General features: G+C 37.2%; 108 protein-coding genes and 1 other RNA gene (2 of these 109 cut by a window edge). 60 read left to right on the top strand and 49 right to left on the bottom strand.

Features of this window, described 5'->3' with window-relative positions; all coding sequences use genetic code 11:
- The 4 genes from G530_RS0108065 to G530_RS0108050 form a co-directional block, all read right to left on the bottom strand.
- Positions 1 to 384, bottom strand: partial view of a CocE/NonD family hydrolase gene (locus tag G530_RS0108065; protein ID WP_026934046.1) — the beginning only. The gene continues 1,467 nt to the left of window position 1, outside the view; 384 of the gene's 1,851 nt are visible here — the first part of the coding sequence; its start codon is at positions 382 to 384; its stop codon lies beyond the left edge, outside the window.
- Positions 385 to 481: 97 nt separating this feature from the next.
- The gene (gene tilS / locus G530_RS0108060; RefSeq protein WP_026934045.1) at positions 482 to 1,795 is read right to left on the bottom strand and encodes a tRNA lysidine(34) synthetase TilS; all 1,314 of its coding nucleotides are present in this window, start codon (positions 1,793 to 1,795) and stop codon (positions 482 to 484) included.
- Positions 1,796 to 1,855: 60 nt separating this feature from the next.
- On the bottom strand, positions 1,856 to 3,148 hold the full coding sequence (pabB, locus tag G530_RS0108055) for an aminodeoxychorismate synthase component I (RefSeq protein ID WP_026934044.1): 1,293 nt from the start codon (positions 3,146 to 3,148) through the stop codon (positions 1,856 to 1,858).
- The gene (locus G530_RS0108050; protein WP_035716020.1) at positions 3,149 to 3,682 is read right to left on the bottom strand and encodes an NADPH-dependent FMN reductase; all 534 of its coding nucleotides are present in this window, start codon (positions 3,680 to 3,682) and stop codon (positions 3,149 to 3,151) included.
- Positions 3,683 to 3,786: 104 nt separating this feature from the next.
- Between G530_RS0108050 and G530_RS0108045 the strand changes: the two genes are divergently transcribed.
- Positions 3,787 to 4,665, top strand: a complete 879-nt coding sequence (locus tag G530_RS0108045; protein WP_026934042.1) for an aldose 1-epimerase family protein — start codon at positions 3,787 to 3,789, stop codon at positions 4,663 to 4,665.
- A gap of 72 nt (positions 4,666 to 4,737) precedes the next feature.
- Positions 4,738 to 6,081, top strand: coding sequence for a DEAD/DEAH box helicase (locus G530_RS0108040; protein ID WP_026934041.1), 1,344 nt, complete (start codon positions 4,738 to 4,740; stop codon positions 6,079 to 6,081).
- A gap of 333 nt (positions 6,082 to 6,414) precedes the next feature.
- Here the strand turns inward: G530_RS0108040 and G530_RS0108030 are convergent, their stop codons facing one another.
- Complete coding sequence (locus G530_RS0108030) at positions 6,415 to 6,852, bottom strand: MotA/TolQ/ExbB proton channel family protein (protein WP_026934040.1); 438 nt, start codon at positions 6,850 to 6,852, stop codon at positions 6,415 to 6,417.
- 212 nt (positions 6,853 to 7,064) lie between these two features.
- Between G530_RS0108030 and G530_RS0108025 the strand changes: the two genes are divergently transcribed.
- Together G530_RS0108025 and G530_RS0108020 are read left to right on the top strand one after the other, a co-directional pair.
- A complete protein-coding gene (locus G530_RS0108025) occupies positions 7,065 to 8,144 on the top strand; it encodes a sensor histidine kinase (RefSeq protein WP_026934039.1) in 1,080 nt (359 codons plus the stop codon).
- A complete protein-coding gene (locus G530_RS0108020) occupies positions 8,134 to 8,847 on the top strand; it encodes a LytR/AlgR family response regulator transcription factor (RefSeq protein WP_026934038.1) in 714 nt (237 codons plus the stop codon). The genes G530_RS0108025 and G530_RS0108020 overlap by 11 nt, the downstream gene beginning before the upstream one ends.
- 1 nt (position 8,848) lies before the next feature.
- Here G530_RS0108020 and G530_RS0108015 read toward each other — a convergent pair whose 3' ends face one another.
- The 4 genes from G530_RS0108015 to G530_RS0108000 form a co-directional block, all read right to left on the bottom strand.
- A complete protein-coding gene (locus tag G530_RS0108015) occupies positions 8,849 to 11,041 on the bottom strand; it encodes a S41 family peptidase (RefSeq protein ID WP_026934037.1) in 2,193 nt (730 codons plus the stop codon).
- 98 nt (positions 11,042 to 11,139) lie between these two features.
- The gene (gene lpdA / locus G530_RS0108010) at positions 11,140 to 12,543 is read right to left on the bottom strand and encodes a dihydrolipoyl dehydrogenase (protein ID WP_026934036.1); all 1,404 of its coding nucleotides are present in this window, start codon (positions 12,541 to 12,543) and stop codon (positions 11,140 to 11,142) included.
- 119 nt (positions 12,544 to 12,662) lie between these two features.
- Complete coding sequence (locus G530_RS0108005; protein ID WP_051199733.1) at positions 12,663 to 13,163, bottom strand: ankyrin repeat domain-containing protein; 501 nt, start codon at positions 13,161 to 13,163, stop codon at positions 12,663 to 12,665.
- Positions 13,164 to 13,209: 46 nt separating this feature from the next.
- A complete protein-coding gene (locus tag G530_RS0108000; RefSeq protein ID WP_026934034.1) occupies positions 13,210 to 13,668 on the bottom strand; it encodes an Lrp/AsnC family transcriptional regulator in 459 nt (152 codons plus the stop codon).
- Positions 13,669 to 13,823: 155 nt separating this feature from the next.
- Here G530_RS0108000 and G530_RS0107995 point away from each other — a divergent pair, with 155 nt between their 5' ends.
- The 12 genes from G530_RS0107995 to ribB all read left to right on the top strand — a co-directional run bounded on the left by G530_RS0107995 (position 13,824) and on the right by ribB (position 26,857).
- Entirely contained in the window at positions 13,824 to 15,038 is a 1,215-nt protein-coding gene (locus G530_RS0107995; protein WP_026934033.1) for an aminotransferase class I/II-fold pyridoxal phosphate-dependent enzyme, read from the top strand.
- A gap of 159 nt (positions 15,039 to 15,197) precedes the next feature.
- Positions 15,198 to 16,670, top strand: a complete 1,473-nt coding sequence (gene nhaC / locus G530_RS0107990; protein ID WP_026934032.1) for a Na+/H+ antiporter NhaC — start codon at positions 15,198 to 15,200, stop codon at positions 16,668 to 16,670.
- 202 nt (positions 16,671 to 16,872) lie between these two features.
- Complete coding sequence (locus tag G530_RS0107985) at positions 16,873 to 17,511, top strand: peroxiredoxin (RefSeq protein ID WP_026934031.1); 639 nt, start codon at positions 16,873 to 16,875, stop codon at positions 17,509 to 17,511.
- Between the two features lie 40 nt (positions 17,512 to 17,551).
- Positions 17,552 to 17,866, top strand: a complete 315-nt coding sequence (locus G530_RS0107980) for a thioredoxin family protein (RefSeq protein ID WP_026934030.1) — start codon at positions 17,552 to 17,554, stop codon at positions 17,864 to 17,866.
- On the top strand, positions 17,847 to 18,095 hold the full coding sequence (locus G530_RS0107975) for a DUF6952 family protein (RefSeq protein ID WP_026934029.1): 249 nt from the start codon (positions 17,847 to 17,849) through the stop codon (positions 18,093 to 18,095). Before G530_RS0107980 ends, G530_RS0107975 begins: the two co-directional genes overlap by 20 nt.
- Positions 18,096 to 18,220: 125 nt before the next feature.
- Positions 18,221 to 18,721 (top strand): thiol peroxidase, encoded by a 501-nt coding sequence (tpx, locus tag G530_RS0107970; protein WP_026934028.1) that lies wholly within the window; start codon positions 18,221 to 18,223, stop codon positions 18,719 to 18,721.
- Positions 18,721 to 19,083: a diacylglycerol kinase gene (locus G530_RS0107965; RefSeq protein ID WP_026934027.1), complete on the top strand. Its 363-nt coding sequence runs from the start codon at positions 18,721 to 18,723 to the stop codon at positions 19,081 to 19,083. Before tpx ends, G530_RS0107965 begins: the two co-directional genes overlap by 1 nt.
- Positions 19,084 to 19,186: 103 nt before the next feature.
- Positions 19,187 to 21,106: a T9SS type B sorting domain-containing protein gene (locus G530_RS0107960; protein ID WP_156888608.1), complete on the top strand. Its 1,920-nt coding sequence runs from the start codon at positions 19,187 to 19,189 to the stop codon at positions 21,104 to 21,106.
- 99 nt (positions 21,107 to 21,205) lie between these two features.
- On the top strand, positions 21,206 to 23,578 hold the full coding sequence (locus G530_RS0107955) for a DNA translocase FtsK (RefSeq protein ID WP_026934025.1): 2,373 nt from the start codon (positions 21,206 to 21,208) through the stop codon (positions 23,576 to 23,578).
- Positions 23,579 to 23,587: 9 nt separating this feature from the next.
- A complete protein-coding gene (lolA1, locus tag G530_RS0107950) occupies positions 23,588 to 24,229 on the top strand; it encodes an outer membrane lipoprotein periplasmic chaperone LolA1 (RefSeq protein WP_026934024.1) in 642 nt (213 codons plus the stop codon).
- 1 nt (position 24,230) lies between these two features.
- Complete coding sequence (locus tag G530_RS0107945) at positions 24,231 to 25,679, top strand: LptF/LptG family permease (protein ID WP_084519428.1); 1,449 nt, start codon at positions 24,231 to 24,233, stop codon at positions 25,677 to 25,679.
- 29 nt (positions 25,680 to 25,708) lie between these two features.
- Positions 25,709 to 26,857 (top strand): 3,4-dihydroxy-2-butanone-4-phosphate synthase, encoded by a 1,149-nt coding sequence (gene ribB, locus G530_RS0107940; protein WP_026934022.1) that lies wholly within the window; start codon positions 25,709 to 25,711, stop codon positions 26,855 to 26,857.
- Here the strand turns inward: ribB and G530_RS0107935 are convergent.
- The gene (locus G530_RS0107935) at positions 26,854 to 27,486 is read right to left on the bottom strand and encodes an NAD(P)H-dependent oxidoreductase (protein WP_026934021.1); all 633 of its coding nucleotides are present in this window, start codon (positions 27,484 to 27,486) and stop codon (positions 26,854 to 26,856) included. The two genes, ribB and G530_RS0107935, sit on opposite strands and share 4 nt — an antisense overlap.
- A gap of 126 nt (positions 27,487 to 27,612) precedes the next feature.
- On the opposite strand from G530_RS0107935, the gene G530_RS0107930 reads away from it, so the two are divergent.
- The gene (locus G530_RS0107930; protein ID WP_026934020.1) at positions 27,613 to 28,251 is read left to right on the top strand and encodes a SanA/YdcF family protein; all 639 of its coding nucleotides are present in this window, start codon (positions 27,613 to 27,615) and stop codon (positions 28,249 to 28,251) included.
- Positions 28,252 to 28,307: 56 nt separating this feature from the next.
- Positions 28,308 to 28,664 carry a phage holin family protein gene (locus G530_RS0107925; RefSeq protein WP_026934019.1) on the top strand — a complete coding sequence of 119 codons (357 nt, stop codon included), beginning with the start codon at positions 28,308 to 28,310 and terminating at the stop codon, positions 28,662 to 28,664.
- A gap of 9 nt (positions 28,665 to 28,673) precedes the next feature.
- Here G530_RS0107925 and G530_RS0107920 read toward each other — a convergent pair whose 3' ends face one another.
- Positions 28,674 to 29,795 carry a PepSY-associated TM helix domain-containing protein gene (locus tag G530_RS0107920; protein WP_026934018.1) on the bottom strand — a complete coding sequence of 374 codons (1,122 nt, stop codon included), beginning with the start codon at positions 29,793 to 29,795 and terminating at the stop codon, positions 28,674 to 28,676.
- 48 nt (positions 29,796 to 29,843) lie between these two features.
- The gene (locus G530_RS0107915; RefSeq protein ID WP_026934017.1) at positions 29,844 to 32,282 is read right to left on the bottom strand and encodes a TonB-dependent receptor; all 2,439 of its coding nucleotides are present in this window, start codon (positions 32,280 to 32,282) and stop codon (positions 29,844 to 29,846) included.
- Positions 32,283 to 32,513: 231 nt separating this feature from the next.
- On the opposite strand from G530_RS0107915, the gene G530_RS0107910 reads away from it, so the two are divergent.
- A complete protein-coding gene (locus tag G530_RS0107910) occupies positions 32,514 to 33,308 on the top strand; it encodes a Cof-type HAD-IIB family hydrolase (RefSeq protein WP_026934016.1) in 795 nt (264 codons plus the stop codon).
- Here G530_RS0107910 and G530_RS0107905 read toward each other — a convergent pair.
- Positions 33,305 to 34,069: a hypothetical protein gene (locus tag G530_RS0107905; protein WP_026934015.1), complete on the bottom strand. Its 765-nt coding sequence runs from the start codon at positions 34,067 to 34,069 to the stop codon at positions 33,305 to 33,307. The two genes, G530_RS0107910 and G530_RS0107905, sit on opposite strands and share 4 nt — an antisense overlap.
- Positions 34,070 to 34,112: 43 nt before the next feature.
- Entirely contained in the window at positions 34,113 to 35,051 is a 939-nt protein-coding gene (locus G530_RS0107900; RefSeq protein WP_026934014.1) for a L,D-transpeptidase, read from the bottom strand.
- A gap of 214 nt (positions 35,052 to 35,265) precedes the next feature.
- On the opposite strand from G530_RS0107900, the gene G530_RS0107895 reads away from it, so the two are divergent.
- The 5 genes from G530_RS0107895 (at position 35,266) to arsB (ending at position 38,932) form a co-directional block, all read left to right on the top strand.
- On the top strand, positions 35,266 to 36,345 hold the full coding sequence (locus G530_RS0107895; RefSeq protein ID WP_026934013.1) for a Gfo/Idh/MocA family protein: 1,080 nt from the start codon (positions 35,266 to 35,268) through the stop codon (positions 36,343 to 36,345).
- Positions 36,346 to 36,409: 64 nt separating this feature from the next.
- Positions 36,410 to 36,745 carry an ArsR/SmtB family transcription factor gene (locus G530_RS0107890; RefSeq protein WP_026934012.1) on the top strand — a complete coding sequence of 112 codons (336 nt, stop codon included), beginning with the start codon at positions 36,410 to 36,412 and terminating at the stop codon, positions 36,743 to 36,745.
- Positions 36,746 to 36,795: 50 nt separating this feature from the next.
- Complete coding sequence (locus tag G530_RS0107885; protein ID WP_026934011.1) at positions 36,796 to 37,260, top strand: DUF6428 family protein; 465 nt, start codon at positions 36,796 to 36,798, stop codon at positions 37,258 to 37,260.
- 9 nt (positions 37,261 to 37,269) lie between these two features.
- On the top strand, positions 37,270 to 37,887 hold the full coding sequence (locus G530_RS0107880; RefSeq protein WP_026934010.1) for an arsenate-mycothiol transferase ArsC: 618 nt from the start codon (positions 37,270 to 37,272) through the stop codon (positions 37,885 to 37,887).
- Between the two features lies 1 nt (position 37,888).
- Complete coding sequence (gene arsB / locus G530_RS0107875) at positions 37,889 to 38,932, top strand: ACR3 family arsenite efflux transporter (RefSeq protein WP_026934009.1); 1,044 nt, start codon at positions 37,889 to 37,891, stop codon at positions 38,930 to 38,932.
- A gap of 2 nt (positions 38,933 to 38,934) precedes the next feature.
- Here arsB and G530_RS0107870 read toward each other — a convergent pair whose 3' ends face one another.
- Entirely contained in the window at positions 38,935 to 39,423 is a 489-nt protein-coding gene (locus G530_RS0107870) for a VOC family protein (protein ID WP_026934008.1), read from the bottom strand.
- A 62-nt stretch (positions 39,424 to 39,485) separates the two neighbouring features.
- On the opposite strand from G530_RS0107870, the gene G530_RS0107865 reads away from it, so the two are divergent.
- Positions 39,486 to 39,986 (top strand): SRPBCC family protein, encoded by a 501-nt coding sequence (locus tag G530_RS0107865; RefSeq protein WP_026934007.1) that lies wholly within the window; start codon positions 39,486 to 39,488, stop codon positions 39,984 to 39,986.
- Between the two features lie 113 nt (positions 39,987 to 40,099).
- Entirely contained in the window at positions 40,100 to 41,374 is a 1,275-nt protein-coding gene (locus tag G530_RS0107860) for a hypothetical protein (protein WP_026934006.1), read from the top strand.
- On the opposite strand, the gene G530_RS0107855 is transcribed toward G530_RS0107860, so the two are convergent.
- The gene (locus tag G530_RS0107855) at positions 41,371 to 43,437 is read right to left on the bottom strand and encodes an alpha/beta hydrolase family protein (RefSeq protein WP_240472140.1); all 2,067 of its coding nucleotides are present in this window, start codon (positions 43,435 to 43,437) and stop codon (positions 41,371 to 41,373) included. The two genes, G530_RS0107860 and G530_RS0107855, sit on opposite strands and share 4 nt — an antisense overlap.
- Positions 43,438 to 43,531: 94 nt before the next feature.
- Here G530_RS0107855 and G530_RS0107850 point away from each other — a divergent pair, with 94 nt between their 5' ends.
- The 4 genes from G530_RS0107850 to G530_RS0107835 all read left to right on the top strand — a co-directional run bounded on the left by G530_RS0107850 (position 43,532) and on the right by G530_RS0107835 (position 48,134).
- A complete protein-coding gene (locus G530_RS0107850) occupies positions 43,532 to 44,347 on the top strand; it encodes an alpha/beta hydrolase (RefSeq protein ID WP_026934004.1) in 816 nt (271 codons plus the stop codon).
- A 166-nt stretch (positions 44,348 to 44,513) separates the two neighbouring features.
- Positions 44,514 to 44,873, top strand: coding sequence for a cupin domain-containing protein (locus G530_RS0107845; RefSeq protein WP_035716015.1), 360 nt, complete (start codon positions 44,514 to 44,516; stop codon positions 44,871 to 44,873).
- Between the two features lie 108 nt (positions 44,874 to 44,981).
- Positions 44,982 to 46,886: a S9 family peptidase gene (locus tag G530_RS0107840; RefSeq protein ID WP_026934002.1), complete on the top strand. Its 1,905-nt coding sequence runs from the start codon at positions 44,982 to 44,984 to the stop codon at positions 46,884 to 46,886.
- A gap of 63 nt (positions 46,887 to 46,949) precedes the next feature.
- Positions 46,950 to 48,134, top strand: coding sequence for an MFS transporter (locus G530_RS0107835; RefSeq protein ID WP_026934001.1), 1,185 nt, complete (start codon positions 46,950 to 46,952; stop codon positions 48,132 to 48,134).
- Here the strand turns inward: G530_RS0107835 and G530_RS0107830 are convergent.
- The gene (locus G530_RS0107830) at positions 48,123 to 48,857 is read right to left on the bottom strand and encodes an SOS response-associated peptidase family protein (protein ID WP_026934000.1); all 735 of its coding nucleotides are present in this window, start codon (positions 48,855 to 48,857) and stop codon (positions 48,123 to 48,125) included. The genes G530_RS0107835 and G530_RS0107830 overlap by 12 nt on opposite strands.
- 139 nt (positions 48,858 to 48,996) lie before the next feature.
- Here G530_RS0107830 and G530_RS0107825 point away from each other — a divergent pair, with 139 nt between their 5' ends.
- The 4 genes from G530_RS0107825 (at position 48,997) to G530_RS0107810 (ending at position 51,481) form a co-directional block, all read left to right on the top strand.
- Positions 48,997 to 49,455 carry a DUF1801 domain-containing protein gene (locus G530_RS0107825; protein WP_026933999.1) on the top strand — a complete coding sequence of 153 codons (459 nt, stop codon included), beginning with the start codon at positions 48,997 to 48,999 and terminating at the stop codon, positions 49,453 to 49,455.
- A gap of 1 nt (position 49,456) precedes the next feature.
- Positions 49,457 to 50,059, top strand: a complete 603-nt coding sequence (locus G530_RS0107820; RefSeq protein WP_026933998.1) for a short chain dehydrogenase — start codon at positions 49,457 to 49,459, stop codon at positions 50,057 to 50,059.
- A 142-nt stretch (positions 50,060 to 50,201) separates the two neighbouring features.
- On the top strand, positions 50,202 to 50,666 hold the full coding sequence (locus G530_RS0107815) for a DUF4168 domain-containing protein (RefSeq protein ID WP_026933997.1): 465 nt from the start codon (positions 50,202 to 50,204) through the stop codon (positions 50,664 to 50,666).
- Between the two features lie 152 nt (positions 50,667 to 50,818).
- Positions 50,819 to 51,481 carry a hypothetical protein gene (locus tag G530_RS0107810; protein ID WP_084519426.1) on the top strand — a complete coding sequence of 221 codons (663 nt, stop codon included), beginning with the start codon at positions 50,819 to 50,821 and terminating at the stop codon, positions 51,479 to 51,481.
- Here the strand turns inward: G530_RS0107810 and G530_RS0107805 are convergent.
- Positions 51,478 to 53,016 (bottom strand): GH3 family acyl-acid amido synthetase, encoded by a 1,539-nt coding sequence (locus G530_RS0107805; RefSeq protein ID WP_026933995.1) that lies wholly within the window; start codon positions 53,014 to 53,016, stop codon positions 51,478 to 51,480. The two genes, G530_RS0107810 and G530_RS0107805, sit on opposite strands and share 4 nt — an antisense overlap.
- A 236-nt stretch (positions 53,017 to 53,252) precedes the next feature.
- On the opposite strand from G530_RS0107805, the gene G530_RS0107800 reads away from it, so the two are divergent.
- From G530_RS0107800 to yidC, 6 genes are all read left to right on the top strand, one after another.
- Positions 53,253 to 53,840, top strand: coding sequence for a carboxymuconolactone decarboxylase family protein (locus tag G530_RS0107800; protein WP_026933994.1), 588 nt, complete (start codon positions 53,253 to 53,255; stop codon positions 53,838 to 53,840).
- Between the two features lie 18 nt (positions 53,841 to 53,858).
- Complete coding sequence (locus G530_RS0107795) at positions 53,859 to 54,728, top strand: hypothetical protein (RefSeq protein ID WP_026933993.1); 870 nt, start codon at positions 53,859 to 53,861, stop codon at positions 54,726 to 54,728.
- Positions 54,725 to 55,093 carry a response regulator gene (locus G530_RS0107790; RefSeq protein ID WP_026933992.1) on the top strand — a complete coding sequence of 123 codons (369 nt, stop codon included), beginning with the start codon at positions 54,725 to 54,727 and terminating at the stop codon, positions 55,091 to 55,093. The genes G530_RS0107795 and G530_RS0107790 overlap by 4 nt, the downstream gene beginning before the upstream one ends.
- Positions 55,094 to 55,095: 2 nt before the next feature.
- On the top strand, positions 55,096 to 55,329 hold the full coding sequence (locus tag G530_RS0107785; RefSeq protein ID WP_156888607.1) for a DUF3820 family protein: 234 nt from the start codon (positions 55,096 to 55,098) through the stop codon (positions 55,327 to 55,329).
- A gap of 119 nt (positions 55,330 to 55,448) precedes the next feature.
- Positions 55,449 to 57,089, top strand: a complete 1,641-nt coding sequence (locus G530_RS0107780; RefSeq protein ID WP_026933990.1) for a CTP synthase — start codon at positions 55,449 to 55,451, stop codon at positions 57,087 to 57,089.
- 46 nt (positions 57,090 to 57,135) lie between these two features.
- On the top strand, positions 57,136 to 58,992 hold the full coding sequence (gene yidC, locus G530_RS0107775; RefSeq protein ID WP_026933989.1) for a membrane protein insertase YidC: 1,857 nt from the start codon (positions 57,136 to 57,138) through the stop codon (positions 58,990 to 58,992).
- A 295-nt stretch (positions 58,993 to 59,287) separates the two neighbouring features.
- Here yidC and G530_RS0107770 read toward each other — a convergent pair whose 3' ends face one another.
- Positions 59,288 to 60,343 carry a fasciclin domain-containing protein gene (locus tag G530_RS0107770; protein WP_035716011.1) on the bottom strand — a complete coding sequence of 352 codons (1,056 nt, stop codon included), beginning with the start codon at positions 60,341 to 60,343 and terminating at the stop codon, positions 59,288 to 59,290.
- A gap of 88 nt (positions 60,344 to 60,431) precedes the next feature.
- Between G530_RS0107770 and G530_RS0107765 the strand changes: the two genes are divergently transcribed.
- The 5 genes from G530_RS0107765 (at position 60,432) to G530_RS0107745 (ending at position 65,424) form a co-directional block, all read left to right on the top strand.
- The gene (locus G530_RS0107765) at positions 60,432 to 61,097 is read left to right on the top strand and encodes a toxin-antitoxin system YwqK family antitoxin (RefSeq protein ID WP_026933987.1); all 666 of its coding nucleotides are present in this window, start codon (positions 60,432 to 60,434) and stop codon (positions 61,095 to 61,097) included.
- Positions 61,098 to 61,131: 34 nt separating this feature from the next.
- Entirely contained in the window at positions 61,132 to 61,536 is a 405-nt protein-coding gene (locus G530_RS0107760) for a lipocalin-like domain-containing protein (protein ID WP_026933986.1), read from the top strand.
- 116 nt (positions 61,537 to 61,652) lie between these two features.
- On the top strand, positions 61,653 to 62,840 hold the full coding sequence (gene mnmA, locus G530_RS0107755; protein ID WP_026933985.1) for a tRNA 2-thiouridine(34) synthase MnmA: 1,188 nt from the start codon (positions 61,653 to 61,655) through the stop codon (positions 62,838 to 62,840).
- Positions 62,841 to 62,863: 23 nt separating this feature from the next.
- Positions 62,864 to 64,477: a S8 family serine peptidase gene (locus G530_RS0107750; protein ID WP_026933984.1), complete on the top strand. Its 1,614-nt coding sequence runs from the start codon at positions 62,864 to 62,866 to the stop codon at positions 64,475 to 64,477.
- A complete protein-coding gene (locus G530_RS0107745; RefSeq protein ID WP_026933983.1) occupies positions 64,477 to 65,424 on the top strand; it encodes an NAD(P)H-dependent flavin oxidoreductase in 948 nt (315 codons plus the stop codon). Before G530_RS0107750 ends, G530_RS0107745 begins: the two co-directional genes overlap by 1 nt.
- On the opposite strand, the gene G530_RS0107740 is transcribed toward G530_RS0107745, so the two are convergent.
- The 4 genes from G530_RS0107740 to guaA are packed head-to-tail and all read right to left on the bottom strand — an operon-like array spanning position 65,421 to position 69,895.
- Positions 65,421 to 65,966, bottom strand: a complete 546-nt coding sequence (locus G530_RS0107740; RefSeq protein WP_026933982.1) for a DUF922 domain-containing protein — start codon at positions 65,964 to 65,966, stop codon at positions 65,421 to 65,423. The genes G530_RS0107745 and G530_RS0107740 overlap by 4 nt on opposite strands.
- Positions 65,963 to 66,364 (bottom strand): OsmC family protein, encoded by a 402-nt coding sequence (locus G530_RS0107735; RefSeq protein ID WP_026933981.1) that lies wholly within the window; start codon positions 66,362 to 66,364, stop codon positions 65,963 to 65,965. The genes G530_RS0107740 and G530_RS0107735 overlap by 4 nt, the downstream gene beginning before the upstream one ends.
- On the bottom strand, positions 66,354 to 68,333 hold the full coding sequence (locus G530_RS0107730) for a LysM peptidoglycan-binding domain-containing protein (RefSeq protein WP_026933980.1): 1,980 nt from the start codon (positions 68,331 to 68,333) through the stop codon (positions 66,354 to 66,356). Before G530_RS0107730 ends, G530_RS0107735 begins: the two co-directional genes overlap by 11 nt.
- 32 nt (positions 68,334 to 68,365) lie before the next feature.
- Positions 68,366 to 69,895, bottom strand: coding sequence for a glutamine-hydrolyzing GMP synthase (gene guaA, locus G530_RS0107725; RefSeq protein WP_026933979.1), 1,530 nt, complete (start codon positions 69,893 to 69,895; stop codon positions 68,366 to 68,368).
- A gap of 81 nt (positions 69,896 to 69,976) precedes the next feature.
- On the opposite strand from guaA, the gene G530_RS0107720 reads away from it, so the two are divergent.
- On the top strand, positions 69,977 to 70,702 hold the full coding sequence (locus G530_RS0107720; RefSeq protein WP_026933978.1) for an SIMPL domain-containing protein: 726 nt from the start codon (positions 69,977 to 69,979) through the stop codon (positions 70,700 to 70,702).
- Positions 70,703 to 70,743: 41 nt separating this feature from the next.
- On the opposite strand, the gene G530_RS0107715 is transcribed toward G530_RS0107720, so the two are convergent.
- The 3 genes from G530_RS0107715 to bshC all read right to left on the bottom strand — a co-directional run bounded on the left by G530_RS0107715 (position 70,744) and on the right by bshC (position 75,842).
- On the bottom strand, positions 70,744 to 72,588 hold the full coding sequence (locus G530_RS0107715; protein WP_026933977.1) for a restriction endonuclease: 1,845 nt from the start codon (positions 72,586 to 72,588) through the stop codon (positions 70,744 to 70,746).
- A 271-nt stretch (positions 72,589 to 72,859) separates the two neighbouring features.
- Positions 72,860 to 74,224 (bottom strand): pyridoxal phosphate-dependent decarboxylase family protein, encoded by a 1,365-nt coding sequence (locus G530_RS0107710; RefSeq protein ID WP_026933976.1) that lies wholly within the window; start codon positions 74,222 to 74,224, stop codon positions 72,860 to 72,862.
- A gap of 4 nt (positions 74,225 to 74,228) precedes the next feature.
- Positions 74,229 to 75,842 (bottom strand): bacillithiol biosynthesis cysteine-adding enzyme BshC, encoded by a 1,614-nt coding sequence (gene bshC, locus G530_RS0107705; RefSeq protein WP_026933975.1) that lies wholly within the window; start codon positions 75,840 to 75,842, stop codon positions 74,229 to 74,231.
- Positions 75,843 to 75,955: 113 nt separating this feature from the next.
- Between bshC and G530_RS0107700 the strand changes: the two genes are divergently transcribed.
- Both G530_RS0107700 and G530_RS0107695 read left to right on the top strand, forming a co-directional pair.
- The gene (locus G530_RS0107700) at positions 75,956 to 78,445 is read left to right on the top strand and encodes a M14 metallopeptidase family protein (protein WP_026933974.1); all 2,490 of its coding nucleotides are present in this window, start codon (positions 75,956 to 75,958) and stop codon (positions 78,443 to 78,445) included.
- 14 nt (positions 78,446 to 78,459) lie between these two features.
- Positions 78,460 to 81,291 carry a M16 family metallopeptidase gene (locus tag G530_RS0107695; RefSeq protein ID WP_026933973.1) on the top strand — a complete coding sequence of 944 codons (2,832 nt, stop codon included), beginning with the start codon at positions 78,460 to 78,462 and terminating at the stop codon, positions 81,289 to 81,291.
- Between the two features lie 74 nt (positions 81,292 to 81,365).
- Here the strand turns inward: G530_RS0107695 and rimO are convergent, their stop codons facing one another.
- The 13 genes from rimO to recR form a co-directional block, all read right to left on the bottom strand.
- Positions 81,366 to 82,718 (bottom strand): 30S ribosomal protein S12 methylthiotransferase RimO, encoded by a 1,353-nt coding sequence (gene rimO, locus G530_RS0107690; RefSeq protein ID WP_026933972.1) that lies wholly within the window; start codon positions 82,716 to 82,718, stop codon positions 81,366 to 81,368.
- 107 nt (positions 82,719 to 82,825) lie between these two features.
- On the bottom strand, positions 82,826 to 83,110 hold the full coding sequence (locus G530_RS0107685) for a hypothetical protein (protein ID WP_240472139.1): 285 nt from the start codon (positions 83,108 to 83,110) through the stop codon (positions 82,826 to 82,828).
- Positions 83,103 to 84,737 (bottom strand): amidase family protein, encoded by a 1,635-nt coding sequence (locus G530_RS0107680; RefSeq protein WP_026933970.1) that lies wholly within the window; start codon positions 84,735 to 84,737, stop codon positions 83,103 to 83,105. Before G530_RS0107680 ends, G530_RS0107685 begins: the two co-directional genes overlap by 8 nt.
- A gap of 4 nt (positions 84,738 to 84,741) precedes the next feature.
- A complete protein-coding gene (gene ftsY / locus G530_RS0107675) occupies positions 84,742 to 85,695 on the bottom strand; it encodes a signal recognition particle-docking protein FtsY (protein WP_026933969.1) in 954 nt (317 codons plus the stop codon).
- A 140-nt stretch (positions 85,696 to 85,835) separates the two neighbouring features.
- Entirely contained in the window at positions 85,836 to 85,985 is a 150-nt protein-coding gene (locus G530_RS17505; RefSeq protein ID WP_084509775.1) for a DUF4295 domain-containing protein, read from the bottom strand.
- 7 nt (positions 85,986 to 85,992) lie between these two features.
- Positions 85,993 to 86,175: a 50S ribosomal protein L33 gene (rpmG, locus tag G530_RS0107665; protein WP_011710111.1), complete on the bottom strand. Its 183-nt coding sequence runs from the start codon at positions 86,173 to 86,175 to the stop codon at positions 85,993 to 85,995.
- Between the two features lie 29 nt (positions 86,176 to 86,204).
- Positions 86,205 to 86,444, bottom strand: a complete 240-nt coding sequence (rpmB, locus tag G530_RS0107660; protein WP_011710112.1) for a 50S ribosomal protein L28 — start codon at positions 86,442 to 86,444, stop codon at positions 86,205 to 86,207.
- 228 nt (positions 86,445 to 86,672) lie between these two features.
- Entirely contained in the window at positions 86,673 to 87,932 is a 1,260-nt protein-coding gene (locus G530_RS0107655; RefSeq protein WP_026933968.1) for a competence/damage-inducible protein A, read from the bottom strand.
- A complete protein-coding gene (locus G530_RS0107650; RefSeq protein WP_026933967.1) occupies positions 87,929 to 88,270 on the bottom strand; it encodes an Hpt domain-containing protein in 342 nt (113 codons plus the stop codon). Before G530_RS0107650 ends, G530_RS0107655 begins: the two co-directional genes overlap by 4 nt.
- An 8-nt stretch (positions 88,271 to 88,278) precedes the next feature.
- Positions 88,279 to 88,893 (bottom strand): fumarylacetoacetate hydrolase family protein, encoded by a 615-nt coding sequence (locus tag G530_RS0107645; protein WP_026933966.1) that lies wholly within the window; start codon positions 88,891 to 88,893, stop codon positions 88,279 to 88,281.
- Positions 88,893 to 89,669: a 3'-5' exonuclease gene (locus G530_RS0107640; protein ID WP_026933965.1), complete on the bottom strand. Its 777-nt coding sequence runs from the start codon at positions 89,667 to 89,669 to the stop codon at positions 88,893 to 88,895. The genes G530_RS0107645 and G530_RS0107640 overlap by 1 nt, the downstream gene beginning before the upstream one ends.
- A gap of 139 nt (positions 89,670 to 89,808) precedes the next feature.
- Positions 89,809 to 91,128, bottom strand: coding sequence for a dihydrolipoamide acetyltransferase family protein (locus tag G530_RS0107635; RefSeq protein ID WP_026933964.1), 1,320 nt, complete (start codon positions 91,126 to 91,128; stop codon positions 89,809 to 89,811).
- A 215-nt stretch (positions 91,129 to 91,343) separates the two neighbouring features.
- Positions 91,344 to 91,961, bottom strand: a complete 618-nt coding sequence (gene recR / locus G530_RS0107630) for a recombination mediator RecR (RefSeq protein WP_026933963.1) — start codon at positions 91,959 to 91,961, stop codon at positions 91,344 to 91,346.
- 77 nt (positions 91,962 to 92,038) lie between these two features.
- Here recR and G530_RS0107625 point away from each other — a divergent pair, with 77 nt between their 5' ends.
- Positions 92,039 to 93,484 (top strand): sodium:solute symporter, encoded by a 1,446-nt coding sequence (locus G530_RS0107625; RefSeq protein WP_026933962.1) that lies wholly within the window; start codon positions 92,039 to 92,041, stop codon positions 93,482 to 93,484.
- Here the strand turns inward: G530_RS0107625 and G530_RS0107620 are convergent.
- Positions 93,455 to 93,817 carry a CoA-binding protein gene (locus tag G530_RS0107620; RefSeq protein ID WP_026933961.1) on the bottom strand — a complete coding sequence of 121 codons (363 nt, stop codon included), beginning with the start codon at positions 93,815 to 93,817 and terminating at the stop codon, positions 93,455 to 93,457. The two genes, G530_RS0107625 and G530_RS0107620, sit on opposite strands and share 30 nt — an antisense overlap.
- 295 nt (positions 93,818 to 94,112) lie before the next feature.
- Between G530_RS0107620 and G530_RS0107610 the strand changes: the two genes are divergently transcribed.
- Positions 94,113 to 96,473, top strand: a complete 2,361-nt coding sequence (locus G530_RS0107610; RefSeq protein WP_026933960.1) for a TonB-dependent receptor — start codon at positions 94,113 to 94,115, stop codon at positions 96,471 to 96,473.
- A gap of 74 nt (positions 96,474 to 96,547) precedes the next feature.
- Here G530_RS0107610 and G530_RS0107605 read toward each other — a convergent pair whose 3' ends face one another.
- Positions 96,548 to 98,173 (bottom strand): ABC-F family ATP-binding cassette domain-containing protein, encoded by a 1,626-nt coding sequence (locus G530_RS0107605; RefSeq protein ID WP_026933959.1) that lies wholly within the window; start codon positions 98,171 to 98,173, stop codon positions 96,548 to 96,550.
- Positions 98,174 to 98,409: 236 nt separating this feature from the next.
- On the opposite strand from G530_RS0107605, the gene G530_RS0107600 reads away from it, so the two are divergent.
- Positions 98,410 to 99,753, top strand: coding sequence for a hypothetical protein (locus G530_RS0107600; RefSeq protein WP_240472138.1), 1,344 nt, complete (start codon positions 98,410 to 98,412; stop codon positions 99,751 to 99,753).
- A 50-nt stretch (positions 99,754 to 99,803) separates the two neighbouring features.
- On the opposite strand, the gene fsa is transcribed toward G530_RS0107600, so the two are convergent.
- From fsa to ffs, 3 genes are all read right to left on the bottom strand, one after another.
- On the bottom strand, positions 99,804 to 100,460 hold the full coding sequence (gene fsa, locus G530_RS0107595) for a fructose-6-phosphate aldolase (RefSeq protein ID WP_026933957.1): 657 nt from the start codon (positions 100,458 to 100,460) through the stop codon (positions 99,804 to 99,806).
- Positions 100,461 to 100,513: 53 nt separating this feature from the next.
- Positions 100,514 to 101,332, bottom strand: a complete 819-nt coding sequence (locus tag G530_RS0107590) for an SDR family oxidoreductase (protein ID WP_026933956.1) — start codon at positions 101,330 to 101,332, stop codon at positions 100,514 to 100,516.
- A gap of 43 nt (positions 101,333 to 101,375) precedes the next feature.
- An RNA gene (gene ffs, locus G530_RS17500) (signal recognition particle sRNA small type) lies at positions 101,376 to 101,474 on the bottom strand.
- A gap of 87 nt (positions 101,475 to 101,561) precedes the next feature.
- Between ffs and G530_RS0107585 the strand changes: the two genes are divergently transcribed.
- Both G530_RS0107585 and G530_RS0107580 read left to right on the top strand, forming a co-directional pair.
- Positions 101,562 to 102,617, top strand: a complete 1,056-nt coding sequence (locus tag G530_RS0107585; protein WP_026933955.1) for a glutaminyl-peptide cyclotransferase — start codon at positions 101,562 to 101,564, stop codon at positions 102,615 to 102,617.
- A complete protein-coding gene (locus G530_RS0107580) occupies positions 102,617 to 103,021 on the top strand; it encodes an acyl-CoA thioesterase (RefSeq protein WP_026933954.1) in 405 nt (134 codons plus the stop codon). Before G530_RS0107585 ends, G530_RS0107580 begins: the two co-directional genes overlap by 1 nt.
- Before the next feature lie 73 nt (positions 103,022 to 103,094).
- Here the strand turns inward: G530_RS0107580 and glyA are convergent, their stop codons facing one another.
- Positions 103,095 to 104,369 carry a serine hydroxymethyltransferase gene (gene glyA / locus G530_RS0107575; protein WP_026933953.1) on the bottom strand — a complete coding sequence of 425 codons (1,275 nt, stop codon included), beginning with the start codon at positions 104,367 to 104,369 and terminating at the stop codon, positions 103,095 to 103,097.
- Between the two features lie 109 nt (positions 104,370 to 104,478).
- On the opposite strand from glyA, the gene fahA reads away from it, so the two are divergent.
- Complete coding sequence (gene fahA / locus G530_RS0107570) at positions 104,479 to 105,768, top strand: fumarylacetoacetase (protein ID WP_026933952.1); 1,290 nt, start codon at positions 104,479 to 104,481, stop codon at positions 105,766 to 105,768.
- 61 nt (positions 105,769 to 105,829) lie between these two features.
- On the opposite strand, the gene G530_RS0107565 is transcribed toward fahA, so the two are convergent.
- Positions 105,830 to 106,222, bottom strand: coding sequence for a RidA family protein (locus G530_RS0107565; protein ID WP_035716006.1), 393 nt, complete (start codon positions 106,220 to 106,222; stop codon positions 105,830 to 105,832).
- 136 nt (positions 106,223 to 106,358) lie between these two features.
- Positions 106,359 to 106,760, bottom strand: a complete 402-nt coding sequence (gene ytxJ, locus G530_RS0107560; RefSeq protein WP_026933950.1) for a bacillithiol system redox-active protein YtxJ — start codon at positions 106,758 to 106,760, stop codon at positions 106,359 to 106,361.
- Between the two features lie 179 nt (positions 106,761 to 106,939).
- Here ytxJ and clpB point away from each other — a divergent pair, with 179 nt between their 5' ends.
- Positions 106,940 to 109,546, top strand: a complete 2,607-nt coding sequence (clpB, locus tag G530_RS0107555; RefSeq protein ID WP_026933949.1) for an ATP-dependent chaperone ClpB — start codon at positions 106,940 to 106,942, stop codon at positions 109,544 to 109,546.
- A 66-nt stretch (positions 109,547 to 109,612) separates the two neighbouring features.
- Here the strand turns inward: clpB and G530_RS0107550 are convergent, their stop codons facing one another.
- Positions 109,613 to 109,798 (bottom strand): CsbD family protein, encoded by a 186-nt coding sequence (locus tag G530_RS0107550; protein ID WP_026933948.1) that lies wholly within the window; start codon positions 109,796 to 109,798, stop codon positions 109,613 to 109,615.
- A gap of 120 nt (positions 109,799 to 109,918) precedes the next feature.
- Here G530_RS0107550 and G530_RS0107545 point away from each other — a divergent pair, with 120 nt between their 5' ends.
- Positions 109,919 to 111,019 carry an esterase-like activity of phytase family protein gene (locus G530_RS0107545; RefSeq protein WP_035716003.1) on the top strand — a complete coding sequence of 367 codons (1,101 nt, stop codon included), beginning with the start codon at positions 109,919 to 109,921 and terminating at the stop codon, positions 111,017 to 111,019.
- Positions 111,020 to 111,073: 54 nt separating this feature from the next.
- Positions 111,074 to 111,598 (top strand): SixA phosphatase family protein, encoded by a 525-nt coding sequence (locus tag G530_RS0107540; RefSeq protein ID WP_026933946.1) that lies wholly within the window; start codon positions 111,074 to 111,076, stop codon positions 111,596 to 111,598.
- A 6-nt stretch (positions 111,599 to 111,604) separates the two neighbouring features.
- On the opposite strand, the gene G530_RS0107535 is transcribed toward G530_RS0107540, so the two are convergent.
- A complete protein-coding gene (locus tag G530_RS0107535; protein WP_026933945.1) occupies positions 111,605 to 112,357 on the bottom strand; it encodes a DUF6503 family protein in 753 nt (250 codons plus the stop codon).
- Positions 112,358 to 112,471: 114 nt separating this feature from the next.
- On the opposite strand from G530_RS0107535, the gene smpB reads away from it, so the two are divergent.
- The 3 genes in view from smpB to G530_RS17920 are tightly spaced (at most 43 nt apart) and all read left to right on the top strand, a layout consistent with a single transcriptional unit that may run on beyond the window.
- Complete coding sequence (gene smpB, locus G530_RS0107530; protein WP_026933944.1) at positions 112,472 to 112,927, top strand: SsrA-binding protein SmpB; 456 nt, start codon at positions 112,472 to 112,474, stop codon at positions 112,925 to 112,927.
- A gap of 43 nt (positions 112,928 to 112,970) precedes the next feature.
- On the top strand, positions 112,971 to 114,959 hold the full coding sequence (locus G530_RS16665; RefSeq protein WP_340139848.1) for a DUF5686 and carboxypeptidase regulatory-like domain-containing protein: 1,989 nt from the start codon (positions 112,971 to 112,973) through the stop codon (positions 114,957 to 114,959).
- Positions 114,931 to 115,343, top strand: partial view of a DUF5686 family protein gene (locus G530_RS17920; RefSeq protein WP_340139851.1) — the 5' portion only. Its footprint extends 103 nt past the window's final position; the window shows 413 of its 516 coding nt (coding positions 1-413); its start codon is at positions 114,931 to 114,933; its stop codon lies off the right edge, out of view. The genes G530_RS16665 and G530_RS17920 overlap by 29 nt, the downstream gene beginning before the upstream one ends.

Genomic DNA, 115,343 nt, shown 5'->3' with positions numbered 1-115,343 from the left:
GAATTCCTTTCCTTTTTTATTCGGAATATAAGCACGCATATTATCGTATTTCCCTTCACTCATCCATCTACCACGTACATCCTGATATACAATGATATTTCCTTCTTTCATCAGGATTTCATTAGGACCAATTTTGGAACGGAATTGATCTTCGCCATAAGGTCTGGAACTATATGGAGTTCTCTGCATAAGGATTGGGTATTCCTGTGAAGTATCCTTTGGAGAATAAATAGTAGTATGAAGTTTTGTACCATCCCGCATAGGAATGTCTACTTCAATTTTATTATAATGATCTTTTACATATTCAGTTTCAGATTGAGCTAAAACCGGATTAATTACAAATATGAAAAGTATTGTAAACAGGGGGTATTTGAAGATTTTCATTTAAAGGGATTATATTAAAAACCCTAAAGATAGAAATTAGGTAATTAAACCTAAAAGAAAATGAAGTTTAATAAGAATTAGCAAGCTTTTAGAGATATTAAGTAATACAGATCTTGAGAATCTTCGAATCAGATTTTTCAACGGCAAATCGATTATCGGCACGATGACCAATTATCCAAACGATATCCTTTTCTGAACACAGGATCCAGGTATGTTCTTTTTCTGGCAAAGAGAATTTTTCGTCTTTAAAGAAATCACTAAGTTTCTTCTTGCCATTCATCCCGAATGGATAAAAGAAATCTCCTTTTTTCCATTTTCTGATGGTTAAGGGAAACTTTAATTTATGCTCGGGCACATAGATACAACTTTGGGATGTCTGCCCCATTTTGTCAACTTCACTCATATGAAAAGTCCCCATGCCGGGAATCATCACCAGGTCCTCTTCCCTATCCAGATTATACTGCTTGTTACCGGTTTTCTCATTATGCTCTGTAAGCAGGAGTTTTTTTCGGTCTTTTATGAGTCGGTGAGAATCTGAAAGTACCATTTTTCCAGTTTGGGCATTCATAAGATCATAGACATCATTCCATTCCGTAAATCCAAATGTCTTTAATAACTGATATAAGATCTGTTTTTGGTTAGGAACTTTTTTTAAGAACTCAATATCGATAGAATATCCATATTTGTCTTTTTGTACCAGTTTTGGGTATAACAAACTGATATAATCTTCAACGAGATCCAGGCTCTCCTGCAAATGCTCCTGGGTTTTTGCGAAACTATCCAAAAGCTGCGGATTGATCTCTTCCATCACCGGAACGATCTGCTGCCTTATCTTATTACGCATATATTTATCTGAGGAATTACTGCTGTCTTCCCTCCATTTATAATTTCTTTTCCTGGCGAAATTTTCGATCTCAGATCTGGTAAATGGCAACAAAGGTCTAATCACCTCATTTCGCTCCTTTTTAATTCCGGTTAGGCCTTCAGGTCCAGTTCCACGAATAAGATTGATCAAAAAGGTTTCGAGGTTATCATTGGCATGATGCGCCGTGAGCGTGTAATCAAATTGAGTAGAACTACTTAATTCAGCAAACCATTCATAACGGAGATCGCGGGCGGCCATTTGCACAGATATCTTATGAGTTTCAGCAAAATTCAAAGTATCAAAACTTTCCGTATAAACTTCAACTTCCAGGTGATCTGCAAGGTCTACGACAAATTTCTCGTCTCCATCGCTTTCGTCTCCTCTTAAATTAAAATTACAATGGGCGATCGCGAAATCCAGTTTTGCATCATGACATAGATGTGCCAGAACAACGCTATCTACTCCTCCACTAACCGCAAGTAAAAGTTTTCCTCCGCATAAATAAGGATAGTCAGTTTTTACAAGATTTCTGAAGGTTTTTTCCATCGTTTCCCAAAGATACAAACCTAGAATTGAATTTCTTTTGGTGAGACTGAACTAAATTCCTTACAAGTTTGTAAGTACCTCACGCATAGCTTTTGCCTTTAAAAGACACTCTTCATATTCCTTCTCAGGATCAGATTTTGCAGTAATAGCGCCACCTACCGAAAATGACAAATATTTATTCTCTGCGTTATAAAGTATACTTCTTATCACTACATTAAAATCAAAATCCCCATCTGGAGTGAAATAACCTACTGCACCACTATAGAGTCCACGTTTAGATTCTTCCAGTTTCTCAATGATCTTCATCGCTGAAATTTTCGGGGCACCGGTCATACTTCCCATAGGGAAACTCGTTCTTAAAGCTTCCACTGGCGGAATATTTTCAGCAATTTCTGCGGTTACACTGGAGATCAACTGGTGCACCTGTTTAAAAGTATAGACCTTGCAAAGTTCATCTACTTTCACGCTTCCCTTCTTGGCAATTCTGGAAAGATCATTACGAACCAGATCTACGATCATCACATTTTCAGACTGTTCTTTGGGGTCGTTGGCCAAGTCTGCAGCAATTTTAAGATCTTCTTCTATATCTTCCGCTCTTCTGGCCGTTCCTTTAATTGGTTGAGATAATAATTTCTCCCCGCTTTTCTTTAAATATCGCTCTGGAGAAGCTGAAATAAGATTGAAATTTTCCAGTTTTAAATATGCTGCAAAAGGTGGAGTTGAGATCTCATTTAAAGACCTATAAATATTAAAAGGATCAATATTTACATTTTCAGAATAAAATTCCTGACAGAAGTTGGCTTCATAGATATCACCACGATGAATATGGTTTAACATCAAACCAATCTTTTCAAAATATTCTTCTTTAGAAATTCTTGCTTTTACTTCAACCAGATCATGCGCTTCCCGAAATTGAGATTCCATTTTATAAATTTCCTCAAAATCATATTCAATTTCATCATCTACCATTCTTAGATAGTGAAACTCGATCTGATCCTCTTTTATAAAAATGATCTTTTGAGGCTGAAAAAAATAGAGATCGGGAAAATGCAGTCCGTCAAAATTCTTTGAGCTGAGTCTCTCTACATCATTCTTTAGATCATAACTTATATATCCAAAGAGCCAGTCTGCAGTGGTCTCCTGGTATTCTTTTAGTTTATCAAATGCACTTACATGATCTGTTTTGATAGCCGTAAAAGCTTCTACAGCGAGGATAGCTTCATATTCCCCGGTTCTGGAATCGTCCTCATTACTGTCTAGCCAGGCAATTTCCTGGAACTTATCACTCCAGGATAGAAGTTGTTCTTTGAACTTTTTTGGATCTTCTACAGAAAAAACTTTCGATGTACGCACTTAATTCCCAATTTGATGCGCAAAGGTAGTAAGCACATCTTCAATTCCCATATCCAGTACTTCGTTTGTTACTTTTCCATCTTCAAAATTATCCTTGAAAGAAGGTAAACTAAAACTCTGTACTACTTCTCCTCCAAATCTACCGAAGATATTTTCAGTGTATTCAAGTGAAGATTTCGCTCCGCGTTTTCCGGGAGAGGTACTAATTAAAAGTATCTTCTTGTCTTCGAGAAAATTCCTGTGGGCACGGGACAGCCAGTCTATGATATTTTTAAAATAGGCCGAAGGAGCTCCATTATGTTCATTTACAGCAATCACAAGAGCATCGCTATCTGAGATTAGATTCTTGATAATCGTAGCATTTATGGGAATGCCCTCATTTTTTTCAATATCTATACTGAAAATTGGTAACGGATACTCGGTGAGTTTTACTTCTTTGATCTCATGACCCTGAATTCTCCCCACCACATGATCCAGCAATTGTTGATTTATAGAGGTGCTGCTATTGGAGCCGGCAAACGCAAGTATTTTCATAGAGATCAATTTTCGCTTAAAAATACCTAAAAATTTTCAGGCAGTACCATTAAGCTTTCCGGACTATTCTTCATTTTGTAACTTTATTCAAAAATTAAGGAGATTTGAAAAAGCATTCTATTGAAAATGAATTTTTGAAGATTTCTGTCCAAGAGACAGGAGCTGAACTTAGTAGTATTTACCATAAGAAAAATGGAAAAGAGTATGTATGGCAGGCAGATCCTGAGATCTGGAGCAGCCATGCGCCTAATTTATTCCCGATAATTGGAGTTATTAAGAATGGAAAGTATTTCTATGAAGGCAAGGAATATTCAGTTCCAAAACATGGATTTATAAGGCATAATGACAAAATAAGGCTTAAGGAAAGATCTGAACATCAACTGGTTTTCGAACTTTTATATTCCGAAGAAACATTGGAAATGTATCCTTTTAAATTCGATTTCAGGATCGCCTTTACCTTGAACGAAAAAAGCCTGGAGGTAAATCACCATATTATTAACCTTGACGAAAAACCAATTTATTTTTCCCTTGGCGGTCATCCGGCCTTCAATATTCTACATTTTGAAAATGAAAAAATTGAAGACTATTCCCTGGAATTTGATCGGGAAATGGATCTTAATACCTATTTATTGAACGAGGATGGTCTTGTAAGTTCTCAAACCAAAGCAGTTCTGAAAAACGAGAAAACTATCAAACTTAGCAGTAAAACTTTTAATCAGGATGCATTAATATTTAAGGATATAAGATCTAAAAAGGTTAATCTAATCAGCCAAGAGAATGGCAAAATACTCACTATGGAATATAAAGATTTTAATAATCTTGGAATATGGGCTAAACCCGGCGCTCCCTACGTTTGTATTGAGCCATGGTTAGGAATTGCAGATGTAGAAGGAACCAACCAAAACCTTAAAAATAAGGAAGGAATTATTGAGCTTGAGGCTAAAAATGAATTCAATGCAGACTATACAATTCATATTGCCTGATTTTTACTTTTTAAAATCGGGTAATACTTTGGCTATCATAACGTACCTTTGCGCAAAATTAAACTTCACGATTTGAGTTTTCAGGACCTTAATTTAAATACCCCGTTACGCAATGCCCTGGAAGATCTGAATTTTCAGACTCCCACTCCTATTCAGGAACAGGCATTTTCTTCTATAATGTCTGGAAGAGATGTGGTTGGTATCGCCCAAACGGGTACCGGAAAAACCTTTGCCTATTTATTGCCATTATTAAGAATGCTGAAATATTCTGAACAGAAGAATCCGCGTATTCTTATTATGGTTCCAACCAGGGAGTTGGTAGTACAGGTGGTGGAGGAAATTGAAAAACTCGCAAAATATATCAACCTTAGAGTTATTGGAATTTATGGTGGGGTAAATATCAATACCCAGCACCAGGACCTTATGCAGGGTCTTGATATTGTGGTTGCCACTCCAAGAAGACTTTATGACCTGGTTTTAAGGAGAGCCGTACAGTTAAAATCTATTCAGAAGTTTGTAATAGATGAAGTTGATGTTATGCTTGATCTGGGCTTTAAATTCCAGGTAAATAACATTATAGAATTGCTTCCAACCAACAGACAAAGTATCATGTTTTCAGCTACGATGACTGAAACGGTTGAAGAAATGATCAATGCCAATTTCAAGGCGCCAGAAAAGATCTCTGTAGCCGTAAGCGGTACTCCGCTCGAAAATATCGATCAGCGTGGATACAAGATCCCGAATTTCTATACCAAAGCAAACCTTTTAAAGCATCTACTTGCGGATGATGCAGCCTACCATAAGGTACTTATCTTTATTGGTGACAAACGAATTGCAGATAGGTTATATGAAAATCTGGGTGAAGAGTTTCCTGGCGAAACCAGCCTGGTTCATACCGGAAAAAGTCAGAATTACCGACTTAAAAGTGTGAGTGATTTTGACGAAGGTCTTTCTCGAATTCTAATCGCCACAGATGTTATGGCGCGAGGGCTTGATATTGAGAATGTTTCTCATGTTGTAAATTTTGATACTCCGCAATATCCTGAAAACTATATGCACAGGATTGGTAGAACCGGCCGTGCCGAGAAAAAAGGTCAGTCGTTATTATTTACTACTGAAGCAGAACAGGAATACCTTGATGCTATTGAAGAATTGATGAAAACGGCGGTTCCTAAATATGAACTTCCGAAAGAGATTGAAATTGCCACAGAATTAATTCCGGAAGAGAAACCAAGGGCAATCGAGATCAACAATCCGAATAAAGTGGTTGATGAAGCCGGACCTGCTTTTCACGAAAAGAAGGATAAGAATAAAAAAATAAATCTTGGTGGATCTTACAGAAGAGAGATCGCGCAAAAATATAAAAAACCAAAAACGAGAGGCGATAAAAATGTTAATCGTAGAAGGAAGAAATAAAAAAGGAGCGCAATGCGCTCCTTCTTGTTTTTTGATCTGACGAATTACCCAACGATCGTCATCCTGATTTTATTTAACTTACTTAAATCATTAAATCCAGGATCTCTTAAGAAACTGAATCTAGTTCAGCTTGACGAAAGGCCAATATTCTTAACTTCTATTCTTTTTCTTAGCTGCCTTTGCAGCCCTCTTTTCTTTTAAACTTAATACCGGTTCTTTCTTAGCCGAATTCTTTGAAGGCGATTTTTCCTTTGCCATGATTTCTATAATTAGAATTAACCTTTAAATGTAGTGAAAGTTTGAATTGGTTTGATTAAAATTTTAGTCTGTTCATTAATTGATTGATGAAACCTTATCTAAGTCCACGTTCCGGATCCAATTGAGGATAAAACTGGCCATCCTGCCAACCAGAAAGGTGAAACCTCCAAATAAAGGAGCAAGTAGAGTAACCTTCAAACCTCCGGCAAATAATGCAGGACTAATATCTCCAAGGGCCTCAAAGGCATCAAATATTTGAATTAATCCAATGAATTGTGCAAATAAACCTATAACCAAAGCCAGCAAAGCCAGCTGATTTATTAAAGTAAGAGCTTTGTGAAATACATGGGTTGGCGATTTAAGTTTCATCGCTGCTCTTACGATTAAAAACAGGATTAATAAAAAAGAAATAAGGATCAGGCTCATTGCAAGGGGTCCTCCTTCGTTTATCCTTGCAAATAACTGGTCAAAAAATCCTCTTTGCTGTAACATGAAAATACTTAAGGCGATCATTGTTTAGTTTTATTGATTAACAAGTTCAAAGCTATGATATAAGTTCTTTTGCTTCTTGATTTTGAGATGAACTACAGGTTTAATTTCCTTTTTAACCTAAAATAGAACATAAAGCATTTCAAATTCCATTCTAATGTTATCCACCATTTAAAAATGGTTATTTGTCGCAAAAATTTTCTCTTTCCATTATTTAGTCACATTTTTATCTATGAATGAATCTTTCAGGAGCTTTTTTAGAATTAGGAAAACGATTTTTACTACATAGTCTATTCTGGCTTGTGGTCCTTCTTTTCTTTACTTTTTTCTTCGGTTTTGAAGATGCAGATTTTAAAACTGTAGTTACATTTTCTGCTTTTTTCCTTCCTGTTACTATTGGAACAACTTATGTTTTTGTATACAGACTTATACCAAAATACTTAATTCCTAAGAGATATCTGACCTTCACGTTATATTCGCTGGCGGCATTTTTAATTTCAGCATCGTATATAACAATTTCGGCATTTTATGGAATAATGATCACAGTTGGCTATGGTTATGAGGAAAAATTTCCAATCACCAAGAGTCTAATTTATATACTAATAAGCGTATACCTGGTGGTTGCGATCGCTTCGGCATTTAGCTTGTTGAAAAATAATTATTCGGCAGCGGCCAAGAATGAAGAGCTAAAAAACCGGATTCTGGAAGCACAGCTTAAACTTAAAGAACAGGAGTTGCAATATTTGAAAATGCAGATACATCCGCATTTTCTCTTTAATACCCTGAATACTATCTATGGATTGAGTTTAACTAACAATCAGGCCACTCCAGAAATGATCTTACAATTATCAGATCTGCTAGACTATATACTTTATCAAACCAAGAAACCACTGGTGAAATTAGAAGATGAAGTAAACCATATTAAGAATTATATAGACCTAGAAAAAAAGCGCTTTAGAGAAGACCTGGATATCAATTTTCATTCTGACCCTATTCCTGAAAATGCTCAGATCGCCCCAATGCTGCTTCTTCCCTTTGTAGAAAATAGCTTTAAGCATGGAAAGGGTAACGATGGAAAATTGAAAATTATGATTGAATTAAGCCTGGATGATGAAATTATGGACTTTAAGATCATTAATTCCTTGGGTGAAAAAACGGAAAGATCTGATGGAGAAGGAATCGGACTGGAAAATATTCAAAGAAGATTACAAATTCTATACGAGAATGATCATAAATTAAAAGTTGAAGATGATAATGATAATTTTCGTGTATCACTTAATTTGAACCTCGCTAAAAATCCGACAAATGTTAGATAAGATTCGATGTATCATTGTTGATGACGAACCGGTGGCTTTAGACATCCTGGAAAATCACATTTCAAGGATCGATAAGATCGAAATTATTGGTCGCTGTAAAAATGCTACGGAAGCATTTAATATGATCAATGCGAATAAGACAGATCTTATCTTTCTGGACATTAACATGCCCGGTATTTCAGGAATATCATTTGCGAAATCTATCAATAAGAATATAAAAATCATATTTACTACCGCATATCGAGAATACGCCATTGAGGGTTTCGATCTGCACGCGGTAGATTATCTTTTAAAACCAATCTCCTTTAAACGCTTACTGGATGCAGTGAATAATTTTCAGGAAGTTCATTTCAGCAATAAAGTCTCTGAAGTACAAGACGAAGATAAATCTGATTTCATTTTCCTTAAGATCGACCGGAAAATGCATAAGATCGATTTTCCAAAGATACTCTGGATCGAAAGCCTGAGCGATTACCTGAAAATTGAAACTTCTGATGGCACTAAAGTAACCCGGGAAACCATCTCTTCTATTGAAATGAAGCTTCCAAAATCCAGATTTCTAAGAATCCATCGCTCATTTATTATCGCTATAGATAAGATACAATCATATTCGAACGAAGATGTGATCATCCAAAACAAATCGATTCCAATAAGCAGAACCTATAAAGATCAGGTTCTACAAGTGTTTGAAAAATTTAAATAACCTACTCGGTGTCATCAGATGTATTTCTAATAACCTCGATTGCTTTCTCCAATAATTCATCCTTTCCCTGTCTAAATCCTGCAATAGTTGGTTTTATTTCAATGTCTGGTACAATACCTATTCTTTGGGTTTCAGTTCCATCTGGATAATAAACACCTATACCTGAAATCATGGTTTTAATTCCTCCAGGTAAATTTATAGGAGACACATTTCCATCAGCTCCGGCAGTCTGACTTCCAATTACCACAGCTTCTGGCGCCGCCCTCAAAGCCATGGTAGTATATTCTGCATTACTTTGAGTATCTTCATTTATAAGAATAGTTAATTTCCCATCGTAAGCATTCTTTAAATAGGAACCTACTTTTGAACCATTACGAAAATCAAAATACCCTGGATCATTCAAAGAGGTATTAGTGAATTTTACAAAATCGGTAGGCTTAGGAACAACCTTATTCCCCATACTGAAAACTATAAAATCTGAAGGATAACAACGCATATCAACTACAATTCCTTTCGTGTCTTCAAATTTATTGAGAATATCCTTGATTTCTCCACTTTTTAGCGATTCGGGATAGATATAACCAATATCATTTTCAATATACTTATGGCTTGGTATTATCTTTTCCGAGTCATCCCATTTTTCTACCGAAACTACCGTTTCTTCATAGGAACCAACTTTATTTTGAAGTTTCAATTCCAGACTTTCTTTATTGGTCCATAAAAGCTTCCTTGCTATATCTCTCAACTTCGTAGGATAATTAGAAGCGGGGTAATATCTCAGGTTATTTTCGATGATCTCTTTAATTGGTTTGTTTTCAATATGTGTGATAATATCTCCAATTTGAATATTTGAACCTGCGGAATCACCTACTTTAACCACCACAGGCATATCCTCTACAAATCTTACTTTAAGAGGTAATCTTCTGTTCCCGAAAAACTCACTCAACACTTTACCATAACCCCACATTTTGGCATGGGTATCACCTACTTCTCCAATTAACTGAAGCATATTGAGGTTATAATCCAGCTCTGTATTATTTTCAACAAATCGTGGAATATATTCCCTTAGCACCCCCTCCCAATCTTTATCTGTCAGGTGATTATTCGGATTAAAATATTCCATCATATTCCAGTAGCGGTAAAGAGCCAGCAGCTTTATTCCCGTATCATCCCATTCCATTTCGGGATAACTCGTTTCATTGGTAAATGATGGATTTCTTACCCCCGGATTAATTGAAACATAAAAATGTTCATTTTCTCTCTTAGAGGTAAGTATCTTTTGCAGCTCATTAGAAAGGTCTTCACTCAGAAATTCTTTATCATAAATCCAGCTGTGATCTGGTTTAATCTCAACCTTGTCATTTTCTGGTAATTTATGCTCCTCAGAATCCACTTCCCCAAGTGAGATGATACAATTCGCTAACTCAAAGTCAAAATTTTCATTATTGAGTTTTGGCAGAATCCTGAAGAGTTCATTGTCCCAATTAACATTCCCTTTTGCAACTTCAGGATGGTGATATTTTACAAATCCCCATACCTTTCCTAATTTATATAATCGTTCTTCCTGTAAATCGCTAAGTTCTTTAATTTTAAAATTTGAATTACTGGCAAAACTTGAATCTATCTGCGCAGGTTTCAATTCAATATCTACTTCTTCCAAATCCTGAACATCCTTGTTACCATTTATTTCAAGCTTTAGATTGTCAAACCATGCTATTCCACTTCCCGTAAGTATACCTCCTACATATATTGTCTTTGCATTTTCAGGAAAACGGACAAATACTTTATACTTTTCCCAATCATTAGTTCCGGAAAGTTGTTGCCTTTTCATGTTATTAAAAGCAAGGGAGCCGGCCAGACCATCTACCCTTATCAATAAGCCAGCGAAACCATTAGTTACATTTTCAGTTTTTATATAACCTTCTAGCTTCAGTGTGTGACCTTTATATCTGGCAGGAATTCTGTAAGCAATACTTCCAAAGGAACTTCCATTCTCACCTGAAGATATTTTTGCGGCATATTCTCCTGAATAACTATTTAAGGAATCTTTTTCTATTTGATAATTTCCCCATTTGATCCAATCATCTGGAAGTTCTCCTCCCTGCGATGTTTGGTCGAAATTTAAATTGTACTTCTGGTTTTGGGAATAACTTAAGCTAGAGAATAACAAAAATAGCAGTAGAATATTTTTCATATAGTTCTTGGAAATGTATTAAAATTAAGGGCTGGCAATAAAACAAAAAACCCGGACAATATAACGTCCGGGTCTAAAAATTTATTGTTGAAAATCCTTTATATGTGGAGAGGCCTATTATCTGTTGCCGCTAGTGCAGCTTCTTTTACGGCTTCTGCATAGGTTGGATGCGCATGGCTCATTCTGGAAATATCTTCGGCAGATGCTCTGAATTCCATTGCAGTTACGGCTTCAGCAATAAGATCTGCCGTTCTCGCTCCAATCATATGTACTCCAAGAACCTCATCGGTCTTCTCATCGGCGAGAATCTTTACAAGTCCGTCGATGTCTCCGCTGGCTCTTGAACGTCCAAGGGCACGCATTGGGAATTTCCCTTCCTTATATTTTACTCCTTCTTCCTTCAATTGCTCTTCAGTCTTACCAACCGACGCCACCTCAGGCCAGGTATAAACTACACCAGGAATAAGGTTATAATCAATATGTGGTTTTTGTCCTGCCATTAATTCAGCAACCATAGTCCCTTCCTCTTCAGCTTTATGAGCAAGCATAGCTCCACGAACCACATCTCCAATTGCATAGATATTCTCTACATTTGTTTGCAGATGATCGTTCACTTTTACTCTTCCTTTATCATCCAGCTCTACTCCTGCAGCTTCAGCATTCAATCCGTCAGTATAAGGACGACGTCCTACTGAAACCAGGCAGTAATCTCCTTTAAGTTCGATCTCCTTATCTTTCTTATCATCAGCTTTGATAATGATTTCATCTCCATTTCTTTCAACCGACTTAACTTTTGTGCTGGTATGGAATTTAATTCCCTGCTTCTTCAATACTTTCTGAAGCTCCTTTGACAGAGCGCTATCCATCGTTGGGATGATCCGGTCAAGGAATTCAACTACAGTTACCTCAGCACCAAGACGACGATAAACCTGACCTAGCTCTAAACCAATAACTCCACCACCAATTACGATCATGTGTTTTGGAACTTCCTTAAGCGTTAAAGCCTCGGTAGAAGTGATCACTCTTTCCTTATCTAATTCAATAAAAGGAAGATTTGCTGGCTTAGATCCTGTGGCGATAATGGTCTTTTTCGCTTCGATTGTTTGGGTCTCCCCATCTTTTTCGATGTTAATATGAGTTTTATCTTTAAAAGAACCAACTCCTTCAATTACATCGATCTTGTTCTTATCCATCAGGAATTTCACTCCGTCACAAGTCTGGCTTACCACAGAAGATTTACGTTCCATCATTTTTTCAAGATTCAGCTTTACTTCGCCGGGAATTTCAATCCCGTGTTCTTCAAAATGCTTGATCGCATCATGAAAATGGTGAGAAGAATCTAAAAGTGCCTTACTCGGGATACATCCCACATTAAGACAGGTTCCACCAAGGGTGGAATATTTTTCTATGATTGCAGTTTTCATTCCCAGTTGGGCGCAACGAATGGCGGCTACATATCCACCGGGTCCTGATCCTATAACTGCAACATCATATGTACTCATAATTGTATTTTTTACTTATTTTTTTAACAAATTGACCGTAAAAGTACGACTATTCTCTACAATGACCAATGCAGAGCTATAGACATAGTAAAATTTTAAGATTTTGAGAACAGAGCTTATTAATACAATGGAATTTTGGTCTCTTTAGCTCCTAAGGATATCAAATATTCTTTTACTGCCCTGGCTTCTTCCCCTCCTCTTTCTGCATGATGCAATAATGTAAATCCATGCGGGCCTTTGGCGTGTAAGATTTCCGGAGAAAATTGAAGCATGGCTTTGATGATATCCATCTCTCCGAATAGCGCTGCGGTAAAGACATTCGCCTGGGCTCCTTTTTCAATAAAATAGTTTACCAGTTCTTTATTACCCACATGACTCGCTGCCCCTAAACCTGTTTCAAAATCACCATTTCCCCAATCGTGAGCTGCATTTAATAAAGTTGGGGTTTCTTTCAGCAAATCTTTCGCCCGGTCCGGATCACTATGTGATTTTCCCACAAACTCCTGAACAAGTTTAGCATCTAATTTTCCTTTTTCCTGAGCACTTTCATTGCTAAAGGAAAGCAAGGTTGGAGCTACTAAAATGGCTCCAGATTTTAATACAAATTGTTTTCGATTCATCTTATATAATTTAATAAGAAAGAGCTATTTATACTAATTAATTTGGTCATAGAATGATTTCAGTAGTTTGCTTGACTTTGCTTATGGTAAAAATACTTTTTGTACTTCCAATATGATCCAGGGTGGTAAGTTTTGTAACCAGGAATTCACGATAGGCGTCCATATCTTTTACCAAAACTTTAAGGATATAGTCAAAATCCCCACTTACATGAAGACATTCTATTACCTCTGGAAGACTGGTCACTTCTTTTTCAAATTTAGTCAGAAAATCCTTTTTATGCTGAGTGAGTTTTATCTGGCAAAGAACCATAAAACCCTTTTCTACCATTTCCGGATTTAGCAAGGCCACATGACCCCTTATCACTCCTGCCCTTTCCATTTTCCTGATCCTCTCGTAAACTGCAGTTACTGAAAGTCCCAGGTCGTTTGAAATCTCTTTGTTCGTCTTTTTACTATCCTGCTGAAGATGATTCAGGATCCTTTTATCTAACGCGTCTATTTTCAAAACTTATTTTTTTTCATCAAAACATTGATGTTTAATTCAAATATAGATTTAAAATCTAAGATTAAGTTTATTATAAGATTTATTTACAGCACCTGATATATATCATTGTTTTTAAAACTAAAATCGTCCAACTTTGATATTCTAAAGCTATTATTATGAAATACAAACCAGCAGATCACATTCAGGATCTACAATATTTTGGAGAATTTGGAGGAGTTAACCCTTCAATCTCTGATTCTTCAACTTATACTTTCCTATCAGCAAAGACCATGTTCGATACTTTTGAAGGAAATGCAGAAGGTTGCTACCTATATTCACGCCACTCCTCCCCTTCTAATTTATATCTAGGTGAAGCTTTGGCCGCAATGGAAGAAACCGAAACCGCTAATGTTTCGGCTTCAGGAATGGGCGCGATCACCTCAACATTAATGCAACTTTGTAATGCCGGAGATCATATAGTTTGCAGCAGAACTGTATACGGCGGAACCTATGCTTTTTTAAAGAATTTCGCTCCTAAATTTGGGATAGAGACCACCTTTGTAGATATTACTAAACCGGATATGGTAGATGCTGCCGTTCAAAAGAACACAAAAATTATCTACTGCGAATCTGTAAGCAATCCTTTACTAGAGGTTGCTGATCTTCCGGTTTTAGCTAGAATTTGTAAAGTTCATAATCTTAAACTGGTTGTAGATAACACTTTTTCTCCATTGTCTATTACTCCACAAAAACTGGGAGCAGATGTGGTGATCCACAGCCTTACTAAATTCATTAATGGGAGCAGTGATACCGTTGGTGGAGTGGTTTGCGGAACCAAAGAATTCATAAATGATCTAAGAAATGTTAATGACGGTGCAGCTATGTTACTGGGTCCAACTATGGACAGTTTTAGATCGGCTTCGATATTAAAGAACCTGAGAACTCTGCATATTAGAATGAAGCAACACAGTCATAATGCTATGTACCTGGCACATAAATTCCAGGAAGACGGGTTTAAAACTGTATATCCTGGACTGGATTCTCACCCGGGACATGAAACCTTCAGGAAAATGATGAATGAGTCTTATGGTTTCGGCGGAATGCTGACTATAGATGTAGGTTCTCTGGATAAAGCAAATGAACTTATGGAATTAATGCAGGAAAAGAATCTCGGTTACCTGGCAGTGAGTTTAGGGTTCTATAAAACACTTTTCAGCGCACCGGGTACTTCTACATCTTCAGAAATCCCCATGGAAGAACAAAATGAAATGGGATTAAGTGATGGATTGATACGTTTCTCAATAGGTTTGGATAATGATATTGCAAGAACTTATGAAATGATGAAAGAATGTATGATTAAAGTTGGGGTTTTAGATACTGAAATGGTCTAAAATTTTGCAGGATTAAGCCGAAAGTCGTAAAATTACGATCAGAAAAAAATGATCAATATTAACGACCGGTTTTAAAATTGAAAGCCTCACGGTAAAACTGAAGAATTTCAGTAATACCGTGAGGCTTTATTTTTGCCCTATATAAAGCACTTTACCTTAATGGAAAACTCTACTGCGAACCCTAAAAATGAACCTGTAATTCAAAATAGAGAATTAAATATCTGGGAAGCCCTAATTCCAGTATTTGCACTTATCGCTATGCTGGCGTTTAATGTTTTCGTGTTTGGTGATGATGCTCTAAGCGGAACAAATCAGTTCATTTTATTACTGGGAGGTGCAGTAGCCGCTATCGTTGGGTATTTCAATAAGATCAAATTTGACACAATGATTGATGAAGTGGCCAGCAATATTCAAAGTACTGCCGGAGCAATTCTTATATTATTAATGGTTGGCGCACTGGCAGGAACCTGGCTTATTAGCGGGATCATACCTACGATGATCTATTACGGACTTCAAATCTTGAATCCCACAATTTTTCTGGCTGCCTGTGTGATCATTTGTTCAGTGATTTCTCTAGCTACTGGCAGTAGCTGGACCACATCGGCAACGGTTGGTATTGCCTTGATTGGTATTGCAGATGCCTTGGGAATTTCATTAGGAATGACCGCCGGAGCAATTCTTTCCGGTGCCTATTTCGGGGATAAAATGTCTCCTTTAAGTGATACAACAAACCTGGCCCCTGCTATGGCTGGAACAGATCTTTTTACTCACATTAGGTACATGGCTCTCACCACCGTACCAACTATTACCATTACCCTGATAGCTTTTATTATAATAGGCCTGAATCTGGATACAAGCGGATCTACAGATACAACATCAATTCTAAATTCTATTAATGCCTCTTTTAATATTAGTCCGTGGCTATTCCTTGTACCGGTATTAGTGATCGTTCTTATTATCAAAAAGACTTCTCCTCTTATCGCATTATTAATTGGAACTTTAATGGGTGCAGTGGCAGCACTTATCGCTCAACCAGATGTTGTACTTGCCGTAAGCGGAATGGAAAAACTGAACTTCATTAGCGGTTATAAAGGCATTATGAATGCGATTACAGTAGACACAGCAGTAGAAACTAATTCTGAAGCACTGAACGACCTTTTTGCCTCCAGTGGAATGGCTGGAATGCTGGGAACTATCTGGCTTATAATTTGTGCGATGGTATTCGGAGGAATTATGGAAGCTATTGGAGCACTTGCCAGAATTAGTAAGGCTTTACTAAATATGTTCCATACTACCTTCGGGTTATTTGCCAGTACTGTATTTAGCTGTTTAGCTTTAAATGTAACTGCATCAGACCAGTATTTAGCGATCGTGGTTCCAGGAAAAATGTTCGCCAAAGCCTATAAGGACAAAGGTCTGGCTCCAGAAAACTTAAGTAGGAGTTTAGAGGATTCAGGAACGGTTACTTCCGTACTTGTACCCTGGAACACCTGTGGTGCTTATCACAGCGGTGTCTTAGGAGTTCCGGTATTATCTTATGCCGGTTATGCCTTCTTTAATTACCTGAGTCCGTTTATGACATTGTTATTCGCAGCAGTAGGAATAAAAATTAAAATGCTTTCCGAAAAATAATCCTTGCTAATTGCATCGTGCTGAAGTTAAAATCCTGATAATTTGACAATTATAGAGGTTAGCTATTGCGATTATCTTTAGTAATAGATAAACCCTATTAAACAATAAAATTTAAAAATTTTTCAGGCTTTATAATGCGTGCTTAGATGCTAAATTTGCACCGTAGAAAAAAGAAAAAGTTTAATTAAAAACAAGATATAATATGGCTTTAGTAGGAAAAAAATTTCCAAACCTTAGCGTAGATGCTATGAACGAAATGGGAGACACTTTCAAATTAAACGTGTTGGAAGAAGCTCAGAAAAATAATAAAAAAGTATTGCTTTTCTGGTATCCAAAAGATTTCACTTTTGTTTGCCCTACAGAACTTCATGCATTTCAAAACGCTATGGAAGAATTTGAAAAGAGAAATGTAATGGTGATAGGAGCATCTTGTGATACTCCAGAAGTTCACTTTGCATGGTTAAATACTCCTAAAGATAATGGTGGTATAGAAGGTGTGAAATATCCTATCCTTGCTGACTCTAATCGTAACTTAAGTTCAAGACTTGATATCCTTGATATCATGAGTGAAACTTATGATGATGAAACAGGAGCAATCACTCTAGAAGGTGATAATGTAACTTACAGAGCTACATACCTAATCGATGAGGAAGGAACTGTCTTCCATGAAGGTATTAACCATATGCCACTAGGAAGAAATGTAAATGAATTCTTGAGATTGATCGATGCTTATACGCACGTTCAGGAAAAAGGAGAAGTTTGTCCAGCAAACTGGGAAGAAGGTAAAGAAGCAATGAATGCAGATCGTGACGGTGTTGCATCTTATCTAAGCCTTAACTAAAAATAAGGTTAGCTTAAATTAAGAATCTAAAAAAATTGCTATGATAAAGGAATTAGATCAGGATAACTTAAGTGAAGTTGTTGGAAGTAACGATACCGTTGTGGTTCAATATATGGCCGGATGGTGTGGTAACTGTAGATTGATGAAGCCAAAATTTAAAAAGCTGGCTGAAGAAAATGAAAACGCACAGTTTTTATTTGTAGATGCTGAAAAGTTTCCAGAATCTAGAAAACTGGCGAAAGTTGACAATCTGCCAACCTTTGCAACATTCAAAAATGGAAGTTTTAAGAACCAGGTTCAAACGAACAAGTTTGACCAATTAAAAAACTTAGTTGATGAAGTTACCAGTAATTAAACATTTACAGAGAAACAATGAGGAAATCAAACTTCAGCATACAATTGAAGTTCTGGAAAGCTTTACTGAACATCGTTCGGTAACAGAAGACCAAATGGACGTTGTTGGAGAGTTGATCACCAATCTTTGTGGAGCTGTAGAAGTTCATAAAATGATACAAGATGGTGTTCCTGAGAAGGATGCCGCAAATAATTTTGTAAAGAAAGTATTAGGTTCTATAGACAAATAAACTTTCTTACAAATCATTCCATAAGGGCTGTTTTCATTAGGAAACAGCCCTTGTTGTTTTATGATAATTTTAGTAATAACCGAAAGACAATCTTCTAAATTTATAAAATCTAATTTTATATATATATGGCAAAGGTTGAACTTGGTGATGAAATTGTAACTACTTATGGCAATCTTCCCGCGTTAAATGAAAAAGCACCACATTTTGAGCTCGTTAAATCTGATCTTACAATAGGCACTTTAGAAGATTTCAAAGGCAAACGAGTGATCATGAATATTTTTCCAAGTATTGATACGCGCGTATGTGCAACTTCTGTACGTAATTTTAATAAAAAGGCTACAGAAATGAAAAATACTGTAGTTTTGTGCATCTCAAGAGATCTACCCTTCGCCCAGGCAAGATTTGTTAGCGATGAAGGATTGGACAAAGTGACCAACCTGTCAGATTTCAGAGATAGAAACTTTGGTAAAGATTACGGAGTAGAAATGATAGATGGTGCATTTGAGGGCCTGTTATCCAGAGCTGTCTTAGTGTTAGACGAAAGTGGACATGTGATTCACTCTCAACAGGTGCCAAGTATAAATGACGAACCCGATTATCTTGCCGCATTGAAAACGTTATTATAATGAAGAACAGTTTCCTCGGAAAAAGAATCAGAGGAGGAGGATATGCAATTAAAGGAGCCTGGCTCCTACTCAAACACGAACCCAGCATTCAGGTTCAATTTGTAATTTCTATTCTTGTTTGTATTGCCGGATGGTATTTTGAAATTACCAGAACCGAATGGATGTTTCAGTTTTTTGCTATAGGTCTGGTGATGGCCTCTGAAGGTTTAAATACTGCTATGGAAGCCATGGCAGATTTTGTACATTCGGATTTTCATAGTAAGATTGGTCATATTAAAGATGTGGCAGCAGGTGCAGTTTTTATCGCAGCGCTAATAGCGGTTATTATCGCCTGCTTTATTTACTTTCCCTATATATTTTGAGAAATTTTCAAAAATTTATACCCTGTATTTAATAGGGCAAACAGTTATAGTTTTAACATTTTTTTATATTTTGGCAGGCACAAACTTACTATAAGTAATTTTCTTGAAAAGAATTTTAATTATCGGCTTAAGCCTGCTTTTTTACTTCAGTACAAACGCCCAGAATCAGGTTTCCGACTTCGTCTTGTGTCAGGATCATAACAATGGCTACAGTATGTTCTTCGACCTAAGTGAACAGAATGATGAAATACTTAATGGCCGAAGTGTTTCAGATTTTTCAATCTCTTATCATTACTCTAGATCTGATGCCGAGGCTAAATCGAATGAGATTACTCAAAGTATAGAGGTTCAATACCAGAATGATAAAACGATTTTCTATAGACTTGAAGACAACAGCAACTCTTCCTTATTTGAAATAGATTCATTTGACCTTAAAATAATTAGAACCGAGGTGATGAGCGATGAAAAGGAATTTTGTGGAAATTCCGAAGGTTTTACTCAATTTAAATTAGGTGATCTGGACGATAGGATGCTAAACTTCCAGGATCCTAATAACAGTCAGGATCCGGCAATTCATACTGTATCTTATTATCTTACCGAAGATGACGCGGAAAACCAGGTAAATCCACTGGACAGGGATCAATGGACCAATATAGTACCAGATTTTCAAAAGATCTATGTAAGAGTACAGCGAAATGACGAATACCCCTGTTATCGAGTTAAATGGTTCTTTTTGATGGTTTCCCGTACAATTGAAAACCCTGAAGCAAATAACGAAACTTTTTGCCTCGCAGAAGATTCTCCCTCATTTATTTTTGATTTAAATGAAAAGGATGATGACATATTAGATGGTGCAGATGCCGATTATTTTAATATTCATTATTATAATTCTCAAAATGATGCTCAGAATAGAATGGGCGACTTTACTCAGGTAAATAGTAATAATTTTCCTAAGACCGTTTTCTTTAGGGTTGAAAGCAGCTCTTTTCAGGGATGTTTTGAAACCGGTAGTTTTATTTTGGATAAACAAAATGGTGTGCAGGCAAAAGAACCGGATCCTATATTAATATGTGATACTGAGGAAAGGGGAACATATTCTTTCAATCTTGCTGAAAAAGATGCTGAGATTATGAATGGGCAAAGTTCAACGGAGTATAAAGTGACCTATTTTCATTCTGAAGGTGATGCTCACAATAATTTGAATGAGATCAATAAAGAGAATTATGAATGTGGCGTTGGTTCTACAATTTTATACGCTCAACTTTCCCCGTTATCTGCAGGCTGCTCAAGTATCGTAAATTTGCATATTGAGGTTTCAGAATTACCTCAACCAGATTTGGCAGATTCCTATCAAATTTGTGCCGAAAACGAAAGTCTTAATATAGACGGAGGTGATTTTGAAACCTGGGAATGGCTCGACGTAAACTACGATACCATCGGCGTTGAAAGGACCATAAATATTACCGAACCTGGTGATTATGGATTAACGGTAACTAAATCTAACGCTGGAAACACCTGCCAGAAAACCATATTTTTTACGGTAGACCGTACAGATGATATTGGTTCTATATCTCATAATGTCACCGGAATAGAGAGTGACATGAAGCTGTCTATCGAAACCGAAGTTTCCGGGGATTATGAATATTCTATAGATGGTATAAACTTCCAGAGCTCTAATTATTTCAATGTATCACCGGGAATCTATGATCTATATGTCCGGGACCGTAGCGGTTGCGCAACGGCCAACACTCAAATAACCATCCAGGGCTACCAGGAATACTTCACTCCAAATAGTGATGGGATAAACGATGAGTGGGAAATAGTTGCTACAGAAGATGGCAGATTTCTCGATGTTCTTATCTATGACAGGTATGGAAAATTACTTGCTCAAATTCTAAGTGGAAAACAAGGCTGGGACGGCAATTATAATGGTAAACCTATGCCCTCTGACGATTATTGGTTTAGTATTGAATACCCTGATGGTCAAATAGCAACCGGACATTTTTCTCTGATTAGGAGTTAATAAATACAAGCCACTCCACACAATTTTTCGTTTCTAAATGCATTTATTTATTTTAAAAGTCGCTTATTTGTATTTTTGCTCAAATCCTTGAACCTACTTATGGCTAAAAAGAAAGCTAAGACCAAGAAAACTGCCAAAAAATCACGTAATTTCTCACTGAAGCTGAACAGACAGCAGAAGGTGGTTCTAGGTAGTTTCCTGATGCTTTTTGGCCTGGCCCTCATCGTGGCTTTTATCTCGTTCCTTTTTAACTGGCAGGCAGATCAAAGTATTCTAAACGAATTTGCAAATCGCGAAATTGAAGCGAAGAACTGGTTAAGCAAATTTGGAGCAACTATAAGTGACTTTTTCATATATCAGGGCTTCGGACTTGCCTCTTTCTCTATTTCTTTTCTCGTATTATTAAGTGGGATCTATCTTTTCTTTGGATTTAATAGTTCAAACCTTAAGAAATTCTGGTTCTGGGGCATATTAGTCATGATCTGGCTATCTGTATTCTTTGGATTTTTTGCTGAAAGTAATGCCTTACTGGGAGGTAGAATCGGGTATGAAACTAACGATTTTATTCAGGATTATCTGGGATTTTTCGGGACAGTTCTTTTACTAACCTTCCTACTTATCACCTATCTGGCCATTCGTTTAAAAGTTACTCCAGAGATGATAGGTGGATATTTTAAATCTGGGAAGAAAGAACTTCAGGATGCCATGCACAAACATCAGTCTGATATTTCTGAAACCGATGAAGAAAAGGATTGGAAAGAAACGGTAACTATTCCGAAGAAAGAAGAAGAGAAACCTCAAAGTATAGATCTTTCCGAAGAAAAACCGGAACCTAAGAAAGAACCTGAAGCTTCACCAAAAATGGAAGTTAACACTCCGGCTGAAGATGAAGTGGCCATGGAAGTAGAAGCGGCACCAGAAGAAGAGGAAGAGGACAACTTAAGTACAAAACTGGTTAAGGACTTTGGTGAATTTGATCCTACATTAGAATTAAAAAATTATAAGTTCCCTACCATAGAACTTTTAAAGGATTATGGTGGTTCTATTACCATAGATCAGCAAGAACTTGAAGAAAATAAGAACCGAATTGTAGAGACTCTCAAAAACTATAAAATTGAGATCGCACAGATCAAAGCTACAGTTGGCCCTACAGTTACTCTTTATGAAATTGTACCGGAAGCAGGTATAAGAATTTCCAAGATCAAAAACCTTGAAGATGATATCGCCCTTTCCCTGTCGGCATTAGGAATTCGTATTATTGCACCAATTCCAGGAAGAGGAACAATTGGTATTGAAGTACCTAACAAAAACGCCAGTATCGTTTCTATGCGTTCAGTAATAGCTTCAGCTAAATTCCAGAATGCTGAAATGGAACTGCCCCTAGCCCTTGGAAAGACTATTTCTAACGAAACTTTTGTAGTAGACCTTGCAAAAATGCCGCATATGTTGATGGCAGGTGCAACCGGCCAGGGTAAATCTGTTGGATTAAATGCTATTCTAACATCCCTACTCTACTCTAAGCATCCGGCAGAAGTGAAATTCGTGCTGGTTGATCCTAAAAAGGTGGAACTTACTTTATTCAACAAAATAGAACGTCATTACCTGGCAAAGCTTCCAGATTCTGGAGATGCTATTATAACAGACAACACCAAAGTGATAAATACTTTAAATTCACTTTGTATAGAAATGGATGATCGTTACGACCTGCTTAAAAATGCAATGTGCCGTAACATTAAAGAATACAATACAAAATTCAAGGCTAGAAAACTTAATCCTAACGATGGGCATAAGTTCTTACCTTATATCGTTCTGGTTGTAGATGAATTTGCAGACCTTATCATGACCGCAGGTAAAGAAGTTGAAACACCAATCGCCCGTCTGGCCCAGCTGGCTCGTGCCATTGGTATCCATTTGATTATCGCTACACAAAGACCATCGGTGAACGTAATTACCGGTATCATTAAAGCCAACTTCCCGGCCAGGGTGGCATTCAGGGTGACTTCCAAGATAGATTCCAGGACTATTCTGGATAACCAGGGAGCAGATCAGCTTATTGGTCGCGGTGATATGCTTTTCACCCAGGGGAACGAACTAAAGAGACTACAATGTGCTTTTGTAGATACGCCAGAAGTTGATAAGATCACCGAGTTCATAGGCTCACAAAAAGCATATCCAGATGCGCATCAATTACCGGCTTATGAAAGTGAGGAAAGTGGCACAGGACTTGATATAGATGTGAGCGAGCGGGACAAGCTATTCCGTGAAGCTGCAGAAGTGATCGTAACAGCCCAGCAAGGTTCGGCATCATTACTTCAGAGAAAATTAAAACTTGGTTATAACCGTGCAGGTAGAATCATAGATCAACTTGAAGCCGCAGGCATTGTTGGTCCTTTTGAAGGAAGCAAGGCAAGACAGGTTTTAATAACAGATCTCGCAGCATTAGATCAGCTATTAAATGAACCAGACAATTAAAAATTTAAAATGAAAAAATTAGTATTTATCCTGGCAGCAGTACTTTCTATTAGTGTTCAGGCTCAAAATTCTCAAAAAGCAGAAAAATTACTTAATGAAGTTTCTTCTAAAGTGAAGAATTACGACAATATGGTGATAGAGTTTAAATATGCGTTGGAGAATCAGGCTGAAAATGTAAGTCAGGAAACAAGAGGAGATGTTAGTATCGAAGATGAAAAGTATGTTTTAAACCTTATGGGTACTACACAAATGTTTGATGGTAAAAAGATTTATACTATTATCCCTGAAGACGAAGAGATAAATATTTCAAATTACGTAGAAGAAGACAATAACAGTATCACCCCTTCCAAAATGTTTAGCTTTTATGAAGATGGATATAATTATGAAATGGATATTGCGCAAAATGTAAAAGGTCGTGAGATCCAATACGTAAAACTTACGCCGAAAGATAGCAATGCTGAGATCAAGAATATTTTACTTGGGATAGACAGCCAGACCAAACATATTTATAACCTGATCCAGACTCAGGAAAATGGAACTAAGGTAACGATTACTGTAAAAAGCTTTAAGACAGATCAACCACTGGCGAAAAATCTGTTTACCTTTAATGAAGAACGCTACAGCGATTTTTACATCAACAGATTAGACTAAATTGAAAATACTCGACCGGTACATACTAACCAGTTTTTTAAAAACATTTTTTTCGGTTTTTATAATACTCATGTTCATCTTTGTACTCCAGACGATCTGGTTGTACATAGGTGAACTTGCTGGTAAAGACCTGGATGCAGAAATCATTTTAAAGTTCTTATTGTATTTCTCTCCAAAGCTGGTACCACTAGTATTACCGCTCACCATTCTGCTTACTTCAATAATGACCTTCGGCGCTTTTGCTGAAAACTATGAATTTGCTGCCATGAAGTCCTCAGGCATTTCCTTGGGGCGGGCTATGCGAAGTCTAACTTACTTCATCGTTTTTATTAGTGTGATCGCTTTCTTTTTCGCTAATAATGTGATTCCGGCAGCAGAATTTAAATCTATTAATCTCCGGAAAAATATTGCCCAGTTAAAACCAGCGATGGCAATTTCTGAAGGTATTTTCAATGATATTGGAACTTTCAATATAAAGGTTGACGAAAAAACCGGTGAAAATGACCAATATCTTAATAATGTCATTATTCATCAAAAGAATAGCAATGGTGGAAATAACACGGTAATAAAGGCCAAGGAAGGAGAGCTAGTTGGAAGCACAGATTCTGATGTGCTTTCCCTGATCCTGAAGGAAGGAAACTATTACGATGATACTCCTCCACGGGATTTCAAAAAAAGAAAGAACAAGCCATTTGTAAAAAGTTATTTTGACGAATATGTGATCAATATAGATCTGTCAGATTTTAATAATGTAGATCTTGAAGACGAAACTTATAACTCTGCTCACGGGATGCTCAAGGTCTCTGAGCTTGAAGAAAGTATAGATTCTTTTTCAGTTTCCTTTAATGAAAGAATGGCAGAGTTTCGTCAAACCATGTACAATAGATCTGGCTTTTCTAATCTAACATTAAATTATAAGCCAAAGGATACTGTTTTTGATAATGAGCAGGAGCTATTAAATTATTTTAATACTTATGATGGCAGCCAGATCTCAAATTTAGCTCTTGGAACCGTTAATTCTGCCCTGGCCCATCTGGGAATGAAAAAGCAGGAATTTAAAGTTAGTATCGTGCAACTTAATAAGTTTGAGATCGCCCTGCATGAAAAATTCGCCTTATCTATAGCCTGTATAGTCTTGTTTTTTGTTGGGGCACCGTTGGGTGCTATCATTAGAAAAGGTGGAATGGGCTTACCTATTGTTGTAGCAATTCTATTATTTCTTACTTATCATTTTATTGGAATTTTCGCAAAGAATTCTGCCGAAAATGGTACGATCGCACCATTTATCGCCACATGGCTTTCTACATGGATCATGTTACCGTTAGGGGTTTATTTAACCTATAGAGCAACAACAGATCAAGGCTTATTCGTATTTGATAATTTTATAGCCCCAATAAGGAAACTCTTCAAAAAAGCTGGCCTTTTCAAGGACAAAAGTAAAACAGAATAAATATCTTTGCAGCCACAAAACTAGATTTTATGGCTCAGGTGGAGAACAATCAATACTCAGTAAAACTGGATAATATTCAGGAAGCTATCGATGATATTCGTGCCGGAAAGGTGATCATCGTGGTAGATGATATTGATCGTGAAAATGAAGGAGATTTTCTCGCTGCTGCGGAAAAAGTAACCCCGGAAATGATAAATTTCATGGCCACTCACGGCCGCGGGTTAATTTGCGCACCACTTACCGAGCCCAGATGTAATGAGTTAAAGCTAGAGATGATGGTTGGTAATAACACCGACCCGATGGAGACAGCCTTTACTATTTCTGTAGACCTTCGAGGCAAAGGAGTTACTACAGGGATTTCAGCATCAGATCGTGCGAAAACCATACAGTCTCTAATAGATCCAGAAACTAAACCTCATGATCTTAACAGGCCGGGGCATATATTTCCCCTTAAAGCCAAAGAAGGTGGAGTACTTAGACGTACAGGACACACTGAAGCTGCGATAGATTTTGCCAGGCTGGCAGGATTTGAACCTGCGGGAGTAATCGTAGAGATCATGAATGAAGACGGAACCATGGCTCGCTTACCTCAGCTTATGGAAGTTGCCAAAAAATTCGATCTTAAGATAGTATCAATCGAAGACCTGGTTGCTTATAGAATGCAACACGATTCTCTTATTGAGAAAAAAGAAGATTTTGACCTGGATACAAGATTTGGAAAATTCAGATTAAGAGCGTACAAGCAAACTACAAATTCGCAGGTACATATCGCACTCACCAAAGGAAGCTGGAAGCCAAATGAGGAAATTATGGTTAGAGTAAATTCTACAATGGTAAATAATGATATTCTTGGAACGCTTACTAATAATGTAGATAAAAAACTTGATGGAATGTTCCAGGCAATAAATGATGAAGGCCGTGGCGCTATCGTATTTATTAATCCTGCCAACCAATCCCCTAACCTGCTAAGCAGACTAACCGAATTAAAGGAAAGTCAGAAAAAGGGAGAAATTAAAGCGCCACCAGTAAAAATGGATAATAAAGATTTTGGAATTGGTGCCCAGATCCTTCACGATCTCGAGATCCACAAGATCAGACTACTTTCTAATACTCAGCAAACCAAACGTGTGGGAATGATTGGTTATGGTCTTGAGATCACAGAATATGTAACTTATTAATCGATATTAATAATAACCTCGTCCAGAGGTCTTCTTACTTTTTTGAATTTAGAGAACATATCATCCTGAGATCTATACCCAACTGGTAGAACTAATACCGATCTCAGATTCTTATCGTGAAGATCGAGAAACTCATCATATTTCTGCGGTTCAAAACCTTCCATGGGGCAGGCATCTATTTCTTCGGCAGCACAAACGGTAAGCAATGTACCTAAAGCAAGATATGCCTGATTAATAGCCCAGGCTTCGATCTCTTCAACCTCCTTGGTTTTAAAATCGTTCACCAGGAATTCATGAAAAGGCTTCAGGATCTCTTCTGGCGTTTCCCTTACATGCTTCACTCTCTTAAAATAATCTGTGATAAATTGTTCGTCAACCTTATCTTCAATACAGACCACTAGTACATGAGAAGCTGAATCGACCTGTGGTTGATCAAAGGAAAAATTTCGTAGTTTCTTCTGAAGTTCCTTATTAGAAATTACCAGCATCTTTAACGGCTGTAAACCATAAGATGTGGCAGTTAGATTAAAGGCATGCTTTAAAACTTCAATTTTCTCCTTAGGAAGTACTCTGGATTCATCAAATTTTTTGGTCGCATAACGCCAGTTCAAGGCTTTTATATTACTCATAACTTGGTTTAAATAATATTTTACAAATGTACACAATGTATAAGGCAACACTGGCGTTAGCGCATAAATTAATCTGATACATCCAATTATTATGGCTATCTTCGATAAGACATTCATCCTTCTGTAATGCGGCGACTCAAAAAATTCATCCTGTTTTCGGTTATTGGTCTGGTATTGATCATCTTCACCATTTTAGGAATTGAAGCGATATTTAAAAGACATACGACCGACCTTATTTACAGAGACATGTCTACAATGCCAGAAGCTAAAACCGTTATTATCCTTGGGGCTAGCGTTCATGCAAATGGCAATTTATCACCTATTCTAAAGGACCGCGTAGATACTGCGATCAAATTATTCAAGGCTAACAAAGTTGAAAAATTCCTGGTTTCTGGAGATCACAGAACAGATGATTACAATGAAGTTGCTGCCATGGTAAGTTACCTGGTAGAAAACGGGATAGATAAAAGCCTTATAATTTCAGATCATGCTGGTCTCGACACCTATGACAGTATGTATCGTGCTGGAAAGATTTTCGGGATCAATGATGCAATTGTGGTTACGCAGGAATTTCATTTACCCAGAGCCCTTTTTATAGCTTCTAACCTCGATCTGAATTATATAGGTTTTCCTGCCGATCAAAGAGCCTATCAAACAGAGTATCGTCTAAAACAAAGAGAAAAACTAGCGAATCTTAAGGCCATCTGGGAAGTATTACTCAAAAAAAAACCTAGAACCCTGGAAGAACGGGTTAGCAGCACCTAGTCTTTTATAATTAATATTTGGTTATATTAGATTACTAACTTCTAAAACCAAAATTTATGATCCAGTGGTTAATTCATATTCTAATTGACGCTGTGGTACTTCTTGTTGCCGCCAAATTCCTTAGTACAGTACATTTAAAGGGATTTAAAACTGCTTTAATTGTTGCATTAATAATAGGTGTTTTAAGCTTCCTATTAAGTTGGTTGCTAACCGCAATACTCAATATTGCCACTCTTGGTATTTTCTATTTCCTGGGACTTGGTTTTATTACACGAGTCATTGCTTATGCTATAGTAATTGAAATAGCAGATAAGCTTACCGATGATTTTAAAACTGATGGATTCTGGCCATCACTCTGGCTTGCAATTCTAATTGCGATAATTGGAGGAATAGTGGATGCTATTTTATTTTAAAAATTTAGATCACCGGGTGAGATGTTTCATCCGGTTTTTTCTTCCCCACCATACAATAAAACCAGTCACAGGTAAGGAGGCAACAAAAATGCTCAGTATAAACGCAATGATCTTACCGGGCATTCCAAAAAACTGACCGGTATGAATTCCATAACTCATTTCCTGTAATTTCATCCCAGTACTTTTATCTGAATAAAACTGTTTTTGAAGAAGTTCTGCAGACTGCGGATGAAAATAGAAATTTGATTGATGGTCGAAATTCAGAGATTCCGGGTAAGCTCCAGTTACCACCGGGTGGTGATCACCTTCGGTCCAGACAAAATACATATCGTAATCTGGCTCCAGCTCTAAAGTCTCATAAAAGGCGATATCCACTGGATTACCAGAAATTTCAGGCTTTTGCTCTATATCTTCTACATGATGATCACTTGCCACATCCTCTCCAAAATTTCCGAGGTAATAGATACCATCACTCACCCAGTCATAAGAAAAATATAACCCGGTAATGGCCACAATTATCGCCAGTATATGAAGATAGAATCCGCTAATATTATGTAGATCGTAATTAAGTCTTCTCCAGCGGGCATTCCATTTTACTTTCAGGCTTTTCTTTAAGTTTTTCAGTTTTTTGGGCCACCAGAGAATGACTCCGGTTATTAACATGAGAATGAATATTAAGGTAGAAATACCAACTACCTGCCTGCCAATCTCTTCAGGTAACAAAAGATACATGTGTAAGGACTTAACGATCTCAAAGAAATCTTTGGTGAAATCCTGAGCATAAAGAAACTCTCCCGAATAAGGATTCAAATAAAAATAGTAAGGCTTTTCCTTATACAAACCGTAGACAGCCACGGGCCTGTTCTTACCGGTATATATCACGAAATCATCAGTAGTCCCGGGATATAGTTGCTGTACATTCTCTTTAATCTTAGAAGGAGGCAGATATTCAGTAGTCTTTTCCTCAACAAAACGGTAGTCATAAATCGCATCTTTGATCTCATCATGAAAAACATAGATACACCCTGTTACTGCTACTATAAATACTATAACTCCTGTAAGAAGACCTAGCCACAAGTGCAGACGACCAGCCCATTTTTTAAGAGTATTATTTTTTTTCTTTTTCTTCATAATAGAAATGGAGACTGCCCATCAGGACAATCTCCGGCTAATTGAGTTCTACAATTTATAAGTTAAGGCAGCAGCAAAGTTTCTTGGTGCCTGGGGATTTATGGTAGACCAACCATTGAAATAATCTTCGTTGGTTAGGTTATTCAACTTTAAGTTGATCGAGAACTTATCTACATCATAGAAAACAGCTGCATTTAATACTGTGTACGATGGAAGCGTAAATACCCCTGCCGTGTTACGATTAAAGATCATATTCTCACTGGCGTAATTCCCTCCAAAGCCAATTCCGAATCCTTCTGCCAGGCCATCATTAAATCTATAGCTCGCCCAAAGATTGGCAAGGTCTTCTGGTCCTGCAGATTCTGGCCTTCTACCCAGGAAATCATCATTTTCAGTTGCCTCGGTTACTTTACTATTATTGTGACTGAATCCTGCTACAAGATTTAATCCTTCCAAAGGACTAGCTGTGATTCGTGCTTCAAACCCACGACTGTATTGTGTCCCATCCTGTGTAACTTCAAAACCGCTACCAAGAACAATATTTTCAACCTGGATATCATAATAGCTCAAAGTTGCAAAAAGCTTGTCGTTGAAGAAATTAAGTTTAGTTCCGAATTCGAATTGAGAGGCATGCTCTGGATCAAAAGTGATCCTTCTAGTCTCGCCCGTTTCCTGGTTTATAGTTTCTGAAGGCGCTACATTACTAAACCCATCCATGTAATTTGCAAATACTGAAACCTTATCAATGATTGGTTGATACACAACTCCGAATTTCGGAGATAAAGCAGTTTGGCTATTACTTTCGTTTTCAAACTGATCTATTCTTAAACTCGCCATGGCAGATAAGGCTGGCGTAATATTAAGAACATTGGAAACATAGGCGCTATAAATATCTTCTTTCGTAGTTGTGTTGTTTCTATCTGTATTTTCTAATAATGCGTCTACCGCAGCAGTAGAAAGTATTCCACTATCTCCATCTGTGATATAGCTAGCTTCATCGGTTATTCCAAAGACAACCTCATTTACATTGTGTAAACCTGCATTTCCTATATAAATATCTCCATTGCTTACATACCCCGTTCCATTATCTATTGTCTCTCTCTGAAAATAATCAAGACCGGCCACCATTCTGTTTCGCATTCCGAAGATCTCAAAATCTCCAATGAAATTTTGCTGTAGATCGGTGGTAAGCGTAGTCGAATTCTGATTATTCATATATCTGCGAAGTACAATGCCTTCATCCAGACCTTCGAAAAACCTTGTAGATTCATATAAATATGAATAGTATCCTTTAGATTTTGCACTACCTCGGGAAATTGCTGTTTGTGAGGTCCAGTTTTCATTCAACTCATAATTCATCTGCCCCTGAAGACTATAAGTAGGATTTTCCAGGGTTAGATCGTTACTGGTAAAAGACCTATTGGTATCATAATTCAACTCTTCTATATTGGTGACGGTTAATGGAGCTCCTCTATCTACAAAAAGCATTGTAGGATTGGTAGACTCTCCGTCATAGAATTCGGTATTCACAAGAAATGAAAGCTTTTCATTCACTTTGTATTTTAGGGAAGGAGCAATAAATAATGATTTTGAAAACCCCGCATCCTGAAAGGAATTCTGTGTTTGATAAGCTGTATTCAACCTCAAGGCAACATCACCATCTTTATCTAGTGGAGTATTGATATCTGCAGCTACCCTGTTTAGACCAAAACTCCCCAGGGTATAAGAAATATTACCGCCGAAGAAATCATAAGGACGTTTCGTGGTAATATTGATTAATCCTCCATAAGAAATAAGACTGCTTCCATAAAGAGTTCCAGAAGGACCTTTAATAACTTCAATATTCTCAATATTAGCGGGATCTGGACTACCATTAGTAACCGCTGGAAGTCCGTTAACCAGGGTTGGTTGAACCGGAAAACCTCTCAGGGAATAATAACCTGCTCCATCTCCTCCTCTACCTGTAGACTCCCATAATTTGGTAATTCCAGAACTATTCTTTAGAGCATCATCAAAATTTGTAATTATCTGCTCATTCAGTAATTCAGAGGTAATATTATCATACACCTGAGGATTTTCAATATCCTTTAATGGTAATTTAGAAACATAATCACTCTTCTCCCGGCTAAAATTATTAATATGCCCATTACCATTTATTACGATCTCCCCAAGTCTTTCTTCACCAGGATTCAAAATGATATTTGGTAATTGAGTAGTTTTTCCCGCAATAATAGAAATGGCTATTTCATTTGTTTTAAAACCTACATAAGATGCTCTTAGCAAATAATTTCCCTCCGGAATATTATTGATTGAAAAGGAACCATCAGTAAGGGTCCTGGTCCCAATTTCAGTTCCTTGAATATTCAAGTTAACATCTGCTATTGCTTCTTCTTGATTGTTCGTGACTCTCCCTTTCAAATTACCAGAATTCTGAGCAAAACCGGTATATGCGAACAATATTAATAGTAGTAGTAATTTATTATCCATTCTTTAATTTTATTTAGACTTATTATAAATAGAATGGCAAATCTATAATCTAGAAACGAAAATAAAAAGCTTATTTAGATTAATTTTAAATAAAATTTTTATTTAATTGTTTTTCAAAGATTTAAAATTTCAGGAATAAAGATTGACTATAGCAGAAACGTGAAATTTAATATGTATTTAATTCTATTGATATTGATATCAATTACTTTTGACGTTTCTAATTTTGAATTTATGATCAAACTTATTGTAACAGATGTAGATGGGACTTTGCTGAATGATAATCACGAGTTACATCCAGACTTCTGGAAAATTGAGGAGCAACTAACTAAAAATGGAATTTTATTCTCCATAGCCAGTGGCCGTCAATTCTATAATCTGGAATCGAGGTTTGAGAAGATAAAGGATCGCACCATGTTTTTTGCTGAAAATGGAACTTATGTTTCTCATAAAGGAAAGGAGTTATATGTGAATCCAATCGAAAAAACGGCTGCTATCGAGTTTATTCAGCTTGGTAGAAATTTAGAGCATACTCATCTTGTTCTATGCGGAAAAGATTCAGCATATATTGAAACTAAAGATGAAGATTTCAGAAAAGAAATAAATAAATTCTACGAACGCCTGAAGGTAGTTGATGATCTAACCCAGGTAGAAGACACTTATTTAAAGGTCACTCTTTGTAATTTTAATGGGGTAGAAGACAATACTTTCCCTCATTTTGTGAATTATACAGACAGATTCAAGGTCGCTATTGCAGCCAAAGTGTTTATAGATATTACGGCACTAAATGCGAATAAGGGAAATGCCATTGCCGACATTCAAAAAGAATTAAATATCACACCGGAAGAAACTCTTGTTTTTGGCGATTACCTTAATGATCTTGAGATGATGAGAGTGGCTAAACATAGTTACGCCATGAAGAATGCCCATCCTGAAATTATCCAGGCCAGTAACTTTGTTACTACTCACGATAATAACGATAATGGAGTCTTAAGAACTATAGAATCTCTTGGCTTATTAAAAGTTTAGTTTACGATAATATTGGTTTTATCCAATCCAGTATTCCCGGTGACCGGATCATAGGCATAGATCATCACTTCGTAAAGACCTTTTTCTAAATTAAGTTCTGTCTGGAAGGTACTTGGCTTATCTTTTTGCTCTAACGCAATTTCCTTAATACCTCCTTCAGAATCTTTAACTATAGCCTTTACTTCATATTGATTGGCATCCCAGATACCATCTTTGGTAATTGGGCAACCGCACATCAGGACGATATTAGCTTTTAATTCGATGGTTTCTTTGGAATCAATTCTTTCATGGGTTTGAGGGCTCAGAATATCTACCACAAATCCTGGGACCTCCAATACTACGCCGTCTCCCGTGATATGCTTACCCGGGATTATCCATAGTTGAGTACTACTCATCACCTCAGCCTGCTTTTTGTTTATGGGTCCATAGGCTTCGATGGTCACAAAAGTTGGTTCATCAATATCCAGGGTGGCATTAAAGCCGGCAGTGTCATCTTCAGAAAGATTTTCTGATCGCTTCCAATCCTGCTTCATGATTTTATCTGTATTCCCGGTACTCCCAGAAGTCATTCCGTTCGCCAGAATTTTTCCGGTAAGCGCATTTTTAATCAGGATCTTGGCACCTCCAATAGAAGTACCAATAAACTTTGCATCTTTCGCTTTTGCCCTAACCATCACATTAGTTTCCTGGGCAGATAGTGGTAGCATAAAGAGTGAAAATATCAGATATAAAAAAAGCCGGTAAAAATTAATCCTTTTCATAGTATTAATGTTTACCGGCTAATTTAATTAAAATCTAATTTAATTAAGCTTTGGCTAATTCAGCTTCAGCATTTTTCGAAGCTATATTGTGGAAATTCTTAGGATCTGATTGATATTCCTGAAGATATCCCTCTAATGTGTTTATCTCTTCCTGAGTAAGATCATTTGCTTTCATATTTTGAGAAAGGTTGATCCATGGTTTATCTGCTGCATAATCATATTCTCCAAAAACCATGAAAGGTGTACCATTCCTTGCTACTTTAGAACCTTCTACATCCCACATATCTGCCCAATCAAAAATATATTTAGCATCATCCATATACAATCTTACACAACCATGGCTGGCAGGATATCCAGGTAAGGCATACTGGTGTACTCCTACCCCTTCAAAATTCATAAAGTTGAAATAGTAGGGCAATACCCACGATTCATCAACCGTACTAATCTTACGCTTAGCTTTATAATTACCGTAATTCAGTCCGCTTGGAGTTTTCGTAGAATTCTTTCCTGTACTTACAGGTCCCCATTTTACTAATTCACCGTTCTCATATAATGCAAATGCCTGAACTCTTTTATTTATTAAAACTGTCTTTGGAATACATTGTAACATATTTACTTCTTCCGGGAATGGACTGTAGGCATTAAAATCTTCTGATACGCATTCTGGAATTACAATAGGTCTTTCAGGTCTCAAACTGTTCTTCTCAACACGATTCAAGGCCAGGATAGTATTTAATTGATCGTTAGAATAAGTACTTATTAAGCTTTCAATAGCTTCTCTTGTCTTTAAGGAATCTACAGTATAGCTAATATTTTTTCTAAAGGTTTTCGCTTCCTTCTTTACAACCGGATTTCTCATACTTAATTTCTGCGATTGTTCTACAGAAGGTTCTACAACCTGCGTATTAGAATTACAAGCGAAGAAAAGGACACTACTTATAACTAATAAAGAAATTTTTCTAAATGCATTTAAGCGTATCATCTTAATAGTAGTTTTTGTTTGTAGTGTGAAATTACGTACAGAATGGCTGGTAGCCTGCTAATAATGCGTTAAGCATATGTTGGCTTTATGATAATTAACCATTTTTAAGAAGCAAATCACCAGTATTTATCAAAAATTATCTTAAGATTTAGTCATTTGTATTGGAATTGATTTTCAATAATTTCCATTAATTTTAAAGAAGCAACTATTCAAGATGGAAAACAGAAAGACCTTTATAATAAAATCAGGACTAATTCTAAGTGCAGCTTTTTTCTCCTTCCCTGGTTGTTTAGCTTCAGGTTCTCGGAAAAAATTAGGTGTTGCCCTTGTAGGCCTGGGTTATTACAGTAGAGATTTATTAGCTCCTGCTCTTCAGCAAACAGAACATTGTGAACTTCGCGGCATCGTTACTGGGAGTCCGGAAAAGATCCCGGTCTGGCAGAAGAGATACGGGATAAAGGATTCTAATGTCTATAATTATGAAAATATGGACGAGATCGCCAGCAATGATGATATCGATGTGATCTATATAGTACTACCCACTGGTCTTCATGCTGAATATGCCATCAAGGCAGCCAATACCGGCAAACATGTTTGGTGTGAAAAGCCAATGGCTAGAACTGCGGAAGAATGTCAACAGATCATAGATGCTTGCAACAAGAATAAAGTGAAGCTTTCTATCGGGTACAGAATGCAACATGAAAAGAATACACAAACCATTATTAAATGGGCTGAAACTAAAGCTTATGGAAAAATTAGAAATATCATTTCTGAAGCAGGTTATAACGGAGGAACAATAAATCCGTGGAAACTTAAAAAAGAAATGGGCGGTGGTGCCATCTATGATATGGGAGTCTACTCTATAAACGCAGCAAGGTATTCTACCGGTTTGGAGCCTATAGCAGTTACAGCAAAACAATCTACGCGAAGACCTGAGATCTTTACAGAAGTAGATGAAACCACAAGCTTTAAAATGGAATTTCCCGGCGGAATAATAGTCGATGGAAAAACCAGTTTTGGTGAAAGCCTGAACAACCTGGAAGTCACAGCAGAAGATGGATGGTATTATTTAAGGCCAATGCAATCGTACTCGGGAGTGCGAGGAAAGACCAGCGACGGAAAGATCCTGAGCCCAATGGGGAAAAATCAGCAGGCTGTACAAATGGATGATGATTCCCTGGCTATTCTTAATGATAGACCAGTCTTAGTACCTGGTGAAGAAGGAATGAAGGATATTCACATCGTCGAGAAGATCAATCAGGCTGCTGCAAACAATTCACGCGTCCTTATATAAATTTTCTTCCAGATAATTTTGCCATAAATTCTATTCATCGTAATATTGCAATATAGTATTTATCATGGGTGTAACAAAAACAGATCTATTTACCAAAGAACAAAATGAGCTCGCCGTTCTGGCCAAGTCATTGGCTCATCCGGCTCGTATAGCAATTCTTCAGTATTTGCTCGAGTCTAATAAATGCATCAATGGAGATCTGGTAAATGAATTAGGTCTGGCCCAGGCAACGATCAGTCAGCATTTAAGAGAGCTTAAAAATGTTGGTCTTATTCAGGGAAGTATTGAAGGTGTTTCTATGAGCTATTGTATCAATCCTGAAAAATGGAGTTCCATTCAAAAGCTTTTTAATGGCATGTTCGATAAGATCCAAAATTGTGGTCCTGACGAATGCTGCTAAAAAAAATTTATAATTAATTATCGTAATAATACGATGAAAAGAAATCAATTATGAAACTATCAGAATTTACTAATCAGTTATCCGGATTAAGCGAAATCGCTTTTGAACTTCCAAACGGACAATTAGTTCCGGAGCATTTTCATGTTACAGAAGTTGGAAAAATTAACAAACATTTTATCGATTGCGGGGGTACATTGAGAAATGAAGAAAAAGTGTCTTTTCAACTTTGGGAAGAGAACGATTATAACCACCGTTTACATCCGGATAAACTGATAAATATAATAGAGTTAGCCAAAAACAAGCTTGGACTTCCAGATGTAGAAATTGAAGTAGAATACCAGGGCGAAAGCATCAACAAATTCGAACTTGATTTTGATGGGAAAAATTTCCTGCTGGTGAATACCCAAACAGCATGTCTGGCTAAAGAAAAATGTGGCGTTCCTGAACAAAAGCCAAAAGTAAAATTATCTGAACTTCAAAATTCATCCTGCACTCCTGAATCGGGCTGTTGCTAAATCAAAAATATGTCTAAAACAAATCTTTACCCGTCCCTAATCGAAAAACTGGAAGACCTTAAAAGTTTAAAGGTTTCTCTTGAAAGAAAGGAAGTTCTTAAACCTCTGATCGAATTTATTCAAAAAGAAAAAAATGAGGGAAATTCTATCCAGCTGAATTTCATTTGTACCCATAATTCCAGGCGTAGCCAGTTTGGACAGGTTTGGGCACAGGCAATTTCAGACTTTTATGGGATTGAGACAAATTGTTATTCCGGAGGAACTGAGGAAACTGCCTTTAATCAGAACGCTATTGACGCATTAAATCGTGCAGGTTTTAAAATTGAATCTGCTTCAGGTGAAAATCCACAGGTTCAGGTGCAATATTCAGAAGATAAATCTGCCATGGAATGTTATTCCAAAGTGTACGATGCTGAAGAAAATCCTTCTAAAAATTTTGCTGCCGTCATGACCTGTTCACATGCAGATGAGAATTGCCCTTTTATTCCAGGATCAAAGGCCAGGATCGCTTTAGATTATTCAGATCCTAAGAAATATGATGACACTCCCCTCACCCGGGAAAAATATGATGAACGCAGTGATCAGATCGCTTCAGAAATGATCTACATATTTGAAAATATAAAATAGTATGGCTAAAAAATTAAGTTACCTCGATAAGAATCTTACTCTCTGGATCTTTTTAGCCATGGGAATTGGCGTTGGTTTAGGATATTTTATCCCATCGATCCCTGAAAATATTAATTCCTACAGTAGCGGCACAACAAATATTCCAATCGCTATTGGTCTTATACTTATGATGTACCCGCCTTTAGCAAAGGTGAAATACAGGCTACTACCAAAAGTATTTAAGAACGTAAAGATCCTTACTATCTCCCTGGTTATGAACTGGGTCGTTGGCCCTTTATTAATGTTCTTTCTTGCATTTATATTTCTACAGGATCATCCCGAATACATGGTTGGCCTTATCTTAATTGGTTTAGCGAGATGTATCGCCATGGTTCTGGTCTGGAATGACCTTGCTGAAGGAAGCAGCGAATATGGTGCAGGATTAGTGGCATTAAACAGTATTTTCCAGGTTTTTGCTTATAGCTTTTACGCCTGGCTATTTATAACTTACCTCCCACCTTTCTTCGGATTTGAGGGTGCTATTGTAGATATTTCTATTGCGACAATTGCCGAAAGCGTTGCCATCTACCTGGGAATTCCGTTTGTACTGGGAATTCTGAGCAGACTGATATTAGTCAAAATTAAAGGTGAATCCTGGTATGAAAATAAATTCATCCCAGCTGTATCTCCTCTAACCCTGATCGCACTTTTATTTACGATCATATTAATGTTCTCCTTAAAAGGTGAATTGATCGTTGAGATCCCAATGGACGTAGTTAGAATCGCCATTCCTTTATTGATCTATTTCAGCCTGATGTTCCTTATTAGTTTCTTTGTAAGTAAGGCCATGGGAGCTTCTTACGAAAAGAATGCTTCTATTTCATTTACCGCCGCAGGAAATAATTTTGAACTGGCTATTGCTGTTGCCATTGCGGTTTTTGGATTAAATAGCGGACAGGCATTTGCCGGAGTTATTGGTCCTTTAGTTGAAGTTCCTGCCCTGATATTACTGGTTAGGGTCTCATTCTGGCTGAAAAAGAAATACTATAAGCCGGCTTATAATTAAAATTAAATGATGCCCATCAGCTCTTCTAAATTTAGTTGATGGGTATACATTCTAATGCTGCCATCCGCTTTCACGGGCCATTCGCTTCTAGGTTTATCCCAATAAAGTTCAATTCCATTTCCATCAGGATCATCTAGGTAAATAGCTTCTGAAACGCCGTGATCTGCTGCGCCTGTAATAGGATATGATTCATCGAGCAGTCTTTTTGTGATCTTTGCAAGCTCCTTTCTTTCTGAATATAAAATCGCAGCATGAAACAAACCAACTCCAGATTTTGAAGCATTCGCCGCCCCTTCGCTATGCCATGTATTTAATGCAATATGGTGATGATATCCTCCAGCGGAAAGAAAAACTGCTTGATCACCGATCCTTTCGGTTATTTTAAAACCGAGTATATCCTTATAAAATCCCAGAGCTTTTTCAATATTTGAAACTTTAAGGTGGACGTGACCTATTCTGGTTTTTTCAGGAACTATATACTTTTCAGACATACTATTTTTCTTTAAATTTAAGTAAGATTCATCGATCCTGATTCTATTAAAAAACAAACATCATGGAAGATACACAAAGTCCCGATTGGAGTTCGTTTACGGTAAATCTCCCTATCGATAAACCTAAAGACTCTATCATTGATTCATGGATGTGCCAGGACCAACTGGAAAACTGGTTTTTAAAACTTGCTGAATTCAAAACTCCGAATGGTGAAATAAGAAAAAGAGAAGAAAGATTTCATCCTGGGGACACTTATAGATGGCGTTGGCATGGCTGGCCAGATAGCGTTGAAGAACATGGAGAGATCCTGAAACCTAAAGAAGGAGAATTCCTGAGGTTTATTTTCGGAAAGGCTGGTACAGTTTCAGTTAAGCTCTTTGAGGAAAACGATCATCCCGTACTTAGGTTAATTCAGGAAAACATACCTACAGATGAAAAATCGAAATTAAATTTTCATGTTGGATGTAAGACAGGGTGGACTTTTTATATGCTTAATTTAAAATCTATCATACAGGATGGACCTGATCTTAGAAACAAACAAAGTGATCTACAAATGGACTGATGAATAGACTTAATTTTGGTCTATAATTTTTGAATATTATAACTTTTCGATCAGCTTAAAACAGGTCTAATATCCTAGTTTTATACCATCGAAATTCTATAATTAGATCTTAAATGAAAAAAATATTTGCCGCTGTTGCAATTCTTTTTATCCTGTTTTTTGCATTCTTATACTGGTCTGTTTCCAGCACCGATGAGGCTTTTCGAACCTGCGAGATCAAGGAGTTTGAAGATCTGGCTAGTATCAATTTTAAAGCACATGACTCTGTATTGGTAGCTCCTAATACACTTTACGAAGGAAATCTTTTAAAGGAATTCATGCAGGGTGAGAATTACAGAAAATCCTGGTCAACCGCCGTAAGGGTGCCAATAGCATTTTTAGATACGCTGAAAGGTGGTTTAAAAGTTATTCGTGAAGGTGGAGGAAAGCAAACACATTCTTTAAAACTGAAAAGTGAAAATGATATTATTTACACCCTAAGAAGTGTAACCAAGGATCCTGAGAAATTAATACCTGATGCGGCTAAAAACCTCGGACTTGAAAATATTATCGTAGACGGTATTTCTGCACAGCATCCATACGGAGCTATTCTTGCTGCTGAACTTTCTGAAATCGCCAGGCTTCAGCATACCAATCCGGTGATGTATTTTATTCCGAAACAAGAGAGATTAGGTGAATACAATGAAAAATATGGTAACCGCCTTTACCTCCTGGAGTTTGAAACCGAAAGTGAGCAGAACTGGACTTCTTCAGAAAATGTATCGGAGATTGTTGAAACCGATGACCTTCAAAAACTAAAACAAAAACACGGTAATAAACTTAACATTGATAAATCATTGTTAATCAAAACACGTCTTTTCGACCTGTTAATTGGCGACTGGGATCGCCATGCAGAACAATGGGGCTGGGCTTTAGTACAGAATAAAGATTCAATCATTGCAAGTCCGATAGCCGGTGATCGTGACAATGCCTTCTTTAACCTCAGCGGAGTAATTCCCTCAATTTTAACGAATGAAAATATTGAACCCCTCGTTAGACCTTTTGAAAAAGAAATAGATCATATGCCCGGACTGGTTTATCCTTTCGATCGATATTTCTTAGTGGATACACCAAAGGAAGTATATGTTCAGCAGGCAAAAGAACTTCAAAAAATCCTTAGCGATTCCGCCATTGAAAATGCCTTTGGCGTATGGCCGGCTGAAATCTCAAAACTGGACCAGTCTGGAATTACCGAAAAGATAAAAAGCAGAAGAAATAAACTAATTGAATATGCCCAAAGTTTTCATGAGGTCATACAGGAACAAGGAAAGCTTTCAGAACCTTTAAAAGGTTCTGAAGACCTCAAACTTTCCGATGCTCTCATTTCTTGCTTTGAGTGTAAAAATTAATTTTTAGAGTCTCGAAATTTCTCAAACCACGCGATGGTATGAGCAATCTTGGTAATGAGATTGCTAGGTCTGGCCGCAATTCCATGCGAAGCTTCAGGAATCTCCACCAGCACGGTTTCGATCTTTCTCAGTTTTAAGGCATGATATAATTGCTTTGCCTCGCTTGGCGGAGTTCTAAGATCATCCATCCCTACCATAACCATGGTTGGAGTTTCCACATTCCCAACCAAAGAGAGCGGACTAAACTTCCAGTAACCTTCAAAATTTTCCCATGGCTGTCCCGGATACCTGGAGTTTGCGTAACCATAATAATTATCTGCAACCAGGGTTTTACTTATCCAGTTCACCACAGGTTTGGCAACCACCGAAGCTTTGAATCTATTCGTTTTTCCTATGATCCAGGCCGTCATAATTCCACCTGCACTACCACCAGTTACAAATAATTCTTCTGTATTGATAGATCCTTTTTCAATAACGGCATCTACCCCATCCATCACATCATTATAATCTTCGCCGGGATAATTATTGAATAACAAATTACCGAATTCCTCTCCATAACTGGTACTTCCCCTGGGATTAGGATAAAACACCACATAGCCCTGGGCCGCGTATAGCTGAATTTCAGCAGAAAAATGCGGACCGTAATTAAGTATTGGGCCTCCATGATTTTCAACTATTAATGGATACTTCTCGCCTTCTTTAAAATTTGGGGGATAAACGATCCATCCCTGTATTTCTCTCTGATCTACCGAAGATTCATACCAGATCTCTTCCACTTTTCCTAAATTTCGAAAATAAAGCAGGTCTTCATTTAATCCTGTTACAATTTTCGCCTTGTTATCGCCTTCTTCGATTATTCCAATATCAGCAGGTCTGTCTGGTCTACTTACTGTATAAGCAATCTTTCCATCCTTCGAGACACTATAACTTCCACTGGCATATGGTCTTCCTAATGTGGTTCCTCCAACATTTGCAGTTATATCCTTTACATTTCCTTTGAGATTGATCGTAGCGATCTTAGTCAATCCAAGGTCATTGTACATAAAGAAAAGTTCCTTACTATTTTCAGCCCAAACTATATTATCTATGCTCCTATCGAGTTCTTTTGAAACCAGCTTCTTATTATTTCCATCCAGATCCATTATATTCAACTGGCTTACCTGATAGGTTTGAACCTTATCTTCAAAACCCAGATATGCTATATGCTTACCGTCAGGAGAAACTATGGCCAACTCGTCTGGTCCGCTTCTTTCCGTTAGTTGCTTAATAGATCCGCTCTTCACATTTACAGAATAGACCTCACTATTTCTAAAATCGTATTCCCAATCTTCGTTTCTATTGGCTGAAAAGAAAATTCTTTCGCCATCTGGAGTCCATGAAAGTTTACCGGAATGATTAAAATCACCTTCAGTTATTTGCCTCGCTGTTCCACCTTCAGCAGGTACTATGAAAATGTGATCGAAACCGGGTTTTAAATATCCGCTACCATCGGCTTCATGCTTTAAACGGTCTGTAATTCTTGGAGACTTTGCCCATTTAGCATTTTCAGGCTTCTCGGGCATTTTTGCAATTACCGGTGCCTTGGCATTCACTTTCATGGTAAAGGCAAGAGAATTTCCATCTGGCGACCATTCTAAGGAAGACGGGCTGTTCTCTAATTGCGTTAATCGAGCCAGGGCTCCTGTATCTGTCCAATACAAATAGATCTCGCTACCTTCATCTGTGCTACTTACAAAGGCGATCCTGTCGCCATCTGGTGACCAGCTAGGACTACTTTCGTTCACCTCTCGGTTACTTAATTTATGATGGGTCTTAGGATTTTCAACATTCAGGATCCATAGGCTGGATTTGGATTTGTCTTCCATAATATCAAAACCGCTTCTTTGATAAACTACATATTCACCATCTGGAGAAATTTGGGGATTGTTGGCATATTCTAACTGAAATACATCCAGATATTCAAAATTTTTAGAAACCTGCGCTTCGAGATTAGTAACCAGCAATATCAGGAATAAGCAACATAAAGATCTATACATAAGTTCAGGAGAGATTATTTTTATCATTAATGGTTCGTACTATATTAAGAAATGTGCTTCAATTAATATTTGAAAAAATCTAAATACTATTTTTGAAGAGTTTCTTAAAGGAAATAAATTTATGAAAATCAAATTTTATCTGTTTGCCTGCATTGCTTTAATTGCATTTACTTCAAATTCGCAAAGCACTGCTTCAAAAAATGTCGAAACTTTCAGCATTGCAGCTCCTCAATTAGATACCATTAAAAAGATCTGGGTTTACCTTCCGGAATCTTATAAGACTTCCAATAGAACATATCCTGTGATCTATATGCATGATGCTCAAAATCTTTTTGATAAGAAAACTTCATACGCGGGAGAATGGAAAGTAGACGAAGCTTTGGATAGTCTTAAAACTCCTGAAGCTATTATCGTAGGCATCGAACATGGCGGTAATAAAAGAATTGATGAACTTACTCCCCTACCTCATGAGAAATATGGTGGAGGGAAAGCCGATTCTTATCTTGATTTCCTGGTAAATGATCTAAAACCTCATATCGATAGTACTTATAGAAGTTCATCAGATTATGAGCATACAGGTATTTTTGGGTCTTCTTTAGGAGGACTGGCTTCCTTTTACGCCGCGATAAAATATCCTGAAACATTTGGAATGATTGGTTCTTATTCTCCTTCCTTCTGGTTTAATAGAGAGATCTATAACCTAGCTAGCTCCGAAAATCTGAATAAAAACACCAGATTTTACTTTCTGGTTGGCACCTCAGAATCTGAAGAAATGGTTCCCGATTTGAAGAAAATGATCGAGGTATTACATAAACAGAACATTGATCCTGAACATTTAAAAGTGAAATTTGTGGAGGACGGCCAGCATAATGAAGCGATGTGGAGTGAGAATTTCACCGAAACTTATCTTTGGTTAATGGATAAATCTAAAAGTTAGTAAAAAAAACTATCCTTAAGAATCCTTAAATATTAAAATGACGTCATTCTGAACTTGATTCAGAATCCAGTTTTAATAGGATTTAAAACTATAATGAGATCCTAAATATAATTTAGGGCAACGGAAAAAATTTTAGATTAAAAACGTAATTACATATTCAACAATTATGGAAAAGGTTAATGTTGCCGAAAAATTCAAAATGTTCACCGATCACTGGAATCCCAGAATAGTTGGGGAGCTTAATGGCCAACAGGTGAAATTTGCCAAACTAAAGGGAGAGTTCATCTGGCATGCCCATGAAAATGAAGATGAAATGTTCTACATCATTAAAGGAATGCTGAAAATCGAGTTCCGCGATAAAATGATTGAACTAAATGAAAATGAATTTTTTATAGTACCCCGTGGTGTCGAACATAAGCCAATAGCAGAAGAGGAAGTTCATGTGATGCTATTTGAACCTGCATCTACTGAACATACAGGTAAAGAGGAACATGAATTCACCAATAATAATCAGGAACATATATAAAGCAGGTTTCCGTCGCTAAGGTAAAATCTGCACTCAGGCGCTCATTTTTTGTATATTTAACTGGCTTTCAAACCAGAAAGCTATTTTTCTAACCAAAAATTACAAATAATGAAAAGAATTAATTTCCTGATCTTTCTAATCGTAGCGGGCGTCTTCGCTCAGGATCAGAAAGACCCCAAAGAGTACAGCATTGAACAATTTTATGAAAACACTCGTGTTGGAGGTGGACAGTTTTCTAACGATGAAAGTAAATTACTTATCAGCTCTGATGAGTCAGGTATTTTCAATGTTTATGAAATAAACCTGGCTGACGGATCCAGAACGGCAATTACCAATTCTGAAAACGAATCTTTCTTCGCCGTAGATTATGTTCCAAATTCAGACGACATCTTATACTCCGCAGACAAAGGTGGAAATGAAATAAGTCACATTTATCTCCTTAAACCCGACGGTACTTCAAAAGATCTAACTCCCGGTGAACAGGAAAAGGTAAATTTCGCAGGATGGAGCGGGGATAATAATTACATGTATTACACTTCAAATAAAAGAGATCCGCAGTTTTTTGATCTGTATAGAATGAAAGTTGGGACCTGGGAACCTGAACTTTTATATGAGAACAAAGAAGGATATTCCATCTCAGGTATTTCTGATTCCGGAAAATATCTTGCGCTTTCGCAGCCGATTACCACCAGCGAGAATAAGTTATTTCTTTTAGACAGAGAGTCCGGTGAAATGACAGAAATTTCCAAACCGGGATTCAGTTATAGCCCAACAGGTTTCAACAAAGAGGAAACTGAGTTTTACTATACAACCAACCATGGTGGAGAATTTAGTAGATTAATGACTTTCGACCTGAATACCCAGGAATCTGAAGTTCTTTATGAAACAAATTGGGATGTTATGTATAGCAGCCTGAGTAAAAATGATACTTACAGGGTGATTGCCATAAATGAAGATGGAGCAAACAAACTCGTTATGCGCAATACCAGTACAAAAAAGAAGATGGAACTTCCAGAAATTCCAGATGGAAATATCGTAGCGGCGAATTTTTCAGATAGTGAAAATCTGCTAAGGCTAACCATTGGGACTTCCAGGACTCCGAATAATATTTATGTATATAATTTGAAGTCTAAAAAACTAAAAAAGCTTACCAACACTCTAAATCCTGACATAGATCCTGACGATCTGGTTTCTGCAGAAGTTGTACGTTACAAATCTTTTGACGGTCTTGAAATTCCAGCGATTTATTATAAGCCTCTAAACGCAACTGCAGACAATAAAAAACCAGCACTGGTATGGGTTCATGGTGGTCCTGGCGGACAATCAAGGGTTGGTTATTTTTCTCTAATTCAGTATTTGGTAAATCATGGATATGCAATTCTGGCTGTAAATAATCGCGGAAGTAGTGGTTATGGTGCCAGCTTTTATAAAATGGACGATAAAAATCATGGAGAAAAGGATCTTCAGGATGTGATCTACGGGAAGAAATGGCTGGAATCTCAGGATTACATAAACAAGGATCAAATCGGGATCATTGGAGGTAGTTATGGCGGTTATATGACCATGGCTGCGATGACCTTTGAGCCGGATGAATTTGAAGTTGGAGTAAACATTTTTGGCGTGACCAATTGGCTTAGAACGCTTAGATCTATTCCTCCTTACTGGGAATCTTTCAAGAATGCTTTATATGAAGAACTGGGCGACCCAAATACACAGGATTCAATTAGATTGAGAAAGATCTCTCCTCTATTCCATGCTGAAAATGTAAAGAATCCCATAATGGTTTTACAGGGAGCGAATGATCCTCGTGTGCTTCAGGTAGAATCTGACGAGATCGTAGAAGCAGTACAGGCAAACGATGTTCCTGTGAATTATGTGGTTTTTCCTGATGAAGGTCATGGTTTTGTAAAAAAGGAAAACGAGATCAAGGGTTATGGGCAGATCCTAACTTTTCTTGATAAGTATTTGCGAGATGAAGACGTAAGTTTACCTGAAAAAACATTAAAAGATTAATTTAGCGATATAGCTAGAGCTAATGAAACAGGTAATATCCAGCAAGAACCATATTTCGATTTTTTGAAAGTACCTTTCCGGATATTGCCTGTTATTGTTTTTGCACAATTTTGTTGCACCTCCCTATGGTTTGCAGGAAACGCAGTTATGCCAAACCTCTTTGACGAGTTTGGTTTAAGTTCTAATGCTCTTGGACATTTAACTTCTGCAGTTCAGTTTGGTTTTATTGCGGGTACTCTAGCCTTCGCATTCTTCACTATTTCTGATAGATTTTCACCTTCAAAAGTTTTCTTTATTTGCGCTCTTTTCGGTGGATTTATAAACCTGGGAATATTACTGGAAGGCAATGATCTTTACAGCCTGATAATATTCAGATTTCTTACTGGCTTTTCCCTGGCAGGTATATACCCGGTTGGAATGAAGATCGCATCAGATTATTTTGATAAAGGCCTTGGCAGATCACTAGGTTATCTCGTTGGAGCTTTGGTTATAGGGACTGCTTTCCCGCATTTATTAAAAGAAATCTCTGGTATAATTAAATTAGAATGGAGATCGGTAATTTATTTCACCTCTGCACTTGCTGCGATTGGAGGCGTACTAATCCTCGCATTTGTTCCAGATGGCCCATATCGTTCTAAACGACAAAAACCTGACCTGAGTCTCATTTTCAGGGTTTTTAAGAATAATGATTTCCGTTCAGGGGCTTTTGGATATTTCGGACATATGTGGGAGCTCTATGCATTCTGGGCATTTGTTCCAGTGATCCTGGCTTTTTATAAGAATTTCCATCCTGAAGCCAATTTCAGCATTGCATTTATCTCCTTTCTGGTTATAGGTTTTGGCGGTGTTGCCTGTGTCTTAGGTGGATATATTTCAGAAAAAGTTGGAGTTAAAAAGACTGCAGGTCTATCCCTATTATTATCGGGAGTATGTTGCCTCATATCGCCTTTGGTCTTTCATATGAATTCTGAAATTCTACTTATTGCTTTCCTCATCTTCTGGGGTTTGGTAGTTGTAGCAGATTCACCATTATTTTCTACTCTCGTTGCTAAAAATACCGAAGCAGAATCTCGGGGAACTGCACTAACAATTGTAAACTGCATAGGTTTCAGCATTACGATAATAAGTATTCAAATGCTTAACTATTTCAATGGAATACTAAGCCCGGCCTTGATATTTGTCATTTTGAGCATAGGTCCAATTTTTGGTTTGATCGCGCTTTTTCGAAAACCAACATTAAAGGGATAGCTCCTTATCCAATGCTTCAGCCGGCTGTATAACTTCAGCCGAATTTTTGATATCCCAATTCTTTTTAAGACGATAATTAATCACCGGATGTGCGGTAAAAGACTTCGAAGTGAAACCTTCATTCATAATATCTTTGATCACAGTTTCAGATTGTCCCTGCTCGATCCAATCTGCTTCATACTTGCGATCCAGGACTAAAGGCATTCGCTTAGCCTTGTTATGAACCTTTTCAAATAAAGGATTAGCATCTACAGTAATTAAGGAAGCTGAATAATTGCCCTCTTTATCAACATTATAGATCCCTGCAAAGGTAAAAATAGATCTTTGCTCAAAGTTTTCACTCTCTTCGAGATAACAGAAATATGGCTGACTTGCTTTTCCGGAATGATGCGGTTCAAAAAATCCATCTGCAAAGATCAAGCAACGACCTTCCCGAATAGGTTTGGAATAGATCCTGGAATCAAAAACTTTATCATCCCTTGCATTTAGCGTATTGTACTTCCTGTTCTTATAAAATTGTTCCGGATCAGTGTAAGATGGCACCAAACCCCAGCTGGCAGGATACCAGTGTTTAGGTTCATCCAGGGGGATCACATAAACCTTCTCATGAGTGAAACCATCATTCAAAAAATAGGGTTCGAAAATCCCCTCCTCTATCGGTGGTTTATCCATATACCTGGTTAAATTATCCTTTGACTGATTCAAAGATTTCTGATAACACATTTTGATCTTTTTTCTAAAGATAAGAAACTAAGGTTTTTTATCATTGGAATGAAAATTTGGTTCCAGATCTCTTTCAGAATTTGAAATTATTGAATAGAATAATTGTTAATTTTGAGTGGAACCGTAAAAATTTGTCAGTATGAAGATAGAAGCCAATTCACCAGAAGAATATATAGAAAAAGTTCCGCAGGAAAGAAAAGAGGCGATGCAAAAGCTCCGTTCGGTTATACTTCAAAATATACCTGCAGGTTTTGAAGAAACCATGAGCTACGGAATAATAGGTTACGTGGTTCCACATTCTAAATATCCAGATGGATATCACTGCGACCCTTCACTCCCCCTGCCATTTATGAATCTGGCTTCCCAGAAGAATTATATTGCGGTTTATCATTCTGGTGTTTATACCAATAAAAAAATGCATGAATGGTTTATGGATGAATATAAGAACCAGGTTGGCAAGAAACCTGATATGGGAAAGAGTTGTATTAGACTCAAAAATCTTGATAAGATCCCGTATGAATTGATCGGTGAACTTTCATCTAAAATAACTCCAGATGAATGGATCGCCACCTATGAGAATAATGTAAAAAATAGATAAAATGAAGATATTGATTATTGGTGCAAATGGCACCATTGGAAAGGCAGTAACAAGATCTTTAGAGGCAAAGCATGAGATCATCAAAGTTGGAAAAACTTCAGGAGATCTACAGGTCGATATTTCAGATCCAACCTCTATAGAAAAAATGTTTGAAAATTCAGGAAAAGTAGATGCTATAGTGTGTATTGCCGGAGATGCGAAATGGGATAAATTTGATAACCTTTCTGAAGAGGACTTTTATGTAGGTATAAAGAGTAAGCTAATGGGGCAGGTAAACCTGGTGAGGATCGGTAGAAAATATCTTAATCCAAATGGTTCATTTACCCTTACTACTGGAATCCTTGCAGATCATCCTGTAGACAAAACTACCAGCGCGGCCATGGTAAATGGTGGAATCCACAGTTTTGTGAAGGCCGCAGCTCTAGAACTTGAGAATGGATTGAGGATAAACGCAGTTTCCGCAGATCTTGTGGAAGACGCTAAAGATAAGTATGAAGATTATTTCCCCGGCCACACTCCAGTTCCTATGGCCAAGGTGGCATACGGATATAAAAAATCTATCCTTGGGAAATTGAATGGTGAAATTATTAGAATTCTTGCCTGATTTTTTCCTTCGACATTAACACAGTTATGCTTCAGCTGTTAAAGCTTCCTTAAGATTGGACCACATTTTCTTAAAGCTTTGGAATTTGCCAGTTATAGGCATAGTTTTCGCCCCATTATAGTGAAATCATAAAATAATGAAAATGAAGAAGTTTTTTAGTAGTCTGTTATTTGTATTCGCAGTAGGAACCGCCTCAGTAACGGCACAATCTACTACAATGCCTCAACAACAGGAAAAAATAGAGGTTAGCGATGCTGAACTAACTCAATTTGCTGAAGTTTTTCAGAAAATGAGAGTTATGAACCAGGAAGTTCAAAAAGAAATGATGACTGTAGTTGAAGAAGGTGATTTTGAACTACAGAGATTCAATGAAATTCATCAGGCAAATTTGAATCCTAAAAAAGAGGTAGAAACTACCAAAGAGGAAGATAAGAAATATGAAGCAGTGGTTGCTGAAATTGAAGAAATTCAGCCAAAATACCAGAAAAAGATGCAGAATGTAATTTCTGAAAGCGATCTTAGTATGGAGAGATACCAACAATTAGCTTCGGCTCTAAGAACAGATGCTGAGCTTCAACAAAGGCTACAGGCGATCATGAAGAGCTAGATCTAAACAAAGATCAAAAATTAAAGCAGGCTACTCGCCTGCTTTTTTTTGTTTTAATCTTAATAGAATTCCAGCATATTTTAAGTCTATTTTAAAACATGAAAATCCCGTAGGCATCAATTTTGTTGTAATTTGAGAAACAATAAAATTATATGACAAGCATATTGAAAAAGTACACTTATTTATTATTTCTATTACTCTTACCCGCTTGTTATGCCCAGCAATCAACCATGCAGCAAAAAGACAGTTTAAAGTTTAGCAATAAGATAGTACCAGATACAATCTGGAGAGAAGCTTATGTGGCTTTGTCCCATTATCCTGAATTAAAGGATACTCCAATTGAATTTAGATTCAAGAAAAACATTAAAAAATCTTTTATGCAAGCCCAGCCAAAAGTTGGTGGTCTGTTTAAAAATCGGAAGAATCGAAGCTATCTCATCTTCATAAATGAGAAATTCACGATTGAAGATGAAGTTTTTGATATTACTTCTGTCCCATCTGAAGTTCTTATAGGTTGGATAGGACACGAATTAGGACATATCATGGACTATAGAGATAGAAGTGCTGTTAACCTAATTTGGTTTGGAGTTAAATACGTTACTTCAAAAAACTACATCAGGGAAGCCGAAAGAGCCGCAGATACATATGCCGTTAATCATGGGTTAGGTGAGAATATCATTGCCACCAAAAACTTCATTATAAATCACTCAAAATTATCTGACAGTTATAAAAGCAGAATTGAGGATCTATATTTATCACCCGAAGAGATCATGGTCTTGATCAACGAATCTTTTGAGGAGACATTTGATGATTAACTGTTGGTATTCTGGTCATTAAGAAACTTTTCCCATTTAGTGAACTTTTCTTCGTTCATGACTTTTTCCATTTTAACCTGTCCGCCTTTCTTTTTGTTGAAAGCATTCCACTCGTGGAACATATTAGGATCTATAGTAGTTACCTTAACACCTTTAAGAGCCTTTCCTCTAGCCACCTTATAATTTTTATTGGCATTCTTCAGTGCATTATCAAGGGCTTCTGCCAGTTTAGCATCGTCTTCCACTTTATCCTCACAACCTAAATACCAGTTGTGATAATATTCTCCATCTTCGCCTCTCTTAGCTGCAACCACAAATTCCGGAATTCTAATATCAAATTCATTTTCCAGTTCCTGTACTGCATCGTTCATTTTATTCACTGAAAGCTGAGAACCAACAACATTAAGGAAGAATTTGGTTCTTCCGGTGATCCTGATCTCCTTTTTAGCAACATCTGTAAACTTGATGGTATCCCCAATTAAATATCTCCATGCCCCGCTAACCGTAGAGATTAACAATACATAATCTGTTTCCTCCTTTACTTCCTCCAGGGCAACTACAGGTGCATCTTCGGTTAAAGAACCATCCTGATTAATATAATCTGGTTTAAAAGGAACAAATTCGAAATAAATACCATTATCTGTTATTAAGCGCATGGCATTGGTATCTGGTCTTTCCTGCACTGCCAGAAATCCTTCAGAAGCGAGATAGGTGTCTATTACCTGTATAGGTTTCCCCAGTAAGGCATTAAAACTTTTCTCATAAGGCTCAAATGCTACCCCTCCAGATGCGTATACCTGAAGGTTTGGCCATATTTCATGAATATTTTTCAGGTTATGGTGTTCAATAACCTTTTTAAGCATTAGCTCCATCCATGACGGAATTCCGCTTAATGCACCAATATCCCATTGCTCGGCATTTTCGGCTATTTTCTGCACTCTGTCATCCCACTCATCTATCTTGGCGATTTCTTCTCCGGGTTTATAATAACCACGAAACCAGAATGGAATATTACTGGCGCTAATACCGCTAATTTCTCCCTCTTCATGGTCTCCAGCCTTTTGCAGATCTGTAGAACTTCCCAGCATCATGATCTCCTTTTCAAAAAAGTCTGGCGGAAGATCAAAATTACTAAGGGCACTTACCTGCTTGATTCCTGCTTTACGTATAGCTTCCACCATCTCTTCAGTCACCGGGATCCTTTTACTTGATTTCCCAGTTGTTCCTGAACTTAACGCAAAATAAGGAGGTTTACCCGGCCAGGTTACATTTTCTTCGCCATCATGATACTTATGCCACCATTCTTTATCTAATTTATTATAGTCGAAATATGGAACATTATCAGAAAAGGTTTTTCTAACATTCTCTGAATCTAAAATTTTCTGAAAGTTATATTTCTTACCGAATGCGGTGTCTTTAGCCTTTTTAAGCAGACCAACAAGTACCTCTTCCTGATCTTTTACTGCTTCTCCTTCTGGGGTAAGTGTCTCTTTAAGATCAATAATACTTTTGATAATAGATCCGAATATTGCCATTTTATGTAGATAAATTTGAAAAGGCTAAATCTAAAAATACCTCAGTAAGATTCAGTAAGGATTATTAAAAGTTTAACTTCGATTAAATGTAATAAAACACCTACATAAGATCTTAAGAAAGTAAGAATTTACTTATTATTCGTTAATTCCCGTAGTATTACTATAATACTCAATAAAAACGGTGATATTTACCACCTCAAAAATCTAAATTACAACTTTACCCTACAAAAATCTTTATGGATAACTCTCTAACTCAGACACAATCTCGTTATAACATGATTTCCTATGATATGGCTTCAGATGAAGTAAAGGAAATTTATGACGACACAAAAAAAACACTTCAATTACCCTTTGTTCTAAACTGGTTTAAATGTCAGGGTGACAATGCATTACTTTTAAAAGGAAACTGGAGTAAATTGAAGAATACCTTAATGGAAGGTCAGGTTCCCAACGTACTCAAGCAATTGATCATCTATAACGTTTCTAAAGAAAGAGGCTGTAATTATTGTTCTCATGCGCATGGTATTTTTGCAGACAGCATGAGTTCTATGATCTCTGAAGAAAAAGGATTTCGAGCTACTCAAAGTTTAAACTCTCCTTCAATGCCTGTTAGTTATAAGATTGCGGTACAAATTGTAACCAAAGCAGCTTTAAATCACTCTCAAATTTCTGACGAAGATTTTAATGAATTAGAGAAAGCAGGTTTTACTTTAAAAGAAATACAGGAATTAATGGCACAGGCAGATCTGGTAAATATGCTTAATACTATTGCTGATGTTTCTGGTATAAAGATCGATAACGAATTGCTAGAAACCCCGGAATAGGTAAGATCACATTTTTAAATGCATAATTTAGCACAGAATACTCCCCAACTTTACAGGATAACTTATGAGGCTTATTCAAAATTTGCCAATGAAATAAATCGTTGCATAAATCTTGATGAAGTCTCTGAAGTATGTAAAACCCATTTAAAATACCTTATCAATTTCCACATTATCAGGATGACCATATTCCAGGGTGATAAGCTGTTCACTTTTGAATTAGCTGGGAATAATATCTGGTTCGATCTAAAAGGTAAGAATGAGATATTCCCTTATGAAAAGCAACTTTTATCCAATGGAGTACCTCTTATCACCAATGAAATTCCTGATAAACTTGTAAAAGGTAAATTGAATCTGAATAATTTATTAGATCCGGTGTTATGGGGTTGGTGTTTTAATAAATCTGAAAGAAAAGTAGTGGTATCTTTGCTCGCCGATCACGAGAAATCATTCTCTATTGGTGATGTGGATATTTTAAAGTTAATGGTAGATTGTGTTCAGGCAAAATTCAGTGAGATCTATTTAAGAAGGCAACTTGCCATCCAGAATGAGAATCTTTCTGAAGCCTACAATACTATTAAAGAGAAGAACGAGGAAATTCAGCGAATTGTTTTCAATCAAAAAGAAATAATTAAGGCAAGAACCAGTGAAATTGTTCAGAAGAATGAAAAACTGCTTCATATTTCAGCTTTAAATGCCCACAACATTAGGGAACCACTTTCAAGGATACTGGGAATTATAGAACTTTTCGATTTCCTCGATGACGAGACCTGCAGAAAGGATTTGGTCCCGAAATTAAAGTCCAGTTCAGAAGAAATGGATGGAGTATTAAAAGAAGTTGTAGAAATGGCATCGAAAGAATTAACCGATTTAAAGGCTGCAGAAATATGAAAAAGGTTTACCTGATAGACGATCAGCCTATTTCGAATTTTATCACAAAAAAATTACTGGAACTGGAAGGATTTGATGGTCCGGTAAAAGATTTTACAGATCCCGCAGAAGCTTTTCAGGATGTGGCAGAAGACCATGATGCTTTGATCTTTCTTGATCTTAATATGCCGGTAATGAGTGGCTGGGATTTTCTTGATGCCATGAAAGATCAGGACATTTTTCACAGGATCATCATTCTTACATCCAGCACGAGTAAAGTGGATATGGAAAAAGCCCAGCAATATCCGTGCGTGGTAAAATACATGGTAAAACCAATGAATAAACAGAAGTTGTCTGAACTTTCAGATTACTTAAAAGCTTCATAATATTGCTTCAGCCAGATCCTAATAAAATTCTCGAACTTGCGTATGCCAAGATGCATTTTGGAAAATATAAGGGATATTATCTCTCTGATATTCCCGAGCCATATTATGTATGGTTCCGGCAGAAAGGTTTTCCTCCAGGAAAACTTGGGGACCAGATGCAGCAGGTATTCGAGTTAAAGATCAATAGCCTTGAGGGCCTTTTAAGACAGATAAGAAAGAGGTATCCACGGCCATAAAAACCTCACCAAACTTTAGTTAAAAAGCTCTTAATAATAGCTTTCCAAATTGTCTGCTTTTTCTATTCTTCTTTGTAATTTAGCGCCCTGAATAAACAACACAACAAACTAGAATTAAAATGGCCAATACCAAGTATATATTTGTTACAGGAGGTGTGTCTTCTTCCCTTGGAAAAGGGATTATTGCAGCTTCTTTAGCAAAATTGTTGCAGGCAAGGGGCTTTAAAGCTACTATTCAGAAACTGGATCCATATATAAATGTAGATCCGGGAACCCTAAATCCCTACGAGCACGGAGAATGTTATGTAACTGAAGATGGAGCTGAAACAGACCTCGATCTTGGTCATTACGAACGTTTCTTAAACGTAAATACTTCCCAGGCAAATAACGTTACCACTGGTAGAATTTATCAAAGTGTAATTGAAAAAGAACGCCGTGGAGAATTTCTTGGAAAAACCGTTCAGGTAGTTCCTCATATCACTAACGAGATAAAAGAAAGGATTCAGATCCTTGGTCAGAATGGCGACTATGATATCGTGATCACAGAGATTGGAGGAACTGTAGGTGATATTGAATCCTTACCATATATAGAAGCGGTAAGGCAGTTAAAATGGGAACTTGGTGATGATAATGCACTTGTAATTCATCTTACTTTGGTGCCATACCTTTCTGCAGCTGGCGAATTAAAGACCAAGCCAACTCAGCATAGTGTAAAAACTCTAATGGAAAGCGGTATTAAGGCAGATATTCTTGTATGTCGTACAGAGCATGAACTTTCAGATGATATACGTAGGAAGTTAGCTATTTTTTGTAATGTGCGTCAGGAAGCGGTTATACAAAGTATAGATGCTCCAACGATCTATGATGTTCCTAATATGATGCTGGAAGAAGGTTTGGATAAGGTAGTCTTAAAGAAACTTGCCTTATCAGATGATTCTACTCCTAATCTAGATAGATGGAATCAATTCCTGAAAAGACATAAAAATCCAAAAGCCGAAGTTCATATTGGTTTAATAGGAAAATATGTGGAGCTACAGGATTCTTATAAATCTATTCTGGAGTCGTTCATTCATGCTGGAGCCGAAAATGAAGTTTATGTGAATGTTGAATATATCCATTCAGAATTCATCAATGACAGTACAATACATAATAAAATAAGTCATCTTGACGGGGTGCTTGTAGCTCCTGGATTTGGAGAACGTGGGATCGAAGGAAAAATTGATGCGGTAAGATATGCCCGTGAAAACGATCTTCCTTTCCTGGGAATATGCCTAGGGATGCAAATGGCTGTAATAGAATTCGCCAGAAATGTATTGCAATTAAAAGGAGCAAACTCAACTGAAATGGATGCTGAAACCAAACATCCTGTGATAGACCTGATGGAAGCTCAAAAAGAGATCACCCACAAAGGTGGAACAATGCGTCTTGGTTCATGGGATTGTGAATTGACCGAAGGTTCTATTATTCATAAAGTTTATGGAACCAATAAAATAAAAGAACGTCACCGTCATCGCTACGAATACAATAATAAATATAAAGAGCAGCTTGAAAATGCAGGTATGTTAAGTACTGGTATCAATCCTGAAACTGGCCTTGTGGAGATCATAGAATTAAAAGATCACCCCTGGTTCGTTGGCGTGCAATATCATCCGGAATATAAAAGTACAGTGGCTAGTCCACATCCTCTATTTGTATCTTTTGTAAAAGCTGCACACGACCACTCTGTTAAAAACAAAAATGCCAAGATGGCACAGAAATAATAATTGGTCGTTTTTTTGACCTAGGAAGATTAAGCAAAATTAAATAATGGAAGAAAAGAAAATAGATATTCAATCCATAATTGGATTTATTCTAATTGGAGGTATCCTGTTATGGATGCTTTATAATAATACTCCTGAAGAGACTGAATCAGTAAACCCAACAACTACCACAGAGCAGGTAGAAGAAGGAGATCAAAGATCTCAAATTTCTAATACCGAAAATAATTCCAGCCCAGTTCAAAGTGATTCTACTTCGCTGGCAGATGCGCAACGCAGGCTGGGAGCATTTGGATATTCAGAAACACTGGCATCAGCTCAGGGAGGAACAACTACTATTTCTAATGATGTCTTAGAACTTAAGATCTCGAATAAAGGTGGGTATATTGAAGAGGCAAGACTTAAAAATTTCAAGACCTACGATTCACTTCCGGTTCATATCATAAAAGACGGCAATGCTTCTTTAAATATGAAATTCAGTACTACCGATGGTAGAACTTTAAATACTGAAAATCTATATTTTGAACCACAGTTAACTGAAAGCAACGGAAATCAGATACTTTCCATGAAACTTAAAGTTTCTGAAAATGAATATCTGGAATACCGATATGCTATGAGACCAGGCGAATATATGCTGGATTTCAGTGTTCGTTCACAAGGTCTTACCGGAGTATTGAATACTGCTGAAACCCCGGTTCTTGACTGGAAACTAAAAGGATACAGACACGCAAAAAGTATCTCTTACGAAAATCGTTATACAGATCTTATCTATGAATATGACGGTGGAGATGATGATAGTGTATCCAGTGGAGATGATGAGGATGAAGATATAAGCTATATTGCTTATAGACAGCATTTCTTTACTTCTATACTACTTACAGATACACCTTTCCAGAGTTCTAAATTTGAGGTAGAGAACCTGGTAGACGATGAAGAAGTAGATACCGTATTTACTAAAACTTTTGCATCTACAATTCCTTTAGATCTAAAGGCAGGTGAACTTAATTATGACATGAACTGGTATTATGGTCCTAATGATTATAAAATCCTGAATGATTATGATCGTAACCTTGATGAAATTATTCCTCTAGGATGGGGAATCTTTGGTTGGATAAATAAATATCTGTTCATTCCGTTTTTTGCATTTCTGGCTGGAGTACTTCCAAGTTATGGTCTTGCGATTATTGCAATGACGATCGTAGTAAGAATTGTATTATCGCCAGTAACTTATAAGTCTTATCTATCTCAGGCGAAAATGAAGATCCTAAGACCAGAGATCAATGAACTTAATGAGAAGTACAAGGACAATGCAATGAAAAAGCAACAGGAAACCATGAAGCTTTATAGTAAGGCGGGAGCCAGCCCTATGAGTGGATGTTTACCTGCACTTATGCAGATACCTGTATTCTATGCGCTATTCCAGTTCTTCCCTAGTGCATTTCAATTAAGACAGAAAAGCTTCCTGTGGGCAGATGACCTTTCCAGTTACGATACGATCGCAGAACTTCCGTTCACAATTCCATTTTATGGTGACCACGTAAGTTTATTCCCAATACTGGCTTCTATCGCCATATTCATCTATATGATGATGACAACGGGACAGAATATGCAGGCACAGCAACAGCCTGGAATGCCGAATATGAAGTTCTTAATGTATCTTTCTCCAATTATCATGTTGGTATTCTTCAACAATTATGCTAGTGGATTATCATTATACTATTTCACCTCTAACCTTATTACCATTGGTATTATGTTGGTGATCAAGTATGCTATTATTGATGAAGATAAGATCCATGCCAAGATCCAGGAGAACAAGAAGAAACCGAAGAAACAAAACAAGTTTACTAAAAAGTTTCAGGATATGATGGAACAAGCGCAAGAGCAACAGAAAAACCAGAAACGCTAAACTTAAAATCTTATTAGTACGATTTAAGCCCCTGAAGAATATTCAGGGGCTTTTTATTTGAATTAATTTGAAGGTTCATAGATTTACTAAAAACGCTGCAAGGTCTTTACCCATTGATGGAATAAACTTAATTCATGCCTGCCTTTTTTCAGTAAATTATTATAGGATTATCATCGTGAAATATAAGCTATTCAGCATTAAATTTATTTTTTCAGATAACCTTATTTTTAAAGCTCACACAAAAAAACCCTTGCTTAAGAAGCAAGGGTCTATTATTTTAACTAATACTTTAAAATTAATCATCGTCCCCACTAGTATCTGGTAATAATACCATATCTATAGCGTGTATCACTCCGTTAGTCGCCTGTACATCAACGAATTCTTCCAAAATATCAGAAGTTCCACCGGAGGCATCTGTTATTGTATAATCACCATCAGCAATATTTATGGTAAGATCCTGTCCCTGTACAGTTGTTACGGTCATCCCATCTGTTAAACCACCCGAAGTATTATTTCCTGAAACTACGTGGTAAGTTAAAACTGAACTTAACAGGTCAGCATCAATATCAGTTAATGCAGACCAGTCGTCGTTAGAATCAAGAAGTGCCTGGAATGCATCGTTTGTTGGTGCGAAAACGGTAAAAGGACCTTCACCTTGCAAGGTTTCAACTAGTTCTGCAGATGTTAAAGCTTCAGCTAAGGTAGAAAAATTTGGATCTGCAGTAGCAAATGTGGTGATGTCTGGTAACCCGATTACAGCATCAACAGCATGCACCACTCCATTATCAACTTCATTGTCTGCATTAGTCACCATAGCAACACCATTGATCATAACATCCCCATCTACGTTGATGTATAAACTTGGGTTTACGGTATCCTCACCAATCATCACCTCAGCAGAACTTGAGATATAACCAGTTTCGAGATCTGAAGACATGATACTTCCTGCCTGTACATGATTCATAAGAACCTGAGTCAATAGATCAGCATCTATATCCTCCAAAGCATTCCATTCATCATTTGAATCTAAAAGTGCCTGGAACGCATCATTGTCTGGAGCAAATACAGTATACTCGGTATCTCCACTTAATTCTTCAGTTAAACCAGCAGTTTCTACCGCAGCTACAAGAGAAGTAAATCCATTGGCTTCAGCAAAATCTATAATCGTATTAGTTTCTGTAGATCCATCATCTGTTGGGTCTGGATCTGGATCCGGATCTGGATCTGGCTCTGGTGTCGTCATGACATCATCCTCGAATTGAAAATCGTCTTCTTCGTCACATGCCGTGAAACCCACACATATAAAAAGGGCGAGAAAACTTAACTTTACATTTTTTAAAATAAAATTCATAATTCTAAGTTTAAGTTATTGATCTGTTTTTGATTTTACATAAAAATAGAACCTTAAACCCTAAAATTCTGTTTAATCTTTGTTAAATATGAATAAACACAGCTTTTTTTTATTTTTAATATTCTGTATTCCAGCTATTTGCAAATCACAAAACAACCAGCTTGACGCCGAAGATCGCCGACATGGTCCCTGGAAAGTCAATTTCGACGGTACCACAAACCCAAAATTTGAAGGTGAATTTGATCATGGAAAGGAAATTGGAGTCTTTAAATTCTTCAAAAAAGGCTATTATGATCATCCTGCTGCGATCATGAATTTTAATGACGGTAAAGATTCTGTTCAGGTCACCTATTATACTCAAAAAGGCAAACCTATTAGTAAAGGTAAAATGCTGGATAAAAAACGGGAAGGAAAGTGGACCTATTTCCATCAGGAATCTGACAGTATTATGATGACTGAACAGTATAAGAACGACAAACTACATGGTTTACAGGAAACCTTCTTCACTAATGGAAATCTCGCCGAAAAAACAAAGTATTTAAATGGAGAAAAGAATGGAGAAAGTCTCATCTTCGCTGATAACGGGCAGGTTACTAAAAAATTAAATTATAAAAATGGTAAACTGCATGGCTCTGCCATATACTATACCCCAAAAGGTGAAAAGACTATGGAAGGAAATTATACAGAAGGTAGTAAAACTGGCCATTGGAAGTATTATCAGGATGGTACATTAGAAAAAGAAGAAGATTACTAAAAATCAATATATTTGAATAACTAAATTATCTATTATGAAAAAGGTTTTAATTCTATTATTATCAATTAGTATGTTCACGTCTTGTAGCGATGATGATGATTCCGGTTCTGATGACGGCACAAGAATAGTTGGAAAATGGTTTTTAGAAGCTTTACAACCCATAGGGGGCCAAAATACCCTAAATAGTTGTAATCAAAATTCTTACATAGTATTCAATGCTGATGGATCTGGAAATTCAGAATTTTTTGAAGAATCAGGTGCAAATTGTGAATCTGAAGGTGAATCTCCAGGAAATTGGTCTTTCGAAGGAGGGAACACTTATACCTTCCTAGTTCCTTCATTAGGTAATACTACTGGTAATGTCAATTTTGAAGGAGATAATCAATTTACATTCACGAGTTCCGAACTTCCAGGTGTAGAAATAATTTTTGTAAAATAAAGAATCAGTAATTTACAATACAAAAGGTGGCTTTCGCCACCTTTTTTTATTTCGTAATTTTGTGCCCGCTTAACCGACTCTTTAACCGGTTAATCTAATCGTCTAAATATTAAAGAATGAAAAAAGTTGTTGTCGGTTTATCTGGAGGTGTAGATTCAAGTGTTTCAGCCTATCTTTTAAAGGAACAGGGCTATGAGGTCATTGGCCTTTTTATGAAAAACTGGCATGATGATTCGGTTACTATTTCTGACGAATGCCCGTGGTTGGACGACAGCAATGATGCTATGATGGTGGCCGATAAACTTGGAATCCCATTTCAAACGGTAGATCTTAGCGAACAATACAAAGAGCGTATCGTAGACTATATGTTCAATGAATATGAAAAAGGAAGAACTCCAAACCCTGATGTTCTTTGTAACCGCGAAATAAAGTTCGATGTTTTCATGAAGATCGCGCTTTCTCTAGGCGCTGACTATGTAGCCACAGGACATTATTGCCGTAAGGCAGAATTTGAAAAGGATGGCGAAACTGTTTTTCAGCTTTTATCTGGAAAAGACAATAATAAGGACCAGTCTTATTTTTTATGTCAGTTAACCCAGGATCAGCTTTCCAAAACCCTCTTTCCTATTGGAGAGTTACAGAAATCTGAAGTAAGAAAGATCGCGTCAGAACAAAATTTAATAACTGCCGATAAAAAAGATTCTCAGGGATTATGTTTTATTGGAAAAGTGAGACTTCCAGATTTTCTTCAGCAAAAATTGAAGCCTAAAGAAGGTGTTATTGTAGAGGTACCTGCAGATAATGATCATTATAATGAAGAAGATTTTAATTTTAATTCGGAATTAGATCAACTGAAACATCTTTCTAAGAAATTCAATTATTCCCAGAAAGACGGGAAAGTAGTGGGAAAACATCAGGGCGCACACTATTTTACTAAAGGTCAACGTAAGGGACTTGCTGTTGGTGGTACTCCAGAACCATTGTTTGTCATTGATACAGACGTGGATGAAAATGTGATATACACCGGTCAGGGAAAGGATCATCCCGGCATTTATCGACATGGGCTTTTTATAGCTCAGGATGAGGCACATTGGGTTCGCAAAGATCTGGCTATCCAAAACAATGAAGAATTAAAGGTAAAAGCCAGAATTAGATACCGCCAGCCATTGCAGGATGCTACACTACATCAAACTGAAAATGGGATGTATGTGATCTTCGATGAGCCTCAGGCTTCTATTACCGAGGGTCAGTTTGTAGCCTGGTATAAAAATGAGGAATTACTGGGATCCGGAGTTATTTCGTAAATTGAAATACCATTCTCCACTTCATGAAGAAACTGTTATTTTTTGCATTTCTTTTATCTTTCTCTTCCTACGCTCAGGAGGAGCATGCCTGGATATTTTTTAAGGATAAACCGAATGTTCAACAAGCATTAGAAAATCCTTCCAGTATACTTTCACCTAAAGCAATTACAAGAAAATCTCTGCGCGGTACGCCAATAGATGTAAGGGATATTCCTGTAAATGAAGAATATATTTCTATCATTAAAGATTATGATGGGATCTCTGTGAAAGCTAAATCAAAGTGGATGAACTGTATTCACGTTATTGGTTCAATACAGAATATAAATTCTCTTTCTGCCTTAGACTTTGTATCTGAAATTGAATTTGCGAACAAGACTTTATCCAGCCGTTCACAATCGCAGGTTGCCAGGCAAAATAACAAACTGGAATCAAATTTTGATTTTAATTACGGCCCCGCAGAAAATCAGACGAGCATGTTGAGTACAGATTTTCTGCATGAAAATGATTTTACCGGAGAAGGAATTACCATCGCAGTTATGGATGCTGGATTTCCTAATGTAAATTCCATGGCTACATTCGAGCGTCTTAGATCACAAAATAAATTATTAGGTGGCTATGATTTTCCTAGTAGATCTAATGACTTTGGTAATTCCAATCTAAATAATCATGGAACTTTAGTCCTCGCTACTATGGGTGGTTTCAAGGAAGAAAGTTTTACAGGTACCGCCCCGGATGCTTCTTATTATTTATTTCGAACCGAGGTAGGAGCAACGGAAACACCTGTAGAAGAAACCTATTGGGTAGAAGCGGCAGAAAGGGCAGATAGTCTGGGTGTAGATATTATTAATACTTCTTTAGGCTACACTCTTTTCGATAATGCAAATTATAGTTACACGCCAGGTGATATGGATGGCAATACTACCTTTATTTCGCGTGGAGCAAATATCGCTACTGAAAAAGGCATGCTGGTGGTAACCTCTGCCGGTAATCGCGGAGACGAAAATTATTTTAAGATCATTGGTGCACCTGCAGATGCGAATGTTTTAAGCGTGGGAGCAGTTACACCAAATAGAGAATATGCTTTTTTCAGTTCTACCGGACCATCTGCAGACGGAAGAATTAAACCAGATGTTGCCGCACAGGGCCATCAAATTGTCACGGTAGACCAATTTGATAACTTGATTCAGGCTAACGGAACTTCATTCTCGTCCCCTATTCTTGCCGGTTCCATTGCTAGCCTCTGGCAATTAAACCCTGAATGGACGAATCTTGAGTTAATGCAGATAGTTAGAGAATCTGCAAGTACCTATTCAAATCCGAATTCAAAATTAGGTTATGGCATACCGAATTTCCGGCAGATCTTTCTAGAATTTGATGATACTCTAGAAGATAATGAAGAATCTGAAGAGACCCTGGAATTTACTTTATTTCCTAATCCTGTTCAGAATACATTAAGATTCAGCAAGCCTTCAGGTCAAAATTTTGACCTCACTTTATTCGACAGTCTCGGTCATGTTTTATTGCAAAAAAATAATGTTCAAAACGAAATAGATCTCACTGGTTTTTCCAGAGGAATTTATATTGTTATGTTTGAACAAAATAATTCAAGAAATTCCTTTCTTATCCTCAAAGAATAATGGCATCTAAAAATAGAATCACCCAACTTTTCAATATTGATTATCCACTAATCCAGGCCGGAATGATCTGGGCCAGCGGATGGAAATTAGCCAGTGCAGTTTCAAATGCCGGTGGGCTAGGTATCATTGGAGCTGGATCCATGTATCCCGAAATATTAAAAGAGCACATTCAAAAATGTAAAAAAGCAACCGATAAGCCTTTCGCAGTAAATGTTCCTATGCTTTATCCTGAAATTGATAAGATCATGGCGATCATCATCAAGGAAGGTGTCGAGATCGTTTTCACCTCTGCTGGTAATCCTAAGACCTGGACCAAGCATTTGCAGGAAAATGGAATAAAAGTAGTGCATGTGGTGAGCAGTGTTAAATTTGCGATGAAATCTGAAGAAGCCGGTGTAGATGCTCTAGTAGCTGAAGGATTTGAAGCAGGCGGTCATAATGGTAGAGATGAGACCACTACTTTCACCCTCATCCCAATGGTAAAGGAAAAAATATCGATTCCATTAATTGCTGCCGGCGGAATTGCCACGGGCAAAGGAATGCTTGCAGCCATGGTCCTGGGAGCTGATGCCGTACAGGTTGGAAGCAGGTTTGTGGCCACTCCTGAAGCTTCGTCTCATAAGAATTTCAAAAAAATGGTGGTAGATGCTCAGGAAGGCGATACTGTACTTACGCTTAAAGAACTTGCACCAGTACGTTTACTTAAGAATAAATTCTACGATGATGTTCAGAGTTTATATTTAAAATCTCCAAGTAAGGAAGAACTCATTGATCTGTTAGGAAGAGCGCGTGCAAAAAAAGGCATGTTTGAAGGTGACCTGGAAGAGGGTGAACTGGAGATAGGACAAATTTCAGGACTCATTCATGAAATTAAACCTGCAGCTGAAATTGTAAAAGAAATGATCTCAGAATTTGAACAGGCGAAACAAGAAGTTGCCCGTCTCTAGCTGGAGTATTTTTCCAGCTTTTTCAATTCCTGCTGAATAAATTTACGCCATCGCATTTCGGCTTCCCTGATCTCGCTGTGTGAGGTTTCCTTATCAAATCTATTTTGCATAGAAACCCTTTCAGCCTCAATTCTATTATAAAGCCTTTTAAGGTCCTGGCGGATACTTCTGCCTATTTCATATTCTTCCAATGCTTTTCTAAGCTTCCGGGCATGTAATTCTGAAATATCAAAATGCAGTTGTTCGTGAGCAAGTAAATATTCTTCGTTTTCAATATCTTTTACCCAGGATCTTCCAGGATAAAAATTAGTGAAAACCTCATGATCTAAAACTGGCTCACCAGTTGCTGTGCTATAATTCCAACCATAACTGATGCCGGAATTGGTATTTGCAGAGTAAGAATTAGTTGTATCAGGTTCTGCTTGAAAATCCTCCCAGGACAAGAGCCTGTCTTCAGCCCACCTTATCTTTGTTTCAGCTTCCTGGGCAAATAATCCAGAAACAGTGAATAAGAAAAAAATTAAGTGAAATAACCTTTTCATGAATAATTAAAGAAAATATCCTTTTCAATATCCGGGTGTAAACTTTGCAATACTGGGCAGGTTCTACCGGTATTTTCCAGGATGCTGGTATCCTTGTCAGAATATGAACCAGGGAAACTAATTTTCACCTCAATTCTTGATATCCTTCTTGGATCTGCAGCCATGGTCTTGGTAACCTCGGCAGAAGCTCCATCCATATTTACTCCTATAGATTCAGCCTTAATTCCCATTACGGTTAGCATACAGGTTGCAAGCGCATTTGCAACGGTATCTGTCGGAGAAAAAGCTTCGCCCTTCCCGTGATTATCTACCGGGGCATCAGTGATCATCTTCGAGCCGCTCTGCAGATGTTCAGACTCAGTTCTTAAACCACCAAGATATTTTACTTTAGAGGTCATTAGCTTCGCTTATGGTTAGATCCTTATTCAATTTTAAGATATAAATCGCATCATTAATAAAACCTCCATTGGTACCCGGCATATAATGAAATTTACTTTCGAAATATTCGGTGTAACCGGGATACTTTTCAAAAGACTCGTATAGATCCCCGGCAGAAGCCAGTCTTAAAAGCACATCCATAGTCAGGTCATAACCTCTAATGGCATACCTGTTTGGTTCTATATTGAATCGCTCTTTATATTCCTCGTTAAAACTTTCAGTAGTATCGGTATCATATTCCTTATCTACAGAAGGATAGTGAAGTTTGAGGTTTCCAAGATGATTATTAGAAACGATATCATTCTCAAAAGCATTCGATTTATTGGTAGTTAGCAAGGTAATATCATGATTCCTGGCCAACCTGTTCAATGCTGAAGTCACACTGCTTACCAAATTAATATTATCAGACTCCAGAATAACTATATTAGAACCTGTTGTTAATGCATTTTTCAACTCCTGATCTGAAACATAGTTATTTGTAGGATTCACAGATCGTATACCTGGAATAATATTACTTATTTCACTTTTAATTTTAAAAGCTCTCCCGTCTGCAACTATTACCACATTTTTACCTGAAGCATTCTTTGCAATAAAATCCAGCATGGCATTCTTCATATATTCTTCTCCTGGTATAGACTGGAAAAGGTTATTATAACCACGCATGCTCCTGTTAGAAAGGGGATTGATCACTGGTATATTCTTACTTTCAAGTCTGGAGGCAACAGCTTCTGTTGGATCCTGTAGCAGCGGGCCTATAACCGCATCTACTTCATTAAAGTTATTGGCATTAATGATATTAGCCACCTCAGAAGAGTTTTGTTTAGTATCATAAACTCTTAGATTAGTAGATATACCCATTGATTTAGCTTTATCTACAGCCATGAGAACTCCGCTATGGAAGTCAAGGGAAATTCTAACCACTCTTTCATTCAGAATAGAATTTCTATAAGTCTCTATTGAATCTTCTTCTATCTTATTAAGGTGATAAGGTAACATTAGCACAATTTCCTTAGTGCTGCGATTACTAATAGAATTACTTAGATCCATTTTAGTGTTAGATTCCTCACCCATCCCGGTGTAAACCTCATCATCCTCAATATCTTTACCTTCTGGATGTTCCGGAACCTTTAAAACCATTCCGAATTTCAGGCCATTTTTCAAAGCTGGATTAAGGTGAGTCAGGGAATCCACGCTTACGCCAAATCTTCTGGTTAAACTGAATATGGTTTCCTTCGGCTTTACTTCATAAAACCTGAAGCGATCATCGGTAATGATCACCGGCTCATCCTCCAGAACATCAACCCCTACTCTGATCATCATCCCTGGCTGAAGTGTTTCAACACGAGGATTAATAGATTCCAGTTCTTTAACGGTCATCCCATACTTTCTGGCTATCCCATATTTGGTTTCCTTAGGAAGCACAATATGTTCTCTGGTTTTCGTGATCTGGTTGCTCTGTGGTTTTGTAACAGAAGCTCCTTTTGAGATAGTTTGAGTTTCAACCGGAGTATTATTAGTCGAAGCTACAGTAGTACCAGATGGTATCCTGATAGTTTCTCCCAATTGCAGTTCTTTAGAATAAAGCTGCTTGTTATATCTCTTAATATCATCTACACTTACATCATACTCTTTAGAAAGACTATAAAGAGTTTCCTTTTTCTTAACCGTATGTTCTGTAAATTGAGTATTACTTTCAGCCTTATTTTCAGATCTGGTTGCTTCAACCGGAATAACCAGTTTTTCATTGATACCTATCCCTTCTTTAGCATCGGGGTTATATTTGTAAATATCTTCTTCATCGATATTATAAGATTGAGAAATACTGAAGACAGTTTCCCCCTTTTTTACCGTATGATATTTATAAGCCTGGGCATTCGCCGAAGTCGAATAAAATTGAAAAAGAAAGCATATTACAAATAGGTACTTCATTATGATCGATTTAGGTTGAAATGACAATTTACTTATTCCCATTCAATAGTTGCAGGTGGCTTTGAACTTATATCATACACCACTCTATTAACGCCTTTTACCCGGTTAATTATTGTATTAGATGTTTTCTGTAAAAATTCATATGGCAAATTAACCCAGTCTGCAGTCATACCATCTGTAGATTCTACCGCTCTAAGTGCTACAACCTGCTCATAAGTTCTTTCATCTCCCATCACCCCTACAGATTGAATTGGCAATAAGATCGCTCCTGCCTGCCAAACCTTATCATACAACATCCAGTCTCTTAATCCCTGAATAAATATATGATCTACCTCCTGAAGGATCCTTACTTTTTCAGCAGTGATATCTCCTAAGATCCTGATGGCAAGTCCAGGTCCAGGAAATGGATGTCTACCTAATAATTCCTTATCAATCCCAAGTTCTTTTCCAACTCTTCTCACTTCATCCTTGAAAAGCATCCTAAGCGGCTCCACTACTTTAAGCTTCATAAAGTCTGGCAATCCGCCAACATTATGATGAGATTTAATCGTTACTGAAGGTCCGTTTACCGAAACCGATTCAATAACATCTGGATAAATAGTTCCCTGTGCCAGGTAAACCACGTCTTTTATCTCGTGAGCTTCATCATCAAATACTTCAATAAAGGTATTCCCAATAGCCTTACGCTTTTCTTCAGGATCACTTAATCCCTTGAGCGCATCCAAGAAACGTGCCGAAGCATCAACGCCTTTAACGTTAAGCCCCATATGTTTGTATTGATCAAGGACGCTATCAAATTCGTTCTTTCTCAATAGTCCGTTATTTACGAAAATGCAATAAAGGTTTTTACCTATCGCTTTATGCAAAAGTACCGCGGCTACTGTAGAGTCTACACCACCACTAAGTCCAAGCACAACCTTATCGTCCCCTATCTTTTCCTTTAATTCTGAAACTGTAAGATCTACAAAAGCACCCGGCGTCCAGGATTGTTTTGTACCTGCAATTTTCACAAGGAAATTTTCAAGAACTTGCTTTCCGTCTGTAGAGTGATAAACTTCAGGGTGAAATTGTATCCCGTAAGTTTCTTCCCCGTCAATTCTATAAGCCGCGTTCAATACATCTGAAGTACTGGCTAATCTAACCGCATTTTCAGGAAGTTTAATAATAGAATCACTATGGCTCATCCAAACCTGTGAATTCTCCTTGATATTGTCAAATAACGGCTCAGCATCTTTGATCACAGTCAGGTTTGCTCTACCGTATTCTCTCGTATCAGATGGCTCTACTTTTCCGCCGTAAAATTGAGCGAAGTATTGCGCCCCATAACAAACCGCCAACATTGGTAATTTACCACGAATTTGTGAAAGATCAGGATGTGGAGCATCTTCAGCTCTTACCGAAAAAGGACTTCCGGAAAGGATGACTGCTTTAAAAGTTGATAGATCTTCTGGGATTTTAGAATATGGATAGATTTCGCAGTAAATATTCAGCTCTCTAACTCTTCGCGCGATAAGCTGCGTGTACTGCGAGCCAAAGTCTAGGATGAGTACGTTGTTTTGCATGCGCAAAAATAGGAAAACGAGAAAAAATGAAAGCAAAGGAATTGATAAAATTTCTATATTTAAAAAGCTAAATCACATCACATGAAATACCTTAGTGCTATAATATTTTCTATTGCCATTGTTCTTGCCGCCTATTATTTGGGTAACTCTTATGTCTCCAGAGCCAACCCAGACGGAGTTATCGCTGTAACCGGTTCTGGGAGTGAAAATTTTGTTTCAGATCTTATCGTTTGGGAAGGTAGATTCAGCCGCATGAATGAGAACTTAGAAGAAGCGTATAATCAATTGAATCGCGATAAAGAGATCGTTAGAAAATACCTTATAGACCAGGGCATTAAATCTGAAAATATTGTTTTTAATTCGGTACAAACAAATGAACAAAGAGAGAATCAATATCAAAATGGAAATTTTACGGGTAGCATCTTTAAGGGCTATGAATTAATACAGCCAATTAAAATTGAATCGGCCAGGGTAGAATTGATCGAAGGTGTTTCCCGGGAGATCACCGAGCTTTTAAACAAAGGCGTTCAATTCAACTCTTCTCCTCCAAGATATTATTACACAAAGATTGCAGATTTGAAGATTGAGATGATCTCAAAAGCTACGGAAGATGCTCGTTTAAGAGCTGAAAAGATTGCAGCAAATAGTGGTGAAGATCTTGGAGATCTGAAAAGCGCCAATATGGGAGTATTTCAGATCACGGGACAGAATAGCGGGGAAGATTACAGCTGGAGTGGAGCGTACAACACGGCAGATAAAAACAAAACAGCCTCAATTACAATGAGGCTGGAATATGAAATTGATTGATATATCTATTACTACTTTTAATTCTATTATAAATAGTAATATTATTTACTCAGGGCCTTTACTATCCTATCTTCATTTATCAATACATCTCGAAATAAAACATGAGGGAACTCGTGATAAGCAGACTCCTTAAATGATTTATAAATTTTTAATAAAGATGAAGCTGTGATTAATGATAAATTCAATTCTACATTCATCTCACAATCGGTAATAAAATCGTCTGTGAATTCCGGTGATACAAGTAGAATTTTGGCAATACGCTTTTCCTTTTTCTCCACTTGATTCTTATAAGCTTTTAATTGCCTAGAAACGGTACTGAATTTATTATACCCTTTTTCTTTACTTGTCTTACATTCAACAATGATTACATCTCCATTATCAAGGTGAAGAATAATATCCATTATATCTTTATTGGATTTTAAACCATTCTTAAGCCCATCATCAACGGTAAAACCAAGCTCTTGAAATATTCTACCAGTTAACTCTTCGAATTTCAATCCAAGTTCACTTTCCTTAGTAGTTATACCATTTTCTTTTAATCCATTTAGGTCTCTATAAGCAACCCTCTCATAGTTTTCAAGGAAGAGATTATCTGCATCTTTGTAATGTTCAAGGATATTTAAAATATTATTTCCCCGCTGCTTAATCCCATTCTCTGCAATGAAATATTTTAGATCATCTTTTTCTATTAGATCTAATATATCTCTAGGCTTAATGTTGAAATCTAAGAGAAAATCACCTTTTAATACAAATTCCTCCTGCAATTCAAATTGATCCCTGATTTGTTTGTTGAGTTTAGGTAAGGAATTGTTAAGTTCAGCCAATAATTTCTCATAACCATCAAGGGCTATAGGTATTTTTTCATCTCTTTCAATATGATCAAAATGTTCAATCAGACTATCAATCTTATCTTCCAAAATACTGCCTCTAAGGTTTTCTATTTCTAGACCTTTCTCTACAACCTCATTCAAATATTTCTTTTTTTCAGTAAGAGTTGTATTCTTTTTATGAATGTCCTCAGCAAGTAGTGATTTAAATGAGATACCTTCTTTAATAATTAATTCAATTTTATTATTAAAAGATTCTTTAATCGAAATATTATGGGTCCTGCATATTTGATTAATTACAGGCTCTCTCATTATTCTAAGAGTTCTTCTCAAATATTTGTCTGCTACATCTTTACCTCTTAACCTTCTTAATAGTCTCACCATCTCATCTGCAACGTATATAGTATTCTCTTTCTTGGAGAAGAAAATAACACCAATATTTTTAAGATTATTAACTACATCAAGAATCTCTAATTTCTTAATAGGCAATATGGAGTAGTTTATAAGCTTTACCTCCTCTTGAGAAAGGTCTAATACATTTGAAAGGGTTAAAACAATGGATAACTCATCTGAGGTGATTTTTGCTTCCCTATTATTTTCTATATCATTTATGTAAGCTGTTTCAAGACAAGATTTATAAATATGATAATCTCTTTTTCTTTCTATCGACAGCTCCGATTTAGGATCAGAAATAGACCTTTCCATCTCCTTAACCCTACTCTTGATCTTCTTAACTTCCGATTCATATAGTCTGGAAAACCAATCTAATTTCATAATACAGTTCCCATCCCTAGTAATGATATCAATCAAGATATCCAATTGTGAAGAAGTCTCTTGAAATTCACATTTCAAGCATTTATAAAACTCATCCTGAATTAGTTCAAAAACCTTTTTGACATTCTCACTATCAGCTGATTTTAAACCTTTATCCGCAGAACTTAAGATTTTTTCTACTTGCTTGGAATTTTTAGGGTCATGAGAAATGATATTATCAATGACCTTTATAAATGAGTTTTTCTCAATTGAACCTAAACGATCCAATACGCTATCTAATTTCATGTAATTCTAAGGTTGGTTAAAATGTAAATTTAGATCGGTACTGAGGTATCGTAGGGAGTTCATCAGTGCAGATTGCTTATAAATATAGAAATTTGAACTAACATTCCACTCTTAGGCCTAAAAAAAATAAGCTCGTTTTTATTGATAATGTGAAATTTCAACCTTATTCACTTTTTTTTAAACCAAAAAATAGATTTTCAATTACCTCCTAAAATAATACAACCTCATAAATTATTTATGAGGCTGGAATATGAAATTGATTGATAGAGATCTAATTCAAGGTTTCTAATATCTGGTCTATATCGTCCTCTGTGGTATCTGGATTTATAAAACAGAAACGAACAACACTTTCTCCTTTCCAGATAGATGGCGTTACCAGCGCAAAGCCTGAATTATGATTTTTATAGGTCCAGTCACGATAATCTTCTGCTGTCCACCCCGTTCTTTTAAAAAGGACAACAGATAAACTCGCAGGTCTCATTAACTCAAGATTATCATTCTCCTTAACTTTTTCAGCAGCGATCTTCGCCAGCTCAATTCCGCGTTCTATAGCTTCTTTATATTTATTGGTGCCGTGCATAGCCAGGGAAAACCAAAGTGGCATTCCTCGAAGTCGCCGGGTTAACTGAATTTGATAATCGGCAGGATTAAAGCCTTGCGCACCTTCATCCTTAAAGATCTCCAGGTAAGCTCCTTTTTGAGAATGTGCCTTTTTAGCAAGCTCGAGATCCTTATAAATTACTGCTCCACAATCATAAGGCGAAAACAGCCATTTATGAGGATCTATTGTTATACTATCTGCCTTTTCTATCCCATCAAATAAGTGTCTTACCGAGTTTGCAGCCAGCGCTCCTCCGCCATACGCACAATCTACATGGAACCAGATATTTTCCTTTTCACAAACATCTGCCACTCCTTTTAGATCATCTATGATCCCGGCATTAGTTGTCCCCCCAGTTGCAACTACCGCAAACAGTCGGTTTCTATCCTTATCATTGAGGTTTTTAATCGCCTTGCTTAATTCTTTTCCAGAAAGAAACTCTTCATCTGAATCTATTAAATGAACATCTGCATCCATCACTTTGGCCATAGACTTTATTGAGCTATGAGCCCCGGTGGAAGTTAATAGTAAAGCTCTTTCTTTAGCATGATCTGGCTTTTGTTCTCTCCACTCTTCCCTTGCTGTAACTAATGCTGAAAGGTTTGCGGCGGTACCTCCACTGGTAAAAACTCCAAAAGCACCTTCAGGAAGTTTAGTTAGGGAAACCAGCCACTTCATTGCCTGGTTTTCACAAAATATCCCTCCGGCACCTTCCATCCAGTAAGCCCCATGAATACTTGAAGCCGAAGTTACAAGATCGAACATGATGGCAGCCCTAGTAGGCGCAGCAGGTACAAAAGCTAAATGTCGTGGATGATCTATAGGCACGGTAGCCTTCACCAGCACATCCCTGAATAACTGAAAAGCATTTTCACCCCCAATCCCTTCAGGAGTAATGGTTTCTCCCACAATTCTTAATAGATCTTCTTCCTTTTTGGGAGAACCCAATTCTGGAGTAACATTAGAGATACGATCTATAGTATATTTCATGACATCTAAAGTCATTTCTACCAGATCCATATCTATGGTATGCATTCTATTATTTTCCAAAAGTCAAAATTTTAAAGTTAACCTCAAGCGGATCTAATTCTTCGATTAGTTTCTCGATCAAAGTTTCTCCATATTCCGCATAGAATTGAGAAAAATTAGTTTGTCTTTCCTGGAGGCTACGATTAGGAAAAAGCTCATTCTGCAGCTCGGCTATTCTTTCTACTTCATCCTTTAATTTACGCTTCTGTGCTTTTAATAACCTTTTTTCCAGATTATCCAGGCCTTTAAGTTGCTTAACCTCCTGTGCTTTTACTGCACCCAGAAAAGTCTCATCAGTTTGTTCGGCAAGATCGTACATATGCTGAAATTGTTCTACCAAATGCTCTTTCTGCGGAGAAAAATCTATATCGATATTTGAAATTTTTCGAACCTTCCGGTTTATCAATTCATGTTGCTTTAGAAATAATTCCTGTATAGAAATATTTAATCGTTCACGCTTATCATCCTGTTTACGAGTTTGCAACAGTGCCGAATTTCGAAGCATTAACATAGGAAATGTTATTTTTTCAGCCTCGAAGTAGGATTTTAGTTCCAGCCAGTATGCCAGCTCTCCTCCTCCACCTATATAGCATAAATTAGGCAGGATCGCTTCCTGATATAGCGGTCGCAACATTACATTAGGACTAAATCTTTCCGGATGATCATTTAATTCAGTAAGAATTTCGTCTTTAGTCCAGGATATTTCAGTTTCATGCACAAAGAACTTTCCATCCCTTTCAATGATCCTTTCGCGAATTTCTTCATTGAGATAGAATAAATTAATTTCCCTGGGTGTAACCTGAGCATTATAACCCTGTGAATTTATTTTTTCAACTGCACGGGTCGTATTTTCATGAGAAAGCTTTTGAAACAACTCATTTTTAACCTGTGGAATAAAATGCTTTTTCAACCTCGCATCTCCCGCAGCAATGATCACCAATCCATATTTCCCGAAGAGTTTATTAGCAATGTAACGCGTAGCATCTGTTAGATTGTCATTTTTCAGGTATCCTTCTTTAAACAGATCTTTCAAATAATCTGCATCTTCACCGCCACCTATTTCCGCGGAAAAAAGCTCGAACACCTCATTAAGACCTTCAGTTGAAAGTCCGCCAACGGCAGTTTGTCCTGCTCTTTTATCGGCATTGTTCCATTTAAATTTTTTACCATTTAAATTGAAAAAATTTATCTCCTCGAAATCATGATCTTCCGTTGCCATCCAGTAGACAGGAACATATTCATTCTCCGGAAATTCATCCTTCAGTTTTCTGGTTAAATTGATCGTGGAAACGATCTTATAAAGAAAATAAAGAGGCCCGGTAAAAAGATTTAATTGGTGACCGGTTACAATAGTATAGGAGTTTTCGGCACTTAAAGAATCGATATTCTTCCTGGTGCTATCAGAAACCTCAAGTTGGGAATATTGATCATTCAATACCTCAACAAGACTTTGTCTAATGCTGTGATCATAATTCCCTTTCTTTTCCCTGATCTGAGCATCAAAGTTTTCGATTTTAGGAAAACGATTATAGAATTCCTGCAGACTGGTTTTTTCCGTCAGGTAATCAAGAATTAAAGGAGTGAAATAATTGGTTTCGGGATACGAAATACAATCGGTTGGCATAAATTTCAATTGTGGTTGCAAAGATATCGAAGATAGGCATTTTATTCCCTAAATTTTAGTTAATTCGAGCTTAGATGCTATCTTTACTCGGCTTATTCGAAACTAACTACTTAATGAAAAATTATTACCTAATTATAGGCTTACTATTTTTAAGCTTCCATTTAGTTACTGCCCAGAAAATTAAAAGCCCTTCAGAATTTCTAGGATATGAATTGGGATCCCAGTTTTCACGACATGCAGATGTGGTAAACTATTTTAATCATGTCGCTGAGAATTCTCCAATGGCAGAATATCATACTTACGGAAAAACGAATGAACGCAGACCTCTTACTTATGCTGTAATATCTTCAAAAGAAAATATGGCGAAGCTGGAAAATATTAGAGGTTCCCATTTAAATAATGCGGGAATTGGCAAAAATCAAAGTGATTCTGAAATAGCTATCGTATGGCTGAGTTACAATGTACATGGTAACGAAGCTTCCAGTACTGAAGCTTCTATGAAAACTATTTATAAGTTGATTACCGAAAAGCAGGACTGGCTAAAAAATACAGTTGTGATCATTGACCCCTGTGTAAATCCCGATGGAAGGGATAGATATACTAACTGGTACAACCAGGTAAAGGCCGAACCTTATAATATCACCCAGGAAGCCGATGAACATCATGAACCCTGGCCGGGCGGGAGACCCAATCACTATCTTTTTGACCTTAATCGGGATTGGGCATGGGCCACGCAAATTGAAACCCAGGAAAGACTTAAAATTTACAATCAGTGGTTACCGCATATACACGTAGATTTTCATGAGCAGGGAATTAATGACCCTTATTATTTCGCACCAGCTGCAGAGCCATTTCATGAAGTAATTACACCTTTCCAAAGAGATTTTCAAACCTTAATTGGTAAGAATCATGCTAAATATTTTGATGAAGAAGGATGGCTGTATTTTACGGGAGAACGCTTCGATCTTCTATACCCCAGTTATGGCGACACCTACCCTACCTATATGGGCGCTATCGGAATGACCTATGAACAGGCTGGTCACGGGCGCGCAGGCCTGGGCATTAAAACAGATGAAGGTTATGTACTTACTTTAAAAGATCGTTTGGAGCATCATTTCACCACTGGGATTTCAACAGTTGAAGTAGCTTCCAAAAATGCTTCAGAATTGAATAATGAATTTCAGAACTATTTCAATTCAGATGATTTTGAATATGCCAGCTATGCGCTACAAGGAAATCCTGATAAACTCAACGCATTAAAGGAGCTATTAGACAGGCATGAGATCAAATATTCATATGCTAATTCGGGGAAAATTAGCGGGTATAGTTTTAATTCAAGTTCTAATGGAAGTTTGAACAGCGATAGGAACACCCTTATCGTATCAACCAATCAGCCGAAAGCTAAAATGGTTAAGGTGCTATTCGAGCCGAAAACCAAATTAGCAGATTCCCTTACCTACGACATCACTGCATGGAGTTTGCCCTATGCATATGGGCTCGATGCTGTCGCCAGCAATAAGCTCATAACCGGTTCAGAAAAAACCAGTGAAAATAAAATCGAAAATAAAACCAATTCCAATGCTGCCGGATATATTGCGAAATGGAACAGTATGCAGGATGCCCAATTCCTGGCTGAGCTGATTAAAAGCGAAATAAAAGTTCGTTTTAGTGAAGTCCCTTTTGAAAGCAACGGTCAAAAATTTAAGCCTGGAAGCCTTATTATCACCAAAAGCGACAATAGAAAACTGGAAAATTTTGATTCCAGAGTCATTGAGATCGCAAATAAGTTCGAACGTCAATTATTAACCACCAAAACGAGCTTCGCTGGTAGCGGTCCAGATTTTGGATCTTCAGACATAAAGATTATAAACCACCAGAAGGTGGGTTTATTAAAAGGAGATGAAGTTTCTTCTCTCAATTTTGGTGAGATATGGTATTTTTTTGAGCAGGATCTTAATTATCCAGTTACACCATTGAATTCAGCTTATTTTAATAGATTAAACCTTAACGAATTCGATATTTTGATAATGCCGGAAGGATGGTATAGTGAGTTTTTAGAGGACAAGAATCTGGAAAAGATAACCTCCTGGGTAGAAAGTGGGGGAAAACTGATCGCTGTAGGGAATGCAATTTCTAATTTTATCGATAAAGAAGGATTCGGGATCAGGGAAAATAAAACTGAAGAAAAAGATACCACAGCTGCCGAGGCAAACCTTATTTCCTACGCCAAAAGAGAACGTGAAAATATAAAAAACCTGATAACCGGAAGTATCATAGAAACCCAGTTAGACAACACCCATCCTCTGGCTTTTGGGTATAATGAAAATTACTTTACGCTTAAACAAAGCAATGACAGCTATTCCTTGTTAAAGGATGGATACAATGTTTCTTATATTAAGAAGCCAAAGATCGTTTCTGGTTTTGCCGGAAGTGAAGCGGTTAAGAACCTTAATAATTCCCTGATTTTTGGAGAGGTCCCTATGGGAGAAGGTAGTATTGTTTATATGGTAGACAACCCTTTATTTAGAGCATTCTGGGAAAATGGAAAACTTTTCTTTGCAAACGCAATCTTCTTTACCAATAATACAGGTTACGATTACTAATTATAATTCAGAAAATGAAATTCATAAAATCATTCATCCTCATTTTAATACTGGCAGTTGTTAGTCCAACTATAGGCCAGGAAAAGACTGAAAACTTTTCAGTTGATTTCGAAACTTTTAACCTTGAAAATGGCTTAAAAGTAATTCTGCATCAGGACAAATCTGATCCTGTAGTTGCGGTTGCCCTTACCGCTCATGTAGGATCGGCCAGGGAAAAAGAAGGCAGAACCGGATTTGCTCATTTATTTGAACACCTTTTATTCCTGGAATCTGAAAACCTTGGTAAAGGTGGCCTGGATAAATTAAGTGCAAGAATTGGTGGCTCTGGAGCTAACGGCTCTACAAGCAGGGATAGAACCAACTATTTCCAGACTGTTCCTAGCGATGCCCTGGAAAAAATGATCTGGGCTGAAGCTGACAAACTTGGATTTTTTATAAATACAGTTACTGAGCCGGTACTGGCAAAGGAAAAGCAGGTTGTGAAGAATGAAAAACGTCAGAATATAGACAACCGACCATATGGTCATACTTTCTATGTCGTAGACAGGAATCTTTATCCTAACGATCATCCTTATAACTGGCAGGTAATAGGAAGTCTGGAAGACCTTCAAAATGCTACTTTACAGGATGTAAAAGACTTTTACAATCAATGGTACGTTCCCAATAATGTGATCTTAACCATTTCCGGAGATTTCGATAAAGACCAGGCCAAGGAATGGGTGCATAAATATTTTGACGAAATAGAAAGAGGTCCAGAGATCAAGGAGCTGGAAAAACAATTGGTTACTCTCTCTGAATCAAAAAGACTATATCATGAAGATAATTTTGCCAGGTTACCAGAGTTAACCCTTACCTGGCCTTCAGTATATTCCTATCACAAAGATTCCTTCGAATTAGAAATTCTAGCAAATTATCTAGCTGCTGGAAAGAATGCCCCACTTTATAAAAAGCTGGTAGAAGAAAAAAAGCTTGCAGGCAATATAGATATGTTCAATTATACCTCTGAGCTAGCTGGACAATTAATGCTTCAGGTAAGAGCTTATGAAGGTAAGGATCTGGATTCAGTTAAACTCGCGATCGATGAGACCTTTGCTGAATTTGAGAAAAATGGAATTCCAGAAAAAGACCTGAAAAGGATCAAAGCAGGATTAGAGACAAATTTCTATAATTCGATTTCCAGTGTTTTAGGAAAAGGGTTTCAACTGGCGCAATATGAGATCTTCGCGAAAGACCCGAATTTCATAAATAAGGAGGTTAACAAATTACTCGCTGTATCGGCTAAAGATGTAATGGATGTTTATAATAAATACATCCAAGGGAAGAATTTTGTAGCTACCAGTTTTGTACCTAAGGATCAGGTAGAACTTGCTCTAAAAAACTCAAAAAAGGCCGAAGTGATCGAAGAAAAGATCGTGGAGGGTGCTGAAGAAGATTTCGATCCAAATCAAAAAGTGAGTTATGATAAAACTCCATCTAGTTTCGACAGAAGCATTGAACCTCCATATTACGGGAAACCTGAGCTTAATATTCCCGAGATATGGGATACGCGACTACCGTCTGGCATGAAGATCATGGGAATCACTAATAGCGAGGTTCCAGTAGTACAATTCAGCCTGGAAATGAAGGGTGGAAAATTACTGGAAAAAACTGCTAAGGCAGGAGTTTCCAGTATGCTGGCAAGCATGCTTACCAAAGGAACTGCAAAAAAAACACCAGCAGAACTGGAAGAAGCTATAGAACTTTTAGGAGCTTCAATTTATGTGAATTCCAGTGAGGAAAAGATTACTATTTCCGGGAATACCCTGGCAAAAAACTATGCTGAAACTATAGACCTGGTTAAAGAGATATTACTCGAACCAAGATGGGATGAAAAAGAATTTGAGCTGATCAAGCAACAAACCCTAAGCCGACTACAGGAAGAGAAAGGAGATCCTAATGCTATTGCTCAGAATGAATTCAAAAAACTTATTTATGGAGAAAAAAGTATACTCTCCTATAACGAATTAGGAACTCCAGAAACTATTCAGAATTTAAGCCTGGAGGACCTGAAGAACTATTACGAGGAAAATCTTTCTCCTTTAGCTTCCACTTTCCTGGTGGTTGGTGCTGTTCAAAAAGATGAAGCCTTAAATCCTGTAAAAGCGATTTCGGCAAACTGGGCTCCTAAAAATATTGATTTCCCTGAAATTCCTGAATTTGACCTTCCGGAAAAATCCAGGGTTTATTTTTATGATGTTCCCGGAGCAAAACAGTCGGTATTCGCTTTTGGAGCTCCGGCCCTTTCAGCAAAAAATGAAGATTTTTATCCAGCAGAGGTAATGAATTATCGCTTAGGCGGAGGAAGTTTTGCTTCCAGATTAACTCAGGAATTAAGAGAAGGTAAAGGTTATACATACGGCATTCGCTCCAGGTTTATGGATAGATCCTATGTAGGACCATTTATGATCTCTAGTGGCGTAAGAACCAATATCACCTATGAGGCTGCAGAACTTGTAAGAGATATCATGAAAGATTATATCACCACCTTTGACCAGAAGGATCTGGAGGTTACTAAGAGTTACATGATAAAGAGCAACGCCCGTAGATTTGAAACTCTTGGAGCAAAATTGAACATGCTAAGAGAAATTAGTGATTACGGATACGACTATGATTATATTAAGGATCGCGAGCAAAAGGTCGAGGAATTAGGAGTATTGGAAATTCAGGATCTGGCAAAAAAATATGTTAATCCAGATAGAATGTATTATTTGATCGTTGGTGATGCCGAAACTCAAATGCAGCGTTTGGAGGAACTAGGATATGGTAAGCCAATTCTTCTAAATGCTGAAGAAGAAAATAACAATTAAGAACTAGAAACATAAATGAAAAAAGCGGAAGTTGAACTTCCGCTTTTTTTATATGAATACTGCTTAGAACTGAACTATTCAGTTCTAACCTTAATTTCTTTACGCTTAGGTTTTTCAGTAGTTACATTTAAAGGTTCTCCATATAGGTCAAAATCGGCAGCTTCGGTGATCTTAACTTCGTAGTAATCACCTGTTTTCAGGTAAACTGAAGTAGCATCGATCAACACTTCATTATCAACATCTGGTGAATCAAATTCGGTACGGCCAATGAAGTAATTACCTTCCTTACGATCTATCACTACATTAAACACTTCGCCAATTTTCTGCTGATTCAATTCCCAGGAGATCTGAGATTGAATTTCCATAATTTCATTGGCTCTCTCCTGCTTTACTTCCTGAGGTACATCGTCCTCAAGATTATAGGCGTGAGTGTTTTCTTCATGAGAATAAGTAAAACAACCAAGACGTTCAAAACGCATCTCTTTCACCCACTCTTTTAATTCCTGGAAATGCTCTTCGGTTTCTCCGGGATAACCAACGATCAGCGTAGTTCTAATAGCCATTTCGGGAACTGTTTTTCTAAATTCCTTCAGAAGTTTCGTCGTCTTTTCATGAGTGGTTCCGCGACGCATGGATTTTAGAAGATCATCTGAAATATGCTGAAGTGGAATATCAAGGTAATTACAAACCTTAGGCTCACGTTTCATTACATCAAGCACATCCATAGGGAATCCAGTTGGGAAAGCATAATGCAATCTAATCCACTCTATACCTTCTACTTTTACCAGGTTCTCCAGTAATTCAGCCAGATTACGCTTCTTATAAAGATCAAGACCATAATAGGTAAGATCCTGGGCGATCAAGATCAATTCCTTGACTCCATTAGCGGCAAGTTTTTCAGCTTCTTTTACAAGGTTTTCAATTGGTGTAGATTTATGACCACCACGCATTAAAGGGATGGCGCAAAATGAACACGGACGATCACAACCTTCAGCGATCTTTAAATATGCGTAGTTCTTTGGAGTAGTTGTTAACCTCTCTCCTATTAATTCATGCTTGTAGTCAGCTTCCAGTGCTTTTAAAAGTCCGGGAAGTTCTGTAGTCCCAAAATACTGGTCTACATCTGGTATTTCCTTCTGAAGATCTGGCTTATATCTTTCACTTAAACATCCGGTCACAAAAACCTTATCTACATCTCCCTGTTGCTTTTTCTCAACGAATTCCAGGATCGTATTTACAGATTGTTCCTTGGCATTATCAATAAATCCGCAGGTATTTATCACCACGATATTACCATCTTCTTCATGCACAACGTCCTTATCATTCGCTTTCAACTGCCCCATCAAAACCTCTGAATCGTATACATTCTTACTACAACCAAGGGTTACAACGTTGATCCTGTTCTTTTTTAGTGACTTCGTCCTCATATACTTATCTACTTTTTAGCCCTGATCCTCTTCAAAGGAAAATCCAAAGCGGGTGCAAAGATACAATCTAAAATTAGATATACCTGAAAGTCTTTAAATTGAAGCTATTAAAGGAAATATTCGTGAAGTTGGATCATCCATTCTTTTTCATAATATCGCACTACACTTATTAATATAGCACCGGCAATTACATAGGCCCAATGATACGAATTTCGCTTTACCATTATCCCGCCTACTATGGCAAAAACAAGATATGGAATAGAGAGAATTAGATTGGGGATCATCCATGCACCCTGAAATATTGCCAGGATCTTCATGATCACATAGAAGATACTATAGAAAAAAATGATCTTGGAAATTAATACCAGATATCTCTGTGAATTACTACTCATTATAATCTGCAGGTGTTTTTCTTCTTTTGGTATTCTTTTCAAATAAATACGCGAATTGTAATAAGTGTTCTTCAGTAAAAGGTTTTCCTATAAAAGTTAAACCCATTGGCTTATTTTCTGAAGTATAGCCCATAGGAACCGTAATAGCAGGATATTTCGCAACCGCGGCATAGCCAGCATGATAGTTATTTATTGAAAGTACAGCATCAAGATCATGCTCTTTCATCGGTTTTTCAAAAAATCTGGTTCCGTTTGTTTTAAGCGTATCTTTTATAGCAGCAAATTCTTTTTCACTTGATGAATCTTTTACTATTCCTAAGAACAATGCCTGCCCATAAGGAGCTCTGTTCAGGGAATCCTTTTCATTATAAGCGACTACATCCTGAACACTCTTATAAGATACATCTCCTCCATAATTCTTGAAATAGGCCGCAAGATCCTTTTTCATATCAAGATTAAGGAGTCTTAGAAAGTTAGGGAGATCAATTTCTTCAGCTTCAAATTCAACGATCTCGGCTCCTGCTTTTCTTAGATCATTAATTGCTCTAACATAGAGCGTATCTTCCATCAATGATTTTATAGCGCCAAAACGTTTTCCTTTTAGCTCTGCTTTTTCCAGATTCGAATAATAAACCGCTTGCTGTTTTCTCGCTTTTGCTGAAGCAGCATCTGCCTTATCCACACCTTTCATCGCATCCATGAGAATCGCATTATCTATTACAAATTTAGTAATAGGACCTGGAGTATCTAAAGTGCTGGAAATTGGAACAATCCCTCCCCTGCTTAAAACTCCAATGGTGGGCTTTAATCCAACTACCGAGTTTGAACTTGAAGGGGATAAAATAGAACCTGAAGTTTCTGATCCAACGGCTACAGGAGCAAAATTTGCAGCTACAGCTACCCCGCTACCTGAACTCGAGCCACCCGTATCATGAATTTTTCTTCCGTAGGGATTTAGCGTTTGACCACCAACCGTAGAAAAACCGTTAGGGCAACCTTCACAGAAAAAATTAGCCCATTCGCTAAGGTTGGCTTTTCCCAGTATCAATGCACCATTTTCTTTTAATTGCTTTACGATAAAGGCATCTTTAGTCTGGTTATCCTTAAGCGCATAAGAGCCTGCGGTCGTAGGTATATTAGCCGTATTAATATTGTCTTTTAGAAGTACCGGAATCCCGAAAATTGGATGATGATTCTCAGCTGTACTCATTTGCTGATCTTTCTCCCTGGCTTCCTTAATAAGATTAGGATTTAAAGAGATAACAGAATTTAAGGAAAGATCATTTTCACGATCGTATTCTTTAATTCTGCTTAAATAAAATAGAGCTACCTCCTCATAAGTAAGCTTTTCATTATCTATGGCCTGCTGAATTTCAGGAATAGATCTTTCAAAAACCAGTGCTTTTACTTCTTCGTAAACTTCGGTAGAAAATTCTGAAAGATCAGCTTCAAAAGGCTTCCAGAGACTATCGTTATCAATTAACCTGGAATCAACCTGTTTGAACTCTATTTCTTCCACGTTGGTAGAATCTTCCTGAACCTGATCTACCTCAGATGCATTTTCAGACTTATCATTATTACAGCTTATAAAAGCTGAAGCGATAAAAAAAAGTAAAAGTTTTTTCATGGGTCTATTTAAAGAATGAGTCTACAAATTCGTATTTATTAAATACCTGCAGATCCTCAATTCCTTCTCCTACTCCAATATATTTTACAGGGATTTTAAACTGATCGCTAATTCCTATCACCACACCACCTTTAGCCGTACCATCCAGTTTAGTTACCGCAAGTGAAGTTACTTCTGTAGCCGCAGTAAACTGTTTAGCCTGTTCAAAAGCATTCTGACCTGTAGAACCATCAAGAACCAGTAAAACCTCGTGAGGAGCATCTGGAATGGTTTTTTGCATTACTCGTTTCACCTTTGTAAGTTCCTTCATCAGGTTTACCTTATTGTGAAGTCTACCCGCAGTGTCAATAAGAACCACATCAGCATCCATTTTTACAGCGCTTTGCACAGTATCAAAAGCTACCGAAGCAGGATCACTTCCCATTTGCTGTTTGATAATAGGAACGCCTGTTCTATCAGCCCAGATCTGTAACTGGTCTATAGCCGCAGCTCTAAAAGTATCTGCAGCACCTAGAACAACTTTCTGTCCCTTACTTTTAAACTGATGCGCCAGTTTACCGATAGTAGTGGTTTTTCCAACTCCGTTGACACCTACTACCATGATGACATACGGTTTAGTATTTTCAGGAATATGAATTTCTGAAGCCTCGCCTGTATTTGTTTCTGAGAGTAACGCGGCGATCTCTTCGCGAAGTATTTTATTCAGCTCATCTGTACCCAGATATTTATCCCGGGCAACTCTTTCTTCAATTCTATTAATGATCTTAACCGTAGTAGCAACACCAACATCACTACTTACAAGTACATCTTCCAGGTCATCAAGAACCTCTTCATCTACTTTAGACTTTCCGGCAACAGCCTTACTCATCTTATCCAGGAAACTTGATTTAGATTTCTCTAATCCCTTATCCAGATTTTCCTTTTTCTCTTTAGAAAATATCTTTTTAAATAAACTCATTTTGTTTGGCAGGTTTAAAAGCAAAAGAAGGTTAAAACCCTCTCACAATGCGGCAATAAATATACATAAAAAGAAAAAGCCGTCCAGATTAAATCCAGGACGGCTTTTAAAGATTATTTAAAATCGTTTGTGAACGATCCTTACTTTTTCAAAAAGTCGTTTACGTCTTCCGGAGCCATGATCTGTTCTACAAAAGTGTAGGCACCGGTTTTCTCAGATTTAACCATTTTTATTGCTTTGGTTAATCTTTTAGATCCTGTTTGAATAGATGCTACTGATTTCTTTGCCATGACTCAATTATTTTATTTCTTTATGAACCGTCATTTTCTTTAGAATTGGGTTGAATTTCTTCAACTCGATTCTATCCGGTGTATTCTTCTTATTTTTTGTAGTAATATATCTTGAAGTACCTGGTTGACCAGATGTCTTATGCTCTGTACATTCTAGAATTACCTGAACTCTGTTACCTTTCTTTGCCATTGTGAAATATTTTTAGGTGCTGCTAAGGATTATTTCTGAAGAAATCCTTTAGCTTTCGCTTCCTTAATTACGGCAGAAATGCCTTTTTTATTGATATCTTTTAATGCAGACGTACACACTTTAAGTGTTACCCATCTATCTTCTTCAGGAAGAAAGAAACGCTTTTTAACTAGATTGGCGTTAAATTTACGTTTAGTCTTATTCATGGCGTGAGAAACATTATTCCCAACCATTGCTCTTTTCCCGGTAAGTTCACAAACTCTTGACATTGCTCTATACTTTTCTCGTTATTTCAAAACAGGCTGCAAATTAACGATTTTTTTACCTAACAGGCAACTTATTCAAAAAAAATATTTTACTCCTGAAATATTTCCGGCGAATCATCGTTTAGCTCCTGTCTCAGTGCTATTCCGAGTGCAAAAATAAGATTTTTAATTCATATAAATCAAGGGAAAAGAAACCGAATATTCTAATTCTTAAGATCATTGATCTGAAAATCAAATATCGTCCCTGACTTTTATGATACTTTCCTGAAGTAATTCCATTGCCTTATTTACAGATTTGCCAATCACCTTTTCGCGATGATTACCAAAGTTGAATTCCCTGGCGCTTACACCTTTCGGGGTTGCAATGCCTATAAAGACAGTACCCAATTCTGCATCGCTATCTCCTTTAGTAGGCCCTGCATTACCCGTAGTTGATATCGCGAATTCAGTATGAAATTTTTGCTGAGCCCCTAATGCCATAGCTTTAGCAACTTCAGCACTAACAACCGAATGCTTTTTAATAATTTCTTGAGGCACATTTAAAATTTCAGATTTCGCTTCGGTAGAATAACTTACCACACTTCCTTTAAAGCTTGCCGAAGATCCAGGCGCCTTAGTAAATTTAGAAGCCAGTCTTCCACCCGTACAACTTTCAGCAGTAGAAAGCGTCCAGTTTTTTTCAGCTAACATTCTACCAATAACTACTTCTACTGGGTCTTCATCCTCATAACCATAGATTATATCTCCAATGAAGTGATGTAGTTTTGAAATCTCAGACTCTATTAGATTTTTAAGCCTTTCTTCATTATCCCCTTTAGCCGTTAACCTCAGTCTCACTCTTCCCAGGTTGGGCAGATAAGCCAATTTGACCTCAACAGGTAGGTTATCCTCCCAGGATTCTATCCTTTCAGCAATGGCACTTTCACCCAGACCATAGGTGATCACCGTTTTATGCAGAATTATTGGCCGGGCATAATTTTTAATAAGTCTTGGAATAATTTCTCTTTCCATAAGTCCTCGCATTTCATACGGCACTCCAGGCATAGAGACAAACACCTTCCCATTTTCCTCAAACCACATCCCAGCTGCCGTACCATACTCATTATGCAGTGCAATGGCCTTTGAAGGAAGTAAAGCCTGATCGCGGTTAAGACCCGAAATTGGGGTGTCTATGTATTTATCAAAGAGATATTCTATATGTTTCAGAACTTTTTCATTCCGGATTAATTCATCACCAAAGAATTCACAAAGACATTTCTTGGTAATATCATCTTTTGTAGGCCCAAGGCCCCCGGTAATTATAACAATATCGGCTCTTTGTGATGCTTCTTTTAAAGTTTGAAGAATGTGCACACGCTCATCCTGAATAGAAGTTATCTGGTGAACGCTTACACCTATCTTATTGAGTTCTTTGGAGATATATGCTGAATTGGTATCAACAACCTGACCGATGAGAATTTCATCTCCGATTGTGACTATTTCAGCTTTCATTCTAATTCAAAATCTCGTTTGAGCGCGATCGCTGCTACATCAACTTTTTTAGTAATAGCTTCAGCAGCTTGCGGTACTTCCCCTTTTTTTTGTCCATTTTTGGCCCAGGCTTCAATGGTTAGTATCTGGTCCATAAGATTTAAACCAAAAAGCTGAAGGTTAGGCTTCATTTTATGGGCAAATTGATAAGCCAAAGATGGATTATCATTTCCAATAGCCTCATTCATTGCAGCCACATCTGGCGGAATTTCTTCAAGAAAAGTTTGTACCACGACCAACATGAAATCATCATCTCCGCCGGCCATTTCTTTAACCTCGTCTAGATTATAGCTACTCATTAAAATTGTTATTTAACTCGAATTGAAAACATTTTATTTTCCTCCAGATATCCTGTAAGTCGGTCATCTGGAGAAACCTTACCTACCCCCGCAGGAGTTCCGGTAAAAATAATATCACCGATCTTTAAGGTGAAATACGTCGAAATATAAGCAATTAATTCATCAATTTTCCACAACATATGAGATGTGCTGCCTTTCTGAACTACCTCCTCATTTTTTTCCAGCCTAAAGCCAAGATCATCTATATCTCCCAGCTCACTTTTACCTATCCATTTATTAGAAACGACTGCAGCGCCATCAAAGGCCTTAGCCTTCTCCCATGGCAATCCTTTTTCTTTTAATTTTTGCTGAAGATCCCGGGCTGTAAAATCTATCCCCAGGCCTATTTCATCATAATATTTATGTGCAAACTTCTCCTGAATATGCTTTCCTATTTTCTTGATCTTAACAAGAACTTCCACCTCATAATGAACCTCATTTGAAAAATCAGGAATGAAAAAAGGCTGCTTTTTTAATAAGATTGAAGTATCAGGTTTTTGAAAAAGAACAGGATCTTCAGGTTTCTCATTTTCCAGTTCTGCAATATGATCGGTATAATTGCGGCCTACACAAATTATCTTCATCAGGACAATTTATTATTGAGTTTGCGAAGTTTAATCGCGGTAAGCACCTTTTTCGTGTATAAAGGAAAGTCCGCATTCTGTATCCAGCCAAAATATCCAGGCTCGTCATCTAAGACCTGCTCCACATGTTTTCCTTTATATTTTCCGAAGGCAAACACCTCTTTTCCTTTTTTATCATAACCAATAAATCCGGCGAAATCTGCAAATTTCTTTCTTGAACTGAAATCTGCCAGCCATTTCATATCATTTTCCAGATCATTATATTTATCCAGCTGCGATTTCAATACCTCGTAAGTTGCTTCTGTATCTGCTTCTGCGCCATGTGCCCCCTCCAACTCTTTTCCGCAATAGAAATGATATGCAGCAGAAAGTGTACGTTGTTCTTTTTTATGGAATATCGTCTGGACATCAACAGCAACCACGTTCTTCATTTCAAAATCGATACCAGCTCTAAGCAATTCTTCTACTAAAAGCGGAATATCAAATCTATTGGAGTTATAACCTCCGAGATCGCAACCTTTAATTAGATCGTGCACCTTTGTTGCCAGCTCTTTAAAGGTAGGCTCATTAGCCACTTTTTCATTGGTGATACCATGAATGGCAATTACTTCAGCAGGAATATCTCTTTCAGGATTTACCAGCCAGGTATGACTTTCTTTATTACCATTTGGAAATACCTTTAGAACAGCGATCTCTACAATTCGGTCTTTAGAAATATTAGTTCCGGTTGTTTCCAGGTCGAAGAAACAAATAGGTTTGGTAAGCTTGAGGTCCATATTTTAAAATTTCAGTAAAGTTAGTATAATTTGAGAATTCGCTTAAAATTATCATCAGGAAATACAGGAAAAACTAATCCTTAAAAAAATGAAAAAGCCACGCAGAACGTGGCTTTTTATATAACAAAGAATTAAAATTCTAAATTTCTCTATTCTTGTCAAAACCTTCAAGGTATTGAGCAACTCTTTGCACGAATTGTCCTCCTAATGCTCCGTTTACAACCCTGTGGTCATAACTATGCGAAAGGAACATTTTATAACGTATACCTATAAAATCACCGTCTGGTGTTTCAATAACAGCAGGCACTTTACGTATCGCTCCCAGGGCTAAAATCCCCACTTGCGGCTGATTGATTATTGGGGTTCCCATGATACTGCCAAAAGTTCCAACATTGGTAACCGTATAAGTTCCTCCCTGGATATCATCTGGTTTTAATTTATTTAACCGGGCACGATTAGCAAGATCATTCACCGCCTTAGCCATTCCTACGATATTCAATCTATCTGCGTTCTTAATTACAGGAACAATTAAATTACCATCTGGAAGTGCGGCAGCCATACCAAGATTAATATTTTTCTTTTTAATCACTTTAGTTGCATCCTCGTTAACCGAAATATTGATCATCGGGAAATCCCGTATCGCTTTAGCAACCGCCTCCATGAATATTGGAGTAAAAGTTAGCTTTTCGCCTTCTTTCTTCTGGAACTCATTTTTATGTTTATTTCTCCAGTTCCATACGTTGGTAACATCAACTTCGATAAAAGATTGAACATGGGCAGATTTCTGAACGCTGTCCACCATGTGATGGGCAATCATTTTACCCATACGGCTCATCTCTATAATCTCGTCCTCGCCGCTCATTACAGGTTCTGCTTGCTTAGCAGATGCCAGACCTTTATCTTCTGTTGATTTGGCTTTAGGTTCAGTAGCTTTCTTAGACTGAGAACCTCTGTTTTCAACGTAGCTAAGAATATCATTTTTGGTTACTCTTCCTTCCTTGCCAGTACCATCAATACCTTCAAGTTCATCCAAGGAAATCCCTTCCTCTTTGGCTATATTTTTAACCAGGGGTGAATAAAATCTGGCTGAATCTGAATAATCTTCGTTTGACGTATCTGCTGAAGCTGTCTCTTTAGCCGTCGCAACACTTTCTTCTACCTGAGCTGCTGCTGCAGGCTCTTCCGTTTCCACTTCATCTGCACCACCTTCAACCTCTCCATCTGTTTCTATAATAGCGATAGTCTGTCCTACTTTAACCACATCATCAGCTTCGAAAAGCTTTTCAATTAATTTACCATCTACTTCACTAGGAACTTCACTATCCACTTTATCGGTAGCTATTTCAAGCACCGGCTCATCCATCTCTATAGTATCTCCAACTTCTTTAAGCCAGCTTGTTATCGTTGCTTCTGCAACACTTTCACCCATTTTGGGTAATTTTAATTCAAATTTTGCCATATTGTTAAATCAGATGCGATTTTTGTTATTTGAGTTGCGAATTTAATCAAAATACCGCTTATTAAATATTAAAAAATCAATAAAATTAGTTTTTACTGAATTTCTTATAGCAGCATTAAGCTTTCAAATTCCTGCTAAAATTACGATTTCAGCTAAGGAATTGAAAAAGATTCGGGAATTTTTAAATTTTAATAAGCTTTAAAAGACGGTTTTCTTTAGCTCTTCATAGAATTTTCAAACGGGATCCTGTTTGTGATACTTCTTCCCAGTGTAACCTCATCTGCATATTCCAATTCGTCTCCTACTGAAATTCCGCGGGCAATAGTCGAGGTTTTCACACCTGTGCCCTCTAACTGTTTAAAAATATAGAAATTGGTAGTGTCACCTTCCAAAGTACTACTCAAGGCAAAAATGATCTCCTCAATTTTACCGGCATTAACTTTATCTATTAGAGGCTTAATGGATAACTGAGAAGGACCAATACCATCCATAGGACTAATTTTACCGCCAAGCACGTGATAGTGACCTCGATACTGCCCCGTATTTTCTATGGCCATCACATCCCTGATATCCTCCACCACACAAACGATCTCTGAAACCCTATTTGGATTAGCGCAAATTTCACAAAGATCTGTATCGCTAATATTATAGCAGTTTTTACATAATTTAATATTCTCCCTAAGATTGCTTAAAGCTCCTGCTAGTTGTTTTGTTTGCTCTTGTGGTTGTTTTAATAGATGTAAAACCAATCTTAAAGCAGTTCGCTTACCTATTCCCGGCAATTGAGACATTTCATCAACGGCCTGTTCCAGTAATTTTGAAGAAAAATCCATATGCGAATTTATGATTTTTTCGGCGGATGAAATTACTTAAAGCTTAATTTGTAAATTGCCGCGCAGAACCACTTACTATGCAACCATATCAAGTACTAATTCTTATTGCCGCTTACTTCGCGGTATTGATCCTCATATCCTATTTCACCGGTCGCGGCGGCAGTAATGCTGAATTTTTCAAAGCCAACAAACAGGCACCATGGTACCTGGTGGCTTTTGGAATGATTGGAGCTTCTTTGAGCGGGATCACCTTTATCTCAATACCCGGAACTGTGGAAAGTGATTCTTTCAGCTATTTCCAGGTAGTTCTGGGATATACCATAGGTTATGCCGTCATAGGCCAGGTTTTACTTCCCCTCTATTATAAGCTGAATCTAACCTCTATTTACACCTATCTGGAAAGTAGGTTTGGAAATGCGTCTTATAAAACCGGAGCTTCTTTTTTCCTGTTATCAAGAGTCGTAGGGGCAAGTTTCAGACTATTCCTGGTTGCAAATGTGTTACAACTTATTGTTTTTGATTCTATGGGTGTTCCTTATTACGTAACCGTTACCATTACCATATTATTGATCTGGCTATATACCTTTAAAAGCGGAATAAAAACGATCATCTGGACAGATACCCTGCAAACATTCTTTATGTTACTCGCATTAGGAATTACCATCTATTTTATTTCTGAAGACCTTGGTTTCTCACTAAGCAACCTAATGGGATATTTAGCCGAAAGTGAACATTCTAAAATATTTTTCTTTGATGACTGGAAAAGCAAAGATCATTTTGTAAAGCAATTTCTATCGGGAGCTTTTATAGCAATTGTTATGACTGGTCTTGACCAGGATATGATGCAAAAGAACCTTACATGTAGAAGCCTGAAAGATGCCCAAAAGAATATGTTCTGGTTTACAATTGTACTGGTTTTCGTAAATTTTCTATTCCTGGCACTTGGTGTTCTATTAATAGATTATGCAGATATTAATGGTGTTACTGAAGTTCGTGATGACCTATTTCCTGCGATCGCAACTAGTGGAGATCTGGGATTTGCCGTAGCCATTTTCTTTATTCTCGGACTTATTGCTGCTGCTTACTCCAGTGCCGATAGTGCACTTACATCTCTTACCACCTCTTTTAGTATTGATATTTTAGACATAGAAAAGAAATACGATGAAAAGACGCAGGTAAGAATCAGGAAACAAATACATATTGCCATCTCTATTCTGCTTATCCTGGTTATGCTTGTTTTCAAGTACGCGATCGCAGATAAAAGTGTGATCAATAAATTATTTCAGTTTGCGGGATATACCTATGGACCTTTACTTGGTCTCTACGCTTTTGGATTATTTACCAAATGGAAAATTAAAGATAGACTAGTGCCCGTTGTGGCAATAGCTGCACCGGTATTATCCTATATTATAAGCCTGAATAGTTTGGTATGGTTTGGATTTGAATTCGGATTCTTTATCCTGATACTAAACGGATTGCTGACCTTCTTAGGATTAGTACTGGTGAGAAGAAAGCATCACTAAAGTACAGGCATTCTCATATTGAATTCCGTTTTTGTCTAGCAGATCATATAATTCAGGATTTTCGGTTCCCGGATTAAAGATCACTCGTTCCGGATTGAGAGAAATGATATAATCATAATATTCCTGTTGCCTTTTAGCATTCAAATAAAGGGTAACTGTATCTATATCCTCAAATGGAAATTTTTCATTTTTTATTTCTACACCATTTACATTTCCCTTTCTTAGGCCTAGAGCAACGGTTGGCTGTCCATGTTTTACAAGTCTATTAATTGCCAGATTTGAATAACGAGCAGGTTTCAGAGAAGCCCCTAACACAAGTGTTTTTTTCTTCATATTTCAAAGTTAATCAAATTTTGGTGTAACAATCTAAAATGAAAATAGTCTTTAGAATGAGGTCCGGGCCTTGTAAAGTCGTCCTATTAATTTTGATGGTTAGTGTTAATAAGGATGGCTTTGCTCAACCTGCATTTCTAAAAAGAGATGCAGGTTCTTTTTTTAAACTTCTGTAACAGAAGCTATTTTTAATCGTCATATTAGTACAAGGTCATCAAACTACGCGGTATTGTGTGAATCTACTATGCAATACCAAGTAACTTGTTAAACATTAATCATCAAAATCAATCAAAAAATGAAACATTTATTTTTAAGTTTTCTATTATTCACATCTGCCATAAGTATGGCATTTACAGATCCCGTAGGCAAGATCACAGGTTCGGTAATTGATGGAGAATTAAATGAACCCATCCCCTACGCCACTATAATAATCAATGACATGGAAGGAAATCTCGTCACAGGAATTACCTCAAGTGATGATGGTACTTTTAAGATAGATAATATTAAAAGCGGAGATTACATTTTCAAAGTACAATTTATAGGTTACAAGACCTATAGTAAGGATATCCATATTGACAGGAATAATACCAACATTAATATAGGAACTATAAAACTGGAACCAGATGTCGCCATGCTTGACGAAACTGTTGTTATCGCTGAAAGAACCACCATTGAACAACGAGTAGACAGAAAAGTAATAAATGTAGGCAAGGATCTTATGACTACAGGAGCGAGCGCTTCAGAAATCATGGTCAATATACCTTCAGTAAACGTAGATCAGGATGGGAATATTTCTCTTCGAGGAAACTCTAATGTTCGGATCCTAGTAGACGGAAAACCGACAAATTTAGATCCTGCACAATTATTAAAACAAATTCCATCTACTTCTATAAAAAGTATAGAATTGATCACCAATCCTTCAGCAAAATATAATCCTGAAGGCATGAGTGGGATCATCAATATTGTATTGCACAAAAATGCAAATCAGGGATTCAACGGAAACCTGAATACAGGGCTTACAGTTGGGAAAAACACCAGGTTCAACGGGACTTTAGATATGAATTACAGGACTGGAAAGTTTAATTTCTACTCGAATGCAGGAACCAATTTCGGACCAAGAGAAAACGGAGGAACCATTTTACTTCCAGAACAAAATATCGAACAGCAATTCAAAGTAGATAATGAAAGAGAAAATTATCTATTTAAGCTAGGCGTTGATTTTTACCTGAATGATAATAATACATTCTCTTTTTACACCAATCAAAATATGTTCGATGGTGGTCCTGATGGTTATATAAGTGTGAGAGATGGTAACGATACGTCTATGGATGTTACCCAATTACTTTACATGAATATGGATAATAGCAATTCTGCTTATAATTTTCTTTTTGATCATGATTTTAATAAAGAAGGTCATGATATCCAGTTTGAGTTAGATTATAATGACTTTGTCGAAGAAGAAAACACCAATATAGATTTTACAGATACAGAACTTGATCTAATTCCATATAATGATCTGGTTGAAGAGAGGCGTGAAAATTTTACCGGGAACATCGATTATGTAAATCCTCTAAGTGAAGTATCAAAACTGGAATTAGGAGCAGAGGTTCGTTTGCTGGATACAGATAACGATTATAAAACTACCAACCCAGATTTTGAAGATAGCCAGTACCAATATAATCGTGATATTTACAGCTTTTACACCACTTTTGGACAAACCTTTGAAAAATGGTCTTATCAGTTAGGTGCAAGGCTGGAACAGTTTAATGTTGATGCCGTCTATAACGGAGCTCTGGTTTATGAAGATGATTATTTCACCGCATATCCTTCGGGATTCGTAAGCTACAATCCAGGTGAGAAAAATTCTTATCAATTAAGTTATAGCCGAAGAGTAGACAGGCCTGGTTTTGGCCAGGTAAATCCTATTAGAGAGGTTGCATCACCAAGATTAACGGTTGCCGGAAATCCTGAACTAAGACCACAGTTCACGAATTCATTAGAACTTAATTATACTCGAAAATTAGGAAAAAAAGGCAGCCTAACCAGTGGCGTTTTTTACCGAAGGACCCAGGACGAGATAAACCAGGTATTTAACAGCCGGGAAGATGAACCAGGTTCTATATTCTTAACCTTTGCAAACTTTGATTCTAATGACTCATATGGCGCAGAATTCTCCCTGAATTATAAATTCACAGACTGGTGGAGCTCGAATACAGGACTGGAATTATATAGACAAAACCTAAAAGGGGTTGCTGGAAATGAATTTATTGAAATAGACAACAAAGCCTTCACTTTTAGAACCAATCATAACTTAAAGGCGACTGAATCTCTGACGTTTTCGTTATTTGGATTTTACAGAAGTGCGAGTCAGGATCTGCAGCTGGACGTTAAGCCTATGTATTTTATGAATCTTGGTGCCAGGTATTCTTTTCTTGAAGATAATAAAGCTACTCTGAGTTTAAATTTCAATGATGTTTTCGACACCCAGGAGTTTAGAATTGAAGACGGTAGACCTTTTGAACAAAAAGGAAGGTTTAAAGGTGAAACACAAACAGTTTACCTTGGCTTCTCTTATAGATTTGGAGGAGGAAAGAATCGTGCAGTAAAACGTAAAAGTCGTGATAACGATGAGTCTGGAGGCGGCGGCGTTTTCTAGTATAGAATTAAATTAACCATAAAAAAAGCCCTGCAACAGCAGGGCTTTTCATTTTTTTATATAGATTAAAATAACTATGCCTGTACAGCATACATTTTATCTCTTTGCTCTTTAATGCTCTTGTCACTCATATATTCATCAAAGCTTAAGTAACGATCTATCACTCCTCCAGGAGTAAGTTCTATCACCCGATTTGCAACGGTTTGCGCAAATTCGTGATCATGAGTTGTAAACAAAATTGTCCCTTTAAAATTCTTTAAAGAATTATTGAAGGCAGTAATAGATTCAAGATCCAGGTGGTTCGTAGGCTCATCTAACATCAAAACATTCGCTCTTATCATCATCATTCTACTTAACATACAACGAACCTTCTCACCTCCAGAAAGTACTCTACAGGTTTTTAAAGCTTCTTCCCCACTGAAAAGCATTTTACCAAGGAAACCTCTAATATAAACCTCTTCTCTTTCTTCTTCGGTAGTTGCCCACTGGCGCAACCAGTCTACAAGTGTAAGGTCGTTATCAAAGAAATCTGAGTTATCTGCCGGCAAATAAGATTGTGAAGTAGTCACACCCCACTGAAATTTACCATTTACAGGTTTCTGTTTCCCATTTATTATTTCATAAAATGCCGTAGTTGCCCTGGAATCTTTAGAGAAAACCACTACTTTATCTCCTTTAGAAAGATTTATATCAACATTTTTAAAAAGGGTTTCACCTTCTATACTTGCTTCCAGCTTCTCTACATTCAGGATCTGATCCCCTGCTTCTCGTTCTCTTTCAAAGATAATTGCTGGGTACCTTCTGCTTGAAGGCTTGATCTCATTAATGTTCAGCTTATCGATCATTTTCTTTCTGGAAGTAGCCTGCTTACTCTTAGCTACGTTAGCACTGAAACGTAAGATAAACTCCTGAAGCTCTTTTTTCTTTTCTTCAGCTTTCTTATTCTGTTGCGCTCGCTGTCTTGCCGCTAATTGTGAAGACTCATACCAGAATGTATAATTACCGCTAAAATGATTAATCTTTCCAAAATCAATATCAGAAATATGTGTACAAACAGCATCAAGAAAGTGACGGTCGTGAGAAACAACTATTACGGTATTATCATAATTAGCAAGGAAGTTCTCTAACCAACTTATCGTTTCATAATCCAGGTCGTTGGTAGGCTCATCCATGATCAAAACATCCGGTTTTCCAAACAAAGCTTGTGCTAACAGCACACGTACCTTTTGCTGGCCATCCAGATCCTTCATCAGCGAGTAGTGTAACTCTGTTTTTATTCCCAGATTAGAAAGCATTGAGGCCGCGTTACTTTCAGCATTCCATCCATCCATCTCCTCAAATTGCACCTGAAGCTCCCCAATTCTATCAGCATTTTCATCTGAATAATCAGCATAAAGAGCATCCATTTCAGTTTTCACCTTGAATAATGGCTTATTACCTCTCAATATAGTTTCAAGGACCGTATACTCATCATATAAATTATGATCCTGCTCTAAAACCGACATACGTTTGCCAGGCTCCAGATGAACGTGACCTGAAGTGGGATCAGATTTCCCTGAAAGGATCTTTAAAAAGGTAGATTTACCGGCACCATTCGCCCCGATGATTCCATAACAGTTGCCCTGTGTAAAGGTTGTATTAACCTCATCAAACAAAACACGTTTTCCAAACTGTACAGAAAGGTTTGATACTGAAAGCATAAAATAAATTAATTTTTTGCAAAAGTAGTTATAATCGTGTTTACTGAGAAAGATTAACGTTTTAAATATTTGTTTTAACGCCCACTTAACATAGCTGGCTTTTAGCAGAATATATATTTGTTAAAAATTGGGGCAAACCGAAGAGGCCTCATTGCCCAATACTGCAAATGAAGTATTTACCTATTTTTATTTTTTGCTGTGCGCTCCTGCTCACGGGTTGTAATGACAATTCTAAAGTGTCTGACTCCGTATTTATTGGAGGTCAAATAAACAATCCCGAAACAGATTATGTAGTTATTTCAAAGGAAAATAAGACCATAGACACCCTGTACCTGGACGAGAAAAATCAATTCGGGAAAGAATACAAGGATTTTGAAAGCGGCATTTATACTTTTAAACATCCACCAGAGAGCCAGATCATGTATATGGAACCCGGTGACAGTATAGCTATCTGGTTAAATACGATGTCTTTTGACGAATCTCTAAATTTTAGTGGAGATGGTTCAGATAAAAGCAACTTCCTTTTAGATATGTTCCTGAAGAATCAGAGCAATAATGATCTAATTCTCACCTATTATAAGATTGAACCTCAAAAGTTCGCCCAGATCACCGATTCTATTAAAGAGCAAAGACTGCTTAAACTTGAAAATCTCAAGGAAAAAAATGAATTCTCAGATGAATTCTTAGAGATCGCCAGAGCTAGTATAGACTACGAGTTTTACGATCTGAGAGAACGATACACCTTTCTTATTAGAAAATATTACAACAGTTTTGCAGATAAAATTCCAGAAGATTTTAACGATTATCGAGAAGAAATAGATTTTAACAACAAGGAGCTTCAGGATTATTATGTGTATACAAACTTAATAGATGATTACTTACGTTCTAAATCTATAGAGCAATGCGCCCAAAAGCACACCGACCATAAAAAGTGTTTCAACATTAACACCTTTAGAAATATAGAAAGAAGGATCTTATTGATCGATTCTTTATCTCAGGTAAATACATTAAAAAATGAGTTCCTGGACAGGCTTGCAGCACAAGCTATTATTATGGCTGAAAGAAAAAGCAGACTGGACTCTGTTCTAAATCTGCTGGAAAAGATAGATTACAGCAATATTGCCAGTGCACGACAACTTGCTGAGATCCAGAAAAACTATTTTGTGGGTAAATCTATTAATGGGTTAATGGCCGAAAATACAGACGGAGTGGTCATAGAATACGGCGATGTTATAAATAGACCTACTATAACATACGCATGGTCTCTTTATTCACCGGCACATCACAGATGGCAACACAGCATCATTAACAACCTAAGACAGAAGTACCCGGAACTTCTTTTTCTTGGTATTAATATTGACCTTGGAGAGAGAGAAGAGTGGTTAAGGACCATGGAAACTTTTGGTTATGACAAGGAAAATGAATATCAAATTACAAGACGAACCCCATCTAAAGAGACTTACCGAAAATACCTGAACAAGGTGTTCTTTGTAAATTCAGACGGGACAATTGTAAAAGGCGATATGCAATTTGGAAGTCCGGAATTTGAAGATGATATCATTGAATTTCTCAATAAATAAAAAGGCCATCTTTTCAGACGGCCTTCTCAATTAATCTATTTTAAACTTTACTATTTATTCCCCTTCTGGTAATCTGCAAGGAATTTCTCTAATCCAATATCAGTTAAGGGATGTTTCAACAAACCTTCAATAGAAGAAAGTGGACCAGTCATAACATCAGCTCCTAATTTTGCACATTCTATCACATGCATGGTATGTCTTACCGAAGCAGCCAGTATTTCTGTCTCAAAACCATAATTATCATAGATAAGTCTAATTTCAGCAATTAGATTCAACCCATCTGTAGAAATATCATCAAGTCTTCCAATAAATGGAGAAACGTAAGTTGCACCAGCTTTAGCAGCTAACAACGCCTGACCCGGTGAAAACACAAGCGTACAGTTTGTACGGATCCCCTTATCGCTAAAATATTTAAGAGCTTTCACTCCTTCCTTGATCATAGGAACTTTAACTACGATCTGGTCATGAATTTCAACCAGCTCCTCACCTTCTCTCACCATTCCTTCGAAATCTGTAGCGATTACTTCAGCACTTACATCACCATCTACAAGGTCACAGATCTTCTTATAATGTTTGAATATATTGTCTTTACCGGTAATGCCTTCTTTTGCCATCAAAGAAGGATTTGTTGTAACCCCATCTAAAACTCCCAGATCCTGTGCTTCTTTGATCTGATCCAGATTAGCGGTATCAATAAAAAATTTCATAGTTGTGTGTTATTTTGAATATTAATGTTTTCGGTTTTATGACTGTAATAAAATTACAATTTATAATGCTTCATTAGCATTTTCTCATATAGTTTATCTGGCAGTAGACTTTTTAGTTTTATCGAAAGTTTTTGCAACCTTTCACCTACTTTATAATGAACATTAGGATCTGGTGTTTCTATGATCTTCAAAATTTCCCGAGCCATTAATTCAGGATCCTGACCAGCATCAACATGTTCATTCATTAGCGCCAGGGTATTCCCATAGACTTCTTCATAAGGAGAACCTTTAGCAACAGGCGCATGATATCTCCCAGAAGCTATGTTGGTTGCGAAATCTCCGGGAGCCACATTCGTCATTTTAATGCCGAATTGTTTTATCTCCATGCGATAAGCCTCAGCTGTAATTTCCAGTGCTCCTTTTGTTGCAGAATAAATCCCGCGGTAAGGCAATCCCATATACCCGGCAATTGAAGTTACATTTATAATAAGACCACTACCCTGCTTTCTCATTACAGGCAGAACATTCTTGATCATGTTCAATGGTCCAATATAATTGGTTTCAAAGGCTTTTTTAATTTCAGATTCCGGAGTTTCTTCTATAGGACCGGTGATCCCAACTCCTGCATTATTTATAAGAATATCGATCTTAGTTTCCCTTTCTGAAACAAACTGAATAGCATCCTTAATAGATTGCTCATTGGTCACATCCAGTTGTACAAAATAGAAATCCTCTTCAGAATTTTTAGCTTTCCTGCTGGTACCGTAAACTGTAAAATTTCGTTTGCTTAAATAAGTCGCGATAGACTTTCCGATCCCGGAAGAAGCACCTGTAATAAGCACTACTTTTTTTGAAGATTTCCCGTGTTTCATATCGCACAAATATGCAATAAATTTAGGACTTTGTAGAAATAAAAAATGGCAAGCGACCCACATCACACCGCTACGACCGCCTACCCTTGCTGCGTTCCCGCCCTGGGGGATTCAGCAGGAGCTGGTTGTGTGGGACTTGCCGCTGCAAATATACAATCTTTGTATCTTTTCGCAAGCTTTTTTTAAAGTGAATTGGTTAATTTAGCTCAGTATTCAAGCCTATTTTACAATGAACAAATTTAACTTACTGTTACTCTTTATTTTAAACTTTTTATTTTTTTCCTGTGGAAGTAATAATGGAAATAAAAAATCTGATTTTTCTCTTCAGATCAATGAAAATAAATCCAGTTTCAAACTAAATGAAAGCTTGCAGGCTTCAATTCTGAATAGCAAAAACAAGGAAATAGATTCAGTTTCATATTTTTTAGGTGACAATTATATAAATAGCTCTACAGATGGTTCAGATTTTAAATTAGAACTTGGTGATGCATTACTCGGCAATCATAATCTAAAGGCTATTGTTTATAGCGATGAAACTACCGATACTTTAACCAAACCAGTAAAGATCCTGAATACCCAGGCTCCTGTAATTTACACCTACGAGATCGTTAATTCGTACCCGCATGATATTACTTCTTACACCCAGGGATTAGAATTTCACGATGATATATTATATGAAAGTATTGGACAGTATGGAAAGTCCAAATTGAGAAAATTAGATCTTGATTCGGGTGAGGTTTTACAAGAGATCGAATTAGATGACCAGTACTTTGCTGAAGGGCTTACAGTTTTAGATGATAAATTATATCAACTTACCTGGCAGGAAGGTGAAGGATTTATTTATGATCTGGAATCTTTCGAAAAAACCGGAACCTTTGGATATAACCAGAGTAAAGAAGGTTGGGGACTCTGCAATAATGGAGAAAAGATCTTTAAAAGTGATGGCACAGAGAAGATCTGGATCCTGGATCCTGAAACTTTAGCGGAACAAACCTATATCCAACCCGCTACACATAAATCTGTGGCAACAAAATTCAATGAGCTAGAATGGGTTAACGGAAAGATCTACGCGAATACTTATCAATTTCCTAGTGTTGCCATTATCAATCCTGAAAACGGTGCAATTGAAGGCCTTATTAATTTCAAAGATTTAAAGAATAATGTTACTCAGCACAGCAAACTGGATGTTCTAAATGGCATTGCCTATAATCCTAAGACCGACAAGCTTTATGTTACAGGTAAAAACTGGGATAAGATCTTCGAAGTAAAAATCATGGAAAAATAATGGAACTTAATCCGGAGATATACGAAAAAAAGATCGTGGTTAATAAGAAAGACCTCGATAAACAGCAGCATGTAAACAATGTACAATACGTGCAGTGGGTTCAGGATGTTGCAGAGGAACACTGGGAAAAAAGAGCTTCAGAAGAACAAAAATCAAAAGTGATCTGGGTAGTTGTAAAGCATGAGATCAATTATAAAAAAGAAGCCTTTTTGAATGACCCCATTTCGCTACAGACCTATGTAGGCGATGCGACACACGTGACCTCTATAAGACATGTCATCATTAAAAATGCAGAGACAGATAAATTGCTTGCCGAAGCAAAAACAACCTGGTGCCTTCTGGATAAGGAAACAAAAAAACCTGTAAAGATTTCAGAAGAGCTTAAGAAGGTTTTCCTGCAATAAAAATATATTAAGATCAATCCATTAAAAAAGCCATTCCGAAGAATGGCTTTCTTTTATATGTAGTGTACCAGAATTACATTTGAAATAAAGGAAGACCCTGCATCATTGCATTCACTTCCTTTTTCACAGCTTCCAGTTCTGTAGAATTATCAATATTGGTAATCACGCGGTCGATAAGCTCTACAATTTTAGACATATCATTCTCTTTTAATCCACGAGTAGTCACAGCAGGAGTTCCAATTCTAATTCCTGAAGTTACAAATGGCGATTTATCATCAAAAGGCACCATATTCTTATTAACGGTAATATCAGCTATCCCTAAAGCTTCTTCAGCATCTTTACCACTTACGTCTTTATTTCTAAGGTCGATAAGCATCATATGATTATCTGTTCCTCCAGAAATTACTCCATATCCTTTATCAACAAAAGCCTGAGCAAGGACTTTGGCATTCTTTTTCACCTGTACCATATAATGAAGAAACTCGTCTGTCAATGCTTCTCCAAAGGCTATAGCTTTAGCTGCAATAATATGCTCTAAAGGACCTCCCTGGTTCCCAGGAAAAATTCCTGAATTTAGCATCGTTGACATTTTCTTCAGGTTTCCATTCTTTAATTTTTCACCGAAAGGATTGTCAAAATCTTTCCCCATTAATATAATACCACCTCTTGGCCCACGAAGGGTTTTATGAGTAGTAGAAGTTACTATATGACAATATGGTAGTGGATCACTAATTAACCCTTTGGCAATTAGTCCCGCAGGATGCGCCATATCGGCAACCAGAATCGCGCCAACGCTATCGGCGATCTCTCTAAATCTCTTATAATCGATTTCTCGTGAGTATGCAGAGGCTCCTGCAATGATCATTTTTGGCTTTTCTCTTTCTGCGATCTCCGCAACCGCATCATAATCTATAAGACCGGTTTCCTTATCTACTCCGTAGAAAACAGGATTATAAAGTCTTCCGGAGAAATTCACCGGAGAACCATGTGTTAAGTGACCGCCATGAGAAAGGTCAAAACCAAGGAATTTATCCCCAGGTTTCATACAGGTATGAAAAACTGCGGTATTTGCCTGTGAACCAGAATGAGGCTGCACATTCGCATATTCTGCATTAAATAATTCTTTTAGACGGTCTATCGCAAGTTGTTCCACCTGGTCTACCACCTCACATCCTCCATAATATCTCTTCCCGGGGTAACCTTCAGCATATTTATTTGTAAGCACAGATCCGGCAGCTTCAAGCACTGCATCACTTACAAAATTTTCACTCGCAATAAGTTCCAAACCATTCAACTGGCGCTCTTTTTCTTCCGCTATTAAATCAAATACTTGGGTGTCTCGTTGCATCACAAATTTTTACGTTAAATATTCGGTAAAAGTAACAAATACATTCGGTTAATTACAGGAAAATAATATATTTGAGTCAACTAGATTTTAACAAAAAACCAACATTTTTATGCCAATTACCGCTAACGATCCAAATAGAAAAACCTGGTTGGATATTCCTGGCGATACCGATTTCCCTATTCAAAACATCCCTTTTGGAGTTTTCCTTACCCGTGATGATGTAATCACCATTGGTACAAGAATTGGTGATTACGCGATAGACCTTGGAGCATTGCATCAATTAGGTTATTTTGAAGGGATCCCTCTAACCGACGATATATTTTTACAGGATACTTTAAACGATTTTATCTCTGACGGCAAGAAGACCTGGCGATTGGTAAGAAACCGTATTGCCGATATCTTCGACGCTAATAATTCTGATCTCAAGGATAATCAGGACCATAGAAATACGGTTCTTTTCACTCTTGATGAGATCGAAATGCAAATGCCTGTGCAGGTAGGTGATTATACCGACTTTTATTCTTCTAAAGAGCATGCTACCAATATCGGGACAATGTTTAGAGATCCGGATAATGCCCTGTTACCAAACTGGCTGCATATTCCGGTAGGTTACCACGGAAGAAGTTCTTCTATCATCCCTACAGAAATTCCAGTACACCGTCCGCAAGGTCAAACTAAACCTGCTGACTCTGATGCTCCGGTTTTCGGACCATCTCAACGAGTAGATTTTGAATTGGAAATGGCTTTTATCACTACAGATGCAAATCATCTGGGTGAACCAATTCCGGTTGATGAAGCTGAAGATTATATCTTCGGAATGGTGCTTTTCAATGACTGGAGTGCACGTGATATTCAGAAGTGGGAATATGTGCCACTAGGGCCATTCCTTGCTAAGAATTTCGCATCTTCTATTTCTCCATGGATCGTTACTATGGATGCATTAGAACCATTTAGAACTGCAAGTCCTAAACCTGAAAAAGAATTACTTCCTTATCTGAAGTATTCAGGAGATAAGAGTTTTGACATTAATCTTGAAGTATTCCTTCAGCCAGAAGGCGGGGAGGAAAATTCACTTTCAAAATCAAACTTCAAGTATCTTTACTGGAACATGAGTCAGCAATTGGCTCACCATACAGTAAACGGTTGCCCGGTAAATTCCGGAGATATGATGGCTTCCGGAACAATTTCAGGTTCTTCTGAAGATTCTTTTGGATCTATGCTGGAGCTTACCTGGAGTGGTAGTAAGCCAATTAAACTAAAAGACGGATCTGAGCGTAAATTCATTAATGATAACGATACCGTAATCATGAGAGGATTTTGCCAGAATGGAAATTCCAGAATTGGTTTTGGTGAGGTGAAGTCAAAATTACTTCCGGTATATGAGCCGAAGAAAAAATAAATTGAAATTGTACTCTATAAAAAAAGGGCTGGTAAATTACCAGCCCTTTTTTTATTTAAAACTAAATGGTTTTCGCAACGCATTTAATTTCTATCATTAATTCCGGCATCACCAGCGATTTAATTTCTATCATCGTTTGGGCAACCTCTGGAAATTTGCCATAACATTCACTTCTAATTTCAAACAGCTCATCGATATTTTCCATGGAATACTTCATATTGGTCACAAACCAGGTTTCATCTACAATATTATCCATAGAAAGGTCGAATTTCTTTAATAACTCCTTTACATTATGATATGCCTGGCGAACCTGTTCTTTCATATCTCCATCACCAATTAGGTCGCCATCATCACCAAGACTAACCTGGCCAGATAAATAAACTGTATCCCCAACCTTAACTCCTTCAGCTATATAATCTTTAAAAGGCCCCGAGCGTTCAACTATTTTTTCCATCTCTAATATTATAACTTTAAAACTTAAAGTTAACCATAGAGACTTCAAATTCAATCTATTACAAACCTTAAAGTTCTTATTTGCCGTGAATTAAGGGAAAACCGGTATAATTAGCATGCATTTTAATTCTGACCTTCTAGCCTACAAATGTTGCCAGTTTATTAGCAGAGATACTTTGATGTGAAGAATGATGAACTACCTCCCTGTTCTTTAGTATAATTAACTGCGGGCTCTCGTGATGTACCTTGAACCTATTTGCGATCTCATTCGAAATTTCCCTGTAACTAATCAGGTCCAGGAAATATAATTCTACAGGTTCATTCTCATCAAGGTCATAATCTGATTCAAACATTCTTAAAACCATTTTGCTTACTCCGCATCTTGTAGAATGCTTTAAAATAGCCACCGTTTTATCTTCTGAAATATTCTCAATCTCATCTAATTGCTCCATTGAATTTAGACCTATCCAGGGAGTTGTTTTTTTGTCCTCAGCTTTTGCTTGCTTCTCTGAATTGAAAATTTTATCAAATAATCCCATAACATTCTTTTTCGCAAAAGTAAATCTAAGTAAATTTAATAGAGAAAATAAAGAGGATTTTTTTAATACATTTCAAATAAACTGCCTTTTTGTCTTTAATTTTTCAATTATTCACGTCATTTTGACATTTATTCTATATGGTACATCTATTGACTTATGATTTTCAAAAAACAATATAAATGAACTTTAATAATTTTACCATAAAATCACAAGAGGCTATCCAGCAAGCTCAACAGCTTGCTCAGGAGATGGGCCATCAGCAAATAGAGAACGAACACATCTTTAAAGCCATATCTATGGTAGATGAAAATGTTACTCCTTTCTTGCTGAAAAAACTGAACATTAACGTAAACCTTTTTATACAGATTCTAGACAAGAGTCTGGAAAGCTTCCCTAAAGTGAGCGGTGGAGACATTATGCTTTCTCGTGAAGCCAGTAAAACAGTTAACGAGGCTTCTTCCATTGCTAAAAAAATGGAAGATGAATATGTATCTATTGAGCATCTAATCCTGGCGATCTTTAAATCTTCCAGCAAAGTTGGCCAGATCTTAAAAGACCAGGGAGCTACAGAAAAAGGTTTAAAAGCAGCTATTTCAGAATTAAGACAGGGAGATAAGGTTACTTCTCAGAGCGCAGAAGAAACTTATAATTCCCTGGACAAATATGCACGCAACCTTAATCAGCTCGCTGAAGAAGGAAAACTGGATCCTGTCATTGGCCGTGATGAAGAGATTAGAAGAATTCTACAAATTTTATCCCGTCGTACCAAGAATAATCCGATGCTCGTTGGGGAACCTGGAACAGGTAAAACCGCAATTGCAGAAGGTCTGGCACATAGAATTGTAGACGGAGATATTCCCGAAAACCTTAAGGATAAAAGAATTTACTCCCTGGATATGGGAGCCCTGATCGCAGGTGCTAAATATAAAGGGGAATTCGAAGAAAGATTAAAAGCTGTAATTAAAGAAGTTACTTCCAGCGATGGAAACATCGTTCTGTTCATAGATGAGATCCACACACTTGTTGGTGCCGGTGGTGGCCAGGGTGCAATGGACGCCGCAAACATTCTAAAACCTGCACTTGCTCGTGGAGAACTAAGAGCCATTGGAGCAACAACTCTGGATGAATATCAGAAGTATTTTGAGAAAGATAAGGCCCTGGAACGTCGTTTTCAGAAAGTAAATGTAGATGAACCCGATACCGAAAGCGCTATTTCGATTCTTCGTGGAATTAAAGAAAAGTACGAGACCCACCATAAAGTAAGAATCAAGGATGAAGCTATTATTGCAGCCGTAGAATTATCTCAGCGATATATCACCAATAGGTTCCTTCCAGATAAAGCAATAGATTTAATGGATGAAGCTGCGTCCAAACTTAGGATGGAGATCAATTCCAAGCCAGAAGAACTTGATGTCCTGGACAGAAAGATCATGCAGCTGGAGATTGAGATAGAGGCTATAAAACGCGAAAATGATGAATCTAAACTGAAATCACTTCGTGCAGATCTGGCTAATCTTAAAGAAGAACGCAATGATCTTCATGCAAGATGGATGAGTGAAAAGGAAATTGTAGACAATATACAAACCGCTAAATCTGAAATTGAAGAATATAAACTGGAAGCCGAGAAAGCCGAACGTGAAGGTGACTACGGAAAAGTTGCTGAAATTAGATACGGTAAAATAAAAGAAGCGCAGGAAAAATTAGAGAAACTTCAAGCTGAAGTAGCCGAAAACCAGAATGAAAAGTCCCTGATCCAGGAGGAAGTTACCAATGAAGATATTGCCGAGGTGGTAGCAAAATGGACAGGAATTCCTGTAAACAAAATGCTTCAAAGTGAGCGTGAAAAACTTTTAAGCCTGGAAGAAGATCTTCATAAAAGGGTTGTAGGCCAGGATGAAGCAATTATTGCCGTTAGTGACGCAGTAAGAAGAAGCCGGGCAGGACTTCAGGATCAAAAAAGACCAATAGGTTCATTTCTTTTTCTAGGTACCACTGGAGTTGGTAAGACCGAATTAGCGAAAGCCCTTGCTGAGTACCTGTTTGATGATGAAGCAGCTATGACCAGAATAGATATGAGCGAATATCAGGAAAGACATTCTGTAAGTAGATTAGTTGGAGCGCCCCCGGGATATGTTGGATATGATGAAGGAGGACAATTGACCGAAGCGGTTCGTAGAAAACCATATTCTGTAATTCTACTTGATGAAATAGAGAAAGCACATCCTGATACTTTCAATATTTTGTTACAGGTACTCGATGAAGGAAGATTAACGGATAACAAAGGTCGGGTAGCCGACTTTAAAAACACCATTATCATCATGACCTCTAACATGGGAAGTCATATTATTCAGGAGAAATTTGAAAACATCAAGGATTTAGATTCTGCGATGGAAGCAGCAAAAACCGAAGTTTTAGGATTACTAAAACAAAGTGTTCGCCCAGAATTTCTCAATAGAATTGATGATATCGTGATGTTTAGTCCGTTAACTCAAAAAGACATCAAAAAGATTGTTGGACTTCAGCTCAAGTATGTAAAGAAAATGCTGGCTCAGCAACATATTGTCCTTGATGCGACAGAAGAGGCAATTGAATTTCTCTCAGTAAAAGGTTTTGATCCTCAATTTGGAGCCCGCCCAGTGAAAAGAGTTGTTCAGAGAGAAGTGTTAAATAAATTATCTAAAGAGATTCTGGCCGGTAAGATTCAAACAGAAAGTATAATCCTTCTAGATGAATTTAATGAAGAACTGGTTTTCAGAAATCAGGAGCAGCTGGCTCAGAATGAATAATAAATATTAGGTGAAATAAAAAAGGCGGTAGATCACTCTACCGCCTTTTTCATTCATTAATCGACATTACCATTTATCGATTTCTCTTTTCAAATCTTCTTTAGACCTTCCGGTCTTCTCCTGCATGCGACCAAGCATTTCATCGAACTTCCCTTCAGAATAGGTTACATCATCATCGGTAAGAGTTCCATATTTTTGTTTGAACTCACCACGAATTTGTTTCCACTTTCCTTCAATTTGATCTTCATTCATAACATTATTGGTTTTAGGTGTTAATAAAATAAAGGTATCCAATCGTCACGCTTAGACCTCCTAAAAAACTCACATTTTTGTCTTAAACATTTGTTATTTTTGAAAGCCAACTAAGCTTCCATGAAAAAAACAATCTCTTTAATCCTTTTGTCCCTGGTACTGGCCAGCTGCGCAGTAACCAGAAAAATTGAAAATGATAATATTGAGATCCGGTTTCTGGATGAATATGTTCTCCCTTCTGATATTGAAATAGAGAATACCATAGTTGGCGGACTTTCAGGAATAGATTATCAAAACGGTAAATATTACCTTGTAAGCGACCAGTCTTCTAATCCAAGAATCTATATCGCCAATATTGATTTAGATGAAAATAAGATCCAGAATTTTGAAATAGAACAACTTATTACCGTAAAGAAATCAAATGAATTTAAGGATAAGGTTTTAGATCTTGAAGCAATACGATATAACCGGCAGAAAGGTGATTTTATTGTAACAAGCGAAGGTTTGATAGATGATGGAAAAGATCCCGGCATCTATTCGATTTCCATTCTTGGCGAGACTTACAATTCTTTTTCGATCCCAGAATACTTTAAAGCGAAGGATGAGCAAAAACCAAGAAATAACGGAGTTTTTGAAGGAATCACTGAAAGTTCAGATAAAAAAGCTTACTGGGTCGCTATGGAATCACCACTGGAAAAAGACGGATCTAAACCTAAGATCTTTCCATCGAGAGCACATATACGAATCACGAAATTCGACAAACTAACAGGATTACCCTTGAAGCAATTCGCCTATAAATTAGATGGGATCGCCAAACTCCCCATTAATTATTTTGCCGTGAATGGTGCTACTGAAATACTGGCCTATGCTCAAGACAAGTTTCTCATTCTCGAAAGATCGTACTCCGCGGGATATGGATCACACGGCAACACAGTTAAAATCTTTGAAGTAGATGCTTCCCAGGCAACTAACACCCTAGAATTAGATGAGCTAAAAGGACAGGATTATAAAATTGCAGACAAGAAACTTTTGTTCAATTTCAAGTCTGTAAAAAAACAACTAACTAACGAGATCATTGATAATATTGAAGGCATGTGCCTGGGACCAAAACTGGAAAATGGTAAACAGTCTTTAATACTGGTTTCAGACAACAACTTCAATAGTTTCGCAGAACAGATCAATCAAATTATATTGATGGAGATCAATTTTAAGAATTTGTAATCTGTAACAAATTAATACGCAACACGTCATACCTTTAAACTAAAAGCTAACATCATGGCTAATTTTATCACTATTTTCTTTTCATTAATTTTAGGAGTAACGAATCCTTCGGAAGAAAAAAAGGCGGAAATCGAACAGGAACCTGTATCTACCTATTATTTAATTCGTCATGCCGAAAAGGACCGTAGTGACTCTTCAAACCGGAATCCTAACCTTAAAAAAGAAGGTTTAGAAAGAGCGAAAAAATGGGCTGAAGTATTAAAAAATATAGATTTGGATGCAGTTTATAGTACAGATTATAATCGCACGATGCAGACTGCAAAACCATTGGCAGACCTGAATAAACTGAATATTATAAAATATGATGCCAGTAAATTATTCGATGAGAATTTTGAAAAAGCTACCAAAGGCAAAACTGTTCTGGTTGTAGGTCACAGTAATACTACTCCTCAATTTGCTAATGCTATTCTAGGCGAAAAGAAATATGAAGATCTGGATGATTCTGAGAACGGCGCTCTGCTTATTGTACAGATTATGGAAGACGGCACAACCTTAAGCCAGGTAATTTATATTAATTAAACCTGCTTAATTATCCTGATTCAGCTTTACTTTTACATCTTTGGTTTCTATCACCGATAAAAGATCCAGTTCACGTTTTTCGTATAAACTATCTAGTTTTTCAAGAGGAATTGAAATGTCTTCATATTTGTAATTTTCGTAATCTACAAAGCGAATTCCTTCAATAATCCTGTGATTAAAGGCTTTTCTAAACCTAACCCCTCCCTCGTTTTCTATAAAGTTATAAGCCAGATAATCTACCTCAAAATTCTCAGTTTCAATCCAGTATAGATATTCATCTTCGTGATCTGTTCCACCACCATCTTCAGAAAAGGTAACCTTAACCTCATAATATTCCCTTCCTGCAATACTATCTTTACCTAACAGCTCCTTATTAGCTGCGTCCGCATTTAATCCATAAGGCAGTTGAACAAAGTAATGCACAGAATTTACTGAATTCCCATAAGCGACTTTAAGTGAATCCGGGATTTCCCTAAGACTATCATTTACAAATCTCTGGAAACCTTCATTATCTAAAACGTCCTGAATATTATTTCCGGCAGAATCGGTCATTCTACGTTGATAATTGTACTTCCCTCCTTCTCTTTTACTCTTGTACCGTATGTTCCTGAAAACGAAATCTATCTCGGCATTCTCATATCTTTCCCCCCCGGCATTTTTTATAGCATTATTTACGATCTCATTTGCGGTAAGCTTCTTATTATCCTCTCCGCAAGACGCAAAAAGAACTACAAATAGTAATAAGGAAACATATTTCATAGATAATAATTTGAATGCCGCAAAAATAAAAATAATTGATTAGCAACCCCCACTGGGTAAATTTAAAATTGCTTTAGGAAGAAATTATCATAAACCTTGTATTTTTGTGGCTATATGAAGAATTCTATCAACATAAAAAACCGTAAGGCGAAGTTCAATTATGAGTTTCTGGACAAGTACACTGCTGGTATCAAATTAGCCGGAACAGAGATCAAAGCCATACGGGAAGGAAAAGCTAATATCGCCGAAAGTTTCTGTGAGTTTAATAACCATGAACTTTTTGTAATAAATATGCATGTTGAAGAATACTCACATGCTACTCATTTTAATCACAATCCTAAAAGCGAACGGAAACTCCTTCTTCAGAAAAGAGAACTTCGTAAACTGGAAAAAGAAGTGACCAACTCGGGCCTAACCATCATTCCGCTTAGATTATTCATTAATGACCGTGGGCTGGCCAAATTACAAATTGCCCTCGCCAAGGGTAAAAAGTTATATGATAAACGGGAAACTATCAAAGATCGCGAAAGCAAACGCCGTTTAGACAGAATACAAAAGGAATACAAATAAATTCCAGATCTTTTCGTTTTCTTTATAATCCAAAATCTAACCGATGCTGAGAAAGCTACTTGGTCTAATCCTGCTATTGGCAGTTTCGCAGGTGTATTCGCAAATTACTGGCGTAGTAAACGATGAAAAAGGCAATTCCCTGCCCTATGTAAATATTTATACCGAAACGGGCTCTAAAGGAACTACCACCAATGAGGAAGGTATCTATGAACTTAAAATTTCGGAAAGTGGAACCTACACCCTCGTCTATCAATTTCTGGGTTATAAGACGCAGAAGAAAAAGATCGACGCGGAGAATTTCCCTATTGAATTAAACATCACTTTAAAGTCTGAAAGTACAAGTCTTGATGAAGTTAGCGTTGTAGGAGGTGAAGATCCTGCGTATGCTATTATTCGGAATGCGATTAAATTAAGAGAAATAAATGCCGAAAAACTGGAGTCTTTCACTGCAGATTTCTACTCCAGAGGATTATGGAGAATAAAAAATGCTCCAGAGAAAATTTTAGGTCAGGACGTTGGTGACCTTGGAGGCGGTCTGGATTCTACTAGAAGCGGAATTGTTTATTTAAGTGAAACGATTTCGAAGATCGCTTATCAAAAACCAGATGACTTTAAGGAGAAGATCATCGCATCAAAAGTAAGTGGAGACGATAATGGTTTCAGCCTTAATTCTGCACAGGAAGCATATTTTTCATTTTATGAGAATACGCTGGAGATCAATAGCGAAATTATTTCTCCCATTGCAGAATACGCTTTTAATTACTACCGCTATAAACTGGAAGGCACTTTCTTTGATGATCGCGGCAATATGATCAATAAGATCCTGGTTACTCCAAAACGCACAGGAGATAGAGTTTTTTCGGGATATATTTATATCGTTGAAGATCTCTGGCAGATCTACGGTGTGGAATTGACCACTACAGGCATTGCCATTCAGGTTCCACCAATAGAAGAAATTGTTTTCAGGCAGAATTATAAATATTCTGATGAGAATGATCTTTATATACAGATCTCGCAAAGTGTAGATTTTAGTTTTAAGATCTTCGGAATTGGCGGTAATGGAAGATTTACAGCCGTATACAGCAACTTCGATTTTTCACCTGATTTTAACAGGAATAGCTTCGGAAGGGAAATATTAAGTTTTGCTGAACAAGCCAACAAAAAAGATTCACTTTACTGGCAGGAAGTACGCCCTGTACCACTTACTACTGAAGAAATTGAAGACTATGTAAGAAAAGACAGTATCCAGGAGATAAGAAGCACAAAGACCTATAAAGACTCTGTAGATTCAGTAGAAAACAAATTTGGGTTAACCGATATATTTTTTGGATACACCTATAGGAATTCCTGGAAAAATCAAACTTTCAGTATTAGCCCTCCTATCGCAGGAGTTACATTTAATACTGTACAGGGATGGAATACCAACGTAGGAATAAACTACACAAAGAGAACCGGAGAAGATGAGGAGAATTACTGGAGACTATATTCTAACCTTAGTTATGGCCTGAGTGACGAGCGATTCAGAATTAATGGCCGGTTCGAAAAGAAATTCAATAACTATTCAAAGCCTTATCTAAGGATAGAAGGAGGAGTTTCTGCAGAGCAAATAAATAACCGGGAACCAATTTCGCCGCTTCTAAATAATGCCACGACGATTTTCTTTGAGCGAAATTATCTGAAATTATATGAAAAATCATTTGTAGGAGTTGCTTATGGCCAGGAGGTAGTTAACGGGTTAAGACTTTTTAATGAGGTAAGTTGGGAGAACAGGCAGGCGCTTATCAATAACACAGATCATGTGATCATTAATTGGGATGACAGAACATACACTTCTAACAATCCGCAGGAACCAGATAATTTTGGAAGTATTCCATTTGAGGAACATTCCCTTTTTAAAATTAATTTCATCGCAGATATTTCTTTTGGACAGAAGTTCATGAGCTATCCCAACGGAAAGTACAATATCGATAATCCAAAATATCCTAATTTAACTCTATTTAACTCTGGGCTGGGAGAAAGGATTTGGAGGTAGTGAGAAAGAATATAATTTTGACCAGTTTAAGGCTGAAGTAGGCCAGATTCTGAAATTAGGCAATAAAGGGAATTTTGAGTATCTAATAAATGGTGGAATATTTTCTAATGCCGAAGATATAAGTTTGGTAGACTACCGTCATTTCAACGGAAACCAGACCCGCATTGGCTTTGGCAGTTATGTAGGGAAATTTAACCTTATGCCTTATTACAACTTCAGCACTAATGATAATTATGCTGAATTTCATGCAGAACATGACTTCCAGGGTTGGGCTTTAGGAAAACTTCCTTTTATCAATAAATTGAATTTCAATCTTGTATTGGGCGCTCACCTTCTAACTACAGCCGAACGAAATCCTTATACAGAATATTCTGTAGGCCTGGA

Source organism: Christiangramia echinicola DSM 19838 (assembly GCF_000423065.1).
Classification (GTDB): Bacteria; Bacteroidota; Bacteroidia; order Flavobacteriales; family Flavobacteriaceae; genus Christiangramia; species Christiangramia echinicola.
This window is presented reverse-complemented; position numbering and strand designations above follow the sequence as displayed.

What these genes read in the sequence shown, in the direction of transcription:
- G530_RS0107980 (WP_026934030.1), top strand. Translation starts at nt 17,552, where the DNA reads ATGATAAAGGAATTAGATCAGGATAACTTAAGTGAAGTTGTTGGAAGT.
- G530_RS0107820 (WP_026933998.1), top strand. Translation starts at nt 49,457, where the DNA reads ATGAAGATATTGATTATTGGTGCAAATGGCACCATTGGAAAGGCAGTA.
- G530_RS17505 (WP_084509775.1), bottom strand. Translation starts at nt 85,985, where the DNA reads ATGGCAAAGAAATCAGTAGCATCTATTCAAACAGGATCTAAAAGATTA.
- G530_RS0107915 (WP_026934017.1), bottom strand. Translation starts at nt 32,282, where the DNA reads ATGGATAATAAATTACTACTACTATTAATATTGTTCGCATATACCGGT.
- G530_RS0107715 (WP_026933977.1), bottom strand. Translation starts at nt 72,588, where the DNA reads ATGAAATTAGATAGCGTATTGGATCGTTTAGGTTCAATTGAGAAAAAC.
- G530_RS0107645 (WP_026933966.1), bottom strand. Translation starts at nt 88,893, where the DNA reads ATGAAGATAATTTGTGTAGGCCGCAATTATACCGATCATATTGCAGAA.
- G530_RS0107750 (WP_026933984.1), top strand. Translation starts at nt 62,864, where the DNA reads ATGAAGAAACTGTTATTTTTTGCATTTCTTTTATCTTTCTCTTCCTAC.
- guaA (WP_026933979.1), bottom strand. Translation starts at nt 69,895, where the DNA reads ATGCAAAACAACGTACTCATCCTAGACTTTGGCTCGCAGTACACGCAG.
- G530_RS0107845 (WP_035716015.1), top strand. Translation starts at nt 44,514, where the DNA reads ATGGAAAAGGTTAATGTTGCCGAAAAATTCAAAATGTTCACCGATCAC.
- G530_RS0107650 (WP_026933967.1), bottom strand. Translation starts at nt 88,270, where the DNA reads ATGAGTAGCTATAATCTAGACGAGGTTAAAGAAATGGCCGGCGGAGAT.
- G530_RS0107695 (WP_026933973.1), top strand. Translation starts at nt 78,460, where the DNA reads ATGAAATTCATAAAATCATTCATCCTCATTTTAATACTGGCAGTTGTT.
- G530_RS0108020 (WP_026934038.1), top strand. Translation starts at nt 8,134, where the DNA reads ATGTTAGATAAGATTCGATGTATCATTGTTGATGACGAACCGGTGGCT.
- G530_RS0107545 (WP_035716003.1), top strand. Translation starts at nt 109,919, where the DNA reads ATGAAAAAAACAATCTCTTTAATCCTTTTGTCCCTGGTACTGGCCAGC.
- G530_RS0107765 (WP_026933987.1), top strand. Translation starts at nt 60,432, where the DNA reads ATGAATAAACACAGCTTTTTTTTATTTTTAATATTCTGTATTCCAGCT.
- G530_RS0107655 (WP_026933968.1), bottom strand. Translation starts at nt 87,932, where the DNA reads ATGAAAGCTGAAATAGTCACAATCGGAGATGAAATTCTCATCGGTCAG.
- G530_RS0107815 (WP_026933997.1), top strand. Translation starts at nt 50,202, where the DNA reads ATGAAGAAGTTTTTTAGTAGTCTGTTATTTGTATTCGCAGTAGGAACC.
- ytxJ (WP_026933950.1), bottom strand. Translation starts at nt 106,760, where the DNA reads ATGGGATTATTTGATAAAATTTTCAATTCAGAGAAGCAAGCAAAAGCT.
- G530_RS0108005 (WP_051199733.1), bottom strand. Translation starts at nt 13,163, where the DNA reads ATGAATCGAAAACAATTTGTATTAAAATCTGGAGCCATTTTAGTAGCT.
- clpB (WP_026933949.1), top strand. Translation starts at nt 106,940, where the DNA reads ATGAACTTTAATAATTTTACCATAAAATCACAAGAGGCTATCCAGCAA.
- G530_RS0107605 (WP_026933959.1), bottom strand. Translation starts at nt 98,173, where the DNA reads ATGCTTTCAGTATCAAACCTTTCTGTACAGTTTGGAAAACGTGTTTTG.
- G530_RS0107930 (WP_026934020.1), top strand. Translation starts at nt 27,613, where the DNA reads ATGCGGCGACTCAAAAAATTCATCCTGTTTTCGGTTATTGGTCTGGTA.
- G530_RS0107995 (WP_026934033.1), top strand. Translation starts at nt 13,824, where the DNA reads ATGAAATACAAACCAGCAGATCACATTCAGGATCTACAATATTTTGGA.
- G530_RS0107935 (WP_026934021.1), bottom strand. Translation starts at nt 27,486, where the DNA reads ATGAGTAATATAAAAGCCTTGAACTGGCGTTATGCGACCAAAAAATTT.
- bshC (WP_026933975.1), bottom strand. Translation starts at nt 75,842, where the DNA reads ATGCCAACCGATTGTATTTCGTATCCCGAAACCAATTATTTCACTCCT.
- fahA (WP_026933952.1), top strand. Translation starts at nt 104,479, where the DNA reads ATGCCAATTACCGCTAACGATCCAAATAGAAAAACCTGGTTGGATATT.
- G530_RS0108025 (WP_026934039.1), top strand. Translation starts at nt 7,065, where the DNA reads ATGAATCTTTCAGGAGCTTTTTTAGAATTAGGAAAACGATTTTTACTA.
- G530_RS0107895 (WP_026934013.1), top strand. Translation starts at nt 35,266, where the DNA reads ATGGAAAACAGAAAGACCTTTATAATAAAATCAGGACTAATTCTAAGT.
- G530_RS0107985 (WP_026934031.1), top strand. Translation starts at nt 16,873, where the DNA reads ATGGCTTTAGTAGGAAAAAAATTTCCAAACCTTAGCGTAGATGCTATG.
- G530_RS0107680 (WP_026933970.1), bottom strand. Translation starts at nt 84,737, where the DNA reads ATGAAAAAACTTTTACTTTTTTTTATCGCTTCAGCTTTTATAAGCTGT.
- G530_RS0107790 (WP_026933992.1), top strand. Translation starts at nt 54,725, where the DNA reads ATGAAAAAGGTTTACCTGATAGACGATCAGCCTATTTCGAATTTTATC.
- G530_RS0107620 (WP_026933961.1), bottom strand. Translation starts at nt 93,817, where the DNA reads ATGAAGAAAAAAACACTTGTGTTAGGGGCTTCTCTGAAACCTGCTCGT.
- nhaC (WP_026934032.1), top strand. Translation starts at nt 15,198, where the DNA reads ATGGAAAACTCTACTGCGAACCCTAAAAATGAACCTGTAATTCAAAAT.
- G530_RS0107800 (WP_026933994.1), top strand. Translation starts at nt 53,253, where the DNA reads ATGGATAACTCTCTAACTCAGACACAATCTCGTTATAACATGATTTCC.
- G530_RS0107825 (WP_026933999.1), top strand. Translation starts at nt 48,997, where the DNA reads ATGAAGATAGAAGCCAATTCACCAGAAGAATATATAGAAAAAGTTCCG.
- smpB (WP_026933944.1), top strand. Translation starts at nt 112,472, where the DNA reads ATGAAGAATTCTATCAACATAAAAAACCGTAAGGCGAAGTTCAATTAT.
- G530_RS16665 (WP_340139848.1), top strand. Translation starts at nt 112,971, where the DNA reads ATGCTGAGAAAGCTACTTGGTCTAATCCTGCTATTGGCAGTTTCGCAG.
- G530_RS0107905 (WP_026934015.1), bottom strand. Translation starts at nt 34,069, where the DNA reads ATGAAAAGGATTAATTTTTACCGGCTTTTTTTATATCTGATATTTTCA.
- G530_RS0107900 (WP_026934014.1), bottom strand. Translation starts at nt 35,051, where the DNA reads ATGATACGCTTAAATGCATTTAGAAAAATTTCTTTATTAGTTATAAGT.
- G530_RS0107540 (WP_026933946.1), top strand. Translation starts at nt 111,074, where the DNA reads ATGGCTAATTTTATCACTATTTTCTTTTCATTAATTTTAGGAGTAACG.
- glyA (WP_026933953.1), bottom strand. Translation starts at nt 104,369, where the DNA reads ATGCAACGAGACACCCAAGTATTTGATTTAATAGCGGAAGAAAAAGAG.
- ribB (WP_026934022.1), top strand. Translation starts at nt 25,709, where the DNA reads ATGGCTCAGGTGGAGAACAATCAATACTCAGTAAAACTGGATAATATT.
- G530_RS0107865 (WP_026934007.1), top strand. Translation starts at nt 39,486, where the DNA reads ATGGAAGATACACAAAGTCCCGATTGGAGTTCGTTTACGGTAAATCTC.
- recR (WP_026933963.1), bottom strand. Translation starts at nt 91,961, where the DNA reads ATGGATTTTTCTTCAAAATTACTGGAACAGGCCGTTGATGAAATGTCT.
- G530_RS0107565 (WP_035716006.1), bottom strand. Translation starts at nt 106,222, where the DNA reads ATGGAAAAAATAGTTGAACGCTCGGGGCCTTTTAAAGATTATATAGCT.
- yidC (WP_026933989.1), top strand. Translation starts at nt 57,136, where the DNA reads ATGGAAGAAAAGAAAATAGATATTCAATCCATAATTGGATTTATTCTA.
- G530_RS0107730 (WP_026933980.1), bottom strand. Translation starts at nt 68,333, where the DNA reads ATGAAGTACCTATTTGTAATATGCTTTCTTTTTCAATTTTATTCGACT.
- rpmG (WP_011710111.1), bottom strand. Translation starts at nt 86,175, where the DNA reads ATGGCAAAGAAAGGTAACAGAGTTCAGGTAATTCTAGAATGTACAGAG.
- G530_RS0107860 (WP_026934006.1), top strand. Translation starts at nt 40,100, where the DNA reads ATGAAAAAAATATTTGCCGCTGTTGCAATTCTTTTTATCCTGTTTTTT.
- G530_RS0107850 (WP_026934004.1), top strand. Translation starts at nt 43,532, where the DNA reads ATGAAAATCAAATTTTATCTGTTTGCCTGCATTGCTTTAATTGCATTT.
- G530_RS0107685 (WP_240472139.1), bottom strand. Translation starts at nt 83,110, where the DNA reads ATGAGTAGTAATTCACAGAGATATCTGGTATTAATTTCCAAGATCATT.
- G530_RS0108050 (WP_035716020.1), bottom strand. Translation starts at nt 3,682, where the DNA reads ATGAAAATACTTGCGTTTGCCGGCTCCAATAGCAGCACCTCTATAAAT.
- G530_RS0107870 (WP_026934008.1), bottom strand. Translation starts at nt 39,423, where the DNA reads ATGTCTGAAAAGTATATAGTTCCTGAAAAAACCAGAATAGGTCACGTC.
- G530_RS0107830 (WP_026934000.1), bottom strand. Translation starts at nt 48,857, where the DNA reads ATGTGTTATCAGAAATCTTTGAATCAGTCAAAGGATAATTTAACCAGG.
- G530_RS0107780 (WP_026933990.1), top strand. Translation starts at nt 55,449, where the DNA reads ATGGCCAATACCAAGTATATATTTGTTACAGGAGGTGTGTCTTCTTCC.
- G530_RS0108015 (WP_026934037.1), bottom strand. Translation starts at nt 11,041, where the DNA reads ATGAAAAATATTCTACTGCTATTTTTGTTATTCTCTAGCTTAAGTTAT.
- G530_RS0107735 (WP_026933981.1), bottom strand. Translation starts at nt 66,364, where the DNA reads ATGACCTCTAAAGTAAAATATCTTGGTGGTTTAAGAACTGAGTCTGAA.
- rimO (WP_026933972.1), bottom strand. Translation starts at nt 82,718, where the DNA reads ATGAGGACGAAGTCACTAAAAAAGAACAGGATCAACGTTGTAACCCTT.
- G530_RS0107920 (WP_026934018.1), bottom strand. Translation starts at nt 29,795, where the DNA reads ATGAAGAAAAAGAAAAAAAATAATACTCTTAAAAAATGGGCTGGTCGT.
- G530_RS0107610 (WP_026933960.1), top strand. Translation starts at nt 94,113, where the DNA reads ATGAAACATTTATTTTTAAGTTTTCTATTATTCACATCTGCCATAAGT.
- G530_RS0107855 (WP_240472140.1), bottom strand. Translation starts at nt 43,437, where the DNA reads ATGATAAAAATAATCTCTCCTGAACTTATGTATAGATCTTTATGTTGC.
- G530_RS0107700 (WP_026933974.1), top strand. Translation starts at nt 75,956, where the DNA reads ATGAAAAATTATTACCTAATTATAGGCTTACTATTTTTAAGCTTCCAT.
- lolA1 (WP_026934024.1), top strand. Translation starts at nt 23,588, where the DNA reads ATGAAAAAATTAGTATTTATCCTGGCAGCAGTACTTTCTATTAGTGTT.
- G530_RS0107840 (WP_026934002.1), top strand. Translation starts at nt 44,982, where the DNA reads ATGAAAAGAATTAATTTCCTGATCTTTCTAATCGTAGCGGGCGTCTTC.
- G530_RS0107710 (WP_026933976.1), bottom strand. Translation starts at nt 74,224, where the DNA reads ATGCATACCATAGATATGGATCTGGTAGAAATGACTTTAGATGTCATG.
- tpx (WP_026934028.1), top strand. Translation starts at nt 18,221, where the DNA reads ATGGCAAAGGTTGAACTTGGTGATGAAATTGTAACTACTTATGGCAAT.
- G530_RS0107580 (WP_026933954.1), top strand. Translation starts at nt 102,617, where the DNA reads ATGGAACTTAATCCGGAGATATACGAAAAAAAGATCGTGGTTAATAAG.
- G530_RS0107880 (WP_026934010.1), top strand. Translation starts at nt 37,270, where the DNA reads ATGTCTAAAACAAATCTTTACCCGTCCCTAATCGAAAAACTGGAAGAC.
- ftsY (WP_026933969.1), bottom strand. Translation starts at nt 85,695, where the DNA reads ATGAGTTTATTTAAAAAGATATTTTCTAAAGAGAAAAAGGAAAATCTG.
- G530_RS0107975 (WP_026934029.1), top strand. Translation starts at nt 17,847, where the DNA reads ATGAAGTTACCAGTAATTAAACATTTACAGAGAAACAATGAGGAAATC.
- G530_RS0107625 (WP_026933962.1), top strand. Translation starts at nt 92,039, where the DNA reads ATGCAACCATATCAAGTACTAATTCTTATTGCCGCTTACTTCGCGGTA.
- G530_RS0107885 (WP_026934011.1), top strand. Translation starts at nt 36,796, where the DNA reads ATGAAACTATCAGAATTTACTAATCAGTTATCCGGATTAAGCGAAATC.
- G530_RS0107890 (WP_026934012.1), top strand. Translation starts at nt 36,410, where the DNA reads ATGGGTGTAACAAAAACAGATCTATTTACCAAAGAACAAAATGAGCTC.
- G530_RS0107635 (WP_026933964.1), bottom strand. Translation starts at nt 91,128, where the DNA reads ATGGCAAAATTTGAATTAAAATTACCCAAAATGGGTGAAAGTGTTGCA.
- G530_RS0107550 (WP_026933948.1), bottom strand. Translation starts at nt 109,798, where the DNA reads ATGAATGAAGATCAAATTGAAGGAAAGTGGAAACAAATTCGTGGTGAG.
- G530_RS0107910 (WP_026934016.1), top strand. Translation starts at nt 32,514, where the DNA reads ATGATCAAACTTATTGTAACAGATGTAGATGGGACTTTGCTGAATGAT.
- G530_RS0107805 (WP_026933995.1), bottom strand. Translation starts at nt 53,016, where the DNA reads ATGGCAATATTCGGATCTATTATCAAAAGTATTATTGATCTTAAAGAG.
- tilS (WP_026934045.1), bottom strand. Translation starts at nt 1,795, where the DNA reads ATGGAAAAAACCTTCAGAAATCTTGTAAAAACTGACTATCCTTATTTA.
- G530_RS0107535 (WP_026933945.1), bottom strand. Translation starts at nt 112,357, where the DNA reads ATGAAATATGTTTCCTTATTACTATTTGTAGTTCTTTTTGCGTCTTGC.
- G530_RS0107590 (WP_026933956.1), bottom strand. Translation starts at nt 101,332, where the DNA reads ATGAAACACGGGAAATCTTCAAAAAAAGTAGTGCTTATTACAGGTGCT.
- lpdA (WP_026934036.1), bottom strand. Translation starts at nt 12,543, where the DNA reads ATGAGTACATATGATGTTGCAGTTATAGGATCAGGACCCGGTGGATAT.
- G530_RS0107585 (WP_026933955.1), top strand. Translation starts at nt 101,562, where the DNA reads ATGAACAAATTTAACTTACTGTTACTCTTTATTTTAAACTTTTTATTT.
- mnmA (WP_026933985.1), top strand. Translation starts at nt 61,653, where the DNA reads ATGAAAAAAGTTGTTGTCGGTTTATCTGGAGGTGTAGATTCAAGTGTT.
- G530_RS0107760 (WP_026933986.1), top strand. Translation starts at nt 61,132, where the DNA reads ATGAAAAAGGTTTTAATTCTATTATTATCAATTAGTATGTTCACGTCT.
- arsB (WP_026934009.1), top strand. Translation starts at nt 37,889, where the DNA reads ATGGCTAAAAAATTAAGTTACCTCGATAAGAATCTTACTCTCTGGATC.
- G530_RS0107925 (WP_026934019.1), top strand. Translation starts at nt 28,308, where the DNA reads ATGATCCAGTGGTTAATTCATATTCTAATTGACGCTGTGGTACTTCTT.
- G530_RS0107795 (WP_026933993.1), top strand. Translation starts at nt 53,859, where the DNA reads ATGCATAATTTAGCACAGAATACTCCCCAACTTTACAGGATAACTTAT.
- fsa (WP_026933957.1), bottom strand. Translation starts at nt 100,460, where the DNA reads ATGAAATTTTTTATTGATACCGCTAATCTGGATCAGATCAAAGAAGCA.
- G530_RS0107810 (WP_084519426.1), top strand. Translation starts at nt 50,819, where the DNA reads ATGACAAGCATATTGAAAAAGTACACTTATTTATTATTTCTATTACTC.
- G530_RS0107770 (WP_035716011.1), bottom strand. Translation starts at nt 60,343, where the DNA reads ATGAATTTTATTTTAAAAAATGTAAAGTTAAGTTTTCTCGCCCTTTTT.
- G530_RS0108030 (WP_026934040.1), bottom strand. Translation starts at nt 6,852, where the DNA reads ATGATCGCCTTAAGTATTTTCATGTTACAGCAAAGAGGATTTTTTGAC.
- rpmB (WP_011710112.1), bottom strand. Translation starts at nt 86,444, where the DNA reads ATGTCAAGAGTTTGTGAACTTACCGGGAAAAGAGCAATGGTTGGGAAT.
- G530_RS0107640 (WP_026933965.1), bottom strand. Translation starts at nt 89,669, where the DNA reads ATGGACCTCAAGCTTACCAAACCTATTTGTTTCTTCGACCTGGAAACA.
- G530_RS0107740 (WP_026933982.1), bottom strand. Translation starts at nt 65,966, where the DNA reads ATGAAAAGGTTATTTCACTTAATTTTTTTCTTATTCACTGTTTCTGGA.
- G530_RS0107745 (WP_026933983.1), top strand. Translation starts at nt 64,477, where the DNA reads ATGGCATCTAAAAATAGAATCACCCAACTTTTCAATATTGATTATCCA.
- G530_RS0107965 (WP_026934027.1), top strand. Translation starts at nt 18,721, where the DNA reads ATGAAGAACAGTTTCCTCGGAAAAAGAATCAGAGGAGGAGGATATGCA.
- G530_RS0107720 (WP_026933978.1), top strand. Translation starts at nt 69,977, where the DNA reads ATGAAATACCTTAGTGCTATAATATTTTCTATTGCCATTGTTCTTGCC.
- G530_RS0107955 (WP_026934025.1), top strand. Translation starts at nt 21,206, where the DNA reads ATGGCTAAAAAGAAAGCTAAGACCAAGAAAACTGCCAAAAAATCACGT.